Source organism: Bacillus sp. FSL R10-2201 (assembly GCF_038008665.1).
In the GTDB taxonomy this organism is placed as follows: Bacteria; Bacillota; Bacilli; order Bacillales; family Bacillaceae_G; genus Bacillus_A; species Bacillus_A mycoides.
Genome location: NZ_JBBOZP010000002.1, coordinates 1 through 103,874, shown reverse-complemented (window position 1 = coordinate 103,874; position 103,874 = coordinate 1). Strand labels below are relative to the sequence as shown.

General features: G+C 33.3%; 78 protein-coding genes, 34 pseudogenes and 1 other annotated feature. Of the genes and pseudogenes, 46 read left to right on the top strand and 66 right to left on the bottom strand.

Translation table 11 applies throughout. The features are described from left to right. Positions 1-855 precede the first annotated feature (855 nt). From prgP to NSQ69_RS27660, 5 genes are all read left to right on the top strand, one after another. Complete coding sequence (gene prgP / locus NSQ69_RS27680) at positions 856-1,782, top strand: ParA superfamily DNA segregation protein PrgP (protein WP_000715265.1); 927 nt, start codon at positions 856-858, stop codon at positions 1,780-1,782. Then, entirely contained in the window at positions 1,745-2,068 is a 324-nt protein-coding gene (locus tag NSQ69_RS27675) for a hypothetical protein (RefSeq protein WP_000052609.1), read from the top strand. The genes prgP and NSQ69_RS27675 overlap by 38 nt, the downstream gene beginning before the upstream one ends. A gap of 131 nt (positions 2,069-2,199) precedes the next feature. Then, positions 2,200-2,433 (top strand): hypothetical protein, encoded by a 234-nt coding sequence (locus NSQ69_RS27670; protein ID WP_048516945.1) that lies wholly within the window; start codon positions 2,200-2,202, stop codon positions 2,431-2,433. A 15-nt stretch (positions 2,434-2,448) separates the two neighbouring features. Then, positions 2,449-2,778, top strand: coding sequence for a hypothetical protein (locus NSQ69_RS27665; RefSeq protein ID WP_341099986.1), 330 nt, complete (start codon positions 2,449-2,451; stop codon positions 2,776-2,778). 559 nt (positions 2,779-3,337) lie between these two features. Then, the gene (locus NSQ69_RS27660) at positions 3,338-3,514 is read left to right on the top strand and encodes a hypothetical protein (RefSeq protein ID WP_198948348.1); all 177 of its coding nucleotides are present in this window, start codon (positions 3,338-3,340) and stop codon (positions 3,512-3,514) included. A 610-nt stretch (positions 3,515-4,124) separates the two neighbouring features. Here the strand turns inward: NSQ69_RS27660 and NSQ69_RS27655 are convergent. The 3 genes from NSQ69_RS27655 to NSQ69_RS27645 form a co-directional block, all read right to left on the bottom strand. Further along, positions 4,125-4,958 (bottom strand): DUF5677 domain-containing protein, encoded by an 834-nt coding sequence (locus tag NSQ69_RS27655; RefSeq protein ID WP_328019917.1) that lies wholly within the window; start codon positions 4,956-4,958, stop codon positions 4,125-4,127. Between the two features lie 178 nt (positions 4,959-5,136). Then, complete coding sequence (locus NSQ69_RS27650) at positions 5,137-6,774, bottom strand: peptide ABC transporter substrate-binding protein (RefSeq protein WP_328019915.1); 1,638 nt, start codon at positions 6,772-6,774, stop codon at positions 5,137-5,139. Positions 6,775-7,345: 571 nt separating this feature from the next. Next, on the bottom strand, positions 7,346-7,867 hold the full coding sequence (locus tag NSQ69_RS27645; protein ID WP_328019914.1) for a MerR family transcriptional regulator: 522 nt from the start codon (positions 7,865-7,867) through the stop codon (positions 7,346-7,348). 1,168 nt (positions 7,868-9,035) lie between these two features. Here NSQ69_RS27645 and NSQ69_RS27640 point away from each other — a divergent pair. Both NSQ69_RS27640 and NSQ69_RS27635 read left to right on the top strand, forming a co-directional pair. Then, positions 9,036-9,290 (top strand): annotated as a pseudogene (locus NSQ69_RS27640) (YolD-like family protein); the annotation flags it as partial. 54 nt (positions 9,291-9,344) lie between these two features. Beyond that, the gene (locus NSQ69_RS27635) at positions 9,345-9,767 is read left to right on the top strand and encodes a DUF1801 domain-containing protein (RefSeq protein WP_257144553.1); all 423 of its coding nucleotides are present in this window, start codon (positions 9,345-9,347) and stop codon (positions 9,765-9,767) included. Positions 9,768-10,550: 783 nt separating this feature from the next. Here NSQ69_RS27635 and NSQ69_RS27630 read toward each other — a convergent pair. From NSQ69_RS27630 to NSQ69_RS27605, 6 genes and pseudogenes are all read right to left on the bottom strand, one after another. Continuing rightward, positions 10,551-11,123 (bottom strand): hypothetical protein, encoded by a 573-nt coding sequence (locus NSQ69_RS27630; protein ID WP_341099983.1) that lies wholly within the window; start codon positions 11,121-11,123, stop codon positions 10,551-10,553. A gap of 616 nt (positions 11,124-11,739) precedes the next feature. Continuing rightward, positions 11,740-12,830, bottom strand: a pseudogene (locus tag NSQ69_RS27625) (tetratricopeptide repeat-containing glycosyltransferase family 2 protein). 116 nt (positions 12,831-12,946) lie between these two features. Beyond that, a complete protein-coding gene (locus NSQ69_RS27620; RefSeq protein WP_341099982.1) occupies positions 12,947-13,216 on the bottom strand; it encodes a hypothetical protein in 270 nt (89 codons plus the stop codon). Positions 13,217-13,604: 388 nt separating this feature from the next. Beyond that, positions 13,605-13,865 (bottom strand): annotated as a pseudogene (locus NSQ69_RS27615) (peptide ABC transporter substrate-binding protein); the annotation flags it as partial. 711 nt (positions 13,866-14,576) lie between these two features. After that, complete coding sequence (locus tag NSQ69_RS27610) at positions 14,577-15,218, bottom strand: DUF3967 domain-containing protein (protein WP_016119526.1); 642 nt, start codon at positions 15,216-15,218, stop codon at positions 14,577-14,579. Between the two features lie 396 nt (positions 15,219-15,614). Further along, positions 15,615-16,022 (bottom strand): gamma-type small acid-soluble spore protein, encoded by a 408-nt coding sequence (locus NSQ69_RS27605; RefSeq protein ID WP_215601509.1) that lies wholly within the window; start codon positions 16,020-16,022, stop codon positions 15,615-15,617. 108 nt (positions 16,023-16,130) lie between these two features. On the opposite strand from NSQ69_RS27605, the gene NSQ69_RS27600 reads away from it, so the two are divergent. Then, positions 16,131-16,352, top strand: a complete 222-nt coding sequence (locus tag NSQ69_RS27600; protein ID WP_328019904.1) for a YolD-like family protein — start codon at positions 16,131-16,133, stop codon at positions 16,350-16,352. 38 nt (positions 16,353-16,390) lie between these two features. Further along, on the top strand, positions 16,391-16,765 hold the full coding sequence (locus NSQ69_RS27595) for a hypothetical protein (protein WP_341099981.1): 375 nt from the start codon (positions 16,391-16,393) through the stop codon (positions 16,763-16,765). Between the two features lie 142 nt (positions 16,766-16,907). On the opposite strand, the gene NSQ69_RS27590 is transcribed toward NSQ69_RS27595, so the two are convergent. Then, positions 16,908-17,603: a hypothetical protein gene (locus tag NSQ69_RS27590; protein WP_341099980.1), complete on the bottom strand. Its 696-nt coding sequence runs from the start codon at positions 17,601-17,603 to the stop codon at positions 16,908-16,910. A 163-nt stretch (positions 17,604-17,766) separates the two neighbouring features. Here NSQ69_RS27590 and NSQ69_RS27585 point away from each other — a divergent pair. Then, positions 17,767-17,910: pseudogene (locus tag NSQ69_RS27585) on the top strand (DNA repair protein); the annotation flags it as partial. A gap of 435 nt (positions 17,911-18,345) precedes the next feature. Here NSQ69_RS27585 and NSQ69_RS27580 read toward each other — a convergent pair. Continuing rightward, entirely contained in the window at positions 18,346-18,540 is a 195-nt protein-coding gene (locus NSQ69_RS27580) for a hypothetical protein (RefSeq protein WP_328019898.1), read from the bottom strand. Positions 18,541-19,375: 835 nt separating this feature from the next. On the opposite strand from NSQ69_RS27580, the pseudogene NSQ69_RS27850 reads away from it, so the two are divergent. After that, positions 19,376-19,666: pseudogene (locus NSQ69_RS27850) on the top strand (DUF4183 domain-containing protein); the annotation flags it as partial. A gap of 379 nt (positions 19,667-20,045) precedes the next feature. Here the strand turns inward: NSQ69_RS27850 and NSQ69_RS27570 are convergent. After that, positions 20,046-20,705, bottom strand: a pseudogene (locus tag NSQ69_RS27570) (IS6 family transposase). A 309-nt stretch (positions 20,706-21,014) separates the two neighbouring features. Here NSQ69_RS27570 and NSQ69_RS27565 point away from each other — a divergent pair. Together NSQ69_RS27565 and NSQ69_RS27560 are read left to right on the top strand one after the other, a co-directional pair. Continuing rightward, complete coding sequence (locus NSQ69_RS27565) at positions 21,015-21,119, top strand: YjcZ family sporulation protein (RefSeq protein WP_000505684.1); 105 nt, start codon at positions 21,015-21,017, stop codon at positions 21,117-21,119. Positions 21,120-21,272: 153 nt separating this feature from the next. After that, positions 21,273-21,376 (top strand): annotated as a pseudogene (locus NSQ69_RS27560) (YjcZ family sporulation protein). A gap of 707 nt (positions 21,377-22,083) precedes the next feature. Here the strand turns inward: NSQ69_RS27560 and NSQ69_RS27555 are convergent. Then, positions 22,084-22,394: pseudogene (locus NSQ69_RS27555) on the bottom strand (tyrosine-type recombinase/integrase); the annotation flags it as partial. A gap of 42 nt (positions 22,395-22,436) precedes the next feature. On the opposite strand from NSQ69_RS27555, the pseudogene NSQ69_RS27845 reads away from it, so the two are divergent. The 3 genes and pseudogenes from NSQ69_RS27845 to NSQ69_RS27550 all read left to right on the top strand — a co-directional run. Beyond that, positions 22,437-22,601: pseudogene (locus tag NSQ69_RS27845) on the top strand (integrase); the annotation flags it as partial. Positions 22,602-22,606: 5 nt separating this feature from the next. Further along, positions 22,607-22,898: pseudogene (locus NSQ69_RS27840) on the top strand (tyrosine-type recombinase/integrase); the annotation flags it as partial. A 93-nt stretch (positions 22,899-22,991) separates the two neighbouring features. Continuing rightward, complete coding sequence (locus NSQ69_RS27550) at positions 22,992-23,384, top strand: hypothetical protein (protein ID WP_341099976.1); 393 nt, start codon at positions 22,992-22,994, stop codon at positions 23,382-23,384. A gap of 1,358 nt (positions 23,385-24,742) precedes the next feature. On the opposite strand, the gene NSQ69_RS27545 is transcribed toward NSQ69_RS27550, so the two are convergent. Beyond that, complete coding sequence (locus tag NSQ69_RS27545) at positions 24,743-25,171, bottom strand: cell wall hydrolase (protein ID WP_016094038.1); 429 nt, start codon at positions 25,169-25,171, stop codon at positions 24,743-24,745. Positions 25,172-25,295: 124 nt separating this feature from the next. Here NSQ69_RS27545 and NSQ69_RS27540 point away from each other — a divergent pair, with 124 nt between their 5' ends. Both NSQ69_RS27540 and tnpB read left to right on the top strand, forming a co-directional pair. Then, entirely contained in the window at positions 25,296-25,478 is a 183-nt protein-coding gene (locus tag NSQ69_RS27540; RefSeq protein ID WP_341099975.1) for a hypothetical protein, read from the top strand. Between the two features lie 159 nt (positions 25,479-25,637). After that, a complete protein-coding gene (gene tnpB / locus NSQ69_RS27535) occupies positions 25,638-26,759 on the top strand; it encodes an IS200/IS605 family element RNA-guided endonuclease TnpB (RefSeq protein ID WP_016094036.1) in 1,122 nt (373 codons plus the stop codon). Between the two features lie 228 nt (positions 26,760-26,987). On the opposite strand, the gene NSQ69_RS27530 is transcribed toward tnpB, so the two are convergent. Both NSQ69_RS27530 and NSQ69_RS27525 read right to left on the bottom strand, forming a co-directional pair. Further along, the gene (locus tag NSQ69_RS27530) at positions 26,988-27,212 is read right to left on the bottom strand and encodes a hemolysin XhlA family protein (protein ID WP_002151817.1); all 225 of its coding nucleotides are present in this window, start codon (positions 27,210-27,212) and stop codon (positions 26,988-26,990) included. 608 nt (positions 27,213-27,820) lie between these two features. Next, complete coding sequence (locus NSQ69_RS27525; protein WP_341099974.1) at positions 27,821-28,801, bottom strand: DNA-binding protein; 981 nt, start codon at positions 28,799-28,801, stop codon at positions 27,821-27,823. Between the two features lie 353 nt (positions 28,802-29,154). Between NSQ69_RS27525 and NSQ69_RS27520 the strand changes: the two genes are divergently transcribed. Continuing rightward, positions 29,155-30,315: a tyrosine-type recombinase/integrase gene (locus tag NSQ69_RS27520; RefSeq protein ID WP_341099973.1), complete on the top strand. Its 1,161-nt coding sequence runs from the start codon at positions 29,155-29,157 to the stop codon at positions 30,313-30,315. Positions 30,316-31,918: 1,603 nt separating this feature from the next. Continuing rightward, the gene (locus NSQ69_RS27515) at positions 31,919-32,305 is read left to right on the top strand and encodes a hypothetical protein (protein WP_215551242.1); all 387 of its coding nucleotides are present in this window, start codon (positions 31,919-31,921) and stop codon (positions 32,303-32,305) included. Between the two features lie 455 nt (positions 32,306-32,760). Here NSQ69_RS27515 and NSQ69_RS27510 read toward each other — a convergent pair. From NSQ69_RS27510 to NSQ69_RS27495, 4 genes and pseudogenes are all read right to left on the bottom strand, one after another. Next, a pseudogene (locus NSQ69_RS27510) lies at positions 32,761-33,018 on the bottom strand (hypothetical protein); the annotation flags it as partial. A gap of 15 nt (positions 33,019-33,033) precedes the next feature. Further along, positions 33,034-33,291, bottom strand: a pseudogene (locus NSQ69_RS27505) (hypothetical protein); the annotation flags it as partial. Between the two features lie 15 nt (positions 33,292-33,306). Further along, positions 33,307-33,585: a hypothetical protein gene (locus NSQ69_RS27500; RefSeq protein WP_078182370.1), complete on the bottom strand. Its 279-nt coding sequence runs from the start codon at positions 33,583-33,585 to the stop codon at positions 33,307-33,309. An 877-nt stretch (positions 33,586-34,462) separates the two neighbouring features. Next, positions 34,463-34,894 (bottom strand): annotated as a pseudogene (locus tag NSQ69_RS27495) (NUDIX hydrolase). A gap of 724 nt (positions 34,895-35,618) precedes the next feature. Between NSQ69_RS27495 and NSQ69_RS27490 the strand changes: the two are divergent. Beyond that, positions 35,619-36,116, top strand: coding sequence for a CcdC protein domain-containing protein (locus NSQ69_RS27490; RefSeq protein ID WP_016128116.1), 498 nt, complete (start codon positions 35,619-35,621; stop codon positions 36,114-36,116). A 159-nt stretch (positions 36,117-36,275) separates the two neighbouring features. Here NSQ69_RS27490 and NSQ69_RS27485 read toward each other — a convergent pair whose 3' ends face one another. Both NSQ69_RS27485 and NSQ69_RS27480 read right to left on the bottom strand, forming a co-directional pair. Then, complete coding sequence (locus NSQ69_RS27485; protein ID WP_341099971.1) at positions 36,276-36,401, bottom strand: hypothetical protein; 126 nt, start codon at positions 36,399-36,401, stop codon at positions 36,276-36,278. 146 nt (positions 36,402-36,547) lie between these two features. Beyond that, positions 36,548-36,688, bottom strand: a pseudogene (locus NSQ69_RS27480) (helix-turn-helix domain-containing protein); the annotation flags it as partial. Positions 36,689-37,159: 471 nt separating this feature from the next. On the opposite strand from NSQ69_RS27480, the gene NSQ69_RS27475 reads away from it, so the two are divergent. After that, complete coding sequence (locus NSQ69_RS27475) at positions 37,160-37,435, top strand: hypothetical protein (RefSeq protein WP_002144367.1); 276 nt, start codon at positions 37,160-37,162, stop codon at positions 37,433-37,435. A gap of 441 nt (positions 37,436-37,876) precedes the next feature. On the opposite strand, the gene NSQ69_RS27470 is transcribed toward NSQ69_RS27475, so the two are convergent. After that, a complete protein-coding gene (locus tag NSQ69_RS27470; RefSeq protein WP_341099970.1) occupies positions 37,877-38,281 on the bottom strand; it encodes a hypothetical protein in 405 nt (134 codons plus the stop codon). A gap of 299 nt (positions 38,282-38,580) precedes the next feature. Between NSQ69_RS27470 and NSQ69_RS27465 the strand changes: the two genes are divergently transcribed. Together NSQ69_RS27465 and NSQ69_RS27460 are read left to right on the top strand one after the other, a co-directional pair. Then, positions 38,581-38,835, top strand: a complete 255-nt coding sequence (locus NSQ69_RS27465) for a hypothetical protein (RefSeq protein WP_002144365.1) — start codon at positions 38,581-38,583, stop codon at positions 38,833-38,835. Between the two features lie 94 nt (positions 38,836-38,929). Next, positions 38,930-39,403, top strand: a complete 474-nt coding sequence (locus NSQ69_RS27460; protein ID WP_078181872.1) for a hypothetical protein — start codon at positions 38,930-38,932, stop codon at positions 39,401-39,403. Between the two features lie 737 nt (positions 39,404-40,140). Here the strand turns inward: NSQ69_RS27460 and NSQ69_RS27455 are convergent. Further along, a pseudogene (locus NSQ69_RS27455) lies at positions 40,141-40,351 on the bottom strand (zinc ribbon domain-containing protein); the annotation flags it as partial. Between the two features lie 297 nt (positions 40,352-40,648). Continuing rightward, positions 40,649-41,747: pseudogene (locus tag NSQ69_RS27450) on the bottom strand (CotS family spore coat protein). A 152-nt stretch (positions 41,748-41,899) separates the two neighbouring features. Here NSQ69_RS27450 and NSQ69_RS27445 point away from each other — a divergent pair. The 4 genes and pseudogenes from NSQ69_RS27445 (at position 41,900) to NSQ69_RS27430 (ending at position 45,887) form a co-directional block, all read left to right on the top strand. Beyond that, positions 41,900-43,034: pseudogene (locus tag NSQ69_RS27445) on the top strand (glycosyltransferase family 4 protein). 24 nt (positions 43,035-43,058) lie between these two features. Next, positions 43,059-44,118: pseudogene (gene cotS, locus NSQ69_RS27440) on the top strand (spore coat putative kinase CotS). Position 44,119: 1 nt separating this feature from the next. Continuing rightward, positions 44,120-44,749: a hypothetical protein gene (locus NSQ69_RS27435; RefSeq protein ID WP_098452840.1), complete on the top strand. Its 630-nt coding sequence runs from the start codon at positions 44,120-44,122 to the stop codon at positions 44,747-44,749. Positions 44,750-44,984: 235 nt separating this feature from the next. Then, positions 44,985-45,887: a hypothetical protein gene (locus tag NSQ69_RS27430; RefSeq protein WP_341099966.1), complete on the top strand. Its 903-nt coding sequence runs from the start codon at positions 44,985-44,987 to the stop codon at positions 45,885-45,887. Between the two features lie 347 nt (positions 45,888-46,234). On the opposite strand, the gene NSQ69_RS27425 is transcribed toward NSQ69_RS27430, so the two are convergent. Genes NSQ69_RS27425 through NSQ69_RS27415 form a run of 3 tightly spaced genes read right to left on the bottom strand, consistent with a single transcriptional unit; the run spans position 46,235 to position 49,668 of the window. Beyond that, complete coding sequence (locus tag NSQ69_RS27425) at positions 46,235-47,425, bottom strand: glycosyltransferase family 4 protein (protein ID WP_012260008.1); 1,191 nt, start codon at positions 47,423-47,425, stop codon at positions 46,235-46,237. A gap of 3 nt (positions 47,426-47,428) precedes the next feature. Next, the gene (locus NSQ69_RS27420; RefSeq protein ID WP_012260007.1) at positions 47,429-48,382 is read right to left on the bottom strand and encodes an NAD-dependent epimerase/dehydratase family protein; all 954 of its coding nucleotides are present in this window, start codon (positions 48,380-48,382) and stop codon (positions 47,429-47,431) included. Continuing rightward, positions 48,379-49,668, bottom strand: coding sequence for a UDP-glucose dehydrogenase family protein (locus NSQ69_RS27415; protein WP_341099964.1), 1,290 nt, complete (start codon positions 49,666-49,668; stop codon positions 48,379-48,381). Before NSQ69_RS27415 ends, NSQ69_RS27420 begins: the two co-directional genes overlap by 4 nt. A gap of 207 nt (positions 49,669-49,875) precedes the next feature. Here NSQ69_RS27415 and NSQ69_RS27410 point away from each other — a divergent pair, with 207 nt between their 5' ends. The 3 genes and pseudogenes from NSQ69_RS27410 (at position 49,876) to NSQ69_RS27400 (ending at position 53,560) form a co-directional block, all read left to right on the top strand. Further along, positions 49,876-50,697, top strand: coding sequence for a UTP--glucose-1-phosphate uridylyltransferase (locus NSQ69_RS27410; protein WP_002144438.1), 822 nt, complete (start codon positions 49,876-49,878; stop codon positions 50,695-50,697). 27 nt (positions 50,698-50,724) lie between these two features. Continuing rightward, positions 50,725-51,003 (top strand): annotated as a pseudogene (locus NSQ69_RS27405) (DDE-type integrase/transposase/recombinase); the annotation flags it as partial. A 1,342-nt stretch (positions 51,004-52,345) separates the two neighbouring features. Then, on the top strand, positions 52,346-53,560 hold the full coding sequence (locus NSQ69_RS27400) for a replication initiation protein (RefSeq protein ID WP_016128106.1): 1,215 nt from the start codon (positions 52,346-52,348) through the stop codon (positions 53,558-53,560). An 11-nt stretch (positions 53,561-53,571) separates the two neighbouring features. Here the strand turns inward: NSQ69_RS27400 and NSQ69_RS27395 are convergent. Then, positions 53,572-53,853 (bottom strand): annotated as a pseudogene (locus NSQ69_RS27395) (IS4 family transposase); the annotation flags it as partial. A gap of 433 nt (positions 53,854-54,286) precedes the next feature. Here NSQ69_RS27395 and NSQ69_RS27390 point away from each other — a divergent pair. After that, entirely contained in the window at positions 54,287-54,853 is a 567-nt protein-coding gene (locus NSQ69_RS27390) for a hypothetical protein (protein ID WP_341099961.1), read from the top strand. Between the two features lie 76 nt (positions 54,854-54,929). Here NSQ69_RS27390 and NSQ69_RS27385 read toward each other — a convergent pair whose 3' ends face one another. The 3 genes and pseudogenes from NSQ69_RS27385 to NSQ69_RS27375 form a co-directional block, all read right to left on the bottom strand. Further along, complete coding sequence (locus NSQ69_RS27385; RefSeq protein ID WP_098780734.1) at positions 54,930-56,021, bottom strand: tetratricopeptide repeat-containing glycosyltransferase family 2 protein; 1,092 nt, start codon at positions 56,019-56,021, stop codon at positions 54,930-54,932. A 53-nt stretch (positions 56,022-56,074) separates the two neighbouring features. Next, positions 56,075-56,248 carry a hypothetical protein gene (locus NSQ69_RS27380; RefSeq protein ID WP_341099960.1) on the bottom strand — a complete coding sequence of 58 codons (174 nt, stop codon included), beginning with the start codon at positions 56,246-56,248 and terminating at the stop codon, positions 56,075-56,077. 390 nt (positions 56,249-56,638) lie between these two features. Next, a pseudogene (locus NSQ69_RS27375) lies at positions 56,639-56,728 on the bottom strand (YncE family protein); the annotation flags it as partial. A gap of 534 nt (positions 56,729-57,262) precedes the next feature. Here NSQ69_RS27375 and NSQ69_RS27370 point away from each other — a divergent pair. After that, positions 57,263-57,403, top strand: a complete 141-nt coding sequence (locus NSQ69_RS27370) for a DUF3956 family protein (RefSeq protein ID WP_341099987.1) — start codon at positions 57,263-57,265, stop codon at positions 57,401-57,403. Positions 57,404-57,538: 135 nt separating this feature from the next. Here the strand turns inward: NSQ69_RS27370 and NSQ69_RS27365 are convergent, their stop codons facing one another. The 3 genes and pseudogenes from NSQ69_RS27365 to NSQ69_RS27355 form a co-directional block, all read right to left on the bottom strand. After that, complete coding sequence (locus tag NSQ69_RS27365) at positions 57,539-57,733, bottom strand: hypothetical protein (protein ID WP_016103990.1); 195 nt, start codon at positions 57,731-57,733, stop codon at positions 57,539-57,541. 728 nt (positions 57,734-58,461) lie between these two features. Then, a complete protein-coding gene (locus NSQ69_RS27360) occupies positions 58,462-58,782 on the bottom strand; it encodes a hypothetical protein (RefSeq protein WP_233206287.1) in 321 nt (106 codons plus the stop codon). 715 nt (positions 58,783-59,497) lie between these two features. Beyond that, positions 59,498-59,802: pseudogene (locus NSQ69_RS27355) on the bottom strand (transposase); the annotation flags it as partial. 47 nt (positions 59,803-59,849) lie between these two features. Between NSQ69_RS27355 and NSQ69_RS27350 the strand changes: the two are divergent. The 3 genes and pseudogenes from NSQ69_RS27350 to NSQ69_RS27340 form a co-directional block, all read left to right on the top strand. Beyond that, positions 59,850-60,014 (top strand): annotated as a pseudogene (locus NSQ69_RS27350) (MarR family transcriptional regulator); the annotation flags it as partial. A gap of 58 nt (positions 60,015-60,072) precedes the next feature. Further along, positions 60,073-60,411 carry a hypothetical protein gene (locus tag NSQ69_RS27345; protein WP_016128102.1) on the top strand — a complete coding sequence of 113 codons (339 nt, stop codon included), beginning with the start codon at positions 60,073-60,075 and terminating at the stop codon, positions 60,409-60,411. A 234-nt stretch (positions 60,412-60,645) separates the two neighbouring features. After that, on the top strand, positions 60,646-61,032 hold the full coding sequence (locus NSQ69_RS27340) for a hypothetical protein (RefSeq protein WP_048516930.1): 387 nt from the start codon (positions 60,646-60,648) through the stop codon (positions 61,030-61,032). Positions 61,033-61,631: 599 nt separating this feature from the next. Here NSQ69_RS27340 and NSQ69_RS27335 read toward each other — a convergent pair. The 4 genes from NSQ69_RS27335 to NSQ69_RS27320 form a co-directional block, all read right to left on the bottom strand. Further along, entirely contained in the window at positions 61,632-62,327 is a 696-nt protein-coding gene (locus NSQ69_RS27335; RefSeq protein ID WP_341099957.1) for a CsxC family protein, read from the bottom strand. A 964-nt stretch (positions 62,328-63,291) separates the two neighbouring features. After that, entirely contained in the window at positions 63,292-64,116 is an 825-nt protein-coding gene (locus tag NSQ69_RS27330; protein WP_341099955.1) for a hypothetical protein, read from the bottom strand. Positions 64,117-64,189: 73 nt separating this feature from the next. Next, positions 64,190-64,442, bottom strand: a binding site (T-box leader). A gap of 388 nt (positions 64,443-64,830) precedes the next feature. Continuing rightward, positions 64,831-66,045 (bottom strand): MFS transporter, encoded by a 1,215-nt coding sequence (locus NSQ69_RS27325; protein WP_341099952.1) that lies wholly within the window; start codon positions 66,043-66,045, stop codon positions 64,831-64,833. After that, on the bottom strand, positions 66,042-66,923 hold the full coding sequence (locus NSQ69_RS27320) for an NAD(P)-dependent oxidoreductase (protein ID WP_341099950.1): 882 nt from the start codon (positions 66,921-66,923) through the stop codon (positions 66,042-66,044). The genes NSQ69_RS27325 and NSQ69_RS27320 overlap by 4 nt, the downstream gene beginning before the upstream one ends. 294 nt (positions 66,924-67,217) lie before the next feature. Here NSQ69_RS27320 and NSQ69_RS27315 point away from each other — a divergent pair, with 294 nt between their 5' ends. Further along, positions 67,218-67,661: an Lrp/AsnC family transcriptional regulator gene (locus NSQ69_RS27315; RefSeq protein ID WP_341099949.1), complete on the top strand. Its 444-nt coding sequence runs from the start codon at positions 67,218-67,220 to the stop codon at positions 67,659-67,661. A 278-nt stretch (positions 67,662-67,939) separates the two neighbouring features. On the opposite strand, the gene NSQ69_RS27310 is transcribed toward NSQ69_RS27315, so the two are convergent. Both NSQ69_RS27310 and NSQ69_RS27305 read right to left on the bottom strand, forming a co-directional pair. Next, positions 67,940-68,695 (bottom strand): SDR family NAD(P)-dependent oxidoreductase, encoded by a 756-nt coding sequence (locus NSQ69_RS27310; protein WP_341099947.1) that lies wholly within the window; start codon positions 68,693-68,695, stop codon positions 67,940-67,942. 58 nt (positions 68,696-68,753) lie between these two features. Continuing rightward, positions 68,754-69,539 (bottom strand): MerR family transcriptional regulator, encoded by a 786-nt coding sequence (locus tag NSQ69_RS27305; protein WP_341099946.1) that lies wholly within the window; start codon positions 69,537-69,539, stop codon positions 68,754-68,756. A 285-nt stretch (positions 69,540-69,824) separates the two neighbouring features. On the opposite strand from NSQ69_RS27305, the gene NSQ69_RS27300 reads away from it, so the two are divergent. Beyond that, the gene (locus NSQ69_RS27300) at positions 69,825-70,235 is read left to right on the top strand and encodes a DUF1878 family protein (RefSeq protein ID WP_341099945.1); all 411 of its coding nucleotides are present in this window, start codon (positions 69,825-69,827) and stop codon (positions 70,233-70,235) included. 104 nt (positions 70,236-70,339) lie between these two features. On the opposite strand, the gene NSQ69_RS27295 is transcribed toward NSQ69_RS27300, so the two are convergent. Next, positions 70,340-70,468 carry a hypothetical protein gene (locus tag NSQ69_RS27295; protein ID WP_341099944.1) on the bottom strand — a complete coding sequence of 43 codons (129 nt, stop codon included), beginning with the start codon at positions 70,466-70,468 and terminating at the stop codon, positions 70,340-70,342. A 66-nt stretch (positions 70,469-70,534) separates the two neighbouring features. After that, the gene (locus tag NSQ69_RS27290) at positions 70,535-70,753 is read right to left on the bottom strand and encodes a hypothetical protein (protein ID WP_341099943.1); all 219 of its coding nucleotides are present in this window, start codon (positions 70,751-70,753) and stop codon (positions 70,535-70,537) included. A gap of 348 nt (positions 70,754-71,101) precedes the next feature. Between NSQ69_RS27290 and NSQ69_RS27285 the strand changes: the two genes are divergently transcribed. From NSQ69_RS27285 to NSQ69_RS27270, 4 genes are all read left to right on the top strand, one after another. Then, a complete protein-coding gene (locus NSQ69_RS27285; protein ID WP_341099942.1) occupies positions 71,102-72,532 on the top strand; it encodes an IS4 family transposase in 1,431 nt (476 codons plus the stop codon). A 246-nt stretch (positions 72,533-72,778) separates the two neighbouring features. Continuing rightward, on the top strand, positions 72,779-73,663 hold the full coding sequence (locus tag NSQ69_RS27280; RefSeq protein WP_341099940.1) for a nucleotide-binding protein: 885 nt from the start codon (positions 72,779-72,781) through the stop codon (positions 73,661-73,663). Between the two features lie 711 nt (positions 73,664-74,374). After that, complete coding sequence (locus NSQ69_RS27275) at positions 74,375-74,539, top strand: hypothetical protein (RefSeq protein WP_341099939.1); 165 nt, start codon at positions 74,375-74,377, stop codon at positions 74,537-74,539. Positions 74,540-75,010: 471 nt separating this feature from the next. Beyond that, on the top strand, positions 75,011-75,550 hold the full coding sequence (locus NSQ69_RS27270) for a hypothetical protein (protein WP_341099938.1): 540 nt from the start codon (positions 75,011-75,013) through the stop codon (positions 75,548-75,550). Positions 75,551-76,054: 504 nt separating this feature from the next. Here NSQ69_RS27270 and NSQ69_RS27265 read toward each other — a convergent pair. Then, on the bottom strand, positions 76,055-76,204 hold the full coding sequence (locus NSQ69_RS27265) for a hypothetical protein (protein ID WP_341099937.1): 150 nt from the start codon (positions 76,202-76,204) through the stop codon (positions 76,055-76,057). A gap of 1,361 nt (positions 76,205-77,565) precedes the next feature. Between NSQ69_RS27265 and NSQ69_RS27260 the strand changes: the two genes are divergently transcribed. Further along, complete coding sequence (locus NSQ69_RS27260) at positions 77,566-78,234, top strand: hypothetical protein (RefSeq protein WP_341099936.1); 669 nt, start codon at positions 77,566-77,568, stop codon at positions 78,232-78,234. A gap of 365 nt (positions 78,235-78,599) precedes the next feature. Here the strand turns inward: NSQ69_RS27260 and NSQ69_RS27255 are convergent, their stop codons facing one another. Continuing rightward, positions 78,600-79,247, bottom strand: a complete 648-nt coding sequence (locus NSQ69_RS27255) for a hypothetical protein (RefSeq protein WP_341099934.1) — start codon at positions 79,245-79,247, stop codon at positions 78,600-78,602. 244 nt (positions 79,248-79,491) lie between these two features. On the opposite strand from NSQ69_RS27255, the pseudogene NSQ69_RS27250 reads away from it, so the two are divergent. The 3 genes and pseudogenes from NSQ69_RS27250 to NSQ69_RS27240 form a co-directional block, all read left to right on the top strand. Further along, a pseudogene (locus tag NSQ69_RS27250) lies at positions 79,492-80,085 on the top strand (site-specific integrase); the annotation flags it as partial. Positions 80,086-81,327: 1,242 nt separating this feature from the next. Beyond that, a complete protein-coding gene (cas9, locus tag NSQ69_RS27245; protein ID WP_341099933.1) occupies positions 81,328-84,534 on the top strand; it encodes a type II CRISPR RNA-guided endonuclease Cas9 in 3,207 nt (1,068 codons plus the stop codon). Beyond that, complete coding sequence (locus tag NSQ69_RS27240) at positions 84,518-84,658, top strand: hypothetical protein (protein ID WP_341099931.1); 141 nt, start codon at positions 84,518-84,520, stop codon at positions 84,656-84,658. The genes cas9 and NSQ69_RS27240 overlap by 17 nt, the downstream gene beginning before the upstream one ends. A gap of 922 nt (positions 84,659-85,580) precedes the next feature. Here the strand turns inward: NSQ69_RS27240 and NSQ69_RS27235 are convergent. From NSQ69_RS27235 to NSQ69_RS27135, 21 genes and pseudogenes are all read right to left on the bottom strand, one after another. Further along, entirely contained in the window at positions 85,581-86,027 is a 447-nt protein-coding gene (locus NSQ69_RS27235) for a CPBP family intramembrane glutamic endopeptidase (protein WP_341099930.1), read from the bottom strand. Between the two features lie 29 nt (positions 86,028-86,056). Then, positions 86,057-88,198 (bottom strand): annotated as a pseudogene (locus NSQ69_RS27230) (DNA topoisomerase 3). 290 nt (positions 88,199-88,488) lie between these two features. After that, positions 88,489-89,061 (bottom strand): type III toxin-antitoxin system ToxN/AbiQ family toxin, encoded by a 573-nt coding sequence (locus NSQ69_RS27225; RefSeq protein WP_341099929.1) that lies wholly within the window; start codon positions 89,059-89,061, stop codon positions 88,489-88,491. Between the two features lie 228 nt (positions 89,062-89,289). Then, positions 89,290-90,315 carry a DUF3991 and TOPRIM domain-containing protein gene (locus NSQ69_RS27220; protein WP_098156555.1) on the bottom strand — a complete coding sequence of 342 codons (1,026 nt, stop codon included), beginning with the start codon at positions 90,313-90,315 and terminating at the stop codon, positions 89,290-89,292. 80 nt (positions 90,316-90,395) lie between these two features. Continuing rightward, positions 90,396-90,949 (bottom strand): annotated as a pseudogene (locus tag NSQ69_RS27215) (metal-dependent hydrolase). 21 nt (positions 90,950-90,970) lie between these two features. Further along, positions 90,971-91,957: a hypothetical protein gene (locus tag NSQ69_RS27210; RefSeq protein WP_341099928.1), complete on the bottom strand. Its 987-nt coding sequence runs from the start codon at positions 91,955-91,957 to the stop codon at positions 90,971-90,973. A 63-nt stretch (positions 91,958-92,020) separates the two neighbouring features. After that, the gene (locus tag NSQ69_RS27205; protein WP_341099927.1) at positions 92,021-93,790 is read right to left on the bottom strand and encodes an LPD25 domain-containing protein; all 1,770 of its coding nucleotides are present in this window, start codon (positions 93,788-93,790) and stop codon (positions 92,021-92,023) included. Next, positions 93,787-93,996, bottom strand: a complete 210-nt coding sequence (locus NSQ69_RS27200) for a DUF5511 family protein (protein WP_341099926.1) — start codon at positions 93,994-93,996, stop codon at positions 93,787-93,789. Before NSQ69_RS27200 ends, NSQ69_RS27205 begins: the two co-directional genes overlap by 4 nt. Before the next feature lie 22 nt (positions 93,997-94,018). After that, positions 94,019-94,447, bottom strand: coding sequence for a DUF5514 family protein (locus tag NSQ69_RS27195; RefSeq protein ID WP_341099925.1), 429 nt, complete (start codon positions 94,445-94,447; stop codon positions 94,019-94,021). Positions 94,448-94,466: 19 nt separating this feature from the next. Continuing rightward, positions 94,467-96,023, bottom strand: coding sequence for a MobP2 family relaxase (gene mobP2, locus NSQ69_RS27190; protein WP_341099924.1), 1,557 nt, complete (start codon positions 96,021-96,023; stop codon positions 94,467-94,469). Between the two features lie 18 nt (positions 96,024-96,041). Next, positions 96,042-96,647 carry a hypothetical protein gene (locus tag NSQ69_RS27185; RefSeq protein ID WP_341099922.1) on the bottom strand — a complete coding sequence of 202 codons (606 nt, stop codon included), beginning with the start codon at positions 96,645-96,647 and terminating at the stop codon, positions 96,042-96,044. Between the two features lie 14 nt (positions 96,648-96,661). After that, entirely contained in the window at positions 96,662-96,943 is a 282-nt protein-coding gene (locus tag NSQ69_RS27180) for a hypothetical protein (RefSeq protein WP_341099921.1), read from the bottom strand. Positions 96,944-97,219: 276 nt separating this feature from the next. Further along, positions 97,220-98,077, bottom strand: a pseudogene (locus NSQ69_RS27175) (hypothetical protein). Further along, positions 98,074-98,349 (bottom strand): annotated as a pseudogene (locus NSQ69_RS27170) (DUF5513 family protein). The pseudogenes NSQ69_RS27175 and NSQ69_RS27170 overlap by 4 nt, the downstream one beginning before the upstream one ends. 88 nt (positions 98,350-98,437) lie before the next feature. Beyond that, positions 98,438-99,041, bottom strand: a pseudogene (locus NSQ69_RS27165) (hypothetical protein). A gap of 23 nt (positions 99,042-99,064) precedes the next feature. After that, positions 99,065-99,921, bottom strand: a pseudogene (locus tag NSQ69_RS27160) (C40 family peptidase); the annotation flags it as partial. Further along, positions 99,909-100,701: pseudogene (locus NSQ69_RS27155) on the bottom strand (VirB4 family type IV secretion system protein); the annotation flags it as partial. The pseudogenes NSQ69_RS27155 and NSQ69_RS27160, both read right to left, overlap by 13 nt. A 2-nt stretch (positions 100,702-100,703) precedes the next feature. Continuing rightward, a pseudogene (locus NSQ69_RS27150) lies at positions 100,704-101,278 on the bottom strand (hypothetical protein); the annotation flags it as partial. A 14-nt stretch (positions 101,279-101,292) separates the two neighbouring features. Continuing rightward, positions 101,293-101,507, bottom strand: a pseudogene (locus tag NSQ69_RS27145) (hypothetical protein). Then, positions 101,491-102,130, bottom strand: a pseudogene (locus tag NSQ69_RS27140) (hypothetical protein). Before NSQ69_RS27140 ends, NSQ69_RS27145 begins: the two co-directional pseudogenes overlap by 17 nt. 202 nt (positions 102,131-102,332) lie before the next feature. After that, positions 102,333-103,874: primase C-terminal domain-containing protein (locus NSQ69_RS27135; protein ID WP_341099920.1), on the bottom strand; the 1,542-nt coding region annotated here is incomplete at its 5' end.

Sequence of the window (103,874 nt, the reverse complement as noted above, 5' to 3'; positions counted from 1 at the left end):
GTTGAACCTCCTTTCCACTGACTTTTTACAACAAAAAAAGGTGAGCAGTTATATCACTGCTCACCTAAATAAATAGACTTCCCGAATTGTATAAAAAGGTAGAAAAATCCATAATTAAATACGCTTATAGATGCACTTAAATAAGGGTTTCTATCTTTACAAATCTACTCTAATTAACTATACTAATAAGAGATATTTATATCTCAATAGCATAGTTAACTAGAACGGTTTGGGAAGTTTACTCACTGATAGAGCAGTGACGTAAATGGAATACAAGATGTGTCCAGCAAATTGTATTCACCAAGAAGTAGAGATGTGTCCAAGCAAATCTACTTCCTCTGTCTGGTTGAGACGTCCAAATCTCAATTAGACAGCCGTTCTTTTTTTATTTGTTTTTTATGTTTTATGTGTCTTATATATTCTACAAATTCTTACGAATTTTTTATGTATATTATCAAATTGTGTTGAGAAACTTGTTGTCTATAACGTTACAACAAGTTTTTTTATTTGTAAATATCAAAAAAAGATACATATTAAGCATGTACCCCTAAAAAGAGAAAAGATACATGTATCTTTGTATCCTTGTATCCTTGTATCTTTGTATCTTTGTATCTTTGTATCCTTGTATCTTTGTATCCTTGTATTCTTGTATTCTTGAATAACTTATAAAACGTTGATTTAACAGCATTTATTATAAAACCATCTTTTGGTTTCCTATAAAAAAATAGTAAAATATAAAAAAGGATACATTTATCCTTTTCATGTTTCCACTCATATGTTATGATTGTTTTAGGATACAAAGATACATGTATCTTTTATTACAATTGTGTTACATTTAAAAAGGAGTGAATCTCTATGAAAAAAGGACACGTAATAATCAACGCCCAACAAAAAGGGGGCGTAGGAAAAACTACTGACTCTTGTATGGAATCTCTTGTAGCTTCTCTAGTATTTAATAAGAAAGTTTTATTTATTGATACAGACCTTCAAGGAAACGGAACTACATTCTTAGCAAAATCCTTCAAAATAGAAGAAATGCAAAAAACATTAATGAAATGTTTAGAAGATGGTAATCTATCAGATGGCATTATAAAGCTTCATGAAAACCTCGATATGATCCCATGCGGTTACGATATGAGAAAGTACACAGATTTTTTAATTGAAAATTTTAAGACTACTGAAGATCGAACTTTTTATTTTGCAAAGTTGCTAGATAAAATTAAATACGACTATGACTACATATTCATTGATATTCCACCTTCCACTGACCTTAAAGTGGATAATGCTATGGTAGCAAGTGACTTTGTTATAGTAGTACAAGAGACTCAACAATTTTCTTATGAGGGAAGTCAAAGGTTGATTTTTGATTATTTACAAACTTTAGTGGATGACTTTGGACATCTTGTTAAGATGAACGTAGTTGGAATTTTGCCTGTATTATTGCAAAAGAAACGTTCATTGCATAATGAGATTGTCAAAAATACTATTGAAACTTTTGGTGAGGAAAATGTCTTTAGTACAATAATAAATAATCATGCTCGCCTAGAATGGTATCCACGTATTGGGTTCCAATTCGAGGATCATCATGATAAGAGAATGTTAGCTCTATTCTGTGATGTATTCTGCGAGCTTGAAGAAAGAATTCATCTCTTTGAAACTAAAGGAGATATTGTAGACTACAAATATACTCCTAAATATTTCGTAGATAACAAACTTACTAAGTTAGGGAAGGGAATTGATATAGGTGAGTTTAATAAAGAGACAACAACCCAAAGATCCTAAGATTACTGAAGCTGCTGATGTCACAAGAAAAGTAGAAGATAATACACCCTCTTCTCAAACTATAGCAGATGCAACAAACCAACATAAAAAACAAGTCGGTTCGCAAAATCGTAAAAATATAAAGGTTTCTCCTGATACATTTAGTTTGATTGAAAATATTTGTACTTTAAGAAGCTTAAAAAAATATGAAGTAATAGATGAACTACTTGAGAACTTCATAAAAAACGAATTAACCGAAAGAGAACAGAAGCTACTTCAAACTCTCAGTTCTAAAGAGGATATATAAAGATACGCATTATGCCGTATCTTTTTATTTTAGGATACAAAGATACATGTATCTTTGTATCTTTGTATCTTTGTATCTTTGTATCTTTGTATCTTTGTATCCTAAAATTAATTTACAAAAGGAGATGCGCCATGAGAGCCCTTTTTATTATTGCCTTAGTTGTCATAGGGTTAGTATTTTTTAACGTAATATCCTTACATACAATCGGAACATTAGCCCTCATAATCGGATTCATAATAGCAATTGCACTTGGTACTTATTTCTTATACCGATTTGCTCTTGGATTTCTTGCACTATTTACAACTTTCATTGGTATTATTTTAGTGATCTGCTTAATTACATACGCTGCAACTAATTTAATTTAAAAGGAGAAGTGAATTATGAATGCCCTAAAAGAAAATAAAAGCCAAGTTTCTTTCTTTGAATTATTTTTCCAAAATCACACGATCAAAAATGATGTGTTTGTTATAGAAGCAAATGAAAAATACTTCTTTTTTGAATACGAAACTGTCATAAGTATGATTGAAGATTTTTCTCCAAAACAACAGGAATATATAAAAAGGCAGCTGCGACTTTACAATTACTTAAATCAGGATCTATCCGTTTGTTTAGTACAAATTGCATCTGATTATGTTAGAAGACTTGTAGGAGAACATAAGAAAATGGAGTGCAGAATCCTACCTCTACACTCCATTTATAATCACAATTAAAGAATACGAAGATTCTCTAACGCAATATACCCAACTAGAATTATACTATATTCCTACAGCACTTGTAACTAAAACGGAGTCCCTAATCGGACTCCATTTTTTACCTTTTACACTTTTAAATTTTTAGGATACAAAGATACATGTATCTTTGTATCCTTTTTTAGAGGTGTACCCAAGAATGTTATACTAAGCTGAGCACCTCAACTATCAATATTGATGGTTTATAAGATAAAGATAGCAATATTAATATTGCTATCTATTTTGCTATTAATAGCCACATCCCTTTTAGAAACATAGCATTCCCCTTTATACATACCCGAATGAAATTTCAAATAAACTTATATGAATTTTGTCCTACCGCACTTTACTTTCGGTAATAGAAAATGAAAACCATTTTAAATATGGACAGTTAAATATTTTGTAAGAATTACTGAAATAATTTTTATTTATCAAGATTATTATATTTATTGTTTTTCATGTTATGATAAAATCAGCTGATATTGCTAGACGGTCGGATTGCTATCCTTTCTCGATTATTTAAAGAGGGGGAGGTGAGAAGATGGACATAACGGAAATATTTACTTACTTAAATGATTTATTGCATGATCCTATACAGGACGGTTTGAAGATATATTTTGTTGGACTTGCATATAAATTGTTAGATAAAAATGAAGATTACCCAAATAAAAGAACCGTCAATGCCTGCAAGCTAAATGACGGTTCAAAACACAAATAATATTTAGCAACCGATTGTTTAAGATATCAGTTACCAAGGGAGATGCGCCAACATCTCTCTTTTTATTATGAACAAACTTTCTCTTCAATATTACTGCAGTCATATATCAATACGTCAATGTGACTACTGTAAGTATAACAAAATCATCAAAAAAAACAAATAAAGTTGTACAAATTACACGTCTCAAAAATGAACAACCTCTTATTACGAGAATCAAGCAACTTCTTATCACAAGAAATGAAGACATACATGCCTTGTAATTTTAGTACCTTCTTTGTTCATAAAAAAAGAGCCGAAGCTCTTAGAGGGGTAAAGATCGACTCTTTTTCTGTCGCAACAGTGATTTGTTAAATTACATACGCTGCAACTAATTTAATCTAAAAGGGGGCATAATTTGACTATTTGCTTGATACAAATTGCAGCTGATTATGTTAAAAGACTTATAGGAGAACATACAAAATGGAGTCCCTAATCGGACTCCATTTTGTACCTATTATACCTTTGAGTTTTAGGATACATGAATCTTTATATCTTTGTATCTTTGTATCTTTGTATCTTTGTATCTTTGTATCTTTGTATCTTTGTATCTTTGTATCTTTTATAAAAGAATCTATTCTAAGGGGCTACTACCAGTAGTTTCGCTCTCTTCTTCTACTAAAGTTCTTAATTCTTCAGCTAGTTCATAAAGCTTCGTTCCATATTGATATAGCGGATCACTTTTTATAATATTATAATAGCTTGCTAAAAATGATATATTGTCTGAAAGCTTCATAATACTCCAATATAAGTTACCTTTCATTAAAATATTAAAATGCGAAGGCATTTGCTGACCAAATGTTTCAAAATCCATGTTTTCAATTAACCTTTGCGGATGAACCCAATTTGAAGGCTCATCATAACATTGGTAATAACCTATCTCTTGAAGTTCAACACACAAATCTGTCAAACTTTTCCCACTTGCTATCTCATACCACTGTTTAAATTCTGGTCTTCTTACTTCTACATGTTCTGATTTAATTTCTTTTAACGCTTCATCCTTAAGTTTAGACAGTTCTTCGATTTGTTTAGGAGTAGCAATGTTTTTCATTTCTTCACTGCCATTTTTAAAAAATTTATTCAACTTATTAATAGTTTCAAAGTTGTATTTTTTATGAAAAAACTTAATATAGTTCTTTTTATCTTCGTCCTCAGCACTCGCAAAAGTGTCGAATGCTATTTGTAATTCAAACAATGTCCTTTGTAAAGGTAAGACTCCATCAGTAATACCATTCTCCAGTAGATGAAAAATAGTATTTATTCTCAAATTGATATTTCCAACAAGGTAAAACATTAATGTATCTACTTCGTCAATTTCTTTATGTCGTAAACAAGTTTTTTTCAGTGCTTTTAATCTTCTCTGAGTTGCTTCAAAAATTTTCGTATAAGTCGGTAATTTATTGTTCATATCTAGAATATCCCCTATTCTTAAATAAACTGGCATTTTCTTCTCAAAATCACTCTATGAATTTAAGATACATGTATCTTTGTATCTTTGTATCTTTGTATCTTTGTATCTTTGTATCTTTGTATCTTTGTATCTTTGTATCTTTGTATCTTTGTATCTTTGTATCTTTGTATCTTTTTTATTTCTTAGCTTCAGCCCACTTATAATTGAATTCTCCACCAAAATCATTTGTAACTATGCCTTTGACTGAAGAACGTTGTAAATATGATCTTCCCTGCTGATAGAAAGGTGCGACCGCTCCATCTTCTAATAAGATTTTCTCAGCTTGTTTCATTGCTTCCCAACGTGCTTTTTCATCACCAGCTAAATTCGTTTTCACTTGATGAATTAATTCATCATATTGTTTGTTTGAATACTTATCAAAGTTGTATGTACTATCTGTCGTGAATAAATCTAAAAATGTAATCGGATCAGGAATATCGGGACCCCATACATCAACACCTAAATCATAATCACTATTTAGAAGCAATTGAATTTGTTGTTTGCGTGGCTGCGGCTTAACATTGACCGTTAATCCCTCTAGATTCTTTTCTAGCTCACCTTTTAAATAATCCGCATTCTTCTTGGCAAACACATTGTCACTTGTAAGTAATTCTAGTGTTACCTGCTCTTTCCCAAGTTCTTGCTTTGCCTTCTTCCAGTTTTCCTTCGCTACCTTCACATCATCTTTTACTAATGTTCCATTTTCTTTTCGGAAGTCTTTTCCGTCCGAATCTTTAGCAAAATCAGTTGGTATAAAACCATACGCAGGAAGAGAACCATTGTTTAACACTGTATCAACAAAGGCTTTTTTATTCATTGCCTGACTAATCGCCAAACGAGCATTTTTATTTTTTAACACTTCATTCTTTTGATTCATACGTAGGAATTGCACCGTTACTTCAGAACGTTCCTTGAAGTCGGGATTCTTTCTATATTTATCTACAAACTCACCTGTTAGTCCTACACGGTCAATTTGACCTGATTCATATAGATTTATTTCTGTTGATTTATCTTTTACAATATCAAAGTTGATTTCGTCTAATTTCACTGTTTTAGCATCCCAATAATTCGGATTCTTTTTCAACTGAAAACCTTGTTCATGCTTCCAATTATCTAATGTGAATGCTCCGTTATAAACTAATTGATCTGCTTCTAAACCATACTGCTTCCCTTTTGATTCAAAATACTTCTCGTTTATTGGTAAGAACGTTGCAAACGTTGTCAAATCTATAAAATAAGGAACAGGCTGTTCTAATTGTATTTCTAATGTTTTATCATCTACTGCTTTGACCCCTAGCTGATCTACAGTTAGCTCTTTACTATTAATTTTCTTTGCATTCTTAATATCAAAGAATAAAAACGCATATTCTGCCGCTGTATCAGGGTTCACGGCTCTTTTCCAAGAAAACACGAAGTCTTCAGCTGTTACAGGTGTTCCGTTTGACCATTTTGAATCCCTCAGATGGAATGTGTATGTTTTTTTATCTTCACTCACATCATACGATTTCGCTACTGCTGGTATCGGCTTATTTCCTTCCCCCAACGTATACAAACCCTCGAACACGTTTTTCATTACGTTCATAGATTCACCGTCAGTTGCCTTTGTAACATCCATCGTTGGGATTTCCGCTATATACGGTAAATGAATAGATTGGTTTGTTTTATTCTTGTCAGTTGCCTTTGCTGTATTTTCTTTCTTTTCACTACTACACGCTGTAAGTAAAAAACTAGCTCCTAAAACAGCAGCCATAATAGGCGTTACTTTTTTTAACATGTTTCTTTTCTCCCTCTCTACGTACGGTTCATAGCATTAGATTATCTAGTTGTATATTGCCTAGAAGAAGCAATCTTTGCCCCTAAGTAATAAACCTCGTAAATCTGTCGCCAGTTTAAAACGTAGCACCCAAAGATGGGCATGTCAATTGGACAAATTGTAAATTTTAATATACAAATCCAAAATTATAAAGATTTTTACTATACATTGTTTTGTAATGATATTTTTAAGCCCTCTTCTGAAAAACGGCTCTTTATTTTCCATTTTAAAAGCATGTACGACTACAATTGATACAATAACACCAAAAAGACAAAAAATCACAATACCGACTTATTAGACCCCTTAAATGAAATTCCTATAAAATTATTTTAAATTCCAGTTTCCATACTCTTTTTGGTCTTAGATTATATTTAACTACCCTTACTGTATGTGAAATTATTAATCGAACAAAAAATAACTCATATTTAAATTCCTCTTGCAAAAATGAAAGTACACCCGATTAAGAGTGTACTCATCCCCAAAACTTTTTCTCTTTCGCCGCTGCCACTTCTTCAATCATTCGTTTTGCGTCTTAAATTTCTCTAATCATTTTCATAAGGTTTACATCTCTTCGCTCTAATCTTTTTTCGAGTCTTCCCTCATGTTCCTTGCGATTCCTCATATCTTCCTCCATTAATGTATTCCGTTGATCCATGTAATCACTTAATCTGTTTTCCATTTCTAATAGATTTGCTTGCTGCACCCTATTAAGTTCCGCTACCATAGCGCTATATTGTTGGTGAAGTTGATACTGCACATGATACGGCATCGGATTTGCTTCTTCAGTTTCTTCTTTCTTATTAACGATGCCATACTCCTTTACAATCAATTTAGCAGCCTTTTCTAAGGTCATGCCATCCTCTTTACTTAGCTCTACTAAGGGCTGACGAAATACCACATCAAACTCTGTATAATCTCTTCTTCCCCGACTATTCTTCCGTACCTCATACCCTTCTCGTTCAAGAACGTCCGAGTATTTTCTAAGGGTACTGCTACTTACTCCTAACCGACCATATACCTCATTTGCGGTGTACACTATTTCCATTCCTGCCATAGCGTCATCCCACCCCCTATAAGAAAAATTCAATACATATAACCTAAAACTTTCAAGAATAAATCGACGAGGCTCGTACTGTCTTTGCTGGTTTTTGTCGGAATAGAGGGGGGTTAAATCACAAGAAATCTTCCGTGAAATTATTTGTCCCCCAAAAAATTATATCTTTCGAAAAATTACTCTTAGAATATACGGAAAAAATTCTTATAATACGCAAAGTAGGCTTTTATTGGGCTATGCAGCTATCTAAAAGGGGGATATTTAAATTATGAAAAAGACACAGGGAAGAAAGAAAAAATTAATGGAGTATTGTCATTTTACATGAGGTCAAGAAGCATTAGAAAAAGCAGGACAATAATATTAAATTTGATGCCATTCTCCACACGAATTTAACGAATTCCCCGAAAGAATTCTCCTTCCTCAAGCGTGTGAAGGGCATAGCCCAACGGTAGGTAGGAGATGAATTTCGGTTTGGCATAGCCAAAAACTTTTGATAAACTAGCTATATGAAGCTCTTTGATAACTTGATATATGAGGTTGCAGGAAGAAAATAGAGTGCGAAAACCAAGCCATTCGGTTCCCGCGTAAAATATCAACCGTACCAAAAGAGCGTCCAAGCGTTGGACATCTAGGGGTGGAACACCCCGAAGTAACGCTCAGGGAGACGAAAGGTTACTTTCGTCGTGGAACTGAGAAGCTCCCACTTCAAGCTTTGCTAAGTGGCGAGTAGTTCACGCTTGGCACTTATGAATATTTGGTTGAGCGATCGATATGTTGTGCTGAAATGTCAATATACCTTAAAAAGGAGTTCTCTTTATCAAGAGAACTCCTTTTCTTATTTCTTCTTCTTTTCTGTCGGTTGGCTTTGTTTAGCGAAATTTGATAAATCATCGAATTTCGGTTGCTTTTTACCAGCATTATTACTTCTACCTTTTCCCATATGTAATGCACCTCCCCTCACCCTTCCCCTTACTATTCCCAATAAAAAAATCCTCTTGCATCCAAGAGAATTTTTTTATTGGGCTCTTATTAATAATGCCCAACTGTGCTCATAGCACTTCCAGCCCTGTCATACCATATTGGATGCTGTTGACCATGAATTAGTCATGTATAATATGTATCATCCCTTATTTTTTATGGCGTTTTACGATTTAGGTCTTGATAACGAATGGCCAGTATGCCGGAACAATACGAAAGAATTAGAGAAATGCTGAATTATTTGAATAAAGTACCAAAACCAATTGTAACTGAAGATATGAAAGAACAACTACAAATAGGGCTTGTGCAATTACTACAAAACAAAGAGAAAATATTGATTTCATACTATCGTGACGGGATGGTCCACGACATGTACATAAATATATTACATATCGAGCCGATGACAAGAACTATATATTGTACGGATGCATTTAGTTTGAATACCGGGTTTAAGTTTTATGTTAAGATAAATTTATTCAGAGAATGGGAGGGTGCATATATGTATGAACCGAAGATGAAAGAAACTGAAAATAGTGTAATTGAATTTATTGAAAGTGTGGAAAATGAGAAGAAGAAGGCAGATGCCTATCAGTTATTAGAAATTTTTGAAGAAGTAACTGGTTACGACGCAAAAATGTGGGGTCCTAGTATTATAGGCTTTGGTTGCTATCACTATAAGTATGCATCAGGACGTGAAGGGGATGCACCTTTAGTGGGGTTTTCACCAAGAAAGGCGAAAATTAGTCTTTATTTGACCTATGAAAGTGAAGAAAGAGAAAAATTATTAGTGAAATTTGGTAAGCACACGAAGAGTAAGGCTTGTATTTATGTTAATAAATTAGCTGATATCGATATCGATGTTTTAAAGGATTTAATTAAACAGACAGTAGAAACATATCAGAATCTTTATCCGAACGAATAAAGTTATTACGTGATTTTAAGGAACCGTGAACAGTTGGGCTAATTCCATTTGATTCCAAAATACTTTAAGGTTCTGACTTTATCGATTTCCCTCTATTTGTTTGTGGGATATAGATTAAGTTCAAACGAAAAGCTATAAGTTCCCTTCTGAATAAAACTCAATATTCCGTTCATACTATAACTACATCTAGAGTTACATCCCTGTTGGAGGCAGTTAGCTTTTGCTAGCTGCTTTTTTGTATTAAAATAATAAAAATTTTTGTTCTTTTTTCTTTTTCACATCATATATTTCTAGCCTAGACTTTCCGCTCAGAGAGTTACCTCCTATCTTAAAGAGCACTGGTGCATGGTGCTCTTTTAATTAAATAAAGATTTTGTCAAAGAATTTTCTTCACCTTTTAACTGGACAAGCATATGTTATTGTATGAAGGTTCCCCTTTCATAGAAAACTACCTTTCTTGTCAAAGAGCATGCTTATATACATGCTCTTTTTCACTTGTTATGAAATAAGGATTTTGTTAACATTATATAAATGATATTAAGTATGATTTTATGAACATTTCGTATTAATGTGTTCTAATTAATTATGCCTATTATCTAAGATGGCATATCAGCAATAATTTATGCGCTGGTCTTCATATTAACAATGCAGTAGCAATTAACAACGGGCGGTTTCGCTACAACTAGAGTAAATGCACCAATTATATCCATATAAGACAATGGTTGATTATAAAAAAGAAGCTATGTTGAATATTCTTCGACAAAGCTTCTTTTTATTTCATTATTAACGACTAAATCTAAGAGCTGTTAGAGTATTTACTCCTTGTACAAATAAATTAGGATTTCCTACAGTTACTCGAACTTGGTATCTAACATCAAAAAGTTGAGTTGTTGGAACATCTACATGTGAAAAAGGAGTTTGGATTTGATCATCATCACCCTCATTATCAATTTCAAATACTTGTGTATAAATGACCTGAGGTGTTCCTGATAATGGAGATATTCTTGTAATAGTTAATGTAACTGTTGAAAATACATTATTATTATTATTTAGACTGACGATACCACTCAGCCATACACGGTCCCCCGTATTTATTTTATCAAAATTTACTGTTAAAATTTGAAGTGGCGCTGCTGGTGCAGGAGGAACGAGTATGGGAGTAGTAATTAATCTTTCATCATATTGAAATTCGATAGATTCTTTATTATGGCTATGGCAAGATGAACCTTTATAGTACTTGTCATCGCCTTCACCACAAGATGAACTCTTATAATATTTGTATTTTCTATCATAATAGCTTCCTATTGTAACCACCCTTTCTAGATTCGAATATATAATTCTATATAATTTATTCATGAAAAACAAAAAAGATTGTACTATATCCTATTGAATCTATAAAGGTTACAACATTTATAAAAAAGTTGCGATACTCTGTCACTTGCAATTAAAGACTTCTAAATGAGTTTTAATCAAACTTTATTTCAAATCAACATAAACAAGTAAATTTGGATTAAAGGAAAAAAGAGATAGCTTTATGAGCTTTCTCTTTCTATTTTGGTTATTAGTATCGAGTGATAATTCTTGTAAAACTGTTTGCATGTTCTTCGCAATAATGAAAGGCTTTATCTAGTAAATCATTGAAATTTTATATTCTTCTTTTTGAAAAAACTAATAGGTAATTCTCTTGATAATACCTACATACTTCTTGAATCTCTTCAATAGCTTAGTAATAATGGTTTCCTTTTCTTACTCCATGAATTGGTTTTGAATTGAAACGATTAAGCTTTAACATTCGTAAGGCTTAACTTTCATAAGATTCCTGGCAGCGTACATATGAGTCGATTGCACGAATTTCACGAATTGTTAAAATAACTAGATTTGCTTCTAAGATCATAATAATTCTCCCTATCTTCCAGATGTTTACATCATTCTAAAAAATTTATTTTACAGATGAATAAATATCCTATGATTGTTAATCAGTCATTTTTAACTCCTCAATTACTTTAATATTATTAAGGGTCTCCTCATCAGTTGGTAAGAAACGAAGAACCATTTTATTATGATGATAAGTCTGTTTATAGTCTTTTAGCTGAAAGTAGCAAAATGCTAATTGTTTATGCGGTAACCAAGTTTTAAAGGGTTGTTGTTCAATGAAATGAGCAGAATTAGCTGAAGGTGCTTCTATAGCTTGATTATACCAATAGGCAGCTTGAGAAAACTGATTATTCTTAAGAAAAAATTCACCTAGGCGACAGCTAAATTCCGGTTGAGGAACATCGTATTCTAAAGACTGAAATGTGATTTCTATTTCTTTTTTAAAATTTCCGATTAGATGATAACAACTAGCTAATTTATGCATAATAAAAAGCCTGTATTCTAATTGGATATCTTCGTAGTCTAAGAACTTGTTATAAAATTCAATGGCTTGTTTATATTTTTTATGTTTATGTAATTCTCTAGCATAATGAAATATATCGTGAACTGTCATCTTACCTTTATTTTTTTTCAAAAATTGTTCATATAGTTTGAGATTTCGATCTGATTCATTATCGGCATAATTTTTTTATGGGTGACTATAATGTCACTTTCGAGAGAATTATACTGTTCATGAATACTTAGATCTTCATGAACAACGCCGTGCCATTGAAAATTTTTACTTCTTTTAACTAATCTATTGCGGCGAATGCTGGTTAAAACATTATTGAATTTATCAATTTCCGCATGATAAATCATGGAAACTGCATCAATTTTTTGAGTGAGTGATTGTTTTAAATCAAGTAGCTTTTTACGTTCTTCTGGTAAAAGTATATCATCAGCGTCTAACCATAAAATGTAGTCCATTGAAGCTTGATGGAAAGAATAATTTCGAGCTGCTGAGAAATCATCTATCCATTTAAAATCTAAAATTTGTTTCGTCCATTTACTAGCTATTTGTTTCGTTTGATCTGTTGAGCCTGTATCTACAATAATAATCTCATCAGGGATGTCTTTAACTGATTCTAAACATCTATTAAGTGTTTCAACTTCATTTTTTACAATCATACATAAACTAATTGTAATCATCTGAGCACCTCTGTTATAGATATCTTTATTTTATTTGAATTTAGATTTTCCACCTAAAACGTAGTACCTAAACGAATCTCAATAGGTGAGGCTGTAAGTAGTTCACGTTGTGGTTCTCAAATTGGTTTTATAGCTCGTAGTTCAACTATCATTTCAAGAACAATATTCCGGTACTTATTTACATCATCTAATATCTCTGTCCCAGTTTTCCCTTGATATTTGTTTGCATCTACAATGATTATAATTTTTTCAATTAACCAATCGCCTCTATACCCATAATCTGCACGCCAATAACAAGGTTGGCAAAAATAATCAAAAGAATGTAAAAAATATTGTCTCACATGCGTTGGATCTTCAAAAGCACTATCACTTGATCCATAAGGCACTTTAAAATAATAATAGAATTCATCATATTCTATGCTTAAAAACAGAAACAACCTGTTACTAATCTACATTATGTTCATTGATTAGAATGATAAAGTACTTTGAGCTTTGCTTCAAATTTATAATTACTTAGATCAATATTTAACAATTTGCTCGATACAAACTGCATCTAATTATATAAGAAAGCTTATGGAATACCATAAAAAAAAGGGCTGTAAGCCCCTCCCACAATCCCTCATTAATCACCATTAAAGGATAAATCGTTCATCTAATACCATATACCCATATAAAATTATACTCTAACTCCACATTATTTATAACTAAAAGGATTCGGATATCGACTCCTTTTTTGCCTATTCCTTTTCTTCATCATACTTCAAATTTACCCATCTATCTTTTAACTTTAGCCCATTTATAGTTAAATTCTCCACCAAAATCGTTGGTCACAATACCTTTGACAAAAGAACGTTGTAAATATGATCTTCCTTGTTGGTAGATCGGCGCTACTGCTCCATCTTCTAATAATATTTTCTCTGCTTGTTTCATTGCTTCCCAACGTGCCTTTTCATCATCAGCTAAATCGGTTTTTACTTTATAAATTAGTTCATCATATTGCTTATTTGAATACTTATCAAAGTTATATGTTGCATCTAAATAATAAACCTCTTATTAATTTACCATTAAAAAAGTAGCACTCTAGAGATTATTGTGTTAATCACTAAAATTTATTTTTAATGCGGTATGTGAAATTATAAACCGTAAAAAAATCATTATTGTGATGTTCAGGCCTAAATACAAATTTATACTTTTATACTTTCTATCAATCCTCCATTTAAAATAATTATTCTTCCAACAAGATATTGACCCATACACAAACAAATATTAAGAACATATAGGTAACTATAATGAAAAATTCAAACTCAGAAAAGATGTTGTAAAATTATGTATTATAATCCTTATCCAACTCAACAGCCATACCAGTATCCATACAACCGACAACATCCATACAATCAACAATATCCCGATACATTTAGAACTGATTTCACCACTCTGATCGGTGATTTTTTTACTGTACCCAACACAATACCTGATGTTGGTGGCGGAATATCAATATCTGGTGGAACTCGTGTATTCATTCATGACGTGTCCTCTAGTGGAGTTACCATAGTAGCTCTTAGCAAAAAAGGTGCCACATGTAGAGCTATATCCGTTACTATTAGTCCTGAAACCTTAGATGGTGTGGCAAGTTTTAGATAAAATAAGAAGAAACCATTTTGTAAAAAAGATTAATCAAAGTGGTTTCTTCTTATTTGTAGTCATAATTCAAATTAAAATTCGGAGTACATCCATTGATGAATGTACTCATTTCCAAAACATCCACCAAGAATTTTTTTTTGACCTGGCTGCCGCTATTTCTTCCTGGGCTGATACAATAGTACGTTTAGCATCTTGAATCTCTCTGACCATCTTCATAAGATTATCATCTCTTAGCTCTAACCTTTTTTCTATCCTTTCTTCACGTTCCTTACGATCTTTCATATCTTCCTCTATCAATCTATTTCTTTCTTTTATATCCTCTTCTATCAATTTGTTCTTTTGATCTATACGATCACCTAGTCTCTTTTCCATTTCTAATAGGTTTGCTTGATGCACCTTATTAATTTCTTCTATCATAGCGCTATATTGTTGCTGGAATTGATACTGCATCTGATAGGGAACTGGATCTGTCCCCTGGGATTCCTCTTTCTTATTATCAATTCCAAACTGCTTCGCAATCATTTTCGCAGCTTTTTCTAAAGTCATACCATCTTGCTTACTCAACTCTACTAACTGTTCAATAAGCAAAACATCAAACTCTGTATATTCCCTTCTCCCTCGACTATTCTTTCTTACATCATACCCTTCACGTTCAAGAACATCCGAATACTTTCTAAGTGTGCTGCCACTTACTCCTAAACGACTATAGACTTCATTGCTGGTATATACTATCTCTGCTTCTGACATAGCGCTACGCCACCTCCTATAATGAAAATTCCATATCAAAGGGCTAATACCTCTTGAAATCCATCGACGAAGCTCGCACAGTCTTTGTAATGTTTTGTCAAAATTATGCACAGCCACATAGCGCTATAGTTAAGTAAAACCTTTTAAAACGAACCGGTTATCTCCAAGATGTGTATATCATGTACTGTTAAAACAAACATCTTAAGATTGTATTGTTTCAACTAACTACAACTTTTTAATCAATTTTTTAGTTTTTAAAACCGTGGCAAACTCATCATCTAAAGTTGCTAGTGATACATTATGTATTTGTTCAGACACAAAAATAGGCTGTAGAGAAGACTTTCTTCACAGCCTGAGAAAACACTTCTCTTAAGATAGAGAAGTGTTTTCCCTTCATTATTGATTAGAGCTAGAAGATTGTGATTTTTTTGCAGCTGATTGTGCATTTTGTTTTTTCACTGCATGCACATCTGTTTCAGTTGCAAATTCTGTACCATAACTAGCATTTGCACTTTGTGCACCTGAAGCTTGGGCTTTCTGTGCCTCTGCTTTTGCATTCGCTTGTTTCACTGCATGCACATCTGTTTCAGTTGCAAATTCTGTACCATAACTAGCATTTGCACTTTGTGCACCTGAAGCTTGGGCTTTCTGTGCCTCTGCTTTTGCATTCGCTTGTTTTACTGCTTGTACATTTGTTTCAGTTGCGAATTCTGTACCATAGCTAGCATTTGTGCTTTGGATGCTAGCGCCAGAAGTTGCCTTATTGTAACCTTGTTGTTTTTTGTTCATCTTTCTCACCTCCACAATCAATAATATAACCAACCCATTTAAAAGCTATTCTTAATTATATTTTTTAAATTGCCGCATATTATTTTAATCTTCATTCAAACTACATATTATAGAGATGAAATTATGTATATAGGACGAGATATGGCTGAACTAACCATGCTTTTAAGAAATAAATGGAAAGAAGAAGAAGTATTAATTACATATTATAAAGATGGTTATTTACTATCTAGTTATATGACTGTTGTTGATATTGATCTCGATTCACTAAATACCGCTGTCATATGTACCGATGCTTTTTATAATAAGATGACTCTACAATTTTCTAACATAACAGACGTAAAATAGAATAGATTTAAGTAGATTGTTATAAAGGAGTGTATAAAATGCAAGGGAATCAGATAAGAAAGAATACAGGAAGAACAGTTATTCATAATGATATAAATAACTATCCCTATTTAAGTATTCCTATGATTATCAATGAGAAAGATGGAAAGCTTTATGAAATTTTAAGCGCCGGTTTTCATACTAATGATGCAGTAGCAATAATATCAACGGACGGTTTTGTTACAACTAGGGTAAATACACCGATCGTAACAGTAAAAAACAATGATAGTAGTATTCAAGCATACCGCTTACCTTTAGAACTGGAATATTGGGTGCTTTCTTGTATGCGTGCTGCTTCAGCAGGAAAAAATCCGTTGCCATGTAAAGTTGCTTTTGGAATCATTGACACTAAATTTCATGTAGAATTTAAATAAAAAAGAAGGGGCTCAATTTGAGCCCCTTCTTTCTTCAGTTATATAAACATCAATTCTCTATATTATTTATAGGAACAAACACATTCATTGCTTCCACTGTTAGGATCAATTCTCCCCTTTGTTTATCTTCAGGTTTATAAATTTAGCGCACTCTAAGAGCAATATAAGGCTTCATTCCCCAAGTAGTAGATACTGTATTACCACATAACATATTTCTACCAGAATATCTTATTGCCCCTGCTTTAAAGTCAAATGTATCAAATTGTTTAAAGGTTTCTAATGGAATTTCCCCTTGAATTGCTCGTCTAATAACATCTGCAGCTATTTCATTAGCTACTCTCCTCATCTCAGCCGTGAACTTGTGTTGTTCATCAATTTGTAATGATGAAATAGTACGATTTACTAAGTTATTTATCCAGTACAAGAAGGCACTTGGATTAGCACTAAATACAGATACTCCCTGTAATACATCTTTTTCTGCAATGTCATTTGCCCAAGCTGTAACCCAACCGCCATTTTCAATTTTGAGTTCTAAGTCAAACTTATTTGTCAGGTATCCAGTATGACCGTGACACACAGGAGGATGATGCACTGCATGATCCTCCTGCCCTAAATGTTCTAATCCACTGCTCAGCAAACTCATTCGTTCCAATTCAGAATTATGAATATCATGTATTGACGTTCCAGTGTATTCGTAATTCCAATTACTATAATAATCATAATGACACTCTGGATAAGATAATGGATACAAAGGGGGAAATCTAGATAAATATTGTGGAGAGTAATTACTAAATTGACCACATGGAATTATATATGAGCTATATGTTTTAATTAGCATGATAATTCCTCCTATACTTCTATTTTTGAAAGCAATATATGGTAAACAAGGTTAGTTAGGTACTTGTCTAAATTTAAATGGGTATAAACGAGTATAAATTGGGGAACTTACTAAAAGGAGAATTTGATAATAATAGACCAAATTCCGAATATGGGTCAGTCTCAGCATACACATTTCTCTAACGAATTTAATCCAGGAAGGGTTGGAACAAGTTTCTCTTTTTGATAACGTAACACAGTAAGAACAAGAAATGAATTTAGCGAAAGTAATAGATGGAATACGCAAAAAGTCTTGGAAAACCAGCATTTGACGAAGGATTTCCTACACGCATAGCGCCACAGCTAAATACATAAACACGTTTATAGGAGTAGCATCACGAGGAGCTGAAAGCGAAATATTTGCCTTTGATCAGAAATAAAAAAACAAAAGTTATATATTAAACTTTTAGTTTTTTATTGAATAATTTAGGAACTAAACTGAAACTCTTGCATACTATGTAATTAGGAAAAACAGTTTTGGAAACAAAACGCCCTTTCCATCGGGGCAACCCGAAGGGAAGACCGATGTCTTCCCGCCCTACATAAGAAGATCACCTTAGGGTGATCTTTTTGGTTCTGGTTCAAAAATCATTTAATAACATGCCTATCAGGTTAAGAATACAAATCACCCCCAAAACGAAAATTTCGTTCTGGAAGAGCTATAAAATATTAAGTTGATGGATGTGGGGATTATCTATGAAAAATTATTTTATAAGGACTGGCATTCTTTTAGTTTCAAATTTTTCGAATTCTATAGGACAATATACAAACGTTGCTATAGGTTCTGAAGTTTCGTTTGTTAAAAAAGTGTGGTTAATTATTTCACCAGAAGAAGAATAAAATATGATTTTGATTTTTGATATAGGAGGAAGTGTTATTACTAGTGGTTTACTTGTCATACTAATCAGCTCCTAAAATCATTTGATTTTATAAGAACTTAATATGTATTCAATAAATATGTATGAACTCATTTTATAAAGTTAGTACTTTGTGAATTGAGAAATTTAACAAAATAGTTATTTGAGACAAAAATATACGCAAAAAAAGAGCGCATTGTATAGGCGCCTTAATAAAAGTCACTCAATGATCAAGATAATTACTTACCACATTTTTATTTATATGTTTCAAATAAAAAAGCAGAACAAAGTCCTTATCTTGTATTGAAATAAAAAAACATGCGCAGAAATTGCGCATGCCTATACAAAAATCTATGTCTTGTCTATGTAAACATATGCTTGTTTTATGAGAATGGTGAGTGTATTTGAAGAAACTGGTTATTTAAAGATAAAGAGCGCTTTTAAGGCGCTCTATGAGCAAGACTCATATCGAAAAATGTGACTATGATTATTGTATGTATGTTTTTAATATGTGTGCAGATTTTTAACAAAATCGTTATTTAAATAGAAAAAGGGCATGAGAGATGAATCAAAACCTTAATAGCGTGAAATTTTTTTATAAAAACACCTAATGGGGAGATTGCAGAAATAAAGGAAATTCAAAAAGTCAGTATCGTTTCTCATCAAGTAGTCGATTCTGATTTTAATTCTGGTCAAGAAATGAGCAGTGCGTTTACATGGGAAGAACCGGAGAATGTAAAAGAAAAAATAGAAAGATGAAAACAGTGTTTGTAAATTGATCTTTAACATTTTATATAATTTAACATCTAGTAAATATTAGAGGGAAGGAGGTGTTGGTGTGGACCGATTTAGAAGAATTTCTGATACTCAAAGGTTTATAGATCCTGCAACTATAGGGCCGATTCTTCCGCCACTCCCATCCATTACTTTTCCAACGAGTCCAATCGGAGTAACGGGTCCTGTTGGAGCAATACAAACGACAAATGTATTGTATTTTACTTTTTCAGACGAACAAAGACTTGTCTATACAAATGCTGATGGCTTACCTCAATATCGGATAACACAGATATTGTCACCAAGTGATGTTTCCTATATTAATTTATTTATAAACGGAATTCTTCAGCCACTATCTTCGTACCAGGTTGTAACTGGGCAGTTAACTTTTGTTAGCTGCTCTTTAATTTGTAAAAAGAGCACTCATTCAAAAACACCTACATATAATACTATTTCCTTTTTCAATTCAATCAATATTTTCTCTCTAAGAGAAAATCTCCCACACTCTCTCCCTAAATAATTTTGTATTATTATAGTGAACTCAAAAATATTGAGCTATTATACAGTAATCCCCGGGAATCTGGAAGTTTTAATACATTATAATAATTGTATTTAGAAATTTTATTTATACCTTTTAATTGTTCGTTTTTTAATTCTAGCTCTCTTATTTTTCTTTATAACTTTTATATGGTGTTAATGGCCAGAAATGCGGTTCTGGTGCAAAGATAAAATAAAAGAGAATATAGCGCATATATTTCGAGCGGAATTGCATTTTATGCTGTTAGCCCAAATAATTGATGGATGAATTCTTTCTGATTTTGAACAGACTGATCCCGTAAATCAATCTGTTCTTTTTTAATCATATGCATGGCTTCAACACCAATCAATATAGAAGTTGCAGTTTTAAATGACTTAAACCCCAACATAGGACGCACACGTTTCTTAATAGAACGATGATCTTGTTCCACTATATTATTGAGATATCTAACTTGTCTTAGCTTTATGCCTTCAGGCATATGTTTTTCTTCTTTCAACGCTTGAATTGCTACAGGATAGGCAGGGTTCTTATCTATTGTTATCACGCGAAGTTTAGAAACGTACGAAAAAGCCAAGGCTTTCATGAAAAAACACTTGGTGGCTTGTTTATCTCTTGATTTACTTAGATAAAAATCAATGGTATTCCCTTCTGAATCAGCGGTACGATATAAATACATCCATTACCCTTTTACTTTAATATAGGTTTCATCGACTCTCCATGAATCATTTGTTGATTTTAGATGATGTCGTACTTTCTCCTCTAATTGAGTTCCCTATTGATGAATCCAGCACATAATCGTTGTGTGAGCAATGGATACTCCTCTTTCCTCCATCATTTCCACCAGGTTACGGAAGCTCAATCTGTACCGTAGGTACCACCTTACTGTTAATAAGATTAGTTACGGCTGATAATGCTTCCATTTGAACAAATTTCCCTTTTCCATACCGATCACACACCTTTTTTAGAGTAATACTATCAGTATGTCCAAGTTTAGGAGATTACTGGCAAGAACTTTAGAGTTTTTGCACCAGAACCTAATTTCTTTAGATTGGAAAATTAAAACCTAATCTACCCGTCTTATGACGTCTTTTCTTTTTTTAAAAGGACCTGCTCAATTACTCTATAAAAACATAAGGTAAAATGAATCCGTTAAAATTGTTGAGTGACCCCTCGTTTTACCCTCTTACCAAAAGGAGGAACCATTATGGGATTTGGTGGTAGTTGTGGCGGCGGCTTTGCTGGTGGCTTTGCTTTATTAGTTGTATTATTTATTTTATTAATCATAGTTGGAGCTGCTTGCTTCTGCTAAAAAACTATCAGAAAAGACACTCTTACATGAGTGTCTTTTCTTTATTTCTAAACGGAATTTCTCATTCATTCCATAAAAACATACAGTAATGTAAACCCATTAAAACAACAATCTATCCCATTGTTAATTCTTCTAATTAAAGGGGGAAAAATTATGAGTTACGGTGGTTCTTGCGGTGGCTTTGGTGGCGGCTTTGCTTTACTGATCATTTAATCATTATCGGATGTAGCTGTTGGGGCGGCAGATTCGGATACTAGGAAAGGGCACTGTTATTAGAGTCCCTTTTCTATACACACTACCTAAATAATGCAATTATGCCTAACATCAAAAATATACATATAATTAATAATAAATATAGTAAAACAATGAATGTGGATGCATCCTTTAAAGCAGATTCTTTTGAAAAGCATAACATATCGTTCATTTTAAAAGATATGGCGTCACTCTGATACTGATCTCAATTCTTTTGTATGTTGTGTACTAACAATCTAGTGCATATAGACGATTCTGTTTTATAGGATGTGTTTACACGTATAACCAAGGGATAATACGGAAAAATTTATATTAATGAACGTGGTTCAAGTCGGAGGAAGGCACCTTAGAGGGTTATTCTTTTATAAAGAAAAATCCTGATGCTCCCCTCTATATAACTAAAAAAATTGTGTTATAATATCTCCTGAACATATGTATGGGATAACGACTACTTGCTCTTGGTAAGTAGCAATTTATCTAATGAAGAGATCACTTGTTTCCAAGACAAGTGATCTTTTTATATACATTTCCCTTACTATATTTGAGATTCACAAGAAATTCAATTGAACATATCTGCAAAAGTCATTCCTACATTATTTTTTCGTTTCATTTGTTTCTCCAAGTAAAGCTTCGTTATTTGGATATTTTCATGACCTCCTCATAGAGTAGGGCGATCTTGTTCGTTTACATTTGCACGCTACAATTCTTCTTAAAGAGGTTTTTCTCTATACCCAAATACATGTAGATGCTAAAAATAGAACGTATCAGTACTGTTTTCTTCGCGAGCGTTGACGCTAGAACTGGAATTTCTCTTTCCATTCTTCACGCTTTTTAACCAGTTACTATATCTACATATATGCCAAGGCCATAATATTTTTAATAAAGAAGCATAGCGCTATACGCCTTCCCCGTTCAATTCAAATTCTTCCGCCTGTTACGCCGTACATTGACAAAACGAAAGAATCTCCGCTACATAACTCTTTTTTATGTCCTCTTTCACTTTTTCTTCTCATCCATATCTTTTTATAATTGTAGAAAAAACAACTCAACACTTTACTGATTACTTATTATACAAAGGAAGAACGTCATTATTTAGACAAAACTATACATGGTATTTATACTACTCCTAATCGAATTTATAAATCATTTGATTTACCAAGCCCTATAGAAAGTGTAATTCAAACCGAACAATCTGATCGGGCATTACGAGATAAGGACTTTATATCTAGTTAGGAGGAAAAACAAAGAAAGAAAAGATGATTAATTTAACTTCCACTTTTCATAAAATCGATTCGTATCCCCAGCACTAAAAAGTATCTAGTCATTCCCTTCTCGAAAAAGAAACAAACCCATTAGTAGGATTCATGCTCATCGACAACTGTAAAAAACAGGGTTTTTTTCAACATAGAATCCATTGGTAGCCATGTTACAAGAAACAATCCGTCATAGTACACCGCAAATCAAACTGAAATATGTTGATTAATTAAAGAGGAGAAGATGGTATTATTAAATCAATTTTATATTTAAATGAAAAATCCACACTTAACTGGACTCATATACTCACACCATCCCTTCTAGACGAGCATAAAATGTACTAACGAACGAAAGGGGGTAATTATTATGGGTTTTGGTTTTGGTGGAGGTTGTGATTTCAATAGATGTGATGATCGGAGAGATCATCACAGAGATCATCACAGAAGAGAAGAAAACCATAGACAGGAGAATAATAATCCAGAATTATTACAATTCTTAAGAACATTAACTCCTGGTACTTGTATTGTTATTCAATATGATTCTCAAAGACCTACAAGTGCAACATTCCAAGGTTTTCAAGGGAACAACGTAATTATTTTATCTGACTTTGATTGTTTCCCAGGATTAGCACGTATTGCGATTAACAGAATTAACGTAATCTCTATAAATTCACCTGATTGTAATCGTTTCTGTTGCAAGCGTAAGAAGCATTGTAGAGAATGTGAAGAACATGATCATGATCATAAAGATGACTTTTAAAAATGATTGAATAGAAATACCTTTCCTTTAATTTTATAAGCCAATTTGCAGAAAAAACACCTATTAAAAAATAGGTGTTTTTTCTTTCCTAAATTTACTGAACTGAACGTAAATAACAAACCATTTCATATAGCGGACATATACTATTGTAAGGTCGGCATCCAAATGACCCAAATAAATACCCATGCCAAGAAATAAAACTACAAAGTATTTCTTGGCACCTTTTACATAAAACAAATAAATTTATAAAAATGTACAAGTTAATTATAGATTTCGCGATGTGGGAAATCCCATATCGGACTTTAGTCCGCCTTTAGGCATGGGATGAAAGTATCGCTTTTTCATAGAAAAACAGTTGTGTTTTGGTTATACTTGAACTATAGAAAAGCACAAGTCTTTAAAACGCCTATATGTTCCTTGAAAACAAGATATCATATGGAGTTCGATAGCCGAATTCACGCTATCGGTAAAATGATATGTGTCGTCAAAAACAAGAGGCTAAAACATATGAACACGCAACGATCTGCACGGTATGGTTATAGTACCGTAGCTCACGAACCTATACGGTCTGTCGTGAGAGTGGTGATGGCATACCGCAATCTTGCACGTCAGCGATACCAGAAATGGACTTCGCCTTTGGTAGCAAGAATCCCACTGACGTTAGTCAGCTTGCCCCTTTAGGGGTGGGAGTGTCAACAAGTTATTCATATTATATAATTAAGGATTAAATGATAAAAATAGATACAAAAAACACATGGATAGCAATTTATCTGTGTTTTTTTGTTTTATCTAGATTTCTTTAAATTATTTCTAACCGCACTTCCCGAAAGAATTCTCCTTACTCAAGCGTGTGCAGGACGATAGCCCAACGGTAAGTGGCAGATGAATTTTGGTTTGCGTAAGCCAACATATTTGCTACCCTATACTTTTATACAGATCGCTCTTTGAAAACTGAAGATATAAGGTTGTTGTAGGAAATTCGTCTACAAGGTAAAATCTTCAACGTTCTATCGTCCTGCGCTACTGAAATATGTGAAAAGCAGGCGAAGAAAGTAGCGTATATGTGTCTAACGTACTCATACTATTTTTAGGGGGAGGGGCTACCCTGTTAGATTGGTAAACATAAGTGACTAGTAAAAATCACTTACTTCCCAAGAAGCTCCCACTTCAAGCGTCAGCTAAGTGGTGAGTAGTTCACTAACTTCACATTTCAATAGGAGCAACCCTATTGATACAAAGTTTTTTATCTTAACATTGTAAATCTGCAAAATCCTGACACCACTCCTAAAACTAGCAAACAAGTGTTAAATTAACGCTCTTTTATACTTTTTTTAATTACAGATTGTTTTTATCACTGTTTAAAATGTGTTATAAACCTGTTCACAAGTTGCGGCTGTTGGTTGAAAAAAACAGTGTTTTTTAAAACGCCCGACAAAAGGCTGATTATACCATTGTTGAGGACAATCACCTGGTGGTCTAAAATACCATAAACTAAATTTCCCAGGCCAGTACCTCTCTCCATTGATTACTCGACGAGCTAAGCTTTTTTCACTTTCTCTTGCTCTTTGATAGAAATAACCGTGAGTAACAGCTTCAAATGCGTGTTCTTGGAAAATCATTTGTCTAATGGTACGAAGATTTTTAAAATCGGAACAATTGGCTCTTATTCGGTTAATTCCTACATTTCCGACGAGCAGCATACCCTGAGTTCCTTCTCCTTCGGCTTCTGCTCTCAGTAATCTTGCTAAAAGTGCAATATCTGCATCTGTAGCGTTAACAACCCCCATGACTTCACCCCCATTATATTTTCTTCTTATAGTATTACTTATTAGTCAGGATAATGACTTTTTCACATAATATAGATTGCTATGTCTACGAAGGATGAAAGATAATTACTCTTGAATAGGAAGGATGATGGTACTTGAATATAGACTCTTTCATGGAAGGATTTGTATTGTCATTGGTATGAGTCTTAAAGATGGAACGACAGGTGAAGAAAAATTGCTAAATAAACTCATGAATAGAGGTATTTATCATTTTAGCCAAGAAAACTCCTTCCTCAAGGAACGTGAAGGGCCACAGCCCAGTGAGTAGGTGGGAGATGAATTGGCTTCGAACAAGGGATGGCATGAAGCCATCTTAATTGTTCGACATATGTAAAGTGTTACTGGACAATTTGTCATGATCACTTCACTACCTATCGAATGTACGTTTGTTGTATAATAGATGCATGTCGAAATGGAGGTGAAATGAATGATTATCAATAAAGCATATAAATTTCGTATATATCCAAATAAAGCACAAGCAACTCTAATCAATAAAACGATTGGTTGTTCTCGTTTTGTATTCAATCATTTCCTATCTCTATGGGATAACGCATACAAAGAAACAGGTAAAGGTTTGACATATGGTACATGCTCTGCCAAACTTCCCGCCATGAAGAAAGAGTTTGTTTGGTTAAAAGAAGTAGATAGTATTGCTATTCAGTCGTCTGTTCGCAACCTTGCGGATGCTTATACACGTTTTTTCAAAAAGCAAAACAGTGCCCCGCGTTTTAAATCTAAGAAGAACATTGTACAATCTTACACCACAAAACAAACAAATGAAAATATTGCCGTTGTAGGAAACAAAATGAAATTGCCGAAACTAGGTCTTGTTCGATTTGCCAAAAGTCGTGAAGTAAATGGACGTATTTTAAATGTTACGGTTAGACGGAATCCTTCTGGCAGATACTTTGTGTCATTGTTAGTTGAAACAGAAGTGCAAGAACTTCCGAAAACACATTCTTACATTGGAATTGATGTAGGACTAAAAGATTTCGCCATTTTGTCAGATGGAACAACCTATAAAAATCCGAAGTTTTTTCGATCATTAGAAGAGAGGTTAGCGAAAGCACAGCGTGTTCTTTCTAGAAGAACGAAAGGATCTTCTCGCTGGAATAAACAACGAGTAAAGGTTGCTAGAATTCATGAATACATGACAAACGCTAGAAAAGATTACTTGGACAAAGTCTCAACTGAAATCATCAAAAACCACGATGTTATCGGTATAGAAGATTTGCAAGTATCGAATATGTTAAAGAATCATAAGTTAGCAAAAGCAATTAGTGAGGTATCATGGTCACAGTTTCGAACCATGTTGGAATATAAAGCAACATGGTACGGCAAACAAGTCATTGTCGTATCGAAAACATTTGCTTCAAGCCAATTGTGTTCTTGTTGTGGATATCAAAACAAAGACGTTAAAAACCTAAACCTACGTAAATGGGACTGCCCTACTTGTGATACACATCATGATAGGGATATTAACGCAAGTATCAATCTAAAGAATGAAGCGATAAGGCTTCTAACCGCAAGGACTGCGGAGATAGCCTAATAAATTAGAGTTCGATAGAACTCTTTACTTAGGAATCCCCCACTTCTAAACGAAGTGAAAGTGGGGGTAGTTCAAAAGGATTATGTAGTTTCAATAGTTGGGGTTACTTATTTACATTTACTTTTGAGAAATATGATTCAAGTTAGTACTTTATCTTTTTCCGACATGCGTCTCCTCAAAATAAATAGAGAGACACTTGTCTCTCTTCAAAAAATACCTTTGGGAATTTTAAATTGTCCCTCTTAGTATCAAACCTAGAACGGCCATAATTATCGTACTGATAATAATCCGTAAAATCCAAGAGGTATTCGTGCTGATTTTTTCTAATTGCTTATTAATTGTAGAAATGTCTTTCTCGTTAATTATTATTCGAGTTTCTAAATTACGAATATCACGCATGATCTCTTTTTGTTCTGATTTTAGACTGTCAATTTTCACATTTAAGTCTTCCATATACTCACATCCTTTGGATATTTTAATAGAACAATCCCTATATATTATGAGACAAGCTTTTTCGATGTGAATGTATGGAAGTTATTTTCATGTCAAAGCCTTATTATATATATCTTTCCCAATCCTATTTATCATTACTAAACTAGTACAAACATTTGTTAATTGTCTGGTGGGTGTACTAGTTAATTGGAGTCGGTTGTTTTGTTAGAACATAAAGAGTTCAGAAAATCCATGAACAAAAAAACGAGTACTGTGAAGAAACACGCTCTTTCAAAGGATTTTACCAATTTCTACGGTTATTACTGCATCTATGTCTGCCCCTACAGAACATTAAATGCCCATTTTGTTCAATAAAAAGAGAGCATCCAAGGCTGTAGATGCTCTTAATGTGATAAGGAGTTTTAACTGAAAATCGGAATAAAGGTGGAGCGGTTAAGCTCGTCCTATACTTTAATATATGCTTGTTCTTCTTGAAAGGTGAAAAGTAAAAAGACACCTTAATTAGGTGTCTTTTTGGTATATAAGAGGTAGCTACCCTGGAAAAGACCTTTCTGTATCATTATATGATTATCAATTCTCGTTATGCTTAAAATGGCTTTTAAATACGTTTATTGTGTATTTTGATAGTAATTGATTTTGTCGCGAATAGCGGACGCAATAAATTCTTCAATAGTGCTGTTTGTTTCTTCGACTATTTTATAAATAGCTTGATATTCTTTACTGGATATCGTAACTGGTTTTGTAACGCTGCTGCTATCTAAATACACACTATTATTAACGCGTTTTACTAATCTTCCTTCTATTAAATATGGTGATAAACTTTCAATCCATTCCATTTGCATACCCATTGGTAATTCAATAAGAGATTGGCGTACATCAAAATACCAAAATCCTGCTTCTTCTGAAATTTTTAAATTTCTTGGTGAGACATATTGGAGTATTAAGTCAACTTTTTGGAAAGAACTACTACGTAATTGATCAGACTTAGGTAAACGGAACTTAATAAATCTTTGATGATGGCTCCGAGGTTTATCAGTCAGATCATAAGCTTGTTCATATCCTAATTTTTTTGCTTCTTTTAAGGTAAATTCATTTCCGAACTCATCAATTAACATAATATCTCCACGCTTTGGAATAGAAATGACTCTTGCTATCGTATTCCCCTGCATGTATCTATGGAATAAAACGGTATTATACTTTTGAGAATATGTATAAAGTGCATTTGCCTGATCTAATCGATGTACAAGCTTGAGTAACTCTTCTTCTCGTATGAATTTAGTTTCACGATTACGGTATTCTTGTATAGTGGCTGCTAATTCCCCATCTTCTATCCATCTTTCTAATTGATATATACTTACATCATATTTTTTACTAGCCTGGTACAGAGTAATACCTTCAGGTTCTCTTGCCTTTTTTATTGCTTCTACATCCGCTCTTCTGAAAAGGAAACTCCCATCTAATCGCCATGTATCTTTGTTAATTGGAACTAATTGCCCTTTCTTTACAAGTTTATTCACAATAAAATTACTAATCTCCAAAAACTCCCTTACTTCTGTTGTATTCATATTGAGATGCTGATTTTCATCCATATTATTTCTCCTCATGTATTTAATTTATATTTAATAAATTTATTGATTAAATTTAATTTTAATTTCAAAAATAGATACTCGGATTTATTATATCATAGGAAACGTTTATTTTTTTACATAGATAAACATATTCTTTTTTTGTTTACTAATTAAATTAATTTTTATACGTAATTAAATCTTCTTTCAGTCTATTTATAAGTTTAATTTTATTATGAACATAGAAAATGTGCAGTTTTCTATAGTTGTTTTACATTTTCATTTTTATAAAATTTAATTTTACTTTGTAAATAATTTTGAATATACATCAGTTATAATAATAGATATAAAGGTAATTAATAAGGAGTTGAAGAGTAATGAAATTTGAATTGAATACGATTCATAATGAAACTTCTTTAGAAAATATAGAGAAACAAAAACAAAATTTAACAAACATAATTGCAGTATGGAATCGTGATTATATAAATGAAGCTGAATTTAAAAAGGAAAATAATGAAAGAGAAGATACTTATACATACGAGGGATTTTCAGACGAAGAGATACTGTACTATTACTTGAACCGACAAACACATTTTGACCAGGAGAAACGTATAAAAGATGAATCAAGAATTCTATACGCTCGTGATCTGAGTCAGTTTTACTTCTTTATCAAACAAAGTACAGAATTTCTACAGCAAGATGTAAAAGACTATAAAGTTGGCCAAGTCTGGAGGAATCTAAGAAAGCGCCATATCCGTAACTATCAAAAATGGTTATCCCAGGACGCAATCTCCTATCAATCAAAAGAAAATTACAAGGCATCTACGATTAGTCGGAAGCTTGGTGTAATCCGTTCTTATTTGAAATGGCTATACGAAATCCAATATATCCAGAAGCCTCTTCATGTAGAGATTCTAAGTACGGCGGTGAATAAACAACATAAACCAAAGCGTGAGTTATCATATGAGGAAGTGAAGCACCTGCTTCATTATTATAAAGAGAATGAAATCAATTACGCCTTACTATCTGTCCTTGCTACTACAGGGTTACGTGTCGCGGAAATAGCCCATGCAAAGTGGGAAGATCTTGAGTATGACTCTATACGTGAACGTTACTATTTAACAGTTGATACAAAGGGAGATAATGAACGGATTGTTTCTATTAATAAGGAGATTTTTAACCGTATCGTTTCGTTCCGAATACGTAGAAGATTGCCTGTAGATATCGGAAATATAAATGGCGGGACCATATTTCAAACCAAGAACCATACTGCTTATAGAGAAAATTATCTATCACAATATATTTCTAAGATAATAAAGGATTCACAGTTATCCTTTACGGAGAATATACGAATTACTCCTCACTTCTTTAGGCATTTTTATGTGCAGTATTTATATGACTACAAGGGGCTAGCACCTCATGTAATAGCGGCTGCAGTAGGTCATAAAAATGACCGGACAACAAAAGAAAACTACCTAAAACAAAGATTAACGAAAGATAACGATGCTGGCAATCTAATTAAGGAAGATGAATTCTAATTTCATTTATATTAAGATTAACTGTATAATTTATATATAATAAAGAAGAAGAATCTGTTATGGATGCTTTTTTATACGAACGGGATATACAATTAAATTCAATTGGTGGTATATGCGTTGATATAAATTCTAGCGAAGAAATTATTAGTAGGGTTAATCATTACATCATTGATACGAACTTACTTACTCCACTCCTGTATTGTTAATTTTTTGCACAATTCAATTCAAATTTACATATGCTACTTATGCACATGTATTCAGATCACATTTGGGCGTGTGACCTGAAACCTACTTTTTAAAAAGCGCTATATAAGCGCTTTTTTTCATGTGTAAATAATCTCTACAAAATGAAATTTTTATTATATTCCCTTCCGAATAACATTTCCAATCCGTTTTATACTATAACTGTGACTTTAAAGTTACACAACCTAACTTGTAGGGCCTAATTTTCTTTTGTACAACAAATAGTTAGCTAATCAAGCTAGCTGCTTTGTTGTGCGAATAGAATAGGAGCGGTTAAGCTCGGCCTATACTTTAGTATGCTTATTCTTCTTGAAAGGTGAAAAGTAAAAAGACACCTTAATGAGGTGTCTTTTCAGAGTGCCAGAGATGATTTATATGTTGGATACACTTTTCTATATCATTGTATGACCATTAATTCTTGTTATGCCTAAAAAGGTTTTAAATACGTTGATTGTGTAGTTTCAATATAACAAAGAATAAGAACCTGTTATAGACCATTTTTTATACGAACAAGATATAAAATTTAATTGGTGATGTATGCGTTGATATAAATTTTAGCTAAGAAATATTAGTAGACCTAATCATTACATCATTGATACGAACCAACTTGTTCTTAATTATTTCCCATATATTTAAATAAAACCTATTAATTGTTCGGAATTCCTATTAAATTTGTACTCTGTCCCACCGTTCATAAACACTTTTACTCTACTCCTGTATTGTTAATTTATTTGCACAATTCAAGTTTACATATGCTACACATGCCTGCAGATTACATATGGGCAGGTGTAATCTGAAGCCTACCTTTTAAAGAGCGCTATATAAGCGCTCTTTTTATGTGTAAATAATCTCCACAAAATGATATTTTTGTTATATCCCCTTCCGAATAACATTTCCAATCCAGTTTATACTATAACTGTGACTTTAAAGTTACACAATCTAACTTGTAGGGCCTAATTTTCTTTTGTACAACAAGTGGTTAGCTAATCAAGCTGGCTACTTTGTTGTGTCAAATGAAGTTTTTACTCGGATTTACGCGTCACTTCTTCTATCAGCTAAGATACGATATTAAAATCATTAGCTTCACACCTTAAGGATGTTCCGCTCAAAAAACACTCCCTCATATCCTCAATTAATTCTTCAGCAACTTCAATTCGTTCCATACCAATTACACACCTTTTTAGAATAATAGTATCAGTATGTCCAAGTTTTATAGATTTTTTGCACCAGAACCAAAAATAATATTATTAAACCATTTTCATATTTACATAAAAAATCCACACTTAACTAGACTCCTATACTCACACCATCCTTTCTAGACGAGCATAAGATGTACTAACGAACGAAAGGGGGTAATTTTATGGGTTTTGGTTTTGGTGGAGGTTGTGATTTCGATAGATGTGATGATCGGAGAGATCATCACAGAAAAGAAGAAAGAGAAGACAATAGAAGAAAACAGAATAACAATCCAGAGTTATTACAATTCTTACACACATTAACTCCTGGTACTTGTATTGTTATTCAATATGATCGTCAACCACCTACAAGTGCAACATTCCAAGGTTTTCAAGGAAACAACGTAATCATTTTATCTGACTTTGATTGTTTCCCGGGATTAGCACGTATTGCAATTAACAAAATTAACGTAATCTCTATAAATTCACCTGATTGTGATCGTTTCTGTTGTAAACGTCGCAGACATTGTAAAGAACATGAAGAACATAAACATGATCATAGAGAAGATTAATAAATTTTAATTAAAAGAAAAATCTTCCCCTTAATTTATAAGCCAATTTGCAAGAAAAACACCTATTAAAAAATAGGTGTTTTTCTTTCCTAAATTTACTGAACTGAACGTAAATAACAAACCATTTCATATAGCGGACATATACTATTGTAAGGTCGGCATCCAAATGACCCAAATAAATACCCATGCCAAGAAATAAAACTACAAAGTATTTCTTGGCACCTTTTACATAAAATAAATAAATTTATTAAAAGTGTACAAACCTAATTAAAAATCTATGCATATAATGTACCCTACCTCTCTTATTATCTCCTTAAAGGGATTTAATTTTATATAAATCCCTTTTTTAAGTATTTAAATACTTAATTTAACCTACATAACATAATAATTCCTAAAAAAAGATAAGAGCCCTTCGCTCTTATCCTATCTTTTCCTTATATTTATTTAAAATGTTATTAAGCTACGCGTCGAACACTAATAACATCTAGACTTGTCACATTAAGGGTCCCAGCAGCATCTACCCAAACAAGAAATCCATCCTCTACACGAATAAAGACGCCTGTTCCATCGATCGCAGTTCCGCCTGAAAAAACTGTAATTCTGTCGCCTTCTCGTAAACCGTCTAATCTTCTTCGTCCTTCAAAATTTCCCACTTCGCTCACCTCCCCATAGTCTCTATTTCTTCGGTTTCTATTACGTTTAACATATTCACATTATTTAAAATGCTATTAAGCTACGCGTCGAACACTAATAACATCTAGGCTTGTCACATTAAGAGTCGCAGCAGCATCTACCCAAACAAGAAATCCATCCTCTATACGAATAAAGACGCCTGTTCCATCGATCGGACCTCCGCCTGAAAAAACTGTAATTCTGTCGCCTTCTCGTAAACCATCTAATCTTCTTCGTCCTTCAAAATTTCCCACTTCGCTCACCTCCTCATGGTCTCTATTTCTTCGGTTTCTATTACGTTTAACATATTCACATTATTTAAAATGCTATTAAGCTACGCGTCGAACACTAATAACATCTAGGCTTGTCACATTAATGTTTGCAGCAGCATCTACCCAAATAAGAAATCCATCCTCTATACGAATAAAGACGCCTGTTCCATCGATCTGACCTCCGCCTGAAAACACGTTAATTCTGTCGCCTTCTCGTAAACCGTTTAATCTTCTTCGTCCTTCAAAATTCCCCAGTTCTCTTACTTCCTCACGTTCTCTTCTTCTTCTTCGGTTTCTATTACATTCATCACATTCACATCTACGTTCAAAAGACATTTAATATACCCTTTTTTCCTAAAAATTTTTATCTGCATTATATAATATGAAAAAAATAAATTAATTGATTAGACTTTCTTCCTCTATCAAACATCCAATTAACTAATTTATCAAAAAAAATCACTAATTTTAACAATTGTACAAGCCATTTTGTATTACTTACATACATTAACAATGAGATGATAATCATCTTACTATACTCCAAATCCCAAATTACCAGTTCGTTAACTATCTTTAAAAGATAGAAAAAAGGACAGTTGAAAACTGTCCTTTTTCTTATTTACAAAGATATATATTTTGGAAATTAAACACCTCTTACTAATAAATACATATATTATATAGTGCTCCAACACACTGCTAAATAAACTCCACAAACAAAGAAAGAACTTATTTTCTATCTGTCAAGAATTTAGGTTCTTTTTTCACTGCTTTACATCCTTTTATATTAATAACGGGATTTTATTTCCCTTCCATATAATCGATTCTATGCTCTTTATTCAGCATTTCCTTTACCATGAGAGTTCCTCTCACCCTCAAAGAACTTTTACAGTATGAAAGCTAGGCTTCTGGTGCAAAAACTATAAGATTTATGTAACTAATCTCTGAAACTTAGACATACTGATGTAAAAAGACAATAAAGTTATTTAATTTTAAAACCTAAAACAAGCATAACCCCGTTCTAAATTTAGGACGGGGTTAAAATATAGTCGTTTAATTTTCGACATAAGATACTTCACTGTACTTAAAAATATAACAATAAAGTCGTTTAAAAATCTAAGTTTTATTCAACAATAGCGCCCGATAATTGAACAAGATAAATTCCAAGGTTTCCCCCATTTATGTATAACAACTTTACTTCTATTATAAATTTAAAGCGTTATGAAGAATGAATACGAATCAACGCTTCCGCCTGATTAATGCTTTCTTTTAAATAAATTGGCGAATTGGGGTGATTTAATATTTCATCAGTAGTTAACCATAATACTTCTTCAACCTCATCGGGACTTTTAGAAAATGCCTCCCCGATTCATATTCGCAAAGAAAAACAATATCCACAACATTTTCACCTGTATCGGTTACGAATGACGTACTATGTACATAATTTAGCCTGTCTTTTACGCTCACACCGACTTCTTCTAATATTTCTCGCTTTACTGTTCTCTCTAATATGTCTGATGAATTCCCTTCTATATCTACCTTACCTCCCACAAGAGAAAGCCAACCACCAGCATGTTCCTCTTTTGCTTCTTTCAATAATAAGCCATTTATCATTTTTCCTTATAGCACCTTCAACATTTACGATAAACATTTTAAAGTACCTCCTATAAATTATCCTTATTAATTTCGGGTATTTCCTATGCTTTGTAGCTTGTTCAAAAGCATAACCAAGTGTTTTTTGCCCTTTTTTATTTTCATATATGTACTCCCTTTCGAAAGCAAACGTATTTCTATATATATTGCTTTTATTATACCGTCTATCGTAGTTTTTAGGATATCGCTCTTTTACGTTTACAATTAAACAGCTTTATTATCACTGCACAGCTTGAATATAAACTAATGCGTGAAACGGCAACACCGATATTACCACAAAAGGCAGAAAAAATAGCCCTACTTTGGCAGTGGACTTGTTGTTTAGCTATAAGCGCTATACGCTATTAGCTATATGCCAGGGGTATTGTATATATTGCATGTACTCAAATCATAATTTTAGATTGCAGCTGTTCCATTACAAAAGTATTAAACTAACTAGCAAATATGCGATTGTTATATGGGAAATAAGGACAATTCTGAGACTGCATACTTAATAAAACAAGTATGTTTTTTTCTATAAATCTTTCAAAAGAAAAAAGGCGTAATCCTTGATACATAAGGGATAAGCCTCTTTGCTTACCTCTTGCAATAGTATGTAATGGCAAATACCTATATATGATATCACAAATTAATGTTATATTTCCCCAATCAGGATGAATACCACTATCCAACCATCTGTACTTTCCATATAATTGAAATATTCTATGTGTCGAGGTGAAATCATGGATTCTTCTTCGTTTTACACTATTGTAATCATAATTGCTGCGTTAGTCATATGGCGTAGAACTTTGGCAATGTATCGCCCTATTAAAGGAAACGGAACCCGCATTCTCTTACCCATACTATTTTTGTTACTCCCCTGCATTCACATCATCTTAAATCCAAAAGCACATGCCACTGGCTGGGTATGGATTTGTGCAGCTATCTTTGGATTTCTTTTGTCAATTCCACTTATTTGGACCACTCACTATGAACTCCGATTCGATCAGCATATTTATGCTGTAAGAAACAAGAGCTTTATTATTACCTTTCTCATCGTACTTATTATCCGTTTTTTACTTCGTGATTATTTAAAATGGCTAGGTCCAGAAACAGAAGCAGCACTATTTATGACTGTATCACTGGGATATATCTTACCTTGGAGAATTATCTCTTTCATCAAATTTCGTCAACTATACAAAAGTCGAATCCAAACTAACAATAACATTGACTTACGATAACACTAATTATGTGAATGGAAAGTACTTTCAGAACTTCTGAGGGGACTTTCCAGGTTTTGCAATACATTGGTTTTATGCTAACAAAAGATGCTTATTTTTTGAAGAACTATGTTAATTTTGAGGAACAAAGGGACAGATATACTGCCCCCTATTGTTTACTTATTTTGATTTTTTTGGGGCTCTTAATGCGATTTTTTCAAGTCCATTTTCTCCCGCAAATTCTACATCTGCTTTTGGTACAGCATTTTTATTGTTCTTCAATTGATTATTCTTATTTTTAGCCATTTTTTCACCACCCTTGTAGCTTGATTTAGTTATTCCTTCAAGGATGCCAACTATAATAAATACACTATATACAGATAGCGGAGTTGTGTTTTTTCGTCATCAGCACCCACGATTTTAGTTTGCTTTCTTTTTGTAGCCTATGCGATTTGATTTACTTCTTTAAATAAACTGCCCCATTCGCTCAATAAGAAATTGAATACAAAGCGATTGCACCCAATGGTTTTAACAATTAATATTTTTTGTTCCTTCGTTGGATAGATACGAAATTTATATGCTTTGTTGTAGATTTTGAATAAAGTTTGATGATTTTTGTGATCCTTGCTCAATTAAGGCGCCCGATTATTGAAGTTCGGTTTTAGGCTAATCCACTTCACATATTTACTTAAGGGAGTGCTTTTTAATAGTGTGTTAGAGCACTATATAATATATGTATTTATTAGTAAGAGGGGTTTAATTTTCAAAATATATATCTTTGTAAATAATAAAAAAGGACAGTTGAAAACTGTCCTTTTTTCTATCTTTTAAAGATAGTTACCGAACAAGTAATTTAGGGTTTTGGGGTATAAGATGATTATCATCTCATTGTTAATGTATGTAAGTAATACAAATGGCTTGTACAATTGTTGAAATTAGTAATTTTCATTTTAAATAAATTAGCTAATTGGGCAATTGGTAGAGGAAGAACATCTAATCCATTAATTTATTTCTTTCATAATATATAGTGCAAATAAGTTTTTTAGGAAAAGGGGTTATGTTAAATGTCTTTTGAACGTAGATGTGAATGTGATGAATGTATTAGAAACCGAAGAAAAAGAGACCGTGAGGAAGTAAGGGAATTGGGGAATTTTGAAAGACGAAGAAGATTAAATGGTTTACGGGAAGGCGACAAAATTAGAGTTTTTTTAGGTGGAGATCCGATCGATGGAATAGGAGTCTTTATTCGTATAGAGGATGGATTTCTTATTTGGGTGGATGCTGCTGTGAATATTAATATGACAAGCCTAGATGCTATTAGTGTTCAACGAGTAATTTAATAGCGCTTTAAATAAAGATAAGGGAAAGCTCTTATCTTATTTTGTTTTTAGGAATTATTATGTTATGTAGATTAAATTAAGTATTTAAATACTTAAAAAAGAAGGGATTTATATAAAATAAATCCCTTTAATAAATTAATAGAAAGGTAGAATACATTATATGTGTAGGTTTTTAATTATGTTTGTACATTTTTAATAAATTTATTTATTTTATGTAAAAGGTGCCAAGAAATACTTTGTAGTTTTATTTCTTGGCATGGGTATTTATTTGGGTCATTTGGATGCCGACCTTACAATAGTATATGTCCGCTATATGAAATGGTTTGTTATTTATATTCAGTTAAGTATAATTTAGAAAAGAAAAACACCTATTTTTTAATAGGTGTTTTTCTTGCAAATTGGCTTATAAATTAAGGGAAAGATTTTTCTATTCATTCATTTTTAAAAATCATCTCTATGATCATGCTCATGTTCGTCATGTTCTTTACAATGTCTGCGACGTTTACAACAGAAACGATCACAATCAGGTGAATTTATAGAGATTACGTTAATTTTGTTAATCGCAATACGTGCTAATCCCGGGAAACAATCAAAGTCAGATAAAATGATTACGTTGTTTCCTTGAAAACCTTGGAATGTTGCACTTGTAGGTCTTTGAGAATCATATTGAATAACAATACAAGTACCAGGAGTTAATGTTCTTAAGAATTGTAATAATTCTGGATTATTATTCTCCTGTCTATGGTTTTCTTCTCTTCTGTGATGATCTCTGTGGTGATCTCTGTGATGATTTCTCCGATCATCACATCTATTGAAATCACAACATCCACCAAAGCCAAAACCCATAAAATTACCCCTTTCGTTCGTCAGTACATCTTATGCTCGTCTAGAAAGGATAGTGTGGGTATATGAGTCTAGTTAAGTGTGGATTTTTTATTTAATTATGAAATTTGTTTAATAAAGATCTTTTTATGTATTATCCCTTAAAAATTATATCCTAATAATGTATTACTAAAAAATTTGCCAACTTGTCTATTTCAATTCTTATGCTCAAACATATTCTATTTTGATAACTAATAATAAGTTAATTTAATAGAATTACATTGTTAGGTGTCAAAATTAGAAGTAAAGGAAGGTGATAGAAAATGGATAATAATGAAATTCTAACTCTATTGCAAGCATTTCAATTGGTTGGGGCGAGAGTTGTATTATTTTTACCATCATTTCACGTAGAAGGCCTTATTACACAGATTGGAGAAAATTTTGTTACTCTTCGTCGTGGTAATGGGGAAGGCGTTGAAGTAGAAAGTAATGCAAATGGTGGGGCTCTTGAAAATCCAAACCAAATTAGTGTTGCAATTAGTAGCATTTTAGCGGTAAGTGATGATCGAGGAGCATAATAACTTAAAAATGTACTGGGTATTATAAATACCCAGTACATTTTTATATAATGTGCTTACTATATAATACATACTTATTATTGGGGGGACATAGATGTGTCAGTTTTGTTTAAATTCTGATAATAATAAACGTAAATTTAGATTGTTTGAAATAAATCCGATTCCCCTTATCGCTCCATGTAAATCAAGAAGGAGTTTTGATACTTTATTAGAATCAGAAAAATCTTCTGATGTTTTATTAAAATCAAAAATGTCCCCTAACACCTCTTTAGAATTAAAGGGATCTTCTTATCATTCAGTAGTGAATAGTTCTAGCAATAATTCTGCAGAAGTAGCAAATGAGATTAGAGAACTTTTATATGCCTATCAGTTGCTTCATTTACGTACTGTATTGTTTTTAGAAGGAATTCATATCAAAGGCATTATAATGAATGTGAGTCAAAATTTAGTTACTGTTATTGGACCAAATGTAGAAGTAGCAAGTAATTCAACTGGTAATATTATAGGTTTTCCGAACAAAATTAATGTTAGACTTGAGTCTATTCAAGCAATTGGTGATGTAAAATAGTTTTCTCGTTAAAATGTTAAAAACAATAGGATAAAGAGTGATTTTTAATGTTGATTTATATTATATGGCAAAATTAAATCGAAAATGTATCAAGAATATTATCTTTTTCTTCTTTGTTAATTCCAATATATTTTAGATTGACACCTTGCCTCTTTAGGGATCGGAGTGTCAAATTCATGCATATTAAGTAATATCAAGCACATAATAGCAGCGACATCGGGAAATGTTAATCTGTACGTTAGAGTTACCCCTTATATTTTGAGAAGGCCCCGAATAAGGTTTCTTTTTACTACACCTTTTGAGAAAGACAAGCATATACTGGAGTGTGGGGAAACCACTTTATATATAAGAGCATCTAACAATTGTGGATGCTCTTTTTATTTGCACACAAAGAATTGTTAAAAATACTATATTGGAGGGTCTATCCTACAAACTCCTTTTTAGAAGGTCATGTATTCCCCAATAGAGCTGTGTCATGTAAAAGGGAAAAGCATTGCTATTTATTTCATTCACATAATCTTTCAAGGACACTTAAGTTTTTTGAATATACCTTTCATAATCAGGAATAGCTACTCTACCAAAAATAAAGTCGGCTTGTACATATTTTGTTTAGAAGTGTATCATAATTTGGAATTGAACAGTCCGTATAAGTTCTATGCCTCTATTAAATGATCCTCGTAACATAACTTTGCTGAGCTAAATGCCACTTAACCTCCTAACGGTTCTAATCGATTAAGCTATCTCTGTATAGTTAAGAGAGGGATAGCTTCGTTTCTTTAGTCCTGTGTTAACATCCCTATCGTTATGTGTACTGCAATAAGGGCAATCACACTCACAAGGATTAAGATTTTCAACGTCTTTATTTTGGTAAATGCAATTCAAACATAGCTGACTAGAAATAAACGTTTTTGATATAACAACAATTTTCTTCCCGTACCATCTTCTTTTTTAATTGAGTAAGCTCGTCAGAGAAAAATGATACGTTAATCCTTTCCCCGCTTCTTTATAAGTATGATTCCACATAGCAAAAAACCGATTAAATTTAAAACAACCGTAACCAATGGTTCTCGTAATTAAAGCTTCTTATTCTTGATTCTAGTAAAAATGAAAAAACGTAGGCTTACGCCTACCGACATTCATCTCCCACCTAAAATTGGTATTCCACACCTTCACATTTTGAGGAGGGAGTCTTCTGTCGAAAAGAAATAACAGTAATCTTTGCCCCAGAACTGTTTGTATTGCGTATTAAAATTCCTCTATTAATATATTTAAAGCTTTTGACTTTATCCTTTCATATTCCATAGCTTCAGCAAGTTCGTTAGCAAGTAATGGTGATTTTCTGACGTATTTTTCACGAATCACATCATACAATTCGTATGGAAATAACATATCAATAAACATAATTTTCTTCTGCTCTGCTGTTAAAGGAGAAACTGACTCATATGCGTTAATCATAATTTGAAATTGGTCTGCATTCCAAATACCAGTTGTATCTAGTAGGGGAATAATCATTTTACGCAAGTCTCGAATAGGGAGATCGTAAGAAACTGTATCTAAATCAATTACCCAAATTTGATTACTTGGATCTAATAAGGAATTTCCTGTTCCATAATCTTGATGACATAAATTGGGGAATGTTTGTAATTCATCAGTCCATTTTATATATTCAGATTCCAATAGTCTTTGGTGTGTATGTTTTGCTTCTAAATGAAAGCATCAATTTCAGCCAAATACAATTGTGAAAATGGGTCATCCGGCATAGTTGCGGATAAATTTTTCCAAATCTCCATCTGCTGAAATCTTTTAATGTAATGATTGGGCCAACGTCCCAGTTTTGTAAAGATAGGTATGCCTGGTGGCGGTTTGTAGCCAATAGAAGCTACATGAAAATCTGCTAACCCTTTCATAATCATTTCAGGTCTTCTTGCATTGTTAGCTCAAACGGTCTTCCCTCAATCCACTCATAAACAACAAATAAAAATGGACCGTGTTTTGTATATAACTGATTCATTTTGCTTGAATTATGCTTGGGACACGCATACCTTTTTTGGCAAGATAATCTTGAGCGTGAATGGAGAATAAAGCCTTTTTTCAGGGCGATGAATTCTCTTTAAGCAAAATGGTCCATCTGTAGTATGAATTTTCCATACTAAGGCCAGTTGTCCACCTTGTATTAATTCGATTGTAGTCGCTTGAATATCCCAATGTTGAATCATTGTCTCTGCCAATGCACTAATTTTTGCTCCTCTTCGGGCGATAATGTATACACCGCTTCTTCATTATGATTCTCCACATATACCACCATCCTTTTATACTCTCTTATTACTGTATGGTGCATGACCATTTTTGCTCTAGCCATTTGCCTTTAAGAAGAAAAAGTACTATTTACCAAATTTAATTATAAAAGATGAAAAAATGCTTGATAACTCACAAACATAAGGGTTTCTTCGTAACATATGAAGAAAGTTGTATTTTATGAAACAGGGAGGCGATTTAATGAAAATTGCGATAATATCCACTGAAAAGCTACCCGTACCAGCTGTACGAGGTGGAGCTATTCAAATTTATATAGATTCTGTTGCTTCCATTATTGCTTCAAATGGAAAAAATGTGACAGTTATTTCTATAACAGATCCTAATTTAAAATCAGAAGAAAAAATCAAGGTGTAAGGTATATACGTTTTCCAGAAGAGGAGTATCTGCCTTATATTATTAAACATTTGAAACAGGAAAAATATGATGTGGTTCATCTATGTAATCGTCCCAATTGGATTACAATTTTACGTGAGGCGGCACCACAGACCAAATTCGTGTTAAGTGTGCATAATGAAATGTTTGCATACGAAAAATAAGTGATAAAGAGGGCGAAGCATGTATTGCGGCTGTTTCCAAAATTGTAACAGTTAGTGATTATATAGGAAAAACAATTACCTCGCGCTTTCAAACTGCAAAAGCAAAGACAAGAACAGTATATTCTGGTGTAGATGTAAATGAATATTATCCTTCGTGGACCGTGAATGGTACAAAAGTTAAAAGTCATGTGCTAAAACAGTTGAATTTACAAAATAAAAAAATAGTTTTGTTTGTTGGACGCTTGAGCAAAGTAAAAGGTCCTCATATTTTGCTACAAGCTCTTCCTAAAATAATTGAGAAAAATCCAGACATTGTAATGGTTTTTATTGGTTCAAAATGGTTTGGAGATAACAATGTAAATAATTATGTAAAACATTTATATACCTTAGGTGCAATGTTTCCAGAACATGTAGTCTTTATTAAATTTGTTAAGCCAAAGGATATTTCAACACTTTATGCTATGTCAGATATTTTTGTTTGCTCTTCACAGTGGCAAGAGCCTCTTGCTAGGGTGCATTACGAAGCAATGGCAGCGGGCTTACCAATTATTACAAGTAATCGAGGCGGTAATCCTGAAGTTATTGAAGAAGGAAAAAATGGATATATTGTCAATGACTTTGAGAATCCTGATGCATATGCAGAAAAGATAATTAATCTTTTAAATAACGAAAATAAAAGAAAACAGATAGGGAAATATGGACGTGCGAAGGTCGAAAAAGAATTTAATTGGAACCGAGTTGCCACGGATTTAATGAAAGTGTATGGGGAAGTTTTATAAAATTTAAGAGGAGGATGATGAAAGTTGGAAGAAACAACTGGATTAGAGAGTGAACATTTAAAAAAGGTCCTTAGCTTTTTATCCATTTGAGGTAAGTAATATCATTTTACAGTCAAGCAGAAGTGGGAGAACAATTTGGGAAGTTGAAACAGAAGAAGGATTAAAAATATTAAAACAAGCACATATGCACCCCAAAAGGATGCTTTTTATTGCTGGAGCACATTTACATCTCCTTCAAAATGGATTGCCAATTACAAAAATTCATAACACAAAAAGAGGGGGCTTTTGTATTGGATCTGGTGAGTATGCGTATGTACTATATGATAAGCATCAAGGGAAAGAAGTTATTTATTATAATAAAGAACAATTAGAGAAGGTACTAATATATGCAGGTAAATTTCATCAAGCATCCGAAGGATATATTCCGATACAAGAAAGTAAAATTCGGGGTCGATTAGGAAAATGGCATAAATTATACAGATGGAAATTACAAGAATTAGAAGGAAACAAAAGGATTGCACTCTCCTTTCCAGATGATGTATTTTCAACTATGTTTTTAGAGTACGTCGATAAAATGTTAGCACGTGGTCAGAGAGCATTACAAGAAATAAATGATCCATATTTTGACCAATGGACAAAAGAAGCTATTGCATCTAACAGTTTTTGTCAGCAAGATTTTACTTTAGCAAGATTTGCAGAAATAGATGATGCTATGTTTATGAAAGAGCTACATTCTATTACAAGTGATTTACCCGTGAGGGACCTACGTATCTTTTTAAATAAAGTGATGAAAAAAATGTCAGTTTGGGATACTAATTTAGCAATTCATATGTTGAGCGCATATGATTCAGAAAATTCCTTATCAGAAAAACAATATCGTGTTCTTTGGACTGATTTATCGTTTCCTCACTTATTCTGTGCAATTGCACATAAATACTATTTAGGACAAAAGCGTTCTTGGTCTGATGAAAAGTATATTTGGGCATTGCAAAATATCATTGCACTTGAAGACTCTAAAGAAGAATTTTTACAAAATTTCTCTGATATTTACCACGAAATCAAGAGCAATAGCGGAGGGAAATAAGATGAATTCAGAACAAGAAGAGATAGTAATCCCTATTTTAGATTTAGAGAAATTTGTGTTTTCTCCACCAGGGCCAATGGGATGGGAATTGTCAGAGTATGAGCAGCAAAAAAATATTGTACTAAATGAATCTTCTGTGCTAGAGAATTTAGCGATTATTAAGGAAATAGAATTAGAGGAGTTACCCAAAATCGGATTGCTAGATTTAGAAGAGCAATCCCCACAAAAAACTACAATAATTGATGAAGTAAAAGATAAAGAGGTTCAAAGTGCAATAGAACTAGAAGAGCAATCCCCACAAAAAACTACAATAATTGATGAAGTAAAAGATGAAGAGATTCAGAAGACGAGGAAGAAGAAAACAAAGAAGAAGAAAACGAAGAAGAAGAAGAAGAAAAATACAATAGAACTAGAAGAGCAATCCCCACAAAAAACTACAATAATTGATGAAGTAAAAGATGAAGAGATTCAAAATGCAATAGAACTAAAAGAACAAAACCCGGAACAAAATGAGGTCGTTCCAACTCAAATAGAAAAGCCAAAAGTAAAAGTCAAAATTATTACTCCCGATCATCCATTAAAAACCCCGTGGATAGCAAAATTAGTAAAGAACGCTAAGGAAAATGAATAATGAAATTTCCGCAAATATATTAATCTTTTCATATTCTTTCGACATAGTATATATAAATCTATATTGAAGGAGTTAGGTAAATGGCTGATGTGAAAAGAGCAAAAAATAAAACTAGATGTTGAGAATGGCTTTAGTGTTAATTCAGATGATGATTTACAGGAAGTTCTAAAATCTCTAGCTGAAATAATTCAATCTGGTACACATAATGGTGTAGAGGTTGAAATTCAATATGATGATGAAACAGAAGTTATCTTTACAGACGAAGACGAAGAAGAGGAAGAAGACGACGAGGACGAGGAAGAAGACGAGGACGAGGAAGAAGACGACGACGAGGACGAGGAAGAAGACGACGACGAGGACGAGGAAGAAGACGACGAAGACGAAGACGACGACGACGAAGAAGACGAAGACGACGAAGACGACGAAGACGAAGACGACGAAGACGACGAAGACGAAGACGAAGACGACGACGAAGACGACGACGAAGACGACGAAGACGAAGACGAAGACGACGACGAAGACGACGACGACGACGAAGACGAAGAAGACGACGATGATGATGAAGATGAAGATGATGACGAAGACGAAGACGACGACGAAGACGAAGACGATGAAGACGACGATGATGATGAAGATGAAGATGATGACGAAGACGATGAAGATGAAGATGAAGATGAAGATGAAGACGACGATGATGATGACGATGATGATGATGATGACGATGAAGATGAAGATGATGACGAAGACGATGAAGATGATGAAGACGAAGAAGAAGACGACGACGATGACGACGACGACGACGAAGACGATGATGATGATGATGACGAAGACGATGATGACGATGATGATGACGAAGACGATGAAGACGAAGACGATGAAGACGATGAAGATGATGACGAAGACGATGATGACGACGATGATGATGACGATGACGATGAAGAAGATGAAGACGATGAAGATGAATACGAAGACGACGAAGACGATGATGACGATGATGACGATGGTGAAGAAGAAGACGCGTAAAATAATTAGCACTAAAATACGCTTGGTTCTCCAAGCGTTTTTTGTTCTTCAAAATATACATAATAGGCAGCCTTTATCATTTTCCGACAGAAGACTCCTTCCTCAATTTGCGTGAAGGTGCGATAGCACCAGCAAATAGGTAGGAGATGAATGTCGGTTGGCGTAAGACAAAATGTTTGTTACCATATACTTGTACAGATTGCTCTTTGAAAACTGAAGATATGAGATTGGTTGCAGAAAAATCGTTGCAACCGTAAAATTTTCAACGTTCAATCACCCCACGCTTGCCGAAGTTGCGAAAACCAAGCTAAAGTAGGAAGCGTGGTGAGTCAACGTGTAAGATACTTATGTTCTCACCGTAGGAACTGCAGACAGAGCCTGCTAAGATAACTGGTGAATACATCGGTGTTCGCAGGAATCTCCCACTTCAAACAGACTGCAGGGTCGTTAAGTGGGGATAGTTCAAACAATTAGAATTTTGAGAGGGCGTATTAGATTTCTAGCAGGTTGATTAGTAGATTCTGCTACTTGTTTATATACCTGATCTAGTTTTTTTGCTGTATGCTTAAATGTAAAGTTTTCTTCTACAATTTTTCTTCCGTTTTCAGCAATCCATTGTGTAAATTCTCGTTGAGATAACAAAGCATGGACAAGTCTGGCAAACTCCATTGGATTATTATATTGTTCTACTAGGCAGCCGTTATATTCATCTGTTATAACTTCAGCATTTCCCCCACGGTTTGTTGTAATAATTGGGATTCCAGCAGCCATTGCTTCATAATGAACACGTGCCAATGGTTCGTTCCATTGTGAGCTACATATAAATATATCCCCCATTAGAAATATATTATGAATTTGATCTGCAGGAATAAATTTAGTGAAAATTACGTGTTCTTTAATTGGTTTAGCTATTTTATATAATCCTCTAATATATTTATTTACTCGGTTATCACTAAACCATTTACCACCAACAATTACAAGCACCGTATCTTTATGTGTTTGAATAATTTTCTTCATAGCGTGAATGAGTAAGTCTGGACCTTTATTTTTGCATAATCGGCCAACAAATAGAATCACTTTTTTATCTTGGATAGCATATTTTGTACGAAATTCATTTCTTATCTTTTGTCCTGTTGGTGTCCAGATGGAAGGAGAGTGTTTTAAATTAACACCAGAATAGACAATGGAAATCTTATCTTCAGCTTGTGGAAATCTCTCAATCACAGTTTGTTTAATATAGTTACTAACAGTCACAATGGCGGTAACCATTTCAATAATAAGATTGCCTTCACAAATAGATAGTTTATGTTCAGCAAACATATCGTTATGAAGACCTAATACAAATTTACTGTGTGGAGAAGCTTGTTTATATAGAGGTATATTTTTAGGACGATTAAAGACATGTATAATATCAAAGGTATTGGTTTGGAGTGTTCTTATAACATGCTGCTCATATTCTTTTTGAGGAAAATACACGTAATTGACATTATCTTGTGTTTTTTGATTTGGAAGACTTGGATCTGAAATAGAGAAAATAGTAAGTTCATACTCTTGACTTATATAGGGGGACACCCCATCAATCATCATTTGAATTGCTCCACCTTTAATCGCTGGAGATGGTAATTTTTCTGTACATATATATGCAATTTTCATAAACTAATCCCCTTTGTATAGTTGTTTTATATAATGATATTCTGCTTCCAGTCCGTCGGATAGAGAAACTATTGGAGAATATTGCAGTAATGTACTAGCCTTAGATATATCTGCCCATGTTTGCTTCGGTTCCCCAGGAACTGATTTTAGAAAGTTTTTGGTTGCTGATTTACCTAATATTTTTTCTAACATAGAAATGATGTCCAAAATGGATGCTTGTTCTTTTCCACCGATATTGATAACTTCACCTATTATATTTTTTTTTGTTTCTAAAGCGGCCACCGTTCCTCTTATACAGTCATCAATATAGGTAAAATCACGTGTTTGTGTTCCGTCACCAAATATTGTAAGAGGTTTATCTTCTAGCATTTGTTTAATTAATCTATGAAATGCCATGTCAGGACGTTGCCTTGGCCCATACACTGTGAAATATCTTAAAATAACAATTGGTATGTGAAAATTTTTGTGATAAACATGACATAAGTGTTCACCACTTAATTTTGTAACACCATATGGGGATAGAGGGATAGGTAATAAATCTTCAGAAACTGCACCAGATTTTTCACCATATACAGAAGACGTTGATATATGAATAAATTTATCTAATTTTATGTGTTTACAGGCTTCAAGTAACTGCTGTGTAACCATTATATTGTTTGTAACATAAGGCTGAAAATCTTTTCCCCAGCTCGTTCTCACACCAGGTATAGCAGCTAGATGGTAAACAACATCTATATCTTGTAATAGTTTTGATAAATCTGTATTTAGAATGTCTTCTCGTATGAATTGAAAACGTGAATTCAATTCGAGAGATTGTATATTACCTGTCTTTAAAGTGGCTGGAGTAGGACCGATGAAATGATCAATTCCAACTACATGATATGCACTATTTTTAAGTAACGCTTGACACAAATGTGAGCCAATGAAACCAGCGGCCCCTGTTACAAGTATTTTCATGACCGACCCACTCCAATATATTGTAATCCGTATTTTTCTATTTCATCTTTTTCAATGCAATTGCGTCCATCCACGATTGTGCATCCCTTCATAACTTGTTTGACTTGTTTCCAATTAAGTGTTTTAAATTCATTCCATTCCGTGGCGATAATAATGCAATCAGAATTTGTAATTGAAGATTCTAGGTTATCATGCTGTGTAACTTGTCTTTTTAAATGTGAAGGAAGAAAAGCTTTGGGGTCATAAGCATGTAGATCATAGCCATGAGGAATTAATTTTTCAAGAAGTATTACGGCAAGGGAGCTACGAATATCATCAGTATTTGGCTTAAAGGCAATTCCCAAAACCGTTATTTTTTTTGAAGAGGGTTCTTTGATAGCTTTTTTAATTTTTTCAACATAGAGATCTATCTGTGTGGAGTTAATGGATTGTACAGCTTGTAAAATAGGAACTGCTACGTGCCTATCATTTGCTGTATAAATGAGTGAATGTAAATCTTTTGGGAAGCATGAACCTCCATACCCCATTCCCGCCTGAAGAAAATGAGGGTTAATTCGAAAGTCATAGCCAATTCCTTTTGCCACTTCAACAATATCAATGTTATATGCATCACAAATTCGAGAAATTTCATTTATAAAAGATATTTTGGTAGCCAAAAATACATTAGATGTATATTTAATCATCTCTGCTTCATTTAAACCTGTAAAAAGGAAAGGAGCCCTAATCTCTTTATATATATCCTGCATAATTTTTAACGACTTTGTGTCACCTTTTTGGATACCTATAATAGTTCTATCTGGAATGAGCATATCGTGAACAGCAGAGCCTTCGCGAAGAAATTCAGGATTGGAGACAATATTGAATAAGGCCGATGAAACCCCACGTTTAATAAGTGTTTCATATAATTGTTGATTTGTACCTGGTGGAACTGTACTTTTCGTAATAATAGTTTTATACGATGTTATAGCTGGAACCAGTAGATCAATGACGGAGTAGATATATTTTAAATCCGTCTTTCCACTTGATGTAGAAGGGGTTCCTACAGCGATAAAAATAACGGGTGATTGTCGAATAGCATTATCGATATCACAACTGAATTGTAATCGGTTTCTATTTTTGTGAATAAGCTCCTTTAAATCCGGTTCATAAATGGGGCATTCCCCCTTTTGGAGAGAATGAATTTTTGCTTGATCTTTATCTACACATATAACATCATGACCTAAATCTGCTAATACTGCTGCTGATGTGATTCCCACATAACCAGAGCCTATAATACATATATCCATATGATAATCACCTCTCTGAACTTAGTACTATTGTACTAGTTGTTACAGTATATTGATGGACAAGATGGATTGGTGACAAATGAAAGGGCCTATTCATATAAGCAATGAAAGCAATCAGAAGGTAAAAGCCTCTTTTGGAATCGTCATGCGCGGGTAAGGGGGTTACTGAATATTAATATTGTAAACACTCGAGGGAGCGAGAGATTAGTGATTAAAAAAGCAATCATTCCAGCCGCTGGTTACGGCACAAGGAGCCTTCCAATTACAAAGGTAATTCCAAAAGAAATGTTTCCAATAGGTAATAAACCTGCGATTCATTATATTGTGGAAGAGGCTGTAAAGTCAGGTATTGAGCAAATATTAATTGTACTTTCTAGCAGAAAGGATTTAATAGTTGATTACTTTGATTATTCATTAGAATTGGAGGCTTTTTTAGAAAAAGAAAAAAAAGCCCATCTGTTAAAAGGGCTTGCTATTCCTAATGTTCAAATCCATTATATAAGGCAGCCATATGCGAGAGGACTTGGTGAGGCGATAAAATTAGGTGAAACATTTATTGGTAATGAACCTTTTGCTGTACTCTTGCCAGATGATATTGTAGTCTCGGATAAAGAAACTGCTTTAAATCAGTTAATTAGTATTTATAAAGAGACGAAAAATAGTGTAATAGGCATTCATACGGTACCAGATGAGTGCATAGAAAAGTATGGTATTATTGAAGGGAATATTGTAAAGGGTAATTACATGAATATTACAAATATTATAGAAAAGCCAAAAGTAAATCCTCCATCTAATCTTGCAGTTATTGGTAGATATGTTTTCACACCTGATATCTTTCCTTTATTAAAAAATATTCAACCTGGTGTTGGGGGGGAATACCAATTAACAGATGCGATTCATTCTTTAATTATGACTAAAAAAGTATATGGAAAAATGATTGATGGGAAACGATTTGATATTGGGCAAGAAGATGAATATATGCAGCTTCTTAATCTCATATATGGACAAAACAAAACAGGTAAGAATTAATTTGTAGAAAAGGATTCAGCCAATATACACTTGAGGTCAACAAACGATTCCTGAAGATTTGATGAAACATATGTAAAAGTTAAGGGTAATTAAATATATTTATATCGTACCTTTGAGTCAGAAGAGAATACAATCGGCTTTTATTTAAACAAGACAAGAAATCATATGGCTGCAGAGTATTTTTTCAAAAAAGCTTTGCGGTCTTTTCATATTTCTAAGCCTTGTATTATCACAGTAGACCCGAATTCAACCTAACCAATTGCAAAAAAAAAGATACCCATAGGCATCTCAATCAGACAAGTAAAATAACTAAATAACATTACGGAGCAGGATCATTGTTTCATTAAGAAACGGGATCTTGCCGACACTACCATCAACCTAATATACATTCACACCCATAATCAGCAGAAAATATCATTTATTATATATATCTTTTTACAACAAAAGTGGATTTCGAGCGCTCAGTCATTCGAGAGCCCCATTCGTTAATCCGTTAGAATTAGAGCTCGCGACTTTCTTCATATGAGTCTCAATTCAGGTTATTCTCGCTATTATTCTTTAGCTGTTGAGTTCTTTCCCGAAGAAATTCATGATACTGAGTCTTTATCTTCATAAAACAGCATCTTCACACAACGAACACCGTCAACGATACACCCCATCCCGATTAAGCTACCTCTCTTCTCTACAAAATGAAGCTTTTATGTATTTTTTCACTTTCTATTGAAACAAACATATATTATATTCGAAGACATTCCTTTCTTACGAAACTCATAAGGCCCTTTTTTAGGGCTTTTTTTATTGTATGACTTCTTAACCAGGTATATACATTAATTTATACTTAAGTATCCCCAAAGAGTTTTGCAATTAATTGACGTTTACATGTCCATTTAAACTAAATATAACAAATTTGGTTTTATGACGTGGGAATTTTATTTGAAAAATGATAATAAGTATATGCATTCAACACTGTATGTTTTGTTTGTTTTATATATTAATTGTTTTATATGTTTTACATGTTTATATGTTTTAAGAGCATGAAATGTCTTGATATATAAGGGATTATGACTCTTAATTATAACAAAAGTGGTTCTAAAGATAACAAACTTGGTTTTAACTATAACAAAAATGGTTTTAAAGATAACAAGTTTGGTTGCTTTACTCTAACAAAGATGGTTTTAAAGGTAACAAACTTGGTTTTAATCATAATAAATTTGGTTTTAAAGGTAACAAATTTGGTTGCTTAACTCTAGCAAAAATAGTTCTAAAGGTAACAAATTTGGTTGCTTAACTCTAGCAAAAATAGTTCTAAAGGTAACAAATTTGGTTGCTTAACTCTAGCAAAAATAGTTCTAAAGGTAATAATTTTAGTTTTAACTATAACAAAAATGATTCTAAAGATAACAAATTTAGTTTTAACCATAACAACAATGGTTCTAAAGATAACAAATTTGTTTATATACCTTACAACTTTAAATATTCCCGAAAATTTTTAACTATTTAAATATTTTTATATAAAACAAAGGGCTTCTCAACAATAATAGTAAGGACTAAATTTTCTGAATTAATAAAAAATTAACTATAACAAAGGGAATATATTTGTTATAGTTAATAGAACAGTAGAGGTAAGAAAGAAGGGACGTATGTAGGTATGTCTGAAAATCAAGATTTACAGATTAAAGAAAATAATATTGTTTCAAAATCAAATACTTTAATTGAAGCAAATTCACGTTTAAATTTAGTAGAACAAAAAATATTACTTTGTTTGGCTAGTAATATTGAACCCAATGATCGGGATTTTAAAACTTACACATTCCCCATCAAACATTTTCATGATCTACTTGGTCTTAATGGATCTACTAAATATTCGGAGTTAAGTAAAATTACAAAGGAATTATTATCAAAAGTAATTGAAATTCGGACGGGTGAAGAGCTGATACAGGTATCTTGGCTTTCTTCAGCAATTTACAACAGAAATAAAGGAACAATTGATATGCGTTTCGATCCGTTATTAAAGCCATTTCTATTAGAATTAAGCAGCAAGTTTACAAGCTATAGATTAGCTAATGTTGTGAAATTGAAAAGCACATACGCTATACGTATTTATGAACTACTTAAACAATATGAAGATTTAAAGGAACGTACAATTAGTCTCGAAAATTTAAGGTATTACTTAGACGCAATGGATATATACCCCAACTATGCAAATTTTAAGCAACGTGTGTTAAAACCTTCTCAAAAAGAATTAGACCAAAAAACAGATATTTCTTTTGAATTTGAAGAAATTAAATTAGGCAGGAAAGTACAAAAAATTAAATTTATTATCCGTGGCCAAAAAAAGAATGATAACAATTTAGTTCATTTTGAAAAGAACTTAGATAAATTTCAACAGCCCAACACATTTGAACAAAAAATTAAAAGATTTGAAGAACGCTGTAAAGAAAAAGTGTTTCCTAAAGTGTTAAAAAAATGGGAATCTCATAAAGAAATTGTATTAGAAATAATTGAGGATATACGATTTCGTTCAGATATTGATTCTCCAATAGGTTATGTAGAATTCACTCTAAATTCCCGATTAAAAGAAATATCTGATAAAGAAATAATAAACCAAAGTAGTCAAATCGAGAATAAGCCTCATAATAATAGAGTATTAGAGATTAATAACATTATAAATTTAGTTATCAGTAAATATTCAAAATCTACAGGTGCTGTAGCTACATTTTTAGTTAAAGATACAGCAATTGAAAAACTAGTGAGAGTAGTTACATTAGAAGAAGCCGAAGCTATTTGGATAGAACATGAAGTGTTTGTCATGGATAAAATTTATGAATACATTAAAAAGAATAGAAGGAAGAAAAGATACTAGATTTAATATAGAGTTGGATCATGTTGTTTACCTGAATCTGTATGAATATGTTGGGATTGTCCACTTAATAGGATCATACTCAAGCCGAACTTCCCCCGCTGTATAGCTGCATCCACCTACACCTGGATAAACAGGCGAAAATACATCAGGAAGTTGAAATACAGTTGAATCTAGGATACGAATACGCTTGAAAATATAAGTGTATGGAGAGAGAGTAGCTTAGTTGAAGAAAACTTTTTGTTAAGAAGTTAGGCTAACACTTGTTGTAGAAATTGCATGGCTGCAGTATTAAAAATACCTGCACAGAGAGGCGCAGGTATCCAACAAGGGTGTTTCGATATGTAATTCATATTTTATCAAGATTCATTGAAAATGACAAACGAAGTAAAAGAAAATTCTGTATAATTGGTTGAGAAACAAAAAACTGACTTTCAACTCCAGTCCATATAATATACCTAAAAATAAAAATCCTACCTTATAATTATTATAAAAAGGGCATATTTCACATATTTCTCGTTATCAGTAGTTAATAATGAAAAAAATTTTCATTATGGGGGTACTTTAAAATTTTAGCTTGATGGCGATGGGGTGCCACCCCTATTACTAAAAAATCCTATCGATATATGACATGAGCACATTTTGAAAAATTCCTTGTCAAAAAGAAGCATATATGATGAGGAGGACATATTTTACACTATATTCCATTGGAAAGGTGAGGAAACGTATATGAATTTACATTACAAGAAAAATTTCATTATAACAAGCACGCCTTATTTTCCACATATTAATTTATCAGGCCTTCCTGAAGTAACAAGATTATCTTCATGCTTTCCTGAAACTCCAAAACCGAAAAAACAGCCAAAATCCCCCAAATCAAAAACATTGTGCTTTAGACAATTTATAGAGCATAAAATCCAGTTAGTTCCTCCTGCAAAAAAAGGAACCATCAAAGTTGATAGACAGATATTTACTACGATTGAAAAGGTGTGTTCAGAAGTAGTCACTATTTCGGGATTTATCCGTAAGACTGTTACTTATACAGCATTAGCTTATAACAAGGTAATTCCAAACTATAGAATCCAAGGTGACGTTCCCTTTCAAGGCCTTATAGAATCAAAAGACATTAAAGAGGAGTATCAATTTAGCATCCTCGAAGAAAAAATCCTTGCTAATGTTTTGGCACGTGAAGCCAATTTTAAAAACCAAAAGGAATACCAAATATACAAATCTCCCTTTGCTTTCAATTTTATAGAGAAAGATTTTGTAAAAGTTTCCATAAAAATGAGTACTTAGGAATCTCCCACTTCAAACAGTCCGTTAGGGCGTTAAGTGGTGAGTAGTTCAAAGATGATCAAACATCCTATGATTGCTAATCAATCATCATTAACTCCTCGATTACTTTAATATTATTAAGGGTCTCCTCATCAGTTGGTAAGAAACTAAGAACCATTTTATTATGATGATAAGTCTGTTTATAGTCTTTTAGCTGAAAGTAACAAAACGCTAATTGTTTATGCGGTAACCAACTTTTAAAGGGTTGTTGTTCAATGAAATGAACGGAATTAGCTAAAGGTGCTTCTATAGCTTGTTTATACCAATAGGCAGCTTGAGAAAACTGGTTATTCTTAAGAAAGAATTCGCCTAGGCGACAGCTGAATTCCGGTTGAGGAACATCGTATTCTAAAGACTGAAATGTGATTTCTTTTTCTTTTTTAAAATTTCCGATTAGATGATAACAACTAGCTAATTTATGCATAACAAAAAGCCTGTGTTCTAATTGGATTTCTTTGTAGTCTAAGAACTTGTTATAAAATTCAATGGCTTGTTTATATTTTTTATGTTTATGTAATTCTCTGGCATAATGAAATATATCGTGAACTGTCATTTTACCTTTATTCTTTTTCAAAAATTGTTCATATAGTTTGAGATTTCGATCTGATTCATTATTGGTATAATTTTTTTTATGGGTGACTATGATGTCACTTTCGAGCGCATTATATTGATCATAAATACTCAGTTCTTCATGAACAACGCCGTACCATTGAAAATTTTTACTTGTTTTAACTAATCTATTGCGGCGAATGCTGGTTAAAACATTATTAAATTTATCAATTTCTGCATGATAAATCATGGAAACTGCATCAATATTTTGAGTGAGTGATTGTTTTAAAGCAAGTAGCTTTTGACGTTCCTCTGGTAAAAGTATATCATCCGCATCTAACCATAAAATGTAGTCCATTGAAGCTTGATGAAAGGAATAATTTCGAGCTGCCGAGAAATCATTCACCCATTTGAAATCTAAAATTTGTTGAGTCCACTTACTAGCTATTTGTTTCGTTTGATCTGTTGAGCCTGTATCTACAATAATAATTTCATCGGGGATACCTTTAACTGATTCTAAACATCTATTAAGTGTTTTTTCTTCATTTTTTACAATCATACATAAACTAATTGTAATCATCTGAACACCTCTGTTATAGATATCTTTATTTTATTTGAATTTAGATTTTCCACCTAAAACGTAGTACCTAAACGAATCTCAATAGGTGGGGCTGTAAGTAGTTCACGTTGTGGTTCTCGAACTGGTTTTATAGCTCGTAGTTCAACTATCATTTCAAGAACAATACTCCGGTACGTATTCACATCATCTAATATCTCTGTCCCAGTTTTCGAGAATGGTCCGTTCACAACCTAAATGTAGCTTTTTCTCTCCCATAAAATCATCTCATTTAGTTTATTTTTATTAATGTTTTCCTTAAAAAATGCTAAATGTAATTTTTTAAATGAGATATTGGCTTAATTTTTGGTATAATCCATGACCATCAAGCTAATATTTTGAAATATCCCCTCAACGAAAATATTATACTATCAAAGGTAAATATGGAATCAGAATGCAATCAATTATTGTAAGCACGCTATCTAGCTGTATAGCTAATGTTGCGAGTCATACCTGATTAAACGATTTTTATAACAACCAAAAAGACTCTCCTAAGGGATAGAGTCTTTTCTCATAATATTTACATAGTTTTCAAATGCGGAAGTAACCTCACTTATCAATCTTATTGTTTTATATTTTATTTAAGGATTGATTACTATACCAGATGGAACAACCCCAACTGGTATAGTAGCAATCACGCTATTTATTAGCCCATCAATCACAGAAACGTTATCGCTTCCCCATGCCCATCAACTTAACATTTTAATGTATCACCTAAATGAAAATTTTCTTTCTCTACATGTAGTTATTTTGAGAAGTCAGCTCATTTTTTCTTCTTTGGGGTGTTTACTTTTTTTAAGTTGATGGGCATGTGGCGGGACCCCTAACATAACTTATGTAAACTAGGTTTTTGGGAAATACACTGTCATATCAACGTTTGTGGTACTTTCGGGAGCTTCCGTTTACAATACCTTTTATACATCGTTGATTTTACGCTATTTCCACCTTAAAACCCTCGTTAATTCCTGCATAAACTTCACTTTGTTAACTATCAGTATATTTGTTCAGTTTTCATGTGGAAATCTATCCTCTTCGTTGTATATAGAAGTGTAAGGCAAATAACGAGAGGGCGAAAAATTATGAAACTAAAACTCACAACACCAAACGGATTTAAATCAGAATTTAACATTTCACCGTATTTTATTATTTCTATTGGGATATTAGTTATCCAACTCCACCAAGCAGGGCTCATTTGAGCCTTGTTTATTTTCGTTCGTTGTGTTCTATTCGTAAATGGCCAACCTTTTTTAGTTGTCTCAGTTGCTGGAATCGAAATTGCTAGATTAGAGATTTCTCTTCAAGTAGCATTGGCTTTAATAGCGTTAGGGATTCCAATTTGTTCTTAATTAATCGATTTCGATTCCAAAAGAGGGCTTCGGCTCTCTTTTTTTATTTATCCTTATCTTTCCTTAGCAAATAAGACCAGAAAATTCTTGAACAAAAAAAGAGCGCTTTTCTTCAAAGCACTCTTCCAAAGGGATTTACCAATCCCGACGGTCATCAAAATCTCGGTCACGATCATGGTTACGTCTGCGACGACATTCATCACAATCGCAGTCACGGTCACGTCTACAACGACGGTCATCAAAATCTCTATGTCTGCGTCTACCGAACATTAAATCATCCCAAAATCTATCACAATCTCTGAAGTTCTCGAAACGACAATCATCTCTCATGAATATAAGTCCCCCCCTCATTTTAATAGGATTCATCATATTCTATGTTTAAAAGTAGAAAACAGCTTGTTTACTAGTCTATCTTCTCTACCTATTTTCATTAACAACAAATAAGACACTAAACCGATCACGACAGCGCCTAAAACGGTTAATCCTATATACATGTTATAACCTCATCAGATGTCCATTTTGTTCAAATTTAAAAGAGCACCCTTGCCGTGGATGCTCTTAATGTGATAAGGGGTTTCCTATGAGTATTGAATGAGACACGAAGAACTTGTCCCATAATTCAATATATGCTCGTCCATCTCAAAAGGTGCAAATAAAAAGACACCTAAGTAAGGTGCCTTTTCGGAATACAAGGAGCAACTCAATGTACATATCAATATTTACCTGGACACTACTATTCTATGCTTGAAATTACCCAATATGCATGAATGTAAAATAAAAAAGAGCTCTATCCCTATTTATAGAGCTCTTTAAGCGAGTAATGGCATATTTATGTTGACCTGATATTGTATGCCGAGAACCTCCTTATGTGCAAACGAAAGAGAGCACTCCCCCAACTTAAGTGCTCTCTCGTAAAACTTATGGGGTAACTAGTTGGAAAACCGTTCTGTATTATTATATGGATCTTAACCCCAATTATACCTAAGACAAAGTTTAAATATGTTTAATGTGTAATGTCTATATAACAAAGAAAAAGCACCTATTATGGATGCTCTTTTCTAATCTTCTTCTATCACATTTCTGCAATGGTCACAAAGATTGTCATCTAAAGCGTACAACATCTCTGACCAGGGGATTGGAATAAGACACATCTCGCATTCCTCTACATAATTATCTTTTAACAATCCGTATTTTATAAAAGTATCAATTTGGTCTTTACTTAAATTATTCCCTGCAACTATTGCTTTTGCAATACCAATAACTGCTTTGCCCTCTAATCGTTCGCACTTCAGTAAACTTTCTACAAAGTCCTCAAATTCTGAGTCTTTACTTCGAATTACAAATTCTGGTTTTTCTGTAGTAGATTTCATTCTCATCACCCTTTCCCTTCAATGACACATTAAAAGGAATTTCATTTCTATTTCTACCCCAAAAACAAAAAGCCATCACCGAAGTGACCGCTCTAAAAGGAGATAGGAGAAACATTCACGAAAGGGGAATTTCGAAATGAATCAATTTAAGGCTGATTACTCTCAACCTTCTCCAAATCACCGCATCATATAATTTTCTAGCTATTCTTAGCTACGCGCTTTACGTTCGGTGACTGGGAGAAGAATAAGAATCTTCTCGTTTATCCTCCGTGGAGTCGGCTACTTAATGTCATTATCACCAATTTCGTTTATACAACGTGTATAAAGGTTTAATCTATAAGACGCATAATTTCTTCCGGCACCTTATTTGGACCAACACACAAGGAGGACAGAGGGGAATCTGTCTATATTGGCTCAAACAAAGAGCGGAAGCTCCTTGCCCTCGTTTTGGTCATTAATAAAGATCGTGAGTAATTACTAATGAGCAATCGAAGTAATGTAATGATAAAGATCTAATTTATTCTTATTTCTTTTTAGAAACGCGATGTTCATTCAATCATGAACAACCACCCCATTCCCATTTTCGAGAGACGACATTAACAAACAATAGAAAGGCATTATGTTCACCATCAGTCCAGAGGACGCATTCTGAGCTGAATACTAAACATAATATAGAAACAGTATGACGAATACGAGTAATTTGCACCCGCCACACTGGAATATGGGTAGCACCATACGCCTGATCACTTCGTTTTCCTGGTTCAATTTTCACATCAGAAAATTCTCCACTCAACAAGTCATACTCTAGTTGGATTTTTACACCAGCTTTATGACTACATCCTCCGGCACCAGGATAAGTAGATGCAAATCGATCCGGCACTTGAAATGTTGTAGAATCAAGGATAAGAATACGCTCAAAGTAAGCAGAAAGAGCATGAGAAATCTTAGATAATCCCCAATTTTAGCTTGTAGAAGTGTAGTGAATACAGTTCGAAAGAAGGCTACAGAAGCCGAGTTAAATCGCCGATTAAATTGGAGAAAAGCATTCATTAGAATTTCTTTTCTTTATTTTTTAAAGGACTTGTTCATCTCGTACCTGGTTTGTTAATTCAAACATATTATGTAATTCACCAAAGGATGATATTTGTAGGACTACACAACAAATCTTTACAAAAGCATTACGTGATATTCAACTTGAAGGAAATAAGAAAAGGTATAAATCACCTGTATATTTATTTTAAAAAAGTGCAATATCTATTGCACTTTTTTAAAAACTAAAAATCATGAACTTTTTTACCAATGGTTGCGATGACAACAAATAACACATTTACAAAAATGATTATGGTGTTTATGTTCACAACGATGATTATGATGCTTATGCTCACAACAATGGTTATGATGTTTATGCTCACAACGATGATTATGATGCTTATGCTCACAACAATGATTATGATGTTTATGCTCACAACGATGATTATGATGCTTATGCTTACAGCAATCATTACGATGCTTATGCTCACAACAATGGTTATGATGTTTATGCTTACAGCAATCATTATTCCAATTCATTTTTATACCTCCTATCGAACAAGGGTTATATTATTCTATGTTTTAATAGGAAACATGCTTGTTTACTAACCTATATTAAATTCACAAAAAAATTCTATGAATATTTATTCTTAGAGGGTTAACATAACGCAATATTATTGATAGTACAAAAGGAGTTTTTTTAATTCTTTTTTAGGGACTATTACAGCTATTGTTGGCACATATGATACTCAGACTAATCGAGTAGAGTTAAAAAATATTATAAGTGACAGAACAGGTGTTAATTATGGGAATTTAAGTTATTTACTTGAAGAATTAAGCGGTTTGCAAGTATTATCGGATTCTAGTACAGGAACGGGAGACGGCTCTACTACTGGCACACAAGATTGTGCTGTTACTGGTGGAAAAGGTAACTATATTGATTCTGGAAGTACAAATATACAAGGTATACCTGTAAACTGGATAGTTCATGAATGCCAGATAGAAGTGAAAGTAGCAGGACAGAGAAGTATTATTCTTAATAGAACAAGTACTAGTGTCTCAGGAACTATCCATTTAAGTTATGTATCCAGAGTAAATTTTATAGTATATGTTCAAAATAAAACTCTTTGGATAAATATTGAACATCAACATAAGAATTTAGTAGGAAAATGGCTAAAAACATTTGGAGTTAAAACAAAATTAGGCTCTTGGGCAACTTTGAAATTTTAAATATATATGATATTCATTTTAAGTTAACATAAAACAGATTATCGGTTGCAACGAAAACACTATATAGAAAATGAAGAATTGCTTAGAACAGAGGGAGGACAAAATATAGCTTAAACTTATTGGGATTTGAGGCATCTAAAAACTTAGGGAGTGGATTAAGTACTTTGCATAAAGATCTCCTTTTTTCGAAGAATCTAGGCATCATTTTAAATGTGGCAGTAATAATTCTATAATTTTTATCATAAGGACATAGCAGCTTCAGAACAGAAGAAGTCGTTTTGGAATCGTCTGTTTGGTAAAAAAATTAAAATCTAATGGTAAAGAGAATTTTGCTTTTTATTTGAAAAAAGATAAGAAGCGAGCTTTTTGTTTATTATTAGTGATGATATTTAATTTTTAGCACTATAAATGTTAGACAAGCATATATTGTAGTATTGGAATAGGTTTCGCTCACTTATTTCATTTTATAGTTTTCCTTTTAAGAACACCAAAACGGGCATTGGTGTTCTTTTTAAATGGGTTGGTTTTGAAAAATAAGAAGTTTTCTTACTTACAAATGTATAAAACAAAGAAGCACTCAAAATGAGTGCTTCTTTGTTTTATACTTGTACTTGTTGTACTTGTAAAACTTTTAAAGTAAGGTCTAGTACAATTTTTTCACGAAGAGTATCAAATGGTTCGTTTAAGTCTGTTGGACAAGGGGAAAAGTCTAATTCAAAAAATTGAGCGCTGATTAATTCACAATATGGTTGTTCGTTATAAAAAACTGTATTTTCGAAGAAGTATTTGTCTAAACGTGGTAAATCACCGTTTTTAGGATTAATAAAGTGAGATGTAGTGTCTGAGGAAGAAGCTACTATAGCTAGTGATAGAAAATCAGCTGCTGTTAAATCTGCAAAACCAGAAAATGGAACATTTGCAATACGGTCAAATAAAGGTGCATTACACGAGCTAGATGCATATTCAATATTTTTACGAATATATCCTTGTACAAATAATTTTGCTCTTGTAACTTGGCGGAAATTTGTACCTGGTATTGGAGTAAATGCTACAGGAACTAATTTACATTGTGTTAAAAATACGTTTTTTAAGATACGTTTAATTTCAACTGCTGGAGGATCTAATGAAATATCGGATTCTACAACAATTTGAATTGTTCTTTCAGCTAATACAACTGGTACTTTTATAATCGGTGTTCCTGGAGTAAGAATTGGTGTTGCAGTTTCATCACTTAATGGTGTTTGAGTTTGTCCTACTACCTGACAAGGTACATTGATTGGACATTGTTCGCTCATATTATCTAATCTCCTTTTGAAATCACTTTAGATTTTTAAAACTGTTCAATGGCAATATATTCGTTTTTTTTATTGATGTATAAGCTTGTATAATAGGTTTTTAAATTTTTTTATTTTTTGTAGATATTTTATTGGCTTTCTCATTAAAAATTTTAAATTAGCAGGTTCCTGGTTAAAAAACGAGTAAATAGGTTTTAACTACGATCTGAACAGCAAGGACCTTAATCTAACCTGTGCGTTAATTTACGTACAGCCCTTTATAATATCCCTTATAAAATTTAACATAATCATACATTTAGGTTGAACTTGAGTCACTTCACCATTTGGCCCTTTAACAGAATAAGGAAAATTATGAATTCCCCTCCGATAGCTTTCTATCATAAGGAAATCAATCGTAGAAGTTAGGATTTGGCTAATATAGATTCGTTTACTATGACTATTAAAAACACCACAAAAAAATTAGGGGCCTCTTCTCAAGCCTCTTTATTTACAATTACAAATTTAGACGCCTCCCACTTTATATCCATCCATTGATAACTAACAATAGAGTTATTACAAGTATACTTGCAAGTTCCTGTGCTTTTTTTAACAAGCAAACGACAACAAAAACTCCATATAAGGGTCCTACCACATTGCTATCAACCTAAGATTTTAAAGTACCCCCTAAATGGAAATTTTGTGTTTTTTATAGGACCGAAATTCATTTTTATCGTTTTGGGGAAGAATGTGTTTCTTAATTTGATAGCGATGGGGGCGTATGGTGAGACTTCAGTTGCACTTACTTATAGGAGTAGCGTCAGAAAAATTCAGATTTACAAAGTTAAGGAAATTCAAATATAAAAAGCCTAATTTCTCGGTGTTATAAGTGAGAAATTAGGCTTTAATTACTTCTTTTAAGCGCCCTTTAGTGGAATAACTAAAATGCTTATATTAGCTGATATGATTCTATAAGAACAGTGGAAATTTAATTCTGAAGAGCTTTTTGTAATGATTTTTTCATTGCTTCTATAAAGTTCTGACGTGTTTCTTCAGGTAATTTTAATAAGGAAAGATAAGGGTTTAAATCTTCTAACTCGACTAATAAAAGCCCCCCTTGTTCGCTACGGCAAGCATCAACTCGTTGAATCCCCCAGTCAAGATTATTCCAGTCGATGAAACGTTTAGCAAAAGCTACATCTTCTTCCGTAGGTACATACTCTTTCAATTCCCATCTTTTATCTTTATTTGGTGCATAAAGAGCATACTGAAATTCTTTGTCAATAAAATAAAATGAGACTTCATATTCAAAATTGATAAATGGTTGTACCAATGTATCTTTTGACTCTGAATTAACTTTTTCACTCAATTCATCTTTTGTAACAAATTCCATCCCAATGGAGTCTGCTCCATTTTTCGGCTTTACGATATATCTGTCTACACTAGGGAGTTTACTTAGGGAATCAAGAGTATCAATCGTCGGAATAACAGGAAAATGAGCATTTGTTAGTTCAATTAAATATTCTTTTCCATTCATATCACCCTTCCCATTAAACGCATTATATGTTTTTAAATGTTTAGTAACAATTCGTTTACGAAAAGCCTCATATTTGTCTTTAAAATTTGCAACTGGACCTGCATTTCGGAAAACAATCAAATTAGCATTATCTTCAAATGCTTCAATATCCTCAGGATGACAGATGACCAAATTAAATGCTTCTCTAAGTTTAGAAGTTAGGAATAAATCCTCTTCATAATAATTTCTTCCTTTTGCTTCATAATATAAATCTGTTACAAATAGTAGCGTCTTCATTACGCTTTCACCTGCTTTTCTTAAATTTTTATTGTGAAAATATTCCCTTAAAAAAACAAAAAATCCCGTCTCAGTAAGAGACGAGATTGAAACTCGCGGTACCACTCTTGTTTAATAAAATGTTTAAATAACATTTTACTACCCTTTACAAACGTACAATCATACGTTGTCCCTTCTAACGGAGGAAACCGATAAAGCTTACTAAACATTCGGCTTTACTTCTCGGAGATGATCTTCGGTTATTATCTGAACACTGGTTTTCAGCAAAACACCAGCTCTCTTTGGAACAGAAACAATAACTTACTCTTTCTCTTCATAGAATTTAAATCAAATTCGATTAATTAGACGTTATTATATATTTATTCAGAAAAAAATGCAAATGATTATTTAAAGAAATTTATTGATTTTTTTATATAAGGGTCCCTCCACATGACTATGAACTTAAGTTTTTCACTATCCATAAAGCAAAAAAACGCTATTCTTTCTGTATATTTCTACAAAAAGAATAGCGTTTTTTTGATTATATGGATACAAATTTATCTTAGCTTGATAGCGATGTACGGTGACCCCTATTTGCTGTTTCCAAGTTTCTAATAGATTGTACAAGTTTATATCTGAATATTCGATCTGAATTTGTGCAAAGCAAGTGATATTTCAATTAAAGATAATAAGCTTATGGATGTGTATTTGACATAAATAAAGGTGTAAGCATTATTAATTACCATCGAAATGATTTCGATTAGGCTTAAATGCATGTGTTTTTCCCCCATACACAATCAAGAAACCGAGCAAACTTAATAATGCGAGTATCCATGGGAAAGAACCCGCTCCTAATTGATTCAGCATCATTCCGCCAACAAATCCACCTCCAGCTACTGCAAGGTTGAAAATTGTGACAAAAATAGATTGAGCCACATCTGCTCCTTCCCCAGCAGCATCTGCTATGGCCGTTTGTAATAATGTTGGTGCCCCACCAAATGTCAAGCCCCAAGCGGCTATTCCAATATAAATGAGTAATGGTAAACCATTTGCGATTCCTAGCACAAGTGACGTAACAGCGAAACCAACAAGACTGATTATTGTCATCATCCGTAAATAGTTATCAATAAATACACCTATCACCCAAATCCCTACTATCGATGAGATACCGAACGTTAGTAAAGCGAGACCGACGTGATTAGCAAGTCCAACATACGCCATGTATGGGGCGATATAGGTATAGAGAATGTTATGAGCCAAGATCCAAACAAAGACGACACACAATATCGGGAGAACGCCAGGCACTCGGAAAATCTCATAAATAGGTTGCCGTTGTTGAGTGGATTGTCCAGAAAAATCTGGCACTTTTATATATATCCATATCATCAAGAAAAGTGTAAGCACACCAATTATGATAAAAATAGATTGCCATTCCAAAAACATTCCTAACCAAGTACCCATGGGTAGCCCTAATGATAAAGCGATTGGTTGCCCTGTCCCTGCAATCGCCAACGCACGACCTTGTAAAGATGGTGCAACCATCCGACGAGCATATCCGGCCACAAGCCCCCATAGCAATCCGGTGGACATTCCGGAAAGGAAACGTAATCCTAAGGTAAGGACAAAGTGAGAAGAGATTGCCGTTGCCATATTTGCAAGAAATAGGATACTTAGTGCCAGTAATAACACTTTCTTTCGCCTCCATCCTCTTGTTAACGCAACAAGGGGAATGGCCGCTACAACCGAACCGATAGCAAAGAGTGTCACCAATTGCCCTGCTAGTGCCTCTGAAACATTGAACCCTTTACTGATTTGTGGCAGTAATCCAGCTGGTATCGTCTCGGTCATAATGGCAAGAAAACTAGCAACCGATAAGGCGATTAAATTCCATATAGGAAGTTGAACTGCATGGGATGTTTTTGTATGGCTAGCTGATTTATACCCGCTCACTGTTTGCTTCCTACTAACCCGGAAGCCGCCATATCTTTGTCCCCATGTCCCGCGTCAAGCGCACGTTGGAATCGTTGCAATCCGGCACGAGTAATATCTATAGATATCCCCATTTGTTCAGCAGCTTCCACAACTAATTGTGCATCTTTCACTGCATTAGCAATGGAAAAACTGGTTGTATAGTCGTCCTTCATCATTGCTGCCGCCTTCTGTTGAAAATAAGCATTATCCATTGGTCCACCAGTAACGACATCGACAACAAGTGTTGGATCAATACCTAGTTCCTTTGCTATTGTAAGACTCTCTGCAACACCATGTGTTAACGCAAAAACCCAACTGTTTAATGCCAATTTTAAACGACTACTTGTTCCTGCTTGGTCGGAAACCCATACTGTTCGTTTTCCTATCGCATCAAAAATGGGGTTAATCCGTTCCCTTTCTTCCGTCGGCCCAGAGGCGAGAATAACAAGCTGTCCTTGTTCCGCTGGCTGTTTCGTCCCCTGAACAGGTGCATCGTAAAAAATTAAATCATGTTGTTTGGCAAAGGAAGCTAATTCATCAATCGCTGTTATTCCAACCGTACTCATTTGAATCCATATCATCCCCTTAGACAAGCTTTGCTTTACCGATTTCATGACCTCTAATACAGCAGTTCCATCTTTGAGAAGACTGATAATGACATCAGCACCACTTACCGCCTCTTGTGGCGTATCAAACACGTGAATACCAGTAGATCGAAGCTTTTCTGCTTTAGAGAGTGTTCGGTTCCATGCATGCACACGAAACGCATTTTTTTGTAAATTAGCAGCAACAGGGGCACCGATAATTCCTGTACCAAGTACGGTGATTGTTTTCCCTTTTAACTTTACATTGTTCATATTATAAAGACCTCCTATGATAAACTGAATGTTTATGAAGTAAGAGCATCATTCAGCCTATTTAATTTATTTGTCACATACTCTATGACTTTATTTTTTTATATGATAAGAATCCTCCTCTCTCTATTAAAGATGCTTTTATATGGAACTGTGTAGCTCCTTTATAAAGACTATTGTCATTTTATAAAATAAAAGGTACGCTGTACATATATATAATAATGTATAATAACTTACAAACCTTATTTAAATAGCTATAATGCTGTTTTTAATTTATTAATAAAAGGAGGTGGTAAAATGGATGCAATTGATGTAGATATCTTGGAGTTGTTACAAACAAACGGGCGAATTTCGATGGTCGAATTAAGCAAAGAGGTCCACATGACACAACCAGCAGTAAAAGAAAGGGTGAAAAAGCTAGAAGAGAAAGGAATCGTTACGGGATATCAGGCTTCTGTTTCCCCGCATAGTATTGGAAAATGTATCTCAGCGTTTATCCTTATACAATCCTATGACTGTCATTCTTTTATAGACTTTTGCGAGCAATCACCTGAGGTAATCGATTTATACCGAATAAGTGGTCAGTTCAATTATTTACTTAAGGTGGTAACCGAATCGATGGAGACATTGGAGGAATTTAGTGATGCCTGTAATAAACATGGCAATTTCACCACCTTAATGGTGCTCTCAAACAAGTTTGAAAACAAGGCATTACTTCCGAAAACAGAAACCCTAGATTAATAGCATGTGAAATAGAATCACTTTATTATTTTTCAGAAAGGAACGCAACATTTTTACTCGTTACTTTATAATGATCTAGAAGAACTTTTTCCAGGTATGCTCAAAGCTATTTTACAGGTGAACCTAGAAATTATTGAATAAGGTGCTAATGATAAAAAAAGTAGAAAAAGACTAGTAAATTTACTAGTCTTTTTCTACTTTTGTAGTGTTAATATTAGATTTTATTTTAATAAAATCTAATATTAACACATCTTTATTCAAAAGCTAGATGTACCTAATTACAGATGACTTCCACCAGTTACATCCATATTATGCCCCGTAATAAAACTCGCTTTTTCACTCGCTAGAAATGAAACAACATTTGCAATTTCTTCTGGTTGACCCTCTCTTTTTAAAGCACTCATATTCTTTGCATTTTCTTGACCTTCTTCTGTATGCAGCCAGTTAGCAGTTGAATCCGTATCAATGATTCCAGGCATTACGGAATTAATCGTAATGCCTTTTTCACCCAATTCCTTTGCTAGTGTAAACGTCATTGTATTAATTGCGCCTTTTGTCATACTGTATATCATCATATGTGGGAATGCGATACGTGTCACACCCGATGATAGATTTATTATCCTACCATTGAATGCTATAAATCCGATTAGAGATTGTGTGATAAAATATGGCGCTTTAACATTTGCATTAAATAGACGATCGAACTCATCATAGTCCACTTCTCCAAATCCATTTGATGTAGCATGTCCAGCATTGTGAACAATTGTATGCAGTGATACATTACTATCTTGGATTAGCATTTCCTTGGTTTTTTCGATGAATTCGTTAATCCCTTCACTGGAATTGAAATCACCTTGAATTAAATGTACTTGTCTGCCAATCGATTCAATTTCTGCTTTGACTTGATTAGCCTTTTCTATATTTTGATTATAATGTAATAATAAATTGAATCCATCATTTGCAAGTTGGATTGCGATTGCCTTTCCTATCCCTCTAGAAGCTCCTGTTACCAATGCATAATTATTTTTTTTCATGTATTATACCTCCCTTTAAAGAGAGTGTAAGGGTTAACCTAAGGGTAAGGTCAAATACTTAATACTTAGACGGAAAAATAAATTCCGAAAGGCGTTTGGAGGAATATAGATAATCATCCGAACTTAATATACGTTCATAAATATATGGTTCGGATAATTCTATTTCATTTTTTTTCATTATCTCATTTATTTTTAATATCGATTCTTCTTGATAAGGATCAATTTCATAGAAAAACTTTTGCGCTTGAAAACCAAAATAACTTGTGATTGCCAATTGATTTAGTTCGTAATTTTTTAATTGTAAGGCGATACGAATAGGGTGAATTTTATTATCTATCAGTTTATATGTGATGATTCTTTCATTCTTTTTAACATTAATTTCGCTAACTAATTCTTCTAGGTTATTCAGTGCTACACATATATTTTCATTTGGTAATAATTCATATTCATATACGAACAATGATTCTAGATACTCTTTTTTTACTTCGTTATTTAAAATCGTAATTGCAGGATTCAGGCCTTTCAATTTATTTATTGTTTGATTTGCATCTTTTATCTTATTTATTTCCAATTGAAGTTTTTCTTCTATTAAATTACTTATTTCAGCATCTGATAACTTTCTATGAATGATTTTGCTGATTTCATATAAGCTAAACCCTGCTTGTTTTAATAAATTTATTCGTTTAGCAGTTAGTAACTGATTCTTATCATAATATCTATAATCATTATTCGGATTAATAAACACAGGGTTCAAAATATTATGTTCATCATACAGATACAAAGCTTTTCGTGATAAGCCAGTTAACTTGCTAAAGTCTTTTATCAGAAGTAAATTATTGTTCACTTATGAATCACCTACTATCAATTTTATTTAAATTTATAATATACATTATAAGATTTAAGTTCAATTTATTAAAACGTGAATCTTCTACTTGGGGTACCGCCACATCGCCATCAAGCTAATATTTTTAATTACCCCCATAACGAAAATTTTATGCATCGTTGACTATTGATAATGATAGGTTATGTTAATTAAAATTGTATGGGTGATATATCATAGGTATTTGTATTTCAAGTTATATATTGGTATGATAACCTGGTTAATTTAGGGAAATGAAGGAGGAGGAACATGGATTTAATCAAAGAAGTGACTTTATTAAGATATCAATTTAGACTTATGCAAAGTATGATTCAGTCAGACGAATTCCCATTTTATAGATTTGTTATAGATTATGAATTTGAAGAAGAACAAGTAAAAGCTTTAAGAAAAATTTTAATTGCATTTCATGATCGATTAACTAGAGAAGAAGTTTCGATTTTTGCCCAAAATGATCATTTATTTTCTAAATTTAAACTTCCTTTAGATATACTATACAGCTCAGAAAAGCCTAATTTAGATGAGTTTAAACTATATATCACTAAGATTTTTCATCAAGAATTTGAATTGAAATACTTGTTATTAAGTTTAAAAAAACAATGTATTTTTGTGAATGTCTGTGATTACCTTTTAGAGCAATTACAAATTAGTAATAACGTTTGATTATGTAAACAAAAAGTCCCTTCAGATATTCTAAAGGGACTTTAATAGGATTCTAGATTGACTGCTGATGAGTGTTGTTATGTTAATTAACACCACTTCTTGTTTTATAATGTGAAGTTTGTAATGAAATAACCAAATTCATAACCTGTTTTTACTACTCCGGCTCCTAATATTACATATAGAGAATATTTAATAAAAGGATTTTCTTTTAAGAAGTTTTTTAGATTATTCATGTTGAATCCTCCATGTTAATTTTATTAGCTGGATAGCGATGTGGTGCTACACCATATATAATTATTTTATTTGAAAGTCTCTTTTAAATTTTTTTCAAATCTTTTCATAGGTTGATATACAAAGACGTGTAGTGATAAACCTATAACTGCAGTAATGTTTAAAATAATGCTTATACTCATTAAAGACCATTCTATAACTGGAGAAAAGTATCCGTTCATACTTAATGTAGAAGAGCTTACACCTAGTATTAAAATAACTATTAGTAAAGGTAAGTTTTTAACCAATTTAAATCCTCCTTTAAACAAAACATTCTTATATTATTATATCATACAATACGGTATGTAATTGTAATTTTGTTGATGGAATTAAACATGGAAAGTATCAAGTACATTGCCTTTTACTAGTTAAACTATGACGATTTTTTCAATGGCCTACTAAATAGATATGACTTTTTCAGATGGTAATCTATGGGGATTTAACTTGTTTTTTCGTTTTGGGGAATAATGAATTTTTCAACTTGATGACGAGGGGCTGAGCCCCATCGCTATCAAGCTAAAAAAAGAAATACCCTCAAAATCAATAAAATACGTTATTCTTTCTGTAGAATCATAGGAAAGGATGGCGTTTTTTGTATGTCTATTTCTGTATCTGATGAACTACAACTATTTGCACAGGAAATTCAGAGCCTTTTATCCCCAAATACCTTACAGAATCTAGCTAAAGATGTTGGGTTTGTACAGCGAACAAGTAAGTATCGAGCACAAGATTTAGTCGCTTTATGCGTATGGATAAGCCAAAGTGTAGCAAAAACTTCCTTAACCCAGTTATGTAGTTGTTTAGAAGCATCAACAGCAGTACTCATCAGTCCTGAAGGACTGAATCAACGATTTAACGCCGCAGCCGTGCAGTTCCTACAACAAGTATTAGCTAAACTTCTGAACCGAAAATTATCTTCATCTAGGTTGTGTTCTTCTCCCTATACTTCTATTTTTAAGAGTATTCGCATCTTAGATTCAACTGCATTTCAACTTCCAGATGTATTTTCATCGGTTTATCCAGGTGCAGGAGGTTGTAGCCATAAGGCTGGTATAAAAATTCAACTTGAATATGACCTTTTAAGTGGACAGTTCCTCCACATTCATACAGGACCAGGTAAACAACATGATCGAACCTACGATTCTTTGTGCGTCCCGACTGTGAAAGCGAATGATTTGTGTATCCGAGATTTAGGCTATTTTCACCTCAAAGATCTTCAACATATACACGATAGCAAAGCTTACTATATCTCCCGTATTAAATCCAATACACGTATTTATCAGAAAAATCCTAACCCAGATTACTTCCGAGATGGACGAATAAAGAAGAGTACGCAATACATTCAGTTAGATATGGAGAATTTGATGAATTCCCTTCACTCAGGACAAACCTATGAAATAACAGATGCTTATGTAGGGATGAGTGACAAAGTACCAACTCGTGTCATCGTCCATCGACTTACCGAAGAGCAACAACAAAAACGTCTACGAGATCAAGCTGTTCGAGAGAAAAAGAAAGGAATGACATATTCTCCTCGTAGTAAACGGCTCATTGGTATAAATGTGTATATGACAAACATCCCTATAGATATTGTCCCGATGGGACAGGTACATGACTGGTATTCTTTGCGTTGGCAAATCGAAATTTTATTTAACACGTGGAAGTCATTCTTTCAAATTCATCATTGTAAAAAGATAAAACCAGAACGATTGGAGTGCCATTTATATGGTCAATTGATTGCCATTCTACTCTGTTCTTCTATCATGTTTCAAATGCGCCAATTACTCCTCATGAAGAAAAAATGGGAACTGAGTGAGTATAAAGCAATATATACGATTAAAGACTATTTTCTTCTTCTATTCCAAACTATTCAAAAAGACACCCAAGAGCTATCAAAAGTGTTAATTCGCCTGTTCAATCTACTACAGCAAAACGGGCGGAAATCTCATCGATATGAGAAAAAAACGGTCTTTGATATATTAAGTGTCGTTTACAATTGTACCATGTCTGATAATCAAGCCGCTTAATTCAAAAAAGCGAAACCCGTTAGGGTTTATTTCGTATGCAAATTTTCAAATTACCTACACTTGCCCTTTAGAAAAAAGAAACAATCTCGCCTAAAATTGACTTTGAATAAGCTTAGCTTGATAGCGATGTGGCGGTACCCCTTATAGATAAAATTCTTTACACCCTATAAATAGTGTAGTGTAATTATAGAGTTATAATTTATATTTATATTATTAAAATTACAAAAGTTTGCGGAGGGATTATAGATGGTTTTAAAGAGGCAAGTTGCGCATTTTCACACAGGTATTCACACAAAAAATGCATTCAGAAATGTATATGAATTAGACACTAGCTCTCAAAATGAAATTATAGAGGAAGTTATAATACCGTACTTAAAAAATGAAAAAATACATTTTGATGGGTACTTTATTGAACCGGAAAGTATAGATAGAATTATTATTAAACGATCTCATATATCTTCAAAAAAATTTTTAGAAATTGAAGAAGAATTAGCGTTGGCGTCTCGAGTAGTTTCAATAAGTAGAGCTTCAGACATAATGAACAATGAAGAATATACAACAGATATAACAAAAATTATGTTCTCCTTAGCAAAGGATAAGCTAAGAGAGGAAGGACATACAACAGATGAATTTTCAAATAGTGTTATAGTTACAAATAATAATGCTGCAAATGATGAATCTGAAATTGATAGAACAAAGGTATTTATTGTGCATGGACATGATGACTTTGCTAAAACACAAGTTTCCGACCTTATTAGAAGATTAGGATTAAGACCGATTATCCTTCATCAACAAGCAAACGAAGGAAAAACAATAATTGAAAAAATTGAATCGCATTCAAATGTAGGATATGGTGTAGTCTTATACACACCATGTGATCTTGGTTCAAAAGCAGGGGAAGAGGATAATTTAAATCCTCGTGCTAGACAAAATGTTGTTTTTGAACATGGGTTTTTAATAGGGAAAATCGGAAGAAAAAATGTAGCTGCACTAGTGAAAGATACAGTCGAAACACCAAATGATATATCTGGAGTAGTGTATATTTCAATGGGATCTGAGGGTAGTTGGGAGCTTCAGCTTGCAAAAGAATTAAGAAGTTCCGGTTATGCTATTGATTTGAATGATCTATAAAACTCTGAGCTATCATTAAAATGCTTTCTAAAAAAGCTTTTCATATTCGTTTATAACAGTTCTTTTAGACTTATCTAATGTAATTGTATGCAAAGGCGTTAAATACTTATAAATGAAAGTATAGCCCCTTATAATTCATCTTTATCAAAATTAGTAAAACACCAACCATAATTACTAGATTATTAGCAGCTAGTATATTTTTAAACAGTGTGTATACACTAATAAAGACAGGATGCGTCAACATCCTGTCCAAGTAACTGCTACCGCAAGGTGGGCAGTTGCTAAAATTAAATTATCTTTTTTTAGAACCGCCCTTTCGCTTGCAGGCATTTTTAGGGGCGGTTCTTTTACGTTTACTGCCGAGTTTTTTGACTAGATTATTTGCATAAGCTGTAAAAAACACCCATAGTAACGTCTTGGTACGAACCAGGGCTTTATTTTTTATTTATACATAAGCAAAGAACCACCATCAACGTCGGTCAAACGTCAAAAATGGTTCCTAGCACAATATACCCGAATCTTTTATACAGGATACGAAATATGTTTACAATAAAAAAGACTCTACTAGTTGTATGCGTCCGAGATAGAGTGTTTTTCGTTATCTATGTATTGCAGATGTACCACTTTATGGTATGATATTGATAGTAACTAGAAACGTGGGTGGGCGGTTGCAACCTTTCGTCATTTGATGATGGAGGGAGGTGTAACCGAATGGATATTTTACTGCAATTATTACAAGACGCTGCAAAGGTGTTTTTGACGACACTTGCTGCTGCGTATGCAAACAAACTAGTAGCCAAACGTAATAATAAACGTAAAAGAACCACCCCGACGTCGACCAAACGTAAAAGAGGTGGTTCTAAGAAGAACAAATAAATTTTTCTTTGCAACCAGCCACCTTGCGGCGATAGTTACGAATTGGACGGGATGTTGACGCATCTCGTCTTTTTATATTATGCACTTACCGTAGTAAGTTAAAACCATTAATTTAATTTATAGCTTGTCCAGTGTATAAATGTCCACTGGCATATGTTTTTTTCTGAAACAGCACATTGGTTGTTACTAGTCCAAACTGTCCCCACATAAGTATGTCCCCCATCCAAACGTCCGTAGTCGAGCTGCTAAGGTCGTCCATCAAGTTTATACCGTCATGCATCCAGCTTGTCCAAGTGTCCAGTGTCCAGCTTTTCTATCTACGTTCATTATACATTTTACGTCCATAGTTGACAACCATAAACTAATAAGTTATAAAAAGTTACGTTGCATAAAAAAAGTGCCCCTGGATCGTCCCAGGGCGTTCTGGACCAATTCCACAAATTGAATGGGTAACCTCTAATAATAAAGGCTTTGAAACAACTTATAAAAATGCTTCAAAAATGTTTAGATTACCATGAAGCAAGTATGAGTACATTTATTCAGTGGTTACATTGGGGATTGGTGTTAACGAAAACCTCCCCAAAAATAACAGAAAAATTAAGTCAGCACTATTATAAACACTTTAACATCTTCTTAATACAAAAATACCCAAGTAATATGTCGATTATCTTATGTGAACAAACAGGGAGAGGATATAAAGAGGGATTAGGATACTTTCCAACTCCTTTTCAGCTAAGTATTATGATGACTTATGTAGTATATAAAGATATTAATAATCCCATGAAAAGAGAACAATATAAGCAGAAAACTGTATATGATCCGTGCGTTAGTTGCGGTTCAACCTTTCTTCCTGCTTCAAATTATTCTTTAAAAGGATCTGCTCAAGATGTGAGTAAAACTGCTTTAGATTTACTTAAAATACAGTGTATGTTATATGCCCCCTGGTTTGCTTTTCATCCAGAACATATACAAGCTTTTGAGAATGAAGCTTCAATTAGTAGTGAAAAGTAACTAGAATTTATTTGTAAAATATTCGAAATTAAAATGTGGTCGGGACCCCTTATATTGGATCATCGAGCAGATTGTTTTGGCGCTTTGGGACAAACTCCAAATAAAATTGAACATATTGTTGTAAATTCTATTTTGTCGGAGTCTATGGTTTAAAGTTAAGGTTAAAGGCAACAAAAGCGGTGATTCCAATGTAACGGGCGTTACAGTTTAAATAGTAGAAATACCGTGGAAGACTTTTGGTAAAATGTGAATTTTAAAATATAAAAACTTAAATCAGTAATTCATGTGGATATGGATTACAGGGGAACAATTGGTTTAATTTTTGTGATTCGGTGATATAATTTAATTGTACACTTAGAGTAGACCCTATTGTGACACTTTTTTGTGTACATTTAGATGCATTGTAAATTGTGTACTTACACAATTATACAAAGTAAAAAAACAAGAGTATTGCCGTACCCTTGTTTTTTATAGCCAATTGGCGAAGTTAGTTCGCTAGTCGTTTTATTTATTTTTCTCGAACCACTCTTTAATGATTGCCGTCATTTGAGTGGTTTTTTCTTTTATTTTTAACGAGTTCGATAGAGAATCTCCGACTTGTTGACCAATACCTAAAAGCATTCCTTTTACTAAAAATAAAAGTATGTTTTCCATTATTATTTCACCTCCTTTCTATCTATTTGATTTTTGATAGAAATAGGTAGAAACTAACTTCACATGATAAATTTGGTCGTTGATTTGGCTATGGATTTATAATAACATGTTTCAGTTTAACGTACATTTTAAAAACTAAATATAACCCCAGAAATTAACACTTATTTATTAATATTTTTTGTTGAATTTATTTAAAATGTTTTAGCTAAACCTATCGTTTGATAAAAATTTTAATTTTGTAAGCTGTTGTTTTGGGATGCCATCCCCGTGCTTATTACTATTGAAACCCTATTATTTTCACTAGAAACAGCCATATGCCATCGTTCAGACCAACTTCGTATTTATTGTCATACTTAGTTTCTTGTTTACATATAGCACATTTACATCATCCTTTTTGTTTAGATTTTTAATACATGCCCCGACACCGTATAAATCACCAGTTGTTTTATAGTCAACTTGTCCAAACTTACCACCAATATCCTTAAAAACTCTCTTTGTACATATGAATGTAGTATGTGGTACCTAAGGTGTCTGTTTTTTGCAGATACAGTGTAATATTATTATAAAAAGATTTATTTTTAAAATAGCTAAAAAATTAAACAAATAATTTCTTCATTATATAAGTAAAAAAGATAAGAAAACTTTACTTACATATATTCAAGAATTATATGTAGTTATAATACGGAATTTATTTTCTTGTAGTTAATTACTATTGAATATAAATATATGTCTTTCAGTAGGAATCCCTCATTCTTCTGTATTTACATATATCTATATTTTCACTAATTTATTATGATATCAACGTTAATTTAAAGTGGCTTATACAAAATATATAAGCGGGATTTTTAAGGAGGGAAGACGGACTTTCGTTTTCGCTTCTGAATTCACATAATTTTCGAATATTAAAACTCTACATGTTAATATTTGTTATATAATATACTTGTCAAAGCATTACCCCTGTAGTTACTATGATGAATCTATAAGATAGTTTGTTTGTCCCGTATATTCACCTTAAACTAAAAAGAACTCGTAGGGATCCCTACAAGTTCTTTTTAGTTTAAGGATTGGAAAAGGTTTCTCAGATTACTCTGTAACGAATATTTAATTAGCAGATAAGGATTAAACAAGAATAAATGTGTTAAAAACGAAAATAAGTGGTTATAAGAGAGTTTAGGGGGGATCTAAGATTTTTTCATTAAACATCTTAAAGAATGATAAGCAATTGAAAGATTTAGATCGTATGTTAGAAGAAGGCTTAGTGAAGTACTTTAATCCTTTCTCAGTAAGACTCCTGAATCATCTGTATATCTCTAGTACATAATAAAAAAGATAAACAATTTAAAGAAAGGTGGAATAGACATATGAATAATAAACCACTAGATAATAATACTAGACACCCAAGAACTCCTATACCTTTTGGAAATTACATTAATGTACAAATGTGGTACTCAAAAAATGCTAATACAGGAGGGGATGAGCATACAAGGATAACTGAACATATAAAGCAAGCTGAAGCTATATTCTTATCTTGCGAACAAACTTTTACGATTAGAAATGTTTGGGCAAAGTGTAAAGGTTGTAGTGATCCTCGTTATGCTACGCTGGATACTCGCTTGATAGCAGAAAATATAGATGTTGATAATTTACCTCAAGACGTATTCAATGTTTTTGATACAATAAAAATATATTTTGATGAAATAAATGTTTTAGTTTGTTTCGTAGAGGGAAGTTTTTTCATAAAAAATGGCAGTCCTTCTAATGTCGTTGCTCGTGCGGAACCCCATGGTGATAACAATTATATTATTTTATTAAGTGAAGAAGCTGAGCCTTTATTCTTGGCACATGAGTTAGGTCATGTACTAAATTTTAGTAATTCAAGTGGTCGGGCAAATGATCCTAATCCGTTTCCTAATGATCCAGATCATAACGCAAGTAGTGATAATTTAATGTTTCCAACACCAACTGATACGAATATAACACCTCAACAATGTAACCAATTTTTTGATAGTAACATCATACAACAGAATTAAATATTACATATGGAAATTTTGTAAATGTCCTTCTTCAAGCATTAGCTCATATAATAAGGAGATAAGAGCGAATCCTTCTTTAAAATTAAATGGTTATGTAGTAAATATTTTAGCTAACACAATTATCGTAGATGTTTCAAAAACAATTCAAAATAAAGGTTATAAAAGAATTAGATGTTCTTCATGTTGTAAAAAACGGTCGCTCTAAAAAAGTTCGTTCTCGTAAAAAAACAAGCTTCTTAATAACTAATTTTGTTAAATACATTGCGCAAGTTTATCATGAAACTATAAAAATAGAGTCCTGATAATACAGGGCTCTATTTTTATTAATATATGATGTTTGTTAGAGACGGTATCTTTAAACTTTAAGTATAAATTTTTTTATTTATTTCTTTATTATCAGCTTCAGTCACAACGCCTTTATTCCACTTAGCTTTAATAAATTCATTCCAATAATGATTATTTCGACGTATTTCCTCATTATAAAAGCTCGCCCTATCTTCAATGTAAGCTGGACTTTCTTCAAATTGCGCTTCTTCTTCTACTTTTTCCTCTTGCCACTCTTCATATGCCTGTAAATCAAATAAATCTTTGCCTTCGCTGTCTCTATTGAAGATTAATCCTTCACCGTTTATAGGAGTTCCTTCATGTATCTCTCCTGTAAACTTCTTGACTTGATATGATAAATCATAGTTGTTAGCTATTCCATTCCATGGTTTCGAGTATTTAAATTTACCTTTAAAGCATTGTATGCCATTAATAAATTCGATACCATTAACTTTTAATCCATTTTTCAAAATACCTTCAAATTCTACACTTCCATGCTCATTATAATATGATCCTTGACCATTAATAAGTCCATCTTTAAGCTCTCCTTGATAACTAATCTTCTTGTTCTTATGAAATAAGGTTGTAATTCCATTAAAAACCTTACCATCTTTAAATCTACCGTTATAAAAATATTGATTATTATCATCAGCTAATTTATATAGAATCCCCTTTTTAATTCCCAAAATTTTAGTATTTATATCATAAATAATTTCATAACATTCTTTTGTAGAGTTGTAATATCCATAGACAATTCCCGAAATAAAATGTTTTGAATCAAAATGACCAGAACATTTTATATTTCCATCCTTATTATAAAGTTCTCCATCACCTACAAATGGTTCTTTCGTATCCCCTACGAAGAAAAGAACTCCATTTAAATAAGTTTCATAAACAGATTTTCCGTTTACTACTTTTTCCTTAGGTTTCTCTTTAGAAGGCCTTACAGAAAAACAACAATCAACACGCCCAATGATCTTAGAGCGGAATATTTCTATCGTTATATTACTCCTGGATTATGGACTATCTTTAAAAGAGCTTGTTTCTTTACGAATGGCACACGTTCATTTCGAAAATAACACTTTATCGATTCCTGAAGACTCAAAAATAAATAGAACCATTTATTTGAAGGAAGAAGATAAATTACACTTATACAATTACTATAAAACTATCCCTGAACCTGTACGCCCTAAATATCACAGCAATGATCCACTATTTATTGCTTTTGATTTTACACGTGGGACATATCATTGGAGTTATGATAATGATGCACCAAAGTTCCTAACTGAAATATCAATACAAAAAATGATTCGTTTAGAAGTGAAACGTGCTAATCTCCGAAAGGGAATTTCTTCTCAACATTTTCGAAACACCTATATTTTAAGAAGAATTCAAGAGAGCAATACACCTGAACAAATCATGCAGCAAATAGGATTTAAATCTAATTTATCCTTAAAAAGGTATTATGATTACAATAAACGATCAACAGCAAATACAGACTCACCCCCTTCACTTAATATGTAATTTTTACACACCTACATAAAATTAATAAATCAAATGAAAACAGAGGATTAACAATGAGAAAAAATGAGGAATCATATTATATCCACCAATACACTTTACTGGATAGAACTACTAAATCTATCAGAATTGAATCCTGGCGCTCACTAAAAGAAGAAATGCAAGTCCTGGGCATAAAAGACAATGATATCTTTCAAATTCAAATGATCAAAATAGATTCAAAAAAAAAGTAACATAGCGCTATGCCATGATACTCTTTTTTGTTTTAATAACATAGCGCGATTTTTCTACACTCAAAAACAACTAGTTCCGCAAACACAAATATAAATATAAATATAAATATAAATTACTATTTCAAAAAACAAGAGAACTTAAGGATTAAAATGACAAGAAATTCTCTTTTTTATAAAGGAAAATCTTGTCTAAGGCCATGATAACAAAGTTTTTAAGGCATCCATCACATCATAGCGATTTTTCTTTTGGAATTATAGTTATCTTTCTAATCCACCATCAGCAAAGTATATCAAATCATAGCGATTTTTCTTTTGGAACTATAGCTCCGTAGGCTTATCCTTCTCAGACTCCTTTATCAAATCATAGCGATTCCCCTTATGGAACTATAGCATAGTTATGGAGGTAGATGAAATGGATTTTATCATAGCATAGCGATTTTTCTCTTGGAACTATAGCTTAGTTTCGTTATACATTTGTTTAAGCGTAATCATAGCGTAGCAATGTTTCCTTTGGAACTATAACTTGTAGCGTGTATCTGTTATAAATAAAATGATCATAGCGTAGCGATTTTTCCTTTGGAACTATAACTTGTAGCGTGTATCTGTTATAAATAAAATGATCATAGCGTAGCGATTTTTCCTTTGGAACTATAGCGTAAGTTTGTCAAAAACATTACATTCCGCTCATTCATTGCATAAGCATAACGATATTTTTAGGAATTATAGAGAATAGCGGTAAATTTTTAAAAAATAAATCCATATTACTATTATTCCCAATCTCTTTACTTTTATAATTATACGTTTATCTAGGTATAAAGTTTATTTTTCGGGTTAATAATGAAACTATAAGGATCATATCATAGCGATGTTTCTTAAGTTACTATAGTAAGGGCAATGACCCGTGGCGTTTGGGGATCGCCTCATCCATTACGGATATTCTCCCCATGTGAAAAGCACCTAAGCATAAGGCTAAGGTGCTTTTATTTTGAAAAACGTGAAGGAGGTCGTGTAATTGCGATATGTATTAGGATTGGATATTGGAATCGCATCTTGTGGTTGGGCTGTAATCAATCAAGAAAAAGAGAGGATTGAAGATTTAGGGGTTCGTATTTTTGATAAAGCTGAAAATCCCAAAGACGGAAAATCCTTGGCTACTCCTAGGCGTGACGCACGCTCTACTAGGAGAAACCTACGCCGTAAAAAACATAGAATGCAACGGATAAAGATACTTTTAGTAAAACAAGGCTTACTATCCAAGACCGAACTTAACCATCTATATGAAAGTGCTACTGAATTCGATGTTTGGAACTTACGTTTAGATGCCATAGAGCGCAAATTAAATCCAAAAGAGTTTACCAGAGTTCTTATTCATCTTGCTAAAAGAAGAGGATTTAAATCTAATAGAAAAGAAACAACTCTCTCAGAAAATGGACAAATCTTAGAGAGCATTTCAGAGAACCAACAGATCATGGAGCAAAAAATTTATAGAACTGTTGGAGAAATGATTCTAAAAGATAAAAAATTTGAAAACCATAAAAGAAACAAAGATGGTACTTATATCGGGACTGTTACTCGTCAACAACTTCAAGATGAAATACAAATGATATTTAATGCACAACGTTTGTACAAAAATAATTATGCAACAGAGGAATTTGAAAGTAGATACATAGAAATCTGGATATCTCAACGCCCCTATGCTTCTAAAGATCAAATTGAGAAAATGATTGGTTACTGTACCTTAGAACCAAAAGAAAAAAGAGTGCCTAAAGCTTCTTGGTCATTTCAATATTTTGTAGCGCTACATACCATAAATAATCTCCGACTGATCAGTAAAGACAGGATAGAAGAACTCTCTTTTAAAGAAAAGAAACAAATTATGAATCTAGCACTTGAAAAACCTATTGTTAAATACATTGATATCCGAAAATTATTATCTATTCCTAATGAACTCCATTTTAATAGCCTATTATATTCAGCCGATACAGTAGATACAACTGTGGAAAACAGAAAATGTATAGAACTCAAAGAATATCACTCTATTAACAAGGTATATAAACAAATTTATGGAAAGAACGCCCTAAATTTATTACCTATAGATTACGATACAATTGCATACGGATTAACTATCTTTAAAGATGATAAAGATATCCTAGAGTATTTAAAAAATAAATATGTAAATGCAAAAGGAAAACCTATAAGTAATTTAGCAAAAAAGACCTACGATGATACATTTATTCAGGCATTATTGACTCTGAATTTCTCAAAAATGGGACATTTATCATTCAAATCTTTAAAAAATATTATTCCTTTTTTAGAAGAAGGGTTATCGTATGATAAAGCATGTGAGAAGGCAGGATACAACTTTAAGGGAACTTCCTACACAGAACAAACAAAGTACCTACCTGTTATCCCTCAGAATACAAATCCTGTTGTACATCGTGCTCTTTCACAAACAAGAAAAGTTATAAATACCATTATAAAAAAATATGGTTCTCCAAACGCAATCCATATTGAAACTGCAAGAGAATTATCGAAAACATTCCAAGAAAGAAAAGAAATAGATGGTATGTACCAGGATAACTCTAAAAAGAATGAACACGCCATTCATAAGTTAAAAGAATTGGGGAACATTAACCCCTCAGGAATAAATATTGTGAAATTTAAGCTTTGGAATGAGCAAGATGGTAGATGTATGTATTCTGGAAAATATATCGAACCACATCGGTTATTTGAAGAAGGTTATACGGAAGTAGATCACATACTCCCCTATAGCCGTAGCTTAGATGACAGCTATAACAACAAAACATTAACACTTGGAACAGAAAATCAGCGTAAAGGAAACAAAACTCCTTATGAATACATGGGGAATACTTCATTTTGGGATGAATTTGAAATAAGAGTACAGTCAAATAAAAAAATCAACAAAAAGAAACAACAAAAATTACTTTTACAACACTTTTCATATGCGAGAGAACAAGAATTTATTGAACGAAATCTCAATGATACCCGTTATGCCACAATATATCTATCATCCCTTATTCAACAACACCTCATATTCTCTAAAAGCTCTCGTAAGAAAAAAGTTCATACAGTTAGTGGAATTATAACATCTCATTTGCGTAGTAGATGGGGATTTAACAAAGATCGGAAAGAGGGACATATTCATCATGCTTTAGATGCGGTAATCGTTGCTGTCACATCCGATCACATGATTCAAAGAGTAACAAAATATTATAAGTTAAAAGAGTTAAATAGAAACCTTCAAGCCAAACGGATGCCGTTTCCTGAACCTTGGGAAGGATTTCGTTTAGAGTTAGAAGCAAGGATTTCTCCAAATACCCAGCAATATTTAAAGGGACTTCGTTTTAAAAATTACGCCGATGTCAATCTATCCGAAATCAAACCTATCTTTGTTTCAAGAATGCCTAAACGCTCTATCACTGGTGAATTACATCAAGAAACGATTCGAAAATTTATTGGCTATAACGAAAAAGGGAAAGTATTAACCGCAATAAAAACAAAGTTAGAAGATATTCCTTTTGATGCCAATGGTGATTTTCCCATGTATGGGAAAGAAACTGATTTATATACGTATAATGCCATAAAAGAACGTTATTTAAGTCATAAAAAAGATAAACGCAAATCATTCCAAGAACCTTTATACAAACCCACAAAATCAGGAGGAATTGGACCACTTATAAAATCTATTAAAATAATTGATACAAGAACCATTGTTAATCCTGTTAATCAAGGTAAAGGTGTCGTGTATAATAGTAAAATTGCTCGTACTGATGTATTCAAAAAGGATGAGAAGTACTATTTAATTCCCATTTACACAATTGATCTTATGAAAAATATCTTACCTCAAAAAGCAATTACAGCAGGAAAAGGATATGAGGATTGGACAACCATTGATCCTAGCTTTACTTTTTTATTTAGTCTTTTTCCCAATGATCTAATTCAAATTGTCCCCTCAAAAAATAAAACAATTAAAGCTAGAACAACTGTATCGAAAAAAGAGGTATTACTGCCCTCACTCACAGGATATTTTAAAGGTGTTCATAGTGGAACTGCGGGGATTACTGTTGAAACACACGATGGTAGTGTTATAGCAAATGTAGGCTCAAAGCAATTACTATTATTTGAGAAATACCAAGTAGATGTACTTGGACATTATACAAAAATAAAGGAGGAAAAACGTATTGGGATGGCGATATAGAATGGTAACAAAAAGAGCGCAGCTTGCTAATATGGAATTTTCAATAGGGAAACATACGCAAACAAAGAAGATACTATCTCTGCTCAACTTACTTTATTTTAAAAAGAAAAAAATCGCATTCTAAACAAATGAAATTCCTCCTTGTTCAAATTAAAAAACCTTGTCTAACCCTCTAGTGACAAGGTTTTTTCGACATCTACCATATCATAGCATTGATTCTCTTGGAACTATAGCACAACTTTGATTACATAGTTTTCTGCTGCGACCATATCATAGCGTTGGTCCTTATGGAACTATAGCGATATTAATGTATATAATGAATTTGTTAAGACGATATCATAGCGGTGGTTCTTTTGGAACTTTAGCCTCTGTTCTTGTTATTTCATTAGATGACATAGCATATCATAGCGATTTTCCTTTTGGAACTATAGCATTGCACAACACACTATTTCATTTATAAATACCATATCATAGCGATTTTTCTTATGGAACTATAGCAAAGCTGCAAGCGACATTACTGTACAAATTACCATATCATAGCGATGCTTCTTTTGGAACTATAGCGCTGATTGCTGTAACTGTCCGATATACTCTACCATATCATAGCGATTTTTCTTTTGGAACTATAGCCATTGCATTCGATTCATCATTTTCAAATTGACCATATCATAGCGTTGGCTCTTTTGGGACTATAGATGTTTAAGGGCTGACACAAAATATTTCTAAAAACATATTACCTTCAAAATGAAATTGGATTATTTTATATATAGTTTTAACCAATAAAATCTGTTCCAAACCTAGCTACTCTTAGATATCATTGTTTTTAGCACTTCCTTTATTAACCTGAAAAACATGGTAATTAACCATTACAAATGTCTTGTATAGCGCTATGATAATTTAATACATACAAAACAATAGCAATTCACACTTCCCATGTTCTCATATACATAACGAGACGTTTCAAATCAAGACCAATATAGTGTTACACAATTGTTGTTCTTTAAGAAGCATTTTACACATGTCCACATTTACACATGTGTACATTTTTAATAAAGACTTGTAGCCAAAAATACAAAAGAATTAAATGATATATGTGCCACTATTGGTACTTTTATATCCCTGGTCTTTTCATAAATCCATGCATATAAACAACCATTTACAAAGTAAGGGAAGAAGAACCAATCAAAATGCACGGCTGCAAAGATACCATTAGCAATCAGAATCGCTGTTTTACGGTTAATTGGTTCAAACAATTTTTCTATTCCTAATGGTAGTATCTTTCTAAACATCCATTCTTCAATTACAGGAGCAATTAATAGAGGAACAATTAAATAGAAGATATTCAATTCTACTTTTGCATTCACCTGTTCTGCATTGCCTGTATCAATTCCACAATAGCCTTTTATATAAGAAAAAAGGAGACTGGACACGATAGCTAGTCCAGTCGTCATTAACACCCATTTCCCCTTTTCTACTAATCTTTTTACATTCAACTTTCTTCTCCCCTTACTATGATTCTCTTTTATTTTTTAGCAAATTCAAATGTAATCTTTCCGCTAGAATCAAGCTTCAAATACGCATCAAATTCTTTTCCTGATTTTCCTTTCATTCCTTTAATCAATCCTGTTTTCTTTCCTGCTAATAATTTTTTAACGTTTGCTTCGCTTATTTTCTTTGTCAAAAATTCGCTTGGAAGAGAGAATTTGCAACCTTCTTTATAGCCTGTACAACCGTAAAATGTTTTGCGATTCGCTATCTCTTTGCCACATTTCGGGCATTTCCCTACGGAATCCTTTGTCTTCATTTCTTGCACTTTGCTATCTATCTGAAGCTCACCAATCGACTTCGTAGCGTTTACGATCAGCTGCTTGGTGAATTCCCCTGTCTTCGCAACAAATACCTCTTTAGATCCTTGTTTCTTCCCAATTTTACGCAAATACCCTTCCCATTGCGCTGTCATTTCGGGCTTCGCTAATAACGTGCCGCCCACGGCTTCGCAAAGAATTTCACCTTTCGGTGTAACTGTCACTTTATTCTTTTTCACTTCTATATATTCTTATTTTTTGAGCGTTTCAATGATGCCAGCTCGTGTTGCTTCAGTACCAAGTCCCTCTACTTCTTTTAGGATACTTTTACTTTCTTCATCCTCTACTGAAGCACCGCACGTTTTCATTAATGTAATGAGTTGTCCCTCTGTATAGGGCTTTGGTGGTGTTGTGATACCTTCTTTCGTTTGTATCTTCCCTTGTACAAGTTCGCCTTTTTGCACAACAGGAAGGAAGGATTCCTTGTCTTCGCTCTCTTCTTCGCTAGGCTGATCCGCTTTGTATAGCTCTTTCCATCCTAACGCTTTTTCCGCTTTTCCTTTTGTCGTAAACTCCAATCCATTCATATCTGTTGTAATAATCGTTTCCTCATATTCGTAAGGCGCATGGAACATACCCAATACACTCTTTAATACTTCCATGTACAAGTTGCGCTGCTTGTCCGTTAATTGATCTACCTTTTGTTTCGAAGGAACATTTTTAGTCGCTATAACGGCATAGTGCTCTTGAACTTTTTGATTATCGACATAGCGTTTATTTGATTCTAATGTTTTGGGTTGGAAGGATATTCCTACAATAGATTGATATCCCTCTAGGTTTCGGACTAAATAGGCAAATTCATTTTCTGTAATGAAATTACAGTCTGTTCGTGGATAGGTCACAAGTTTAGATTCGTATAGCTCTTGAACAATCTTCAGCGTATCAGCAGGTGAATACTTGTACTTTTTATTCGCTAAAGCTTGCAGAGAAGAAAGGGAGAACAACTTTGGCGCTTCTTGTTTCTTTGGTTTTACTTCCACGGATTTTACTGCACCTTGCTGATTCGCTCCTTCAGTAAGCTGATGTTTCTTCAGTAGCAATGCTACTTCATTTTTTGTTTGGAATCGCTCTTTGTATCTTCCTTTATATGTTCCGTTCATTCCCTTAAATTGCCCTTCCAGTTCAAAGAAAGGGGATGGTTTAAAGTGTTTGATGTCCTGCTGCCGTTGATTAATAAGACATAAAACAGGAGTCTGAACATGCCCTACACTGTAAACACCTTGTACGCCTTTTTGACGTAATAAAAGCGTATATAATCGGCTTGCATTCATACCAATTGCCCAATCACTAATTTGACGAGCCTGTGCTTCAGCAAACATACTCTCAAACTCCGCACCTTCCTTCAGGTTCTGAAATCCCTTTTTAATTTCATCCACTTCTAAGCTATTGATCCAAAGGCGTTTCATTTTTTTAGAAGAACAGCCTGCTTCTTGAATGATTAAACGTGCGATTGCTTCACCCTCTCTATCAATATCCGTTGCGATTGTAATACAGTCTGCTTCTTTCATTAATTTCTTTATAACGTTGAACTGCTTTCTTTTATCAGCTGACACTTTATATCCATATCGTTCGGGTAAGATTGGCAATTGTGACATATCCCATTTTTCCCACTCCGATTTATAATCTTGCGGTGCTTTCAATTCTACTAAATGCCCGTACCCCCATGTAATATTCGCTCCATTCGGCATTAAGGAACAAGGCGCAATAGAAAAGTATCCATCCTTCTTCTCTGCTTTCGGGAATGCTTCCGTGTATGCTTTCGCTTGTGATGGTTTCTCCGCAATAATTAATGTAGTCATGTGTATTAATTCCTCTCATTTATAATTTTTTAGTGAAAAACAAATAACATAGCGCTATGATTCCTACGATCTAACAAAAAAAGAGCAACATATCGCTATGTCGCCCTTCAAACAATCTCTACCAAACAAAAAAAGCAGGAAGAATAATTCTCCTGCTTTTAAAATTCTTATTTAATCATCGTTCTTTTATTTTATATCATTACGAAGGTGAACGAGTAAGAACTCCGCTGAATTGCTATATGCTCATTATATATTGTTTTTATTTAATTATCACCTTTTATTTTATTTTTTTATCTCTCACGCCCCATTTGATGCATATATGCTATTCTTCTAGCTTTATCTCTTTCTTTATATTCTTGGCACTTTTCTTCTAATTTAGGGAAATCACAGCAAACTCCTTTTAAGAATTTCTGTTTATGTGAATGCTTTCCTTGTATAGTTGCATCTTTATATACTTTTTCCACTTTATTAGTAACTCGATCCATATTTTCTTTTAAAAATAAATACTGTTTTAACATCAAATTACCATACTTAGGATCTGCCGCCGTTTTTTCTGCTATATCAATTTCTCTACACTCTTTTTCTGGGACTGGAATCATGTTATTAACCAATAAAACTCCAATTCGCTTCTCAGCATTATCATTATCGAATAACTTTACACTGACCTGACTATTAAAATTTTTATCGTTACGTGATGTCAAAGGTACAAAATAATCATGACCATTGATTTTTTCCAATACACCTACATACGGTCTACTATGCTGTTCATCTTTATTAAAAGGTACTTTACTATCTGTTTCTCTTAAATAATCTATATATTCAGTTGAAATGGTGTAAAATTTAGGATTATCTTTATTAGCCAACTTTCTTCTCCCCCTAAAAACAAAAAAAGCAGGAAGAAAACTCTCCCTACTTTTAAAATTCTTTTTTGTGCCTACTACGGTAAGGCTACACCAATTTTTTGGTACTCACTACGGTAGAGTTACACCAATTTTTTCGCACCTACTAAAGTAAGGTTACTCTAATTTTGTACCTTTATTATATGCGGTTTACTAATAAAAATCAACATTTCCAACATCATTTCACTTTATTTATCTTTCTATGCCCATCTGTTGTAAGTAAGCAGTTCGTCTTCCTTGCTCTCGCTGATTGGCTACTCGCTTACATTCATCGTTCCAATCCCATTTTTTCTCTTCAGACGGCGCTTGCGGATATTCAGGCTTAAATGCAACTATGCTTCCATCATTCTTTTCATATCGGAAATGTATTAATCGTTCCGCAAAAGCTTTACCTGCTTTATCATTATCTACGCATAATGAGAGACTGTCAGGGACATCTCCAATTCGTTCTTGACTCTTCATATAATAATTAAATACAACCTGCGGTTTTAATCCTTCCATACTAACCAAATGAGTATCTTTGAGGTCATGTTTATGTAGTGATGCATAACTCAACAAATCAATTGATGATTCAAAGAACTTTAAATTGCGTGGTTCACCATTTAATACATTAAAACCATAGTTAGCCGTAGAGTTTTTTTGGATACTTTTCCATGCCCCACGTTTGTATTTATCTGATTTAACTACACCTTGCTCTGAACCACCCATTACCGCTCCCGTTTCACGGTCTTTCCATGAAAATAATACGTTGTTGTATTTATCTTGTTTAATCAGTCCTTTTTTATGCAAAGCATCTACAACTTGCGGATCAATCTTTCTTTCCTCAATTAGATACTCCCTTGCTCTATCGAATTGAGGTACTTCTTTTTTTGCAAAATGTTCACAATCATAAGGCTCACTCACAAATGTAACCTCTGAAGCTTTTTCATAGTCCTGTTCCCCGTCCAGTAATCGCTGCATCGCCCCAGGGAACGAAGCATCTTCCACCTCCTGTACAAACTTAATAATATTCCCGTTAACCCCTCTACTGTTCCAATAAAACTGATTTTTCTTCCTATCAATGATTAAGCTATCGTGTTCCGCTAAACGGTAATAACGTTCACTGTCAGACTTTACCGGTATATCGTTTTGCATACAATAATCCACAATATCAAGAGATGCTGCCTTTTCAATTTCTTCTTCCGTATATCTTTTGATATTCTTCTTTTGTTGTTCCATGAAAATCCCTCCATTAAAAAAGACCATGCATTTTTTCACATGGTCTTTTTCGATTTATTTATATTTGTATTTGTTCTGCCTTAACTAAATAACGCTTTAAAGGATTCTAAAATACCTGAAGCTCCAAGTTGAAAACTTGCCATTCCATACGAATACAGTTCATAAATGACTACGATCGTACTAATCATTAGAATCATTTTTTCCGCTATACCGTTATAGCTGTAGTAAAAAACATGGAATCCGCTTTGAAAATTTCTATTGGATAATGGCAGCAGCCACTTAATACCTTTTTTAGAGAAACTGTCTTCCACTAAATGTAGAAAGTATCCTGCAAGGATGCACATGCCGTTAGTAAAGGACAGTGGTGTCATCCCTACTGCAAATAAAATAGGAATCAGCACAAGCACCAATCCAAACAGCGAGTGTGTGATTCCTCTATGACCAAATACCATATTCATTAAGTCCGATACTCCACGAGTTCTCCTGCCAATCCATGAATGTTGTTCATCTATATCAGGCAACAAAGCCCCAAAACTAACCGCTATAACATTTCCAACCGTGAGGTTGCCCGCGTTGATGCCAAGACAGGCAGGGCGACCGCTAGGCTTGTTGTAAGATGCGTTTTATACTTCATTTATTACACCACTCTCATTTATTAGTAATCACGACCAAGCATGTGTTTCATCATATAATTTCTTCTTGCCTGCTCTCTTGTTTGCGATATTTGCTGTTGTTCTTCCTCATGGATTGTATCTTTCCCTACATATCGCTTTCCGACGTCAGGGATGGTTTTTGATCCTTTCACCTCTATAGCGTCATGCTCTGTCTTCTCCGATCCAACCGTTTTAGCGGATTCCATTTGAAAGACTTCTTCTATTTCGGTTTTGCGGTCATTTACAATCTCTTCTACTGGATTGAAATGAACTTCTCCATCTTCGATCTTCTGTTCCTCCATAAAACGAATAGGAGCAAGTCGTTTTTCTTCAACATCTTCATAGCCGATTGTTGTATAATAAGTATCTTTTCCCTCTAATTTTTCAGGACTTACCTCTTCTGCCACCACATAGCCATACCCCTCAAAGTGATAAGCCGATTCATCCTGCTGCAATGGTTTCCCTGTCGATTCACAGTAAATAACCATATCTTCATTTACTGGATAAAGCCCTTGATACTCCACATCACCATTCATAATTTCTTTGTGTGATTTAGTAATTGAATGATTGATATGATTAACAGCTTCAAATACAGAATGGTTAAAATCAAACTCAATGTCACTGTCTGCTACATATTCAGATAGGCACTCCACTTTCATATTTTGTTGTCTATCTGTTGAAACTTTCGCAATTGGCGTATCATAGAATTCTCCTTGAATAAGATCAGCTTCATAATACGGTTCAAGATAATCTGCAATTTGATTGAAGCTATCCATTTCTTTTTCCGTTCCACATCTATTTACAACAGATAGCATTTCCCCTAAACTCAAACCCATATCAGGATGAATTTCTTCGATTACTCGATTGTCTTCAGACAGTTGAATTTCGTAATTCTCCCAATGCTTGTCTAAATCAATACCTAATTTCTCATTAATCTCTAGAGCAGTTTTTTGCTGAATGCCTGTTACCACTTCATGGTTATCCATCATTTTTTCTCTTCTCCTTATTAGTTGAAATTTAAAATAAAAAAGAACACCTAGTAAAGTGTCCTCCTATCTCTCCATTTGTTGCATGTATGCCATACGTGCCATTCTTCTAGCTTCTTGCTGTTTTATAGTGGCTGCACCTTCATCTTTTTCCGTTTTATTAGATAAAAAATGGTCAACCTTCCCCTGTTGAATCTCACTAATTTCAGTAGTATTTACTGCTCTTAGTTTTTCAGGATCAGATTGACCTTTTGTTTGTTCATATTCATTTATTTCTTGCTGCAATGCTTGTTTAACTTCATCTGATAAATGTCTTTTTTCATTTAAAATTTGCTCATACGGAGACTTGTAACCACCATCACCTAAATCTAATCGATCCATCGTAATGACTTCCATTCGATTAAAATATTGATCCATTTCTTTTGGAAGAATTAAATGATAACGAGTTTTTTCAAAGGGAATGTATTCACCTTTCTCTTCTGCTTTTTTAGATTCAGCATCTATTTCCCCAATTCGTTTACTCATCATTGCATTCGCCTTACCAAAAGGAATTGCTTTATTTGTTTCCAAATCAGCTTCAGACCATTGTATAACAACCATAGGTTTCTTAATTTCATTATGATCTAGCGCAATAAAATTCTGTTGATTCTCTTTATTAAATCCCTCAATAAATTCTTTATCACTTAATTCTTGGGCATTTTGTACATCATTATAAAACTTACCCCTTTCTGCCCTACCACGTAAAGCACCTACAGTTACTATTTCCTCTTCAGTACTCGTTAAAGCGCCATAGCGCACTAAATATACATCCTTAACCTCGCCTTTACTTTGCTCCATAATCTTTTCCCTCTCCCTTTGTAATTCAGAAATCTTCTGATCAATTGTATTAATAAAGCCACTTGCTGTTTCATGAACACGCATGATTGATTTATCTTTCTCTTCTATATCCTGTCCATTTTTTGTCCATTGAGCGATATATGGAACAGCTGCTTCGCTCGTATCCATACCATAATGTTTACACACAATATAAGATGTTAGCTCCGCTTCAAACTCTTTTGTAGGGGCATGTTTGAGTGAAGCGACCTTATTACTGTGTAACTTCGCATGAGCTAATTCATGGATTGCAACAGATAATTCATTCGTCTCGGTGTTCCTTGTATTCATCACAATTTGAGCAAAAGATGAACCCGCTACTTGAACATATGCGCCATGTGTATTCCCTAATTCTTTAATCAATGCGCCCTGTCCCATATCTTTAATTTTAATATTTTCTTTCTCAGCCAGTGCATGGATACCAATCTTTAATAACTCTTTATTTTCTTCATTTACTTCAAAATCAAACTGACGATTAGGGAATATTTTAGGCAAATCCTCAGGTGTAGCATTTGTTTGCGAAATATCAAACGCTGTAGCTTTCAAGTAATAACTTGTTTTCTTTTCTACTTTTAATTCTCCGCTTTTCACCTGTTTCTTTTGTTCCTCTGTTAAATTCTTTAAGGGAATTGCTAAATTTGTTTTTGAATCTCTCACATATTCCTTTATGTAAGGATGAAAAACCCTCATTGCTTTTTCACCCTTATTCACATGAAATCCAGCATCTTTAAACGCTTTAAAATTCGCACATGCATACGCACTTTCAAATTGCGACCTAATCAACTGCATGTTTTTAGGAGAATAATTACTAAACTTCGCCATGAATTCAGCCAACTCGATCATATCTTCAGTGGATTCATAGTACTTCGTAATATCAGTAAGAACCTTGTCCATGATTTCTTGTGTTTCTTCTTTAATTTGCTCTTTTGTCTTAGGTGTATATTTCTTTTTGGTGTAAGTCATTCACAAATTGCCCCTCGTTCTTCATCATATTCAACGTATGGAAGACTTCCATGTTCTACTGCTCCATTTACAGATTGAACAAAGGCTGCCGCTTCTTCCTTAGAAACATTTACAATAACTTTCTTTTTAAACACATGCTTTTCAAGGTGAACCTCATTCTTTATTTGATCCACATGTACAATCATATATAAACTAGGTTGAGACATTTGATACACTACCTTTCTATTATTAAAGGGCTAATTTGAAGTATATTTTTTCGTAAGTTTGTTTTCCTTTGCCCCAAGTTATATTCCAATCCTCTAACGAACCCGAATAAACTTCCTTAAATTTTAGAATCGGATTATCCATTGAACCCACTATCACAATTCCAAATCCTTTATCATATGTAGAATCATCCTCATGTTTTTTCCACAACTCAAATTCTGTAATTTTATATTTTTTAGCAAAATCAATAACCGCTTCCAGTATCCAGTTTTCATTTTCTTCTTCAGATATCGGCTTCTCAAAATCCACCTCAAAACACTCACCATAATCATCATCTCTGATTAGAAAATGATTTTCTCCTTTCTTTATGTTCTCTTCTATAATGCTTCTATTTTCTTCGTTACGGCTAAATCTTGTACTTGAAACGATGGAATAATAAACTTTTTTCTCCACTTTAAATCCTCCCTTTAGATTAATAATCCATTTCTTGTTGTCGTGCAATTCTTTCCTGTACACGCTCATATTCTTGTTCTGCGCGCCATTTTGTTAAATCATCATTCAACGCTGCTTCAATATTTCGGACATCTTTTTTTCGAATTAATGGCGGTTGGTATTGAGAATATGTGGGGTGCTCTCTTCTTTTTTCTGACCGCCCCCTTTCATATTTATTTTTAATTTGCTCATTCTTTTGCTGAAACTGATACAACGGATTGTCCTCATATGGTTTCTTTTTCTTTAATTCTTTTAGTAAAGAATTACCCATACGCTTCTGCATATCTTTCATTTGATTCTTTGCGTAATCCTTATCTTCCCTTTCCGATTCCCCATATAAACCTTTTTGAAAGCTAGATTCTTTTTCTACAGCTTCCTTATATTCAGTGAAAATTGGATTGTCTTTCATCAACAATCCTGTTAGTTCATCAATCTTATTTCTTGTTTCATTCGGCATTCTTTTGCTGCCATATGTCCAATCTTTCTTGTTACTAGGTAACCCGTTGTATATATCTTGTAATAAAGCAACTTCCCTCCTTGGTTGTTTTTCTTTTGATTGTAGGAACTCACTTTTGATTTCTTGCACTAAGTTATTTCTTAGATTAGATATTCGACTCAGCTCACTTGTACGATCTACGAGAGAGTTAGCAAAAGTTGTTTTCATATGATCTAGTGTACTTTGTTTTCTTTTTCCTTTTGGTTCATAAAAAGTTTCCCCATCCACCTTAACTTCGACTAACTTTCTTCGATTCTCTTTTTCCACCGTTCCAAAATGAATGTGAATATGTTCTGTATTTCGATGAATAGATGCGAACCAAAAACCATTATTCTCTTCAATTTGTTCATCCTTGAATAACTGTTCCATCATCTTATGACTTGCATTTCGTATCCGATTTTCATCTAATATATCTGTTACAGGGTCGTATAATTTTTGTTCGATTAAAAAATCCGTATCGAATGAAATAACATCTTGATAATAAACCGATCCTTTATTTTGTGCTTTTCCCACCAGCTCTTTTATTTCATTTAAATCATTAGAGGTAATTACATTTTTATTTTTTGAGAAGACACCCGACAAAATTCCTTCTGCTTCTACCCCCTCCTTTTTGCCCTCCTTCATTTCTTCAGGAGACAAATCTTCTATATGTTTATTAAGCAATGACATTTCTTCTTCTTCCGTTTTGGTCATTTTCTTTTTGCTTTCTAACGCATATTTTCTCCCCATATAGCTAACATACTTTTCGAAATCATTTGTAGTATTAAAACTGTTTGGAGAAGTTAAGAGCACCTTTGCTTCTGCTTCTTTTTCAGATACACTCACTTTCTTTTGATTAGAATTAGGACTTTCTCTCTCCATATCAAAAGAGTCAATTGCGTTTTGCAATCGACTCAGTTCGGTTAGTTCTGTATTTGTTAATGTATGTCCATCTTTCAAAAGTGCTTTTTGTCTCATGCAATAATCTACATACGTTGTAAAACTCTTTTGGTTTGGAATGGTATATTGAGATGTTAATATGATACTTGGTGATTTTCCCATACATCATTCTCCTTCAAGTTATGTTAATTCTTTTCGTCTATGTTCAGGGATTTGTTCCCACTCAATTTCCTCATACATGGTCTGTCCTAATCTAGAAATTTCCTTATGTGGTTTACCTTTTTTCATGACAATTTGTACATCATCCGTAATCATCGGTAATGTTTTCTTTGCAAAAGACGGTGTTTTAACTTCTCTCTGTATGTGTTCCTGCTCTTGCATGTTTACTTCTATCGGTTCACGTTTAACAGTTCGAGAGAACTTACCTTCCGACTTCTTTGTGACAGCAGATGCAATTTCACTTTTAACTTCTCGCTGCAATTCTTCTAAACTTACATCGCTCCCTGATCGTGAGATAAGTTCCATGTTTAACTTAATTAATACATCCATTTGTTGTTTCATTTTATTAACAGATTGCGTTAAACCTTTCACTTCTTTTTTCAAAAGTGATACATCATCATGACCTTTTCCTTCTCTCATTTTTTCATCCAATAACACGATACCGTGCCGTAAGGCTTCCGCTTCAGTCGAATACTCTGGATACTGTTTCATGAAATCTTTAACTATATCTTTATGTATCCTATTCCCACGGAAGCGGAACATTTCTTCAAAACCTACTCTAGACATTCCTTTTACAACTCCTATTCTCTTTGTCCCATCAATCTAATGAATTCGTTTGTAACATCTATATACTCTTGTAACTTATTCTCTTGTCTTTCTAATGACACGGTAACATTGCCGACTGCTTCATCAAATTTATCTTGTTTAAACTGAAGCAAAGAATGTTCTACATCGTTTTGAATTAGATTTCTCAAATATTCTGCACGAGTATACTTCCTGTTCAATTTCACACTTATTAATTCACATCTCTTATCAATATCTTTTATATACCTACGATCAATACCCCTTAACAAGATGTCCATTTTTTTACGTCCTTTCTCTTTAATGCATACCTATTACAGTCGCATTTCCTCCTTTCTAGTTAAGCATTAAAGACAGTGATTGAAAGAGCATAAGGAAACCTAATCCCACTTTGAGGTCAAAGTGGGGAGATAGGCTGTGCCTATCAGGTTTCTAAAGCTTTTTAACTGGGACTTCAAAATCGCCCTTGTGGGTCGTTTTGTGTCCGTTTAAATCCTATTTGTGGGACGCTTCGTGCCCTTTGTAGCACGTTTTGTGTCCGTTTAAAATGCACCTTTTTATATAGTTTTTTTCTTCTCACTCAACAATTGAATTTTCTTTTCTTTCATTTTGATGTCTTCTCTTAACACATCAATTTCCTTTTGATGATTGTTAATGGTAGACTCATTTGAATTCATTGTGTTTTTTGTTTTCACTTTTTCGCCCTCTGTTTGGTACTCCATTTCTTTTGTTAATTGTTCATTTTTGATTTTTAATTGCTTCATAGCTGAAGCTTTATCATCAATTTTCTTCTCCATTTCTTTCGTTTCTTTTCTCAATCCCTATTGCGAAAATGCAAGATACTCTTTTTCATAGAAATCTTTCGATTCCTTTTTCAATTCTTTGTTAATCAGTTTTTCATTTTCTAAAACGTACATTTTCATGCTTCGTTCCTTTTGATCATCAACGTCCGTTTGCAATTGAGGATGAATATATTCAGGCTTCACAACTGAAGATACGACACCAAATTCTTCAGGAACATTTTCACTAATTACCACAAGGTAGTTATCACTTGCCCTATAAACCTTCGTTTTCACATTATCATCTTTTTGTTTAATATATTTATTCTCTAATTTGTATTTCATATTACTTAGAATTTGGGAGTTATTATCTGCCCTTAACTCATAATCAATTCGTAGCGTTTGATTGACTGGGTTGTATTCTTTCTTCGCAACTGAAATCTTCACCATGGAGGACAGACTTTGATATTCTCCTACTTTCATTTCTTCGAATTTGTATGTCGCTCCACTAAAAACAGGAGAAATACAAAGTACAAAAAACATTGTGACAAAGCTTCCTAAGGTAAATAAATACGCCTTCCTTTTTGTATTTGCAGGCTTTCTACCTTACTTACTCATTCCAAACTTAAAATTCATTTTGTTGTTTCTCCTTTCATATTTACTACGCTTACTTTTGCGTGAATGTTTTCAAGTTTATAATTTGTATACTTTTCTTTCCCATTAATACTAGACTGATATTCACGTACAATGAGCTATTCCACTTTTCCCCCGAAGTTATAATCAAACCATGTAATCGGAATTTCAATAAACTTATCTTTTCTAATACCCTTCTTTTTTCGTAAACTTAAAATTAAATACTTACCTTCTTTTACATAATTGTGATTGGCTTTTAGTTCACTCAAAAACATGATGTAACTCCTTCCTCTTAGATTTATTTGTTAAACAAAAAGCCCCATACTATTTAGTAAGGGGCTTTACTATTTCATCATTTTCTATTTATCGTTTCACTGGATACGGATTATAATCTACAATTTTAATTTCTTCTCCTTGTTTTTCTAATGTTATCTTTACAACACTTTTGATCGTTGTTTGTTTATTCTCTAAGCCCTTAATTGTGTACTCCACATCAAGCAACGCCGTACATTTTTTAGTAACATCACTAGTCGAATCAATATATACAGCCGCCTGATTGACATGTGACTTAAAGTTCGGGTCGCCTATCTGTATTAGGTGCTACTACATCCACTACCTTTTTGTCCGTTATTTTTCACAAGTTGTTTCGTCTTTCACCTTTATTTTGTACCGAGTAATCTAAATAAGCATGTACAAATTGATTCGCAATCTCTCGATATTTGTTTTGTAAATCTAACGTTGCATTGCCTTCTTTTTTATTTTCTTCCGCTGCACCCTCGTTTACTTTTTCATTTTTCTGTTCCAACTTTACTTTTAAATCTCCGATTTATTTCTCTTTTTCCGCTACAGTCACACGATATTCTCTATCCTTTTCATCAAATTCCTGCATTGTGTTATACGTCAATATTCCATTAAAAGCCAGTGATAAAGTTAAAGCTCCAATTAAAGTCTTTGATAGATTATTCATTTATTTTCCACTCCATTTCTTTTTTATCTTGGTACTCGTCTAATTCCTGCATAGTGTTGTTGCCAATAAGATGATGTGAATTGATGATATCCAACACCACTACTATTAGAGTCATACATTGTATTTGCATCAATATAAATCCCTACATGACTTACATGATTCGGCCCGCCATATGTACCTCTAAAGAAAATCAAATCACCTGCTTGTGCATTTTTCGGATCAACTTCTACAGTGAAATCGTATTGCGTTGCTGCCGATATAGGGATCGTAATACCTGCCGTTTTATACGCCCAATAGGTTAAACCGCTGCAATCAAATCCTTGCGAAGAACTCTTTCCACCCCACACATAAGGATTACCGTTATACTTCAGCACTTCATCCATCATGACCTTAAATGTTTCTGAACCATTTACAGGGGCTGTTACGTTATCAAAACTCAAATATTGTTTAACTTTTTCTGCATAAAAAAGTTACCACCATTATAAGCAACTGCAACAGGATCACTATATCCAGTTGTTTTACCATTTTTATTACCGCCAGCAGGTGCAACAACCATTTTAGAATAATAATCAGCTGTTTCCAAGGAATGTGTCCGACTATTTGTAGCTAACCATTTCACATAATAACGCCCAAAGTTATATCCTTGAACAATTGCTGATAAATCATTAATCCCTAATTTTTTCGCATCAGTAAATACACCCTTTAAATGCATGACGCCATAATAAATAGAATCCTTAGGATTAGAAATGGTATTCATATTCCAACCTTGCGATTCAGAAGATTGCATAATATCAGGTATTTTTTCTGAAATACCATTGCTCTCTATCATGATAATTCCTAATACATATGGCACAAATTCTGAGACACCTTGCGCTGCACAATTGTGTAATAATCTCTTGCCTTATCAAAACCACGAATGAAGCAATCTTTCGCAACCAATCCCTCTTCGATTTGTTTAAGTAGTGTTGATTTACCAGCACCCATCTTACCAAAGATAAAACCACTAAATGATGTTCTAGTACCTGTAGAAAAAAACGGGTCTAAAATAAATGCTCTACCTGTAGAAGTTTATCCTAGATAAATTCCTCTTGGGTCTTTTAAATCTTGATGATGAAACGGAATACCGAAACCAATATTTTTTGAAGGTAATGGATAACCACTTTTTACTCCCAAGTATTCTATTTGATCGTCATAGCTTGCAAAACAATGTTTGCCACTCTTCTTTTTGTTTAAAAACGTACAATTGCACCTTATAGTTCTGCCCCGCAATTTCTTTCTTAATATCTCCAATTCTTATCTCTAATTGTTCTAGCACTGGATCATATATGAAGATACGCAACTGTATGAGTTTAACAATTTCACCTTGCTGCGTAATAAAACGAGCAAAGTCAGTTGAATTTTGTAGTTCCCAATGTGCATCGTCACGATCAGTAGAACGACGTTCTGATGTCGTACGGTCTTTTAATTCAGTAATGGAACGGTTAATGTCTCTTACTACTTCTTCTTTATTTGCAGTCGCTATGTCTACACTTAAAATCGTATCTTTATTGTTCATAAGTGCCGTTAACCATAGCGGAGGAATATCTTTAGCTAAAGAGTACACATGTAAACACGCGACATAGCAATCTCCTGGCGGCTGTACCCTCTGAATAAAATTCAAATCATATCCTTCACATTCTTTACTAACTCTGTTTCATTTTTTGCATACACAACAATAAAGAACGCCAATTTCTTTAAATTCTTTTCTACCCACAGTACCCGATTTAAATTTTCAATAGCTAAACTATAGCGTTGATACCATAAGTGTTCTTCTTTCTTCTCTGACACATCATGACCCATTCTCCCTTGAAATCATAGCGCCATGCGCTTCCAGTACACCTGTTACTCTGTTGTTTCCGTAGAGTACGTTACAAAACCTTGAATGGCTCATGATACACACGACATAAACTAGTTAACTGATTCATAAATCGTTTTAAATCATCTTGGTTCATAGAAAGTAAGTCCGTTGTCTTTACCTTTAAATACACCTGTAAGTTATCTCTATGATTCACTAAGATTCACTAAGATTCCTGTTTTTTGTTCCAATCGTTTATAAGGCACAATATCAACAATTAATGCATCCGTATTTTTAAAAGAAGTAAAGATCGTTGAAATAAAACTTTTTTTCCATTACTTTTCTCTGACTCAATTTGTCTCTTTCGATTTACCTTTTTAGATTCACCTGTCGCAACTTTCATCTTTCCTTTCATTCCTATTTCTTTTTTGTTTCGCTGTTAATAGTATTCACTTCAATTGGATGATAGTTTGTATTAAACCTCATAACAGCACATAAAACATAATCCTTCCAAATCCTCCGACTGGAACAACCTTCGGCATGTAACTTGCTAGAACTATGCTTGCTCCATCAATGATATAAAAGAAGGCTAACTTAATTTCTTGCTTTGTATTTTTAGAAGTACGCTTCATTTCTTAACTGTATTCTTAATCTTCTGTTCCCCACATATAAACTAGCTTTTGTCTCATAAAGCTCATGTTTAAAATATATATAACTTCCCTTTAAAACTGTAATTGTATCCCCCACGGAAAGTACATACTCCGTAGGCTTTTTCTATTCAGCTAGTTTCATTTCCTCTGTATAGAAATCATTGGTTCTAAGTAATGGATCATGCTTCACATGTGTAATATAAGATAAAGCACCCTTCATGATTGAATAATAATTCTCTTTTTCAGTTTTAACATAAAGATAATAAGCATCCTCAGACAATACAGTCCCTTTTATCCCCTTACCATCTTTAAATATACAACCTATCTTTTCACCAATATCAAATACAAATGACGTTTTCTTATCCCCCTCGCTAAACTTAGGAGATCTTTCTTCAACAGTTGGAAACTCTTCATGCCTTATATATTTTACTTCAGAAAAATTAATTGTTACTTGATACGGAGCACCATTCCCCTCCACATCAAGAACACAATAATACTCTTCAATTATTGTAATTTTTCCCTTTAACAATTCATCATGATTAAGCAGCTTAACATCTACAGTAGCGCCCTCTACTATCACGATCTATAGGATAATTTTTACCCAAATCAAACACCATCCATATTCTAATTTTCTAGTGAACCCCTAAAATTTCACATACTATAATGAGTATATAACCCTAATAGTATAAGACTAAAACTCCAAGAATGAGAGAAACATAAACTAGTTAAGCCTGTAACCCTAGAGCTGCCTAACCGAACCATGTATCGTAGATATAATTATGTATTGGCAGAGTGGACAATTAAAAATTAACCAGCTGGTAACCCTTCCAATATGCCGTAAAGTGTTTCTTGATCCTCTACAGCGTTACTTGTTTTTGCTTGTCCAAGTACGTTACCCATTTGAGGGAATACCCCTTGTAAGTAGTTTAAATAGCTCTCTCTTCTTTTGCCGTTTTCTTTTAAAGCAAATGCGATTAGTATTCCAATTGTAGATAATCCTGTTTTTGCTGTTTTCCCTTTTCCTTCAACCGTTTTATAGATTTTTGTACTCTTTTTTAGAACCGTGTTTAATGTACTACGTGGAATGTTAAGCGCTTCGCACAGCTCTGATTGTGTAAAGTATAGCACAGGTTTATTATTTGAATTCATCGATAAGAAAGTAATAATGTCAGCTTCCCACTCGTGCCAATGACTACGCACACGATCCTTACGTTGTTTCTTATGTTTCTTCCAAAGTACAGAAGGCGCACGGAAAGCTGAAGCCTGTCCACCCACCCCATATGTTTGTAATAAGCGTTCTATGTAATCTTTATGTGCTGCCTGATATTTTCCAGAGTATGCAGACATCACAATCCCTCTAACTTCCGTATGCTCTAGCGGTTGCTCTAGGTTACTATTAAACTGATCCATTAAGTCCATTGTGTCTTTAATAGCGTACTGACTTTGGAAACACGCTAAAGAAAGGGTGAAAATCGCATTGTTTCGCCCTGCTTTCGTTTGTTTTGGAGATACATTTTTACAACTAATCACTTGTTTGAACCATAATTCATCCATTTGCTTCGGCTGCTCTACAGGAGCGTTTTTAGCAAAAGGACTCTCTATCACATTATGAAACTGTTCATTTCCCTTGTTGTCGTCTTGGCGCTTGCTCCACTCTTGTAATTCCTTGAATGTATACACATTTTCCTCAAAGAACATCACAACATTTTGAACTGAAGGCATTCTGAAGAACCCAAAGTGATTGCATGTTAAATCCACGTTTGGCAAACTCTCTGCAAACATTTCTCTTAGGTTTTGAGAGATACGTTTCGCTGATTTAATAGCTATGAAATTCTTGTTATTTGATACGTACACAGCTTGATCTAACACATAATACACTTGATAACCCTTCGTTGTTTCAAGAATCATAGTCGGTACGCCAAAACCTGCATTAAGTGCCACATCATTGATTGCAGTCATAGGGAATGACTTTGAATCAATATCAATAACAAAGCAGTTGATTTGTTGTAGGTTCTTTTCAGTATGCCCCACAATTGTACGAAGACCATTTTCACCATATGTACCAAAATTATATACATTAGGTGTCCAGTGTGAAGCCTGTCCAACATGATCTAGTACAGCTTCTTCAGATGATAATACTACGCCCCTAGTTCCGAACTTGGCGCTTAAATCTTCTTTCTTACGAGTAATAAAAATTGATCCTTTTTTATTCTTCTTACCATTTAACACTTTGCTTTCAAATTTCTCTTGATTTGCAATAGATACTAATCCAGCTTTAGAGTTTTTAGATTTATATTTTCGTAATCCTTTATGTAGTATTAATTCGATAGCTTTTTGTACTGTATTCAT

What these genes read in the sequence shown, in the direction of transcription:
- prgP (WP_000715265.1), top strand. Translation starts at nt 856, where the DNA reads ATGAAAAAAGGACACGTAATAATCAACGCCCAACAAAAAGGGGGCGTA.
- NSQ69_RS27670 (WP_048516945.1), top strand. Translation starts at nt 2,200, where the DNA reads ATGAGAGCCCTTTTTATTATTGCCTTAGTTGTCATAGGGTTAGTATTT.
- NSQ69_RS27665 (WP_341099986.1), top strand. Translation starts at nt 2,449, where the DNA reads ATGAATGCCCTAAAAGAAAATAAAAGCCAAGTTTCTTTCTTTGAATTA.
- NSQ69_RS27660 (WP_198948348.1), top strand. Translation starts at nt 3,338, where the DNA reads ATGGACATAACGGAAATATTTACTTACTTAAATGATTTATTGCATGAT.
- NSQ69_RS27655 (WP_328019917.1), bottom strand. Translation starts at nt 4,958, where the DNA reads ATGAACAATAAATTACCGACTTATACGAAAATTTTTGAAGCAACTCAG.
- NSQ69_RS27650 (WP_328019915.1), bottom strand. Translation starts at nt 6,774, where the DNA reads ATGTTAAAAAAAGTAACGCCTATTATGGCTGCTGTTTTAGGAGCTAGT.
- NSQ69_RS27645 (WP_328019914.1), bottom strand. Translation starts at nt 7,867, where the DNA reads ATGGCAGGAATGGAAATAGTGTACACCGCAAATGAGGTATATGGTCGG.
- NSQ69_RS27635 (WP_257144553.1), top strand. Translation starts at nt 9,345, where the DNA reads ATGTATGAACCGAAGATGAAAGAAACTGAAAATAGTGTAATTGAATTT.
- NSQ69_RS27630 (WP_341099983.1), bottom strand. Translation starts at nt 11,123, where the DNA reads ATGAATAAATTATATAGAATTATATATTCGAATCTAGAAAGGGTGGTT.
- NSQ69_RS27610 (WP_016119526.1), bottom strand. Translation starts at nt 15,218, where the DNA reads ATGTCAGAAGCAGAGATAGTATATACCAGCAATGAAGTCTATAGTCGT.
- NSQ69_RS27600 (WP_328019904.1), top strand. Translation starts at nt 16,131, where the DNA reads ATGTATATAGGACGAGATATGGCTGAACTAACCATGCTTTTAAGAAAT.
- NSQ69_RS27595 (WP_341099981.1), top strand. Translation starts at nt 16,391, where the DNA reads ATGCAAGGGAATCAGATAAGAAAGAATACAGGAAGAACAGTTATTCAT.
- NSQ69_RS27590 (WP_341099980.1), bottom strand. Translation starts at nt 17,603, where the DNA reads ATGCTAATTAAAACATATAGCTCATATATAATTCCATGTGGTCAATTT.
- NSQ69_RS27580 (WP_328019898.1), bottom strand. Translation starts at nt 18,540, where the DNA reads ATGACAAGTAAACCACTAGTAATAACACTTCCTCCTATATCAAAAATC.
- NSQ69_RS27565 (WP_000505684.1), top strand. Translation starts at nt 21,015, where the DNA reads ATGGGATTTGGTGGTAGTTGTGGCGGCGGCTTTGCTGGTGGCTTTGCT.
- NSQ69_RS27550 (WP_341099976.1), top strand. Translation starts at nt 22,992, where the DNA reads ATGGGTTTTGGTTTTGGTGGAGGTTGTGATTTCAATAGATGTGATGAT.
- NSQ69_RS27545 (WP_016094038.1), bottom strand. Translation starts at nt 25,171, where the DNA reads ATGGGGGTTGTTAACGCTACAGATGCAGATATTGCACTTTTAGCAAGA.
- NSQ69_RS27540 (WP_341099975.1), top strand. Translation starts at nt 25,296, where the DNA reads ATGATGGTACTTGAATATAGACTCTTTCATGGAAGGATTTGTATTGTC.
- tnpB (WP_016094036.1), top strand. Translation starts at nt 25,638, where the DNA reads ATGATTATCAATAAAGCATATAAATTTCGTATATATCCAAATAAAGCA.
- NSQ69_RS27530 (WP_002151817.1), bottom strand. Translation starts at nt 27,212, where the DNA reads ATGGAAGACTTAAATGTGAAAATTGACAGTCTAAAATCAGAACAAAAA.
- NSQ69_RS27525 (WP_341099974.1), bottom strand. Translation starts at nt 28,801, where the DNA reads ATGGATGAAAATCAGCATCTCAATATGAATACAACAGAAGTAAGGGAG.
- NSQ69_RS27520 (WP_341099973.1), top strand. Translation starts at nt 29,155, where the DNA reads ATGAAATTTGAATTGAATACGATTCATAATGAAACTTCTTTAGAAAAT.
- NSQ69_RS27515 (WP_215551242.1), top strand. Translation starts at nt 31,919, where the DNA reads ATGGGTTTTGGTTTTGGTGGAGGTTGTGATTTCGATAGATGTGATGAT.
- NSQ69_RS27500 (WP_078182370.1), bottom strand. Translation starts at nt 33,585, where the DNA reads ATGTCTTTTGAACGTAGATGTGAATGTGATGAATGTAATAGAAACCGA.
- NSQ69_RS27490 (WP_016128116.1), top strand. Translation starts at nt 35,619, where the DNA reads ATGGATTCTTCTTCGTTTTACACTATTGTAATCATAATTGCTGCGTTA.
- NSQ69_RS27485 (WP_341099971.1), bottom strand. Translation starts at nt 36,401, where the DNA reads ATGGCTAAAAATAAGAATAATCAATTGAAGAACAATAAAAATGCTGTA.
- NSQ69_RS27475 (WP_002144367.1), top strand. Translation starts at nt 37,160, where the DNA reads ATGTCTTTTGAACGTAGATGTGAATGTGATGAATGTATTAGAAACCGA.
- NSQ69_RS27470 (WP_341099970.1), bottom strand. Translation starts at nt 38,281, where the DNA reads ATGGGTTTTGGCTTTGGTGGATGTTGTGATTTCAATAGATGTGATGAT.
- NSQ69_RS27465 (WP_002144365.1), top strand. Translation starts at nt 38,581, where the DNA reads ATGGATAATAATGAAATTCTAACTCTATTGCAAGCATTTCAATTGGTT.
- NSQ69_RS27460 (WP_078181872.1), top strand. Translation starts at nt 38,930, where the DNA reads ATGTGTCAGTTTTGTTTAAATTCTGATAATAATAAACGTAAATTTAGA.
- NSQ69_RS27435 (WP_098452840.1), top strand. Translation starts at nt 44,120, where the DNA reads ATGAATTCAGAACAAGAAGAGATAGTAATCCCTATTTTAGATTTAGAG.
- NSQ69_RS27430 (WP_341099966.1), top strand. Translation starts at nt 44,985, where the DNA reads ATGAAACAGAAGTTATCTTTACAGACGAAGACGAAGAAGAGGAAGAAG.
- NSQ69_RS27425 (WP_012260008.1), bottom strand. Translation starts at nt 47,425, where the DNA reads ATGAAAATTGCATATATATGTACAGAAAAATTACCATCTCCAGCGATT.
- NSQ69_RS27420 (WP_012260007.1), bottom strand. Translation starts at nt 48,382, where the DNA reads ATGAAAATACTTGTAACAGGGGCCGCTGGTTTCATTGGCTCACATTTG.
- NSQ69_RS27415 (WP_341099964.1), bottom strand. Translation starts at nt 49,668, where the DNA reads ATGGATATATGTATTATAGGCTCTGGTTATGTGGGAATCACATCAGCA.
- NSQ69_RS27400 (WP_016128106.1), top strand. Translation starts at nt 52,346, where the DNA reads ATGTCTGAAAATCAAGATTTACAGATTAAAGAAAATAATATTGTTTCA.
- NSQ69_RS27390 (WP_341099961.1), top strand. Translation starts at nt 54,287, where the DNA reads ATGAATTTACATTACAAGAAAAATTTCATTATAACAAGCACGCCTTAT.
- NSQ69_RS27385 (WP_098780734.1), bottom strand. Translation starts at nt 56,021, where the DNA reads ATGATTACAATTAGTTTATGTATGATTGTAAAAAATGAAGAAAAAACA.
- NSQ69_RS27365 (WP_016103990.1), bottom strand. Translation starts at nt 57,733, where the DNA reads ATGAGAGATGATTGTCGTTTCGAGAACTTCAGAGATTGTGATAGATTT.
- NSQ69_RS27345 (WP_016128102.1), top strand. Translation starts at nt 60,073, where the DNA reads ATGGTTGCGATGACAACAAATAACACATTTACAAAAATGATTATGGTG.
- NSQ69_RS27335 (WP_341099957.1), bottom strand. Translation starts at nt 62,327, where the DNA reads ATGAGCGAACAATGTCCAATCAATGTACCTTGTCAGGTAGTAGGACAA.
- NSQ69_RS27330 (WP_341099955.1), bottom strand. Translation starts at nt 64,116, where the DNA reads ATGAAGACGCTACTATTTGTAACAGATTTATATTATGAAGCAAAAGGA.
- NSQ69_RS27320 (WP_341099950.1), bottom strand. Translation starts at nt 66,923, where the DNA reads ATGAACAATGTAAAGTTAAAAGGGAAAACAATCACCGTACTTGGTACA.
- NSQ69_RS27315 (WP_341099949.1), top strand. Translation starts at nt 67,218, where the DNA reads ATGGATGCAATTGATGTAGATATCTTGGAGTTGTTACAAACAAACGGG.
- NSQ69_RS27310 (WP_341099947.1), bottom strand. Translation starts at nt 68,695, where the DNA reads ATGAAAAAAAATAATTATGCATTGGTAACAGGAGCTTCTAGAGGGATA.
- NSQ69_RS27300 (WP_341099945.1), top strand. Translation starts at nt 69,825, where the DNA reads ATGGATTTAATCAAAGAAGTGACTTTATTAAGATATCAATTTAGACTT.
- NSQ69_RS27295 (WP_341099944.1), bottom strand. Translation starts at nt 70,468, where the DNA reads ATGAATAATCTAAAAAACTTCTTAAAAGAAAATCCTTTTATTAAATAT.
- NSQ69_RS27285 (WP_341099942.1), top strand. Translation starts at nt 71,102, where the DNA reads ATGTCTATTTCTGTATCTGATGAACTACAACTATTTGCACAGGAAATT.
- NSQ69_RS27280 (WP_341099940.1), top strand. Translation starts at nt 72,779, where the DNA reads ATGGTTTTAAAGAGGCAAGTTGCGCATTTTCACACAGGTATTCACACA.
- NSQ69_RS27275 (WP_341099939.1), top strand. Translation starts at nt 74,375, where the DNA reads ATGGATATTTTACTGCAATTATTACAAGACGCTGCAAAGGTGTTTTTG.
- NSQ69_RS27265 (WP_341099937.1), bottom strand. Translation starts at nt 76,204, where the DNA reads ATGGAAAACATACTTTTATTTTTAGTAAAAGGAATGCTTTTAGGTATT.
- NSQ69_RS27260 (WP_341099936.1), top strand. Translation starts at nt 77,566, where the DNA reads ATGAATAATAAACCACTAGATAATAATACTAGACACCCAAGAACTCCT.
- NSQ69_RS27220 (WP_098156555.1), bottom strand. Translation starts at nt 90,315, where the DNA reads ATGGAACAACAAAAGAAGAATATCAAAAGATATACGGAAGAAGAAATT.
- NSQ69_RS27210 (WP_341099928.1), bottom strand. Translation starts at nt 91,957, where the DNA reads ATGATGGATAACCATGAAGTGGTAACAGGCATTCAGCAAAAAACTGCT.
- NSQ69_RS27205 (WP_341099927.1), bottom strand. Translation starts at nt 93,790, where the DNA reads ATGACTTACACCAAAAAGAAATATACACCTAAGACAAAAGAGCAAATT.
- NSQ69_RS27200 (WP_341099926.1), bottom strand. Translation starts at nt 93,996, where the DNA reads ATGTCTCAACCTAGTTTATATATGATTGTACATGTGGATCAAATAAAG.
- mobP2 (WP_341099924.1), bottom strand. Translation starts at nt 96,023, where the DNA reads ATGGGAAAATCACCAAGTATCATATTAACATCTCAATATACCATTCCA.
- NSQ69_RS27185 (WP_341099922.1), bottom strand. Translation starts at nt 96,647, where the DNA reads ATGTCTAGAGTAGGTTTTGAAGAAATGTTCCGCTTCCGTGGGAATAGG.
- NSQ69_RS27180 (WP_341099921.1), bottom strand. Translation starts at nt 96,943, where the DNA reads ATGGACATCTTGTTAAGGGGTATTGATCGTAGGTATATAAAAGATATT.